This is a genomic window from Pyrobaculum organotrophum, assembly GCF_055384425.1.
This window is the reverse complement of the sequence record NZ_AP042430.1, coordinates 222,325-331,150: the sequence shown is the minus strand read 5'-3', so window position 1 is coordinate 331,150 and position 108,826 is coordinate 222,325. Positions and strand designations below refer to the sequence as shown.

Below are 108,826 nucleotides of genomic sequence, written 5' to 3'. Positions count from 1 at the left end.
GAAACACATAGTCTGTACAAAATGTAAAATGAAGTTCTTTACGCTAAAAGACGCCGCGCTTCATCTCTATAACATACACAAAGTAAGGATAGCTCAAAAATTTCTGGAGTAGTAGTCCAACCCCTGTGTAAGAGGGATTTCATATTTGCTTTAGTTTAGCTAGAACTTTGTCTTCTAGACGCCTTAAGATTATATAGATTTCCTCTAGAACTGCTTTATCTCTGCCCTCGACTTCGTCAAAAACTTCGTCTATGTATACAAGCTCGTCTCTTATGGCCACTAATAAATCGTCTTCAACACCGCCGCTTTCTAATGTCTGTATGAGACTTCTAAATTCTTCGTCTTCTAAGAGTTTACCTAAGAACTCCTCTCCACGTTGCGTCAAGGCGTATATCTTTTTCCTCCTTTTACCTACATATGTCTCTCTAGCTTCTATAAATCCTTCAGATTCTAAATATGAAAGAAGCGGATAGAGAGTGCCAGGAGACGGCACGAATCTACCCGCCGTCAATTTACTAAGTTCTTTCAGTATCTCATACCCACTGAGTGGTTTAGACTTTAAGATATAGAGAACAACGCCTTTGAAAATCCCGCGCCGTCTTTTAAACATCTCTTCGTGCCGGCGTTAAATCAGGGTAAGGAGGAGGCTTTAACTTATGGGCATTAGTCTTTACTCTATTAATTACTAGATCTACGACCTCTCCAAACATCTCCCTAGCCTTGTCCAACGGCATCTTTTTATCAAATATGGCATAAAGTACTGTATCTAAGACCTCATACGGCGCGCCGAGCTCGCCCTCAGCCGTATGGCCGTGCCACAGCCGGGGGCTACTTGGCTTTTCAGATATCCAACCAAAGCCTAACCTCCTCGCCATTTCTCTAACCTGTACCTTATATAAAGAGCCGATTGGTAAAAAGTCCACCCCCCCATCGCCATATTTTGTAAAGTACCCCAGTAATAACTCACTTCTATCACCACTACCGACGACTAACATATTATATCTATTTGCATAGTAGTAGAGTATCGACATGCGAACCCTCGGCATTATATTACCTACAGATACTCTATCGTCAGGCGAATAATCTGGGATAGACTTGGCATACGCCTCTACTATTGGCATGATATCCACTTTGATAAGTCTAATGCCTAACCTATTAGCCACTTCTATGGCATCTTTCTCATCCTCCTTAGGTGTATAAATAGACGGCATAAACAAACCCAAAACTCTCCCACTACCCAGGGCCTCTACTGCAAGCGCCGCGGTAACTGTTGAATCCACACCGCCGCTGAGGCCTATAACCACCCCATTGACGCCAGCTCCGGCAACGTACTCTTTGATAAACGACGTAATTATTAGACGCGCCTTCTCGTAATCTATAGCATCCACTACAATACGATAGTCCATAAACACAAACAAGTCTGTTCCTATATAACTGTTATGTGAAAACTTGCAACCACTATTTTTGACTTTACGTCACTAACTCTATTGCTAATGCTGTAGCACCCCCCGTGCCGTGGCACAACGCTGCAATACCACGTCTGCCGCCCATTCTCCTTAAAACAGAAATCAAGGTAGTCACAATCCTCGCTCCTGATGCGCCAAGCGGATGCCCTAACGCTATGGCACCTCCAAAGACATTAAGCTTGTCATATGGTATACCCAGTAGCTTATGTACCAAAACGTTAACTACAGCAAACGCCTCGTTTACTTCAAAATAGTCAAAATAGTCCAAGCCAACGCCTAGTTTCTTTAACAACTTCTGGATTGCATATACTGGAGCCTCTGTAAAACGCCATGGTTCTACCATGTGCCAGCTGTACCCCAATATACGCGCAATAGGCCTTACGCCTAACTCTCTCGCCTTCTCCTCAGACATTAGTAAGAGGGCGGCGGCGCCGTCAGAAAGCTGACTTGAATTACCGGCTGTCAAAAGGCCGTCTGGCCTAAAGGCTGGCTTGAGTTTTGCGAGTTTTTCCAAAGAGGTATCAGGCCTAATCCCCTCGTCTCTGTCTAGTTTAACTCCGCCAAATTCGCCATCTACAGGCTCCATGTCATCAAACCACTTATTTTCAGTGGCACGCCAGGCTCTCATATGGCTCTCGTATGCAACCCAGTCAAGCTCCTCTCTAGTCATCTTATGCTCTCTGGCAACCATCTCGGCCTCCTCTCCCATAATTAAGCCATTTGTTGGATCAATCAAGCCGTCGTACACCATCAAGTCTATAAGCTCTACGCGTCTCCCGATGAAATGTCTCATTCCCCATCTAGCGTCTTGAGGTAGGCAAATAGGCAGAGTGGACATAGACTCGGCGCCGCCGGCTATAACAACTGAGGCATCTCCCAAGGCAATTTCTCTATATGCATCAATGATGGCTTGCATACCAGAGGAACAAACCCTATTGACTGTGTATGCACTAACTTCTACAGGCAGTCCAGCCAGTAGCGCTGCGTATCTAGATAGATTCTGGCCCATCCCTCCTTGCAAAGTAGAGCCAAAGATTACCTCCTCTACTATCCTCCCCTCTATCCCTGTTCTCTCTAGTAACTTCTTAATTACAAATGCAGCAAGTTGGGGAGTTTTTACATCTTTAAACGCACCACCGAACTTCCCTATAGGCGTACGTACATACCCTACTATAACAACACCCATGATAAAAACCGGATATGATAATTAAAAATTACATAAGTACTTGTATATAGAACATTTTCGATTTTTAACGAATATTCGTTCCATCCTTAAAAAGCTTTATACCATTTCTTTTTAAGTATACCTTAGTTAAATCGCCCTCTTTAACTCTATTGTATACCACGGTTCTCAACTCTGTTCTTTCCCATTTAACTACGGCAATAGGCGTAAAACCCAGATACTCTACGAGTTTCACACGGCCAGGAGGGAGCTCCAAGTCTTCTGGAGATAGTGGAGTCTCTGCAATATAGATGTCCGTTGGCCTAATGCCTATTTGTAATTTGCCGAGAGGCGCCATTATTGGTATTTTAAGATCGCCAAGATCCACATATTCGCCACGTCCCTCCCCCTCAACAAGATTTATGGGGGGATCGCCAAAGAACTGTGCTACAAATGTATTAGCCGGGCTATTCAAGATCTCCTCTGTGGTGCCTACTTGTTGAATAACGCCGTTGTTAATTATCATAATCCTATCGGCTAAAGCATAGGCATCGTGTTGGTCATGTGTAACGAGTATAGTCGTGATTTTTAGCTTCCTCTGGAGACTTTTGACAAACTCTCTTGCAGAAATACGGAGACGGGCGTCTAGGTTAGAAAAAGGCTCGTCTAAAAGCAGTATCTGTGGCTCTTTCACCAACGCCCGCGCTATGGCAACCCTCTGTTGCTGACCTCCCGAGAGTTGCCGCGGATAGCGGTTTAAAAGATCTGCGATATCTAAAGCCTCGGCAATCTCTCTTACTTTCCTCTCAATCTCGTGTTTTGGTACTTTCTTGATTTTAAGTGGAAAGGCTATATTGTCAAAAACCTTCATATGTGGGTAAAGCGCCCAGTTTTGAAAAACCATACCTACACTTCTTTTGGCAGGTGGAGTGTTTACACCTCTCTCTATGTCTACTATGAGCCTATCGCCAAAGAAAATGCGGCCTTTAGTAGGCGTTTCAAGACCAGCTATACATCTGATAAACGTCGTTTTGCCAGACCCCGAGGGGCCCAACACCACTAAAAATTCGCCGTCCTTAACTTCAACATTTACATCTCTCAAGGCATGAACATTAGGGGGGTAAATCTTCCACAAGTTTTGAACTGTAACAGAAACCACGTATTTTTACAAAACACAGAAATTTAAGTTTAGATATGTTCTAAAGCTAAATGAGTTGGCTAAATGATGTTATTAAGGCGGCTGAAATTATCAGGAGGGCAAAGTTCAAGGCTGTAACACACGGAGGCGTAGCCCATATGGATGACACACTTGCCGCAGCCCTCCTCTATAGACACGGCGCTGAAGCCATATATAGGCTAAACACGGCAGAGGAAATAATTAAACTAGACGGCGATGTGATCATATTTGACATCGGAGATACATTTAGAGACGTATTGCCAGAGAGATTCGTAGTATTGGATCACCATGGTGTTAAAGACCCTGCAGACGAACCTTCTACAATAATACAGGTGACAGTAGCTCTTGACCTTAAGACTAGACCTCTCATCGCTACGCTATTACATTATATAGATCTCTACGACCGTTTTGGCCCCGTGGCGAAACGTTGGTCAGGGCCTTATGGGAACTCTCTTAACAACGGCATAGCTAAATATTTCGCCGAGACAACCCCCTCCGGCTTAGTTAAAGAGACAAAATTCCTAGATCTATTAGCCGAGGCTGTGTATTCAAAACTCGAAGTAGACCTCCCCAGTTTTGCAGAGGCTTTTAAAATCGCCGAACGTATCCCATTTATAGACCTAGTCGAAAAATTCCCAAGGACATTTAATACACTGAGACTTATGCTAGCCGCCACAAAAGACGTCTTAACCACTTCCATGAGTAAAGACGCGCTAGAGACGAGTTTTGGAATAGACTTTGGGTGTTACGCCGTACTGGCAGTGCCCGAGCTTGAGCCCTATGTATTGAAAGGCCTAGAGAGGCATTACTCAGAGGCTAGAAAGGCAGCTGAAGCGGCGGCAACAGGTCGCTATACTATAATTAGAGGGCCTATCACGGCGGTGGCAGTAGAAGATTACCTCCCGCCAGGCCCCCTCTGGAATGCCCTTCAAGACCTTGGCATAATCTCCGTAGAGCCTGTTTTTATCGTAGTAAAAGATAAAAGAAATCCAGGCGCTTATACCCTCTGGCGCCCTGACAGACATGCAGACGTTATAGACTTTAGAAAACTACAAGGATCCGAAGTCGTCTTTAAACATGCGTCGGGCTTCCTCGCCGTGGTAAAAGCCGAAAACGCCGAAGCCGCCGCCAAACTAGCATTGAAACAATTGTGATAGAGGAAATTGTAAAAGATCTCGAAGATTTCGACCTTGGACACACAGTCGTAGAGGTAGGCGCAGGCTACGGCAATACAACTCTCTTATTACTAAGACGTGGGCTAGAGGTATGCGCAATAGACATAGATCCGGGAGCTATCTCCTATTTAAGGTCGGCCTTTAGAGACTTCGTAAAAGCCGGTCTCCTGAAGGCAATACTGGCGCCAGCCGAATCCCTCCCGTTTAGAGACGGCGAGTGCGACTCGGCGGTTTCAGTCGCCGCCTTACACCACATAAAAAATGTGGCCGCCGCGCTGAAGGAAATGGAACGTGTGGCAAAGCGGCTCGTGGTAGTGTACGACTGGACCCCCGAGTCGGCCGGCGTCACAAATCCACACAGCGCCTGGGAGCTAGAGAAAAAGATGCGAGAGGCAGTTGCAGTTGCAGAAGCCCTCGGCTACACCCTCGTGAGAAAAAGTCTCTGGTATAGGCTCACAAAACGCAAAAGTTAAAAGATGTAGTGTGTATATACCTATGCGCGTTCTAGCTCTGGCACTTCTGCTTGCGTTGTTGGCGCTGGCGGTATCACCCATTAGGCTGGACGTCCAGAGCGTCCTCGTCTCGCCCATAAACACCACCAAGATAGTGGACTACGTGAAAGCGGCTAAGAAGTCTGTATACGTGGAGGTGTATGTCCTCACCTATAGGGAGCTGGCAGAAGCGCTTGTGTCCGCGGCTAAGAGAGGCGTAGAGGTTTACGTGGTCCTATCGGCGAGGGTATACGGCGGGGTGCCGCCACAGGCTCAAGAGTTGGCTAAGTACATGGAGGAAAACGGCGTAAAGGTGGCGTGGAACAACGACTTCCCCAACGTCCACACCAAGCTGTATGTAATCGACAACGAGACGGTCATAATAGGCAATATAAACCCGACCGCCTCAGGCTTCCAGAGGAATAAGGGCGTCATGTTGGTCATCAAAAACGCCACCTTGGCTAGGCAGCTAGCCACAATAGTGCTCAACGACTACAGGAGGGTCTACCCCAAGTACAACTACCCCGGCGTCTTGGTATCGCCGATAAACTCGGAGGAGGGCCTCCTCTGGATCCTCCAGCAGAAGGGCGACCTCTACATCGCCATGGAACAGATATACATGGACTCAGGCCTTGTGCAGTATATAGTCCAGCACCCCACCTACTACGCCGTAGTCGCTAGGACGGATGCAGACATAAGGGCTGCCGTAGACGAGGACCTCGTCGCAAAGATAGTCGTAGTGGGAGACTACGTCTACGTCGGCTCAATAAACATAGGCTACTACTCCATCCAGAGAAACAGAGAAGTGGGGCTTCTGATACACAACCCCCAGCTAGCCCAGAGACTAAAGTCCTTAATCATCCAGTGGTATAAAGAGGCGGGAGGCAAGATAGAGACGTCACAATCACAGAACACCGCAGAACGCGCGCCGACACATATACCTACTTCTACAACTACCACGCCGGTGTCTAAAGAAAGTGGGATCTCCTGGCATATAGTCTTTTGGCTAGTTGTTATTCTGCTAGCTATTTTGTTTGTAATGTGGATGAATAGAAAGAAGCCATGAACGAAATACAACGCCTCATCCTAGAAGCTATAGCCAATGACGCAGAACCAGAGGAAATAGCCGAGATGTTTAACCTAGAATTTCATGATGTCCAAGCAGTATTAGAGTCTCTAGAAGCCCAGGGTTTAGTCAAGAAGATACGTACATTATTTGGTACTAAATACACACTAACGGAGAAAGGCCTAGAGTTATTGGGAGGAGATAGACCTGTCAAATCTCTTGAACGACTACTCCCTCTGGCGCTTATCGGACTTGGCTTTACAGCCCTTACGGTGGCGTTGAAGTTGCTTATAGGGAAGCAAACCCCACGTTGACAGTCGCGTATATCGCTGTTTTTATGAAGATTAAGATTCAGAAGTGCAATTGAAAAAACACTTCACTTGATGTTCAGAGACGCTAAAGTCAAATATAGAAGAATCAGAAAATGGGAGAAAGTTGTTTGCCCCCTTTTGCAACCCGGCCCTCCCCCGGGGGGCTCGGGGCCTGCCCGGAGTCGCTTGGACAGCCGCGGGCGAGGGGGCTCGGGTCGTTGGGGGCTGGCGGTGCCCCCTAGTCGTCAGGCCCCAGGGCCGCGGATGTGGCTCATACGAAAGTGAAGGAGTTGAAAGGAAGGTATGGGCGCAGTACTGTTTATAGTCGGGCTTGCCGTTGTAACGACCAGCGATGCCGTGTTGACTTCGCCCAATACTCTCGCCGTGTTTGTCTCATGGGCAGCGCTAATGGAGCCACGGCTCCAGGCGCACCCGAGCCCACCGGGGGCTGGCTCCGCGTAAGGGGCAGTAGGGAAAAGTCAGGTTTTTAACGCCTCAGGAGTAGAGGTGCCTAATCTTACACGCGTGGGATCTATCCCAAAGCCTATGGCGTCTATAATCGCCTTTGCTTGTTCGGCAGTTCTAATCCCGCCCGCCATTTTTACACCAAGTTTATAGCCCCTCTCTCTGATATATCTTGCAATCGCGGCTGCCCTCTCTGGCGTAGAATATATGGGGTTTCCCAGCTGTTTCGCATACCCCTCCTCGGCGAAGCCTGTGGAGCTTTTGATAAAGTGGGCTCCCGATTCTGCCACTATGTCATAGAGCCTATATCTCTCCTCGTCGGTTAGGTAAGGCTCTTCGACAATCACTTTTACCACCCTGCCACCCGCAGCTCTTACAACTGTAATTAAATCTCGTCTCACGTCAGCCCACATATGAGATTTAACCAAACCTATAGGCGCTACTATGTCTAGCTCTTCAACATAGTCGGCTAGTCTCTCCACAAGCGCCGCTCTAACTGCCGTAGGCATGGCGCCAAAGGGAAAGTCTACGACAGCGCATAATTTCACACGACGTAACACCCTACGTACATAAGGCACATACACTGGGTTTACACAGTAAGCCGCCACCCCAAGCTCCTCAGCCCTCTGGGCGCCTCTCACCACCTCTTCTAAAGTTAGATACGGCTTAAGAAGAGCGTAATCGACTAAATGTAGCATATAGACCGTAATGTAAGTCTTTAAAACTTATAAGACGACTATAAAGACGCCATGTGGAAAACGTACGGGCCCACCTCTACATCAAAGGGAAAGTTCAAGGCGTATTCTTCCGCCAGTCTATGAAAGAGATAGCCGTAAGATACGGCGTTAGGGGATGGGTAAGAAATAGATCAGATGGAAGAACTGTAGAGGCAGTGCTAGAGGGGCCGCGCGACGCCGTGGCTAAAGTAATTGAGTGGGCTAAGATAGGACCCCCCGGGGCTAGAGTAGAAGAAGTAGAGGTAAATTGGGAGGAGTACAAGGGAGAGTTTCAAGATTTTAGAATTCTCCCAACGGTATAGTTTAAATTTTAGAATATCCAAAGTTCTGGGCTTGACAGCCGCGTCTGCGGTTGTATGACAAGCCCGCCCGCGGCCGAGTGTACACATGTAATATAACTCGTCTACCTCAAGCTTACACAAAGACGTAGACTATAGCTCGGCTATTACGGCTCTCTCTAGTTTAGACGACTCCTGTAGATACATAGTGTATAAAACTTCGGCAATATGAGGCCCCGTGGCTTTTGCTATAATTTCTAAAGCCTGGTCTTCCTCTAGCGAATCTAATTCAAATCCAAACTTTTTAAGACGGTATGAGAGGAAGTAGGTAAGTACAGGATCTAGACTTCTTAAGAAATCTTTAAATCTCATAAGCAAGAATACTTGTGTATTATTAAACATAGCTCTTAATTTATCACTCTGTAGAAAACCTCCTTATTAAAATTGGGGCTAAAATACCGAGGGCTATAGCCAGTACGGAGGTGACTAAGTCACGTATAAACACAAGGGGGTCTAGAGAAGGGGCTGAAATTGTGCTTATAAGAAAGAGAAAGCCTAGAACCACCGCAACAGCACTTAATGTATAGACTAACGGCTTTGTATTCATAGAGGGGGGATTATAAGGCCTTATAAGTGTTTACTGTCGTTATACTGTTGTATCTTAGGCGTTTATCTCCTCGTCGCCTTCAGTAAATCTCCTATGGAGAAGGGGGGCTGTTATGCCGGCGGTTAATGAGACTACGGAAATACCCAAATCTCTAGCTAGAATTAGGGGATCTAACGAGGGGTTGCTAAGGGTTGACACCAAGTAAAGGCCGCCGAGGGTAACCGCAATAAGACTTAGTACAATGATAAGGCCTGTCTTCATAGCTATAGGAGATGTGGAGTATATAAGGAGAGCCTAGAGAATACCTAGATATTCTGTTATAGGCATATCAGATTTATAAAGATGACTGTTTCAATACGACATGGGGAAATTGACTTTGTATACGACGTTGCTAGACTTGACGAAAAGCTCTTAATCAACGCCTTTAAAAACCTCGGAGTATCTCTACGGTTGATAAATGCAGAAGAGTTGATAGCTCCGGAGGGTCTTGGCAGAGTTGGCGTGATTAGGCTCGCGGCTAGATCCAGAGTGATACCAACTGCTTTTACTTACGAGGCAAATGGCGGGATTTCCATTAACACGGCACAGTCACTTGTTCTATCACACGACAAATATCTGACGTATCTACGGCTGAGAGAAGCTGGCGTACCCACGCCGCGGACATATCTTGTTTTTGGACTAGAGACAGCGAAATCGGTAGCGAGACGGCTGTCTTACCCTGTGATTATTAAACCTACAGACGGCTCTTGGGGCAGATTCGTCAGCTTGGCAAAGTCAGTAGAGGATTTAGAGACTGTAATTTTGCATCGGCAGGCGATGGAGAGCGATCTACATATATATCTAGTGCAGGAGTATGTGGAAAAGCCAGGCCGAGACATTAGGGTAACAGTAGTGGGCGAGAGAGCTGTTGCCGCCATATATAGGATAGTCTCTACAGACTGGCGTACGAACACAGCACGTGGGGGGAGGGCCGAGCCTGTGAAAATAGACCCAGAGCTGGAGGACATAGCCGTAAAGGCCAGCAAGGCTGTTGGAACTTATTACTCGGGCGTCGATGTCGTTGAATCCGAGAGGGGGTACATGGTGTTGGAAGTAAACGGAGTGCCAGAGTTTAAGAATGTACAGAGGGTAACTGGCGTAGATGTCGCTGGAGAGATCGCCAGGCTAGTTATTGAAACTGCAAAAAAGTAGTTAAACTCGTCTCTTTAACTTCATGTATTCTCTCAGTGCCACCTTAGCCTTAACTATATGTTTACAAGGCCCCCCTCTATATTTAAAGTCTGGACATTCGCAATGGCCTATGAAATATCTAGTGCCGAGTTTAAGTTTTAACACAACTTGGTAGCACTCCTCTCTTCTCGTCTGAGATCTTACATAGCATATAGCTACAAGCCAAGCTCCTCTCTTCTCTACACTCTCTATGTATACCTCCTCACCTAGTTTATACATGGCGCGTTTAGCTACATCTTTACACAGCACTTTTCAACCGCCGAGACTACATAAATATTTTTTCTAGTGCCCTCTGGAATATATCTCTACTGTTGGCTATGTGAAAAATTCCGAAATCTGTCACATACATGTTTATTAGGCTGTGAGGGATGTGGTCAAATAACGGAACTTCAACGACTCTCCCCGCAATCTCAATTGTAATCTTAGGTGGCCAAGGCGTCTCCAATGGCACAGCCTTGTAGCTTTCAAAAACTGCGATGGTCACAGCGTCTCTCGCCTTAGCTGTTGCAAGTAGTGGAAGAGAGCCTACTTTATTTACGGCGGCGTTTATATAAAGGCCGTCGAGGCCGATAACAGCTACATCGTATTTAAAAGCCCCCAGTGCCGAGTCTGGAATAGGGACTACTTCCGCATATTGGGAGTATGTGGCATATGCCTCGGAGAACTCTACGCCGGGTTTGCTCTCTGCAAGATATACCACTTCAATACATCTACCAAATCTCTCAATAAATCTCGTGACGGCTCTGCTGAAGCTTAATGTAATAACGCGGCGTGGACACTCTAAGCTAGCTATCACATCGTCGAGCCTCCTCTTGGCTTCTTCAGCATACAAGCCTACTCTTGTCGCAACAGCTCTAACATCTATACCTCTGGCGGCGGCCTCCTTTAACACCAGATAAAGGAAGTCAAGTGACGCCATTCCAGGTCTGATATTTCTCAGACTCTCCACAACTTTAAGAGGATCTTCCGCCTTCGAGACTAGTTCTATAGCTTTCTCTAAATACCAACTAGCCCCCCTTACCCACTCCCTCTCTAAGAGCTCCACATCGTGTAAAGTTATTATGATCTAAAAAGCCATTGCCGCAAAGGGTGAGACCTTGGTTTCGGTATTTTCAAGTGGCAGAGAACTTATTTGACCAACGCCGTGCACAGCAGCTCTTAATAACGTCATTTTAAACGGCGGTTGTGTGCATTTAAATACAGATCGACATTTCCACGTGTCTCTTGTAATTAGGAACGTAACCGTCTTCCGTAGTGGAAAGCCAATTGTAGAGGATGTGACATTTTCAGCGAGTCGAGAGTTTGTGCTTGTGGCCGGCCCCAATGGCGCTGGTAAAACGACGTTGTTTCTAGCAGTGTTGGGTCTTCTACCTTACAGAGGAGAGATATGTGTTGGAGGAGTTTGCGATATCGAACGTACGAGAAAAGTTGGCTATGTGCCGCAAGCGATTAGAGTCGAGACTAACGCAACTGTGTGGGAATACGTCTATCTCCCTGCCAAATTTAGAGGTGTGAAAAATGTAGAAAAAACTGTGGAAGAGACCTTAAAAACTGTAGAGCTTTTCGAACTCAGAGACAAACCCATAACTACCCTCTCGGGAGGCCAGCTACAAAGAGCGGCTATTGCAAGAGCGCTTGCAGTCGGCGGGGAGGTTCTCCTATTGGATGAACCCTTGGCAAACGTCGACCCCCAAGGCCGTGTGGAGCTTCTAGCTTTATTAAGAGAGTTAAAGAGAGAGAGGACTATACTCATGACGTCTCACGAACTTACGCTTCCCACAAATCTCGCCGATAAAATACTCTTATTAAACAGAAAACTTATAGCCTACGGCCCGCCAAGTGAGGTATTAAAAGAAGAGGTGTTATACAAAGTCTATCGCTATGTCCGCATAGCCCAAACCCCCACAGGTTACGTCTGTGTTACTGAGGACTATGCGCATCCCCATTGAAGTTGTTGCCGCAGTTTTAGCTACTGCCACGCTGATACATGCCCACTTCTATACGCCGCTTCTCTTTTGGCCATTGACATCTCTAGTTTTATCAGCCATAGCGCTGGCGGCACACAGCCCGTTGGCCATCAGCCGGAGAATGACTTTTCTTGCCCACGCCCAGGGGCATAATATTTTAACAGCCGCACTTGCTGCCGCCATACCCACCGTCGTATTTAAGCAGAGTTTATCCTCAGCGATGTTCTATCTATTTGCGCTACTTTTTGTAGCTTTGTTAAATTTCGCTGTTTTAACCACCGAACGTCTTGGCTATAGAAAAGACGTCGCCACTGGCATAGTTATGTCTTTTCAGTTGACAACTACAATTGCGTTGCTTTATGTTATACGGACTCTCTATGCCACCACATTGGACCCACTAGCCCTTATAACTGGTGAGTATGTATTGATTGGGTTTGGAGATGTTTTGACTCAGCTACCTATGTTAGCCCTAGCCCTCATCTTTCCGTTGGCCTACGGTATTAAATATTTATATGCTGCGGTTGATGAACAATTCACAGAGTCTCTCGGCATAAAAACGAGACGACTTGACTATCTATTTCTAGCGTCTATGTCACTGGCGGTGTCTGCAACCGTTTATACATTGGGCTCTCTTATGCCGGCAGTGTTGTTAGTTCTGCCTGGAGCAATCGCCGCTAGATACAGCCCGAAACTAACCGACCAGATACCCCTAGCCATCTCCATAGCGGTGTTAGCTTCAGCAGTAGCACACCTTCTTTATACAGCGCTGCCCTGGCTCTGGCCAAGCGCAGCTCTTGGACTGGTGATGTTAGCTCTCCTTTTGGCAAAAAGGTATAAATAACCTATAGCTAATCTAGAGGCATGTGGCGGTTAATGGCACTTCTATTAACAATGCTTGTCGCCGCCAGCACCCTCACCGATCACTTCTCCTCTCCCCCCATTGAAGTTCTCGTAATTAGGACAGACCAATGGCTCTTCTGCCAAGACTATGGCATTACTATCCAAATAAAGGCGACTGCCCCTGTCGCAATAAACAAAGTTACAATAACGGCGAAGTTCTTCCCAGAAGGCACCCTAGTTCCTACAATCCAGTCAAAAGCCTATGACGGCTTTGTATTAAACACCGGCCAGATATGGCAAGCCTATGCTGTTTTTAACTACTGTCCCCAACGGCGGTTAGACCCTCTGATACTTCTTGAAATAGCTATATACCTCCCCAACGAGACGCTCACCTATAACTATTACATAGGGAGAGTTTTACCAACCACCTACGAAGACCTCGCCAACTATGCCACGTCTCTAGAACAGAAGGTGAAGGAGCTTACTGCTCAAGTAGAGCAACTAAAACAACAGATTGCAAATCTACAAATGCGTCTCGCAAACCTTTCAACTATCCTTGCAGTTGCTAAAACGGACAACGATAGGCTTGCGACTGCACTTGCCCAAGTAAAAGCCGAACGCGATACTCTGAGAGCACAGCTAGATCAGTTACAAGCCCAGCTAAATTCAGTAAGTCAAGCCAAAGCTTCACTTGAAGCTCAGTTAGCAGACGCAAGGAGACAGCTAGAGGAAATGAAAACTGCCTACGACAAACTTTCTGGTCGATATACAGAAGCGCAAAAAACCATAGCAGAGCTACAGACTAGGTTGGCTGATCTCCAGAGACAGTACGACGAGTTGCGTAGGGCTGAGCAACAACTGAGAGATAGCTACTATAGCCTATCTGCGAAGTACAGTGAGCTCTCCGGTAGATATGACGAATTAGACAAGGCTTATAGACAAGCTCTACAGGAAAAGGCTGTATTACAGAGTAGATACTCTGAGTTAAACACGGGCTTTACCTGGGCGATAAACATTGCCACGGCTCTCGCCGTGGCGCTCCTCTTTGTAATAGCCCTAGTGGCAACACGAAAGAGACAGACGCCGCCAACAACTCCGCAAACTCAGATTAAAACAATTGTAGTAAAGCCCGAGGGTGTTAAAGAAGAGTTAGTTAGGTGGCCAACAACCAGGGAGTAATCGGGGGAGTTTTTAGCATTGATACTCCGTAGAAGATGTTTCCTATAATCGGCCAGTCTTTTGTATATTTTTCTTCAATATCACGGAACATGTTGTACGCTTTTTCAATCGGGTCTACATCCCCCCGTTTGTACGTTGTACATGACAGTGGCTGAAGCCGCAATTTAAGCACCTCTGCACTTGCTGACAACTGCAGAAGGTGTCTCCGGTGTGTGCTAACAGCGCCATGCAGTTCGACGCCTCCTCGGCCAGCTCTGGCGCCACGTGCCAGACGCAGGCTGACCCCCGACAGCCGAAAAAAGAAAGAAGGGCAGAAAAACAAGAGGGACGCTGAGGAGAAGGGAAAGGAGGACGCCAAAAAGAAGGATCACGTCCTCACCCGCATAGTCGTCGTCCCCAGCCTGCGGCTGAGCTGGCGTGTCTCCTAAAGGAGCTTGAGGAGAGGTATAGAGAGCTCGTCGAATATGGCTTTGAGCACGGGGTGACGGGGCAGGTCTCGCTCCGTAAAGCTCTGTACGACGAGCTGAAGGCATCCAGACCTCTCCTCCTACTACGTCTACACCGCGGCGCAAGACGCGGCTACTAAAGAGCTTCATGGCGCTGAAGGGAAATGCGGACGTTGAAAATCTGCCAAAGAAGGCGCCGAAAAACATGATATCGAGAATAGACAACCCCGTGTTGAGAGATAGAATCTACAGAGCCAGCTTCAGAAGCATGTTGAAAATTATACAAAAGGCAAGAGAACACGGCATCCCGGTCGTGAAGGCAAATCCACGGGGCACCCCCTCCACCTGCCCACACCGCAGACGGGAGTGGGAGGGAGACGCGGCGGCCGTCATAAACATCGAAAAACGAGCACTCAATGAGGGCCGCATGCCGCCCGGCCCCACGCCCGAGGTAGCCTGGCTACCAATGGGGGCGTGGGCGAGGAGAAAGTCCCTAGGCAACGCCTAGGGACGGAGGGAGTTTTTACTGCAGTCTGAATTTTATGTATTCTCTCCCGCCGACGTTAGTGCCCTTTTCTACATACACACGGAGGATGTAAGGCTCTGGCGTCTCTACATTGCCTCCGAAGTGCCATTCAAAAATTTCGACATTTTGTGGAAATATCCATATCGCCTCGTAGTCATATTCGGCTACCTCCTCTTCGTAGTAGTTTTCGTATATATTCTCTCCGCTTTTAAGCGGTGCGGGGAAGAATCCTATAAACGTTATATACGGCCTATTTGGCGAGCCTCTCAAGCCAATATAAACATCGTTTATCATAGGCCTCACTCTCTCCCCATTTATTCTCACAACCTCTTCGTCCATAAACCTCTGCATATTCTCCCACACAGTAGATATCTCCTTTGATAACTCTTCTCCTCCCCTTTTTAAAAGACGGTAGTAGTACTGTCCCTTGTCTAAGTAATCAAAGATTATTATCATATTTACAATACCAGGGTTAACGACGTAGAATCCCTGAGCATATACTGGGGTAATTTCCTCTCCCATATCCTACTATTTGCTAAATGTCTTAATACATTCCCTTTCTACAGGATTTAACCCGGCCGGTACGATAAATACGGCGGGGCCCTCCATCTCACTTTGGACAATTTCTCCAAGTGAAGCGTACAGTACTGAACCGCCCCAGCCTAATTTTGACACCACTACAACTCGTCTATCTCTTGTAAATACACCGCGGCGTTCTCTTCCCTCTAGCGTTAGGAGGATCTCCGCCGCGTCTCTAGGAGACATAAAAACGCCGTCGTCTCTAATGTCTAGTAGAAGAAGTGTATGAAGCCCCCTCGCAAGGTTTTGTTCTACAAGCTCATAAGGCCTGACAGAATAAACGCCGCCTCTTGGGTAAGTCACTGTCGCCACACCCCCCAGTTTATATATAGAGAGACAACTCGCGGAGAAAGCCGCACATATTATCGAAACCCCTGGCACCACTTCTACAGAGTAGCCTTTTGCCTTAGCTAGAGTTATTAAAGCGGCATGCGACGTGGCTAACATCGGGTCCCCCGCTGTGACCAATGCGGCCTTTTTGCCCTCTTGAAGACATTCAAAGATCTTACGTCCTGATTCGTCTTCAAGATCTCTTCTCGCCAATTTGACAGGCTCTACCCTCGCATATCTACGTAAAGTAGCTACATCTAAGGGGCTTGTGTAGTCTTCGTAAAAGATACATTCAACTTCCTGTAGTATCTGTATTGCCCTCTCTGTGATATACCCAGGGCCAGGGCCTATGCCAACTATATAGAACACACCGTGACTAAAGTTTTTTAATTATAAATTAAGTAGCCGCCTTAGATGTACGCAGTTGCGAGGCTATACGGCTACACAGAGGAGATAGGGTTTAAGGCATGGATAAGCCGTGATATAGCTATGGCTCTCGGTGTAAAAGTAGGCGATGGGATTAGAGTGGAGAGCAAAACAGGCGTTTCTTCTGCACGTGTTGTAGAAGTGCGAGACGACACAAAAGCCGGCCTATTCCTCTCTCTTGACGTCTATATGGCTGTGGCGGGACTCCGTACTGTCTTAGTGAAAAAACTGCCGAGGGTCTTTGAGGCGCAGTCTATTTCCCTTGGCGTAGAAACGGCACAGTCAGTTAATATTGAACAACTGACGGCGCTCATAAATTTGTTAATAGCGTATAGAGTCCCTGTTTTTACAAATTTCTCAGGGTTTCTCCAGGACGTAGACGGCAGATGGATAAGGATAGTTGTAAAAGAGGTCTCTCCTAGAGAGCCAGCCTATATGTCTAGAGAGACAAAAATCTTCGTGAAATAGACTCACCTGGGGTAAATCCTACTAAAATCGAACTTAAGTAACAAAAGTGGATCTGACGTGTTCTTAAGCGAATTTACTCTCTCCAATAGTCTTGCTGCCAGCTGACCTGATTTGTACATCTCAACCGCTTTCTCAGGGCCTACTCTTTCCACAATTGAATTTATCTCGTCTCTCACTAAATATTCTGCGATTTGTTCTACTCCTGCGACTTCGCCAATTCTAATAAGATTCGATATTACAAAGAGCTTAACTTCCTGTAGATTTATTTTCTTTAGAACTTTGTCAAGCTCGTTAGACCACCTAACCGACTGAGTCGCTCTTTTAAACTCCTCTTCTGAAAAGACAAGTCTCACTCTTTGATTCCACTTTATTTTCCACAGGGCAAACCACTCAGACGCTATATCCCACAGCCTATTCCACATCCTCTCTGCGTATATACAAAGTCTCTGGCGAGCTTTAAATTCAGAAAACTTCTTCCAACTGTATATGCCTGCGCGCGTCGCTAAATAGTGCATAAAATCTCTAAATACAAATTCCCTTATTGTCTCTATCTCGCCAGGCGGCATGTCGTTAAAATGTTCTCTTATTAACTCTCCCAACATGTTGTCTATAGCTGCCGCAACAGCATCAAAGTCGCAGTAGTATTCCATGATTATTAACCAATTCCATATTTAAAGACTTATTGCCGTACATCCCTAGACTGTGACGACTAAAGGCTTCCCTTTCGTCCATGCTGTTGCAGACAACCAGGTTACTCTAGACTAGACATCTGGCTAGACAATGTATCGTCCTCTCTGCAAGCGTCTCTCAGTGTAGATTGTTGCAACGACGTTATAACCAAAAGCCTTGCCCTCTAGGGCAGAGGACGGTCACTGCTCCCACGTGGCCAAAGTCTCTCCAACAGCTTTTAAAGCCGCTGCGTGAGCTACAGCATGTCTATACTTTGAGAGAAAATACACATATGCCGATCTTAAAGCAGTATAATCTATCTGGAAATCAACATCGTACTCTATATTAAGCAAGACAAGGCCTTCGGCTGGCGCACTAGGCACAACGCCCGGCCTTGGTCTCTCCAATAGTTCTCTTATATCACGTATATTAAATATGCCGCGGCCAGCGGCTAATATCGCCCATGCAAGTTTTCTAATCATCTTGTTTTTGAAACCCCGCCCTACGAAGTGCATATAAATTAGATCCCCCCTTAGCTCTACTTTGATCTCCATAACTGTAGCAATGGTTGAAATCTTCTCTCCCCTCCTTTGTATAAATGAAGCAAAGTCGTGAGTTCCAGCGAGGACTTCTGCCGCCTCGCGCATAGATCCTAAGTCCTCGCCCCAATGAGGCGCCACATATAGATAATGCCTAAATTTAGCGCGTCTAGGGTTAAAACTCTGTGGCACTTCTGCTACAGCCCATGCCCAGACTCCCCGCGGCAACTTCGAATTTACAAGAGCTATTGGCAACTTCTGGGAGACCATCACCGTATTTGCCACAGCTGAAACGCCAGGGTCTGTCCTACTGCCTCGGCCAAGGATCTCGCCAAAAACCCTTTTTAAGGCTGGCTCAAGAGATCGCGAGTGCCCGGTAAATCCATAAAACAACGTTCCGTCGTAAGCGATACGGTATAAATAAGGCATATATAAAAATTTACAACTACTTTTTATGCTCGCATTTCGTAAAGCTGTAGAAGAGGATATCCCGAGATTATTTCGTTTGCACTAAACACTTGGGAATGGACGACTACATACCGCAGGTTATAGGCAAGTGGGTGAGAGAGGGGAGGGCGTATGTGGCGGTTTTGAACGGGAGGATTGCTGCACTAGTCCTCATAGACAAATCGGCTTATCTACAGGGACTTCGCGTAAGACCTGAGCTACGGAGTAGAAATGTAGGAGAGACTACTACGAGGTTTCTTCTGGAAGAGGCGCGACGGAGAGGCGCCATTATCGCCACGCTTTTGATAGCCGAATGGAATACGCCAAGCCACGCGTTAGTGAAGAAAGTCGGATTTAAACCACGTATGTATATCTACGGAGACAAACCTGCGCGAAGAGGAGAAAGTAAATGTCTCTCAAGCTTAGAGGCGTATGAGGCCGTGTCAGAAGCTCTCGGAAGAAGTAGAGGTTATACATGTTTACCTGACAAGCCGTGGGTTTGTACGGCTGTAACGCCCTGGGAGCTGCTTGCGAGGGGACGTCCCTGCATAGATAAATCTTTATATATAGGCAGATTTTCCTTTGGATCTGCAATAGGAGATCCAGACATAGATGTAACTTCTCTAAGCCTAGACGGATATAGAGAGATATACGACATATATACTCTATGCCATAGAGCTACAGGAAAAATTTTAGTCCCCCTTATTATGAGACCTTATGGAAACTAGGTCGTTCTACGACGTAACAGAGAGCGAAGATCGGAAGGAGCTTGCTAGACTTATCAAGGTCGGCGTTTTTGATTACGCCGTGTTAATACCAGAGGATTTACCTAAGGGCGATATAGAAGAAATCTTTAGAGAGGCAGGCTATAGGGAAGTCTTTGTTGACATATCGGCATGGCCTAGGCAAATAGTGGTGAGAACGGAGGATGGCGTCTATGCTTTCAAAAAGGTGGAAGAGGGTGTTTATAAAATCAACAAGGAGAGTTAACTCTGCCCGGAGTCTCTGACATAACATACGGAGTGCCAGGCATTAAGAGTTTTCTCTCCCCACATGTAACTTCTATAATAGCCCTTCTTAAACGCCAGTGTTCTTGTGAAGCCACCTCTTCTAGTGTTTTTATTATCGCCATAGGCGGTCTCCCCTTCTCTCTGCTCCTCCTTATTAGTTCTTCTGCTGGAAATTCTTTTACAATTGAAAATACCTCTTTTTCAAGCGGCTTAAGTATGTCTGGATTTTTCTCAACTTGAGCCATGGCGTCTCTCCATTTCTCAGCCAGATCCGGCCTGCCTATGATTTCGAAAAATGCCTCAATCTCTGGCCAGATTACTGTCGCTATAGCTACAAATCTGTCCCTCGCCTTGGCAGTAGTATATGTTACGAATAAATTGGCGTCTATTGTAGGCGATCTACGCCTACTAGCTCCTAGTACAAACGCAGCACCGATTTGATAAGGATGATCCACAGACAACACGTCGTTTGTAGCTACGTCAACAAAAGTCCCCCTCCCTGTCTTCATCCTCCACCAATAAGCGGCTAGCGCGCCTAAAGCTGCAGCGGCTCCCGCGAAAGCCCAGGCGAGCCAGATACCTGCTCTTATAGGGTATGAATACGGCTCTGGGAGATCTGGATTTCCTAACATTGCCATATAACCATTATATGCCTGTCCAATTAGATCTGAATCTGGAACATCTCTGTATTCTATGGATTTTGCAGTGGGGTAGTGACCAAAGGGCGATATAGCGACGTATATGAGCTTCGGATATTTTTCAGCTAACTCGGGGTATCCCATGCCTTGCTCTGATAATTTCCCAGGCCCAAGACCGTCTAAAAGAATATCGATATCCTTAATTAACGAGCTTAAGTCTTCCCACTTTACTTTCTTTTTTCCTCTACTCTCAACAAAGTATGGTATGCCTACGCCATTTATATAGACTCCATCTGTCGTAATCTTAGCCGCCTCTTCGTCTGGCACCGTATAAACCTCTGCGCCTAGCTCCGCCAAAAGAGAGCCGGCAATCATACAGCCAAAGTTTATTCCACATATCTCCAAGACTTTTACACCCTCTAGCGCACTCGGCTTCCCATGTGGCGTAAATAACTCCCTTAATACTGTCTCTCTATCGCTCATATCTCATCTCTCTCTCCCTGAAATACTGGATCTTCTTCTGCTTTCCAACCGGGCGGCGGCATATTGCCAATTTGTCCGTCCCAATAGCCCAAAACCCCGTGCTCCACTAGTTTGTCAACCTCCTCAGCCTTTATACCTAGCCATTTTCTTAAAACAAGCTTGTTATGATAACCAACAGGTCTCGCCACCCATCTAACGTTAAGATTTACGCCGGCAATTTTAACTACGGGACCTGGCACCACGATTTCTCCATATAGTCTATCGCGTATTTTTACAATAGATCCGCGTTCCCACCGCCACGGATCGTTTAATACATCAAAATCTGTCATTACAGGTTGAATAGGCACTTTAAGTCTTTTACCAATTTCTAGAATCTCTACAAGAGTCTTTTGAGAGATCCACTTCTGTAAGATCTCATAGACTTTCCATCTATCTCCCAAAGCGTCTAAGAGTCCATTTACCTCTTTTGCAAGAGTTCTAACTTGCGATTCTGTCATAGCAGACACAGCTACGTATTTTCCATCGTAAGTTTTGAAAACTCCAGACACTGGAGCAAAGGGGTCAAAAAAGCCGCTTCTCTTTAACCTCCTCCCAGTTGCGCTCATATAGACAAAGTGGTACATGAACCTTTGAAGACTTGCTGCTTGAGATAAATCTATATACTGCCCCCGCCCCGTCTTTTCTCTATATATTAACGCAGCAATAATCGCGCTAACGGCCATAGTAGACGGAAGCCAATCCCCTGGGTAATCGGGCAGTCTATATATTTCATTTATGCTATTTTCCCAACCTGTTGTATCCATAATCCCAGACTCGGCTTGTCCAATTATATCATAGCTGGGAAGTTTATGTAGAGGGCCAAATTGACCATAGCCCGACGCACTTACGTAAATTAGACGTGGGTTTATCTCTCTCAATTGGAGATATCCCAACCCATATTTATCTAGAGTGCCAGGCTCCATATTTTCAACAAATACATCGGCTCTCTTTACAAGTTCTATAATGAGCTTATAACCCTCCTCTTTTCTAAAGTCTATACCAACAAAATATTTGTTAGAGTTTAAATACAAGTAATCAATTCTCATACCTTTGAAAAACCCTTTGCCGCCCCACATGGGGGCATACTTCCATCTATCTCCTCTTGGAGGAGGCTCTATCTTTATAACTTCGGCACCAAGCTGAGCTAATAACCTAGGTATGTTAGGACCAAGAATATAGTGGGCAAACTCAACAACTCTGACACCCTCTAGCGGCCTATTATCTATAGAATTAAGGAAAATATTTTTTAAACTATTGAAGTAATCCATTAAAAGACTTGAAAAATAGTTCTTTTAAATATTGTGCTTAATATATTTCACTTAATGCATGTATACCTAGTTCGCCTAATCCCCTCTCTACCATCTTCTTATAGAGTTCTAATGCAAGTGCAGCGCCTGGGAGAGATATGTTTAACTTATTTGCTATCTCCATGGCATATGCCAAGTCCTTCTTTAGATGGGCTGCCTTAAAACCAGGAGATAAATCGCCCTTTAATAGCTTCGGTAGATAAAGCTCTATAGACCCAGATTTTGCAGCACCACTAAAAAGTACTTGGGCAACCTTATCTATGTCAAGGCCAAGAGCTTTCGCTAGGCGTAACCCCTCTACCATTGCAATAGTATTTAACGCTATTACTATTTGATTTACCAACTTCATAGCTTGCCCATATCCCACAGGCCCCACATGTACTACAGTCTTTCCAAAGGCCTTAAAGACTGGAAGTAACTTCTGAAACAACTCCTCATCTCCCCCGACCATAATAGTGAGAGTTCCCTCAATTGCGCCCTTCTGCCCGCCTGTAACAGGCGCGTCGAGAAACTTCACTCCATATTGTGCTAATCTCTCTGCAAATCTCCTGGCCCACTCAGGAGAATTCGTCGACATATCTACTACCACTAGACCCGGCTTGGCGCCCTCTACCACTCCGCGGGATCCAAAAAGCACTTGTTCCACATCTGGCGCGTCTGACACCATAATAATTACTACATCTACTCTTTGTGCCAAATCGGCAGGAGAGCTTGCAACGTAGACTCCAAGTTTTTCAAAAGGCTCCGCTTTAGATTTCGTTCTATTATACACAGCCGCTAGTAGGCCCGCTCTGTGGAGATGCATAGCCATGGGCGCCCCCATTATTCCAAGCCCGATTACACCAACTCTCATGTACTGAAAGTTAATGTATAAAAATAAAAACTATCAAGCAAGTATGCTAACGCCTGTAGTTTCTTATTCTACTGTAAGGGAGGTGAAGGGCCCTCTAATAGTTATTGAAAAGACTAGAGGCGTTTCATATGGCGAAATTGGCGAAGTCGTTGGGCCAGATGGAGAGCCTAGAAAGGTACAGGTTATCGAAGTTGGCACAGACTACGCCATAGCTCAAGTACTAGGCGGCACCCTTGGGTTGCCGGCGAAGGGCTCAACGGTGAGATTTTACGGCAAAACCCTCAAAATGCCCGTATCAGAGGAATTAATAGGGAGGATTTTAGATGGGAAGGGACAGCCAAGAGATCATATGCCGCTTCCCCCGCCAGAGGATTTCCGAGATGTCAATGGAGAGCCTTTAAACCCCTATTCTCGAGAGTACCCTGAAGAGCCAATAGAGACAGGAATTTCCGCCATAGATGGCCTTTATACATTAGTTAGAGGGCAGAAGCTACCTATATTCTCCGGCACGGGCTTGCCTCATAACATGATGGCCGCCCAGGTAGTTAGACAATCCACAGTAAGAGGCTCTGAGGAAGAGTTCGCAGTAGTTTTCGTCGGCGTTGGTATAAAAACCGAAGAGGCGCTCTTCTTTATGGACGAATTCAGGAGAACAGGCGCGTTAAGGAGGGCAGTAGCTGTACTCAACCTAGCGTCTGACCCAGTGGCGGAACGCATCTTAGCGCCACGTGTAGGTTTGACAATTGCCGAGTATTTAGCCTGGCAGTTGGGCTACCACGTGTTGGTAGTAATCACAGACATGACTAACTACTGCGAGGGTCTTAGAGAGCTTTCCTCTGGCAGAGGCGAACTGCCAGGGAGACGCGGTTACCCAGGCTATATGTACACAGACCTGGCCACAATCTACGAGAGAGCGGGGAAGGCACATGGAAAGAAGGGCTCTATCACTCAGTTCCCAATTCTCACAATGCCGCATGACGATATCACCCACCCCATTCCCGACTTGACAGGATACATCACCGAAGGCCAGCTAGTGCTCAGCCGCGCCATGTGGGGCAAGGGCATCTATCCGCCCTTCGACGTCATTATGTCGCTATCCCGTCTTGCCAAAGACGCAATCGGCGAGGGGAAGACTAGAGAGGATCACAAAGACGTAGCTAACACGCTCATATCCGCCTACTCGAAGGCTCTGGAGATTAGAAATCTCGCTACGCTTGTCGGCGAGCGCAACCTCGGCTGGAGAGAAAGACGGTATCTCCGCTTCGCAGACGCCTTTGAACAGAAGTTCATAAAACAGGGCTACTACGAGAGACGCTCCTTTGAAGAAACATTAGATATCGGATGGGATGTCCTCTCCATATTGCCGGAGGATGAACTTACAAACGCCAGGCCGCAGATCACGCAGAAGTTCTACCGTAGACACATCTTCGAAAGTGTAAAGCTCTAAATAGCTCCCTTTTGTTGCGCCCGGCCCTTCCCAGAGGAGCTCTGGGCATGTCCGGAGCCGTGGCCCCGGCATGGGGTCCGGCCGCGTCGGCGTGGGCGAAGGGGTTGGGTCATTGAGAGTTTGTGATACCCCTAACTAGCCGGGCCCCAGGGCCGGGGTGTCGGTTCGTGATTAAAAGAATTTACAAGCTTAAAAGCTAGATGCCGTAATTGGGGTAGAAAAATTAGTTCTGGCTTTCTGAAGGAGTTCCCAGTACCTCCTCTTGGCCCAGAGCAACGGTATGTTGTCCCTATGGTCGGTGAAGCCGCAGACAAGACAGCGTGTTATGCGGTTTTTCTCCTCTGCCATCTTGGCTTCGCAACGGAGACACACTGTGCTGTAGAGTCGCACCTCTCTATATAGAAGGCCATACCACTGCGCAAGCGCCTGTAGGCGTCTCCTTAGTTGTCCCAAACTGTCTAGAAAGTGCTTCTTCACTCCGTCTCCGTTCCTCTCCTTTAACTTCCGGTAGCTCTCGTCCTCTATTGTATCAACGACTATGGCGGCGTTGTTCTCCCTCGCCAGTTTAATTATCTCTTCTGCAACGTCCTTAAAACCGCCTGGATTTGAGGTAATTGACTCTATCTTCGAGTCGCCTCCTCTTGGCGGGGTCCGCCTCCCTAGCGGCTCTCTCCTCGAGCCAGCTTATCTCCTCGTGTAACCTCCTCAACTCCCTTATGCAGACGCAGAACCCTCCTACTGAGCATCCCACCTCTCACCATGCCGACGACAACGCCGTGATCAAGGCGGTTGACATCCACGGCGACCATCGCCTTGGGCTCTACGTCGCCCTCGTCTTCGCTAGAGATGTAACGCCGGTGAAGCCTAAGGTGCTTGTTATCGTCAATATCAATCGCCTTGACCACGGCGTTATGGCTGGTGTTATTGTTGATGGTAAGATTGTCAAGTGGTTGAAGTTGCCTGACGTGTCTGTTGTAAAGGAGTTGAAGAGGTTGCACCAGAGGGTTAGGGAACTTGAGAAGCGGGCCGCGAGGGAGATAGACCCCGCCGGGAGGGCACGACTTGAGGAGGAGGTTGGCCGCCTCAAGAGCAAGAGGTTTGGCGTAATTCGCGACGCCGTGGTGAAGATGGCTAAGGAGCTCGTCGGCTTGGCCGTCAAATATCATGCCACAATTGTGGTCGACGGCATAGACGAAAGGACGTACTCGGCGAGGAAGCAGAGCGGCGAAGACGGCGCGAGGAAGCACTTCTACGACGGCCTCGGCCAACTGAGAAGACGTCTACAACACTTGGCGCAGTGGTATGGCCTTCTATATAGAGAGGTGCGACTCTACAGCACAGTGTATCCCCGTTGTGGAGCAAAGATGAGAGAAGCGGGGGTGGGCGGGTGCAGTGCCCCGCCTGCGGCTTCTCAGACAACAGAGACAACATACCCATACACCGGGCCAAGAGGAGGTACTGGGGGCTACTCCAGAAACAACCCGTTTTTTCGGCAATCACACTTCTAACTCGTAAGTTTCTTCACTTACGAACCAACCGGCCCTGGCAACCGGCCGTTACGCCGAGCCCGTACACACGGGCACGGCCGGCCCCCACGCCAGCGACCGCCAAAAGGCGTACCCGCGAGCCCGGAGAGGGTCGGGAGACGTGAGGGGCATCTCTCACGTAATAAAACAACCTATTTTTCCCACTCTCACCTGTCTTCAAATATTGAAGAGTTCTGTTACTTCGGCAGACTTGACATTGAGCGTCTCTGATTGTCAAGTCATGCTGTGGGAGACTCCGCACACAGGGCAGTTTGGATTTCTCTCAATTTCTAAGAGGTCGAAAGTCATATGTTTTAGATCTACTACCAATAATCTGCCTACTAAAGAAGGCGCCCCAAGTGCGGTTTTAAAAACCTCGAGTGCCATAATTGAAGCCACCACTCCTACTGCTGGGCCTAACACTGGGCAGAAGCCCATGGCACAAGACGGCAACGATTTAAAACGCCCAAATATGTCTTCTAAACATGGCGTTTTTCGCGGTATAATTGTGGTGACGTGACCATACCACTCCTGAACTGCGCCGTGGATAAGAGGTTTTCCATGTCTTACCGCCGCCTTATTAACCACATGTCTAGACGCCCAATTATCCAGCGCGTCTACAGCAATATCTACTTCCTTGAGTATGCTATCTGCTAAGTCAGGGCTTATGGGCTCGGCGATAGGGACAACCTCAACCTCTGGATTTACCTCGCTTAAAACTCTAGCGGCAACCTCTGCCTTCGGCTTCCCCACGTCTTTAGTTGTATATAAGATCTGGCGGTGTATATCCGGTATTGAAACAACGTCATGGTCTATAACAACAACTTTTCTAAACCCCCCGCCCGCCACATATCTAGCAACTAAAGTGCCGAGGCCGCCGATTCCAAATACTGCTACAGCCGTTGCCCTCAGTCTGCCTTGGCCCTCCTCTCCAATTACAGGGATTTGTCTACTATAACGCTCGACTAACCTCATTTTTCACATATATAGTGGTTATTAGACCTAGACCTATTAACAAGAGTAAGACTCTCTTGAGAAAAGACGCGCTTGTGGCAGGAGCTAAGACTATGACAACGAGCGTGCCTAACATCGCCATTTTTAACGAAGAGAAGAGGCCCATATGTCTGACACCTTTGTAATATATAACTCTTCTACAGAATATTATGGATTTACTTGAAATATTAAGACATCGCGTTGTCGTGGGCCATAGGGGGTTTCCAAAGAGAGAATTAGAGAACACTCTCCCCTCCATAGAGTCGGCGATTAAACATGGGGCTGACATCGTGGAGGTTGATGTACAAGTCACGGCAGATGGCGTAGCTGTCCTAAGTCACGACGATACGCTAGAGAGAACCTTTGGCATCTTGCTTAATGTCAGAAGGGCCACCTGGGAGGAGGTTAAGAAGGTGGAAAAGGGCAGGTATAGAGTCCCCACGCTTAGAGAGGCGCTAGAGCTTATTGCAGAACGCGCTGGTGTATTTATTGAGATTAAGCACCCAGAGGACAAACAAACTGTTATTGCTACGATTAGAGAAGTTGGCGCACAGAAATGGAGCGCCATAATTAGTTTCCACGACGAAGCTCTAGAGGGGGTTGGGCTCTACAAGGGGCTTATTTATGCAAAACCTCCTGGCCGTGTTATAGATGCGAAGAGACTCGGTTGCCATATTGTGCTTCCCCACTACGCCTTGGCGACAGAGAAGGCGGTGGCTTTGGCGCACCGCCTGGGTCTCTTTGTTGTCGCTTGGACGATAAATAGCGTAGATTTAGCTTTGCGCTTGTGGAAAATAGGCGTAGACGGCATTGCTACAGACGACGTTGAAAGTATAAAAGAGGGTTTGAGGAGTTGAAACAGTGATGTGTGGGAGACCTCGCCTGACGCGTGAGGATTTTGCCGAGTGCTGACAAATTATATTAAAAGGATGAGCATAGCAAGTGTTATATACATATGTGTAGCCTAACGCTATGGGGTTGTGGAAAGTATTGCCATCGCCGTTTTAGCTCTCTTAGCGACCTTTGGGAGGATGGCCTTGGCTTTGTTATCTACTGTGGCTATAGCCTATGCCTTGGCATATGCTATGTACAAATCTAGGCGCGTTGAGGCAGTCTTACTGCCTCTTCTAGATGTGTTACAGTCGGTTCCTATACTGGGGTTTTTCCCCATTGCCCTATATGTCTTTGTTCTCACAATGCCACAGATTGGTGCAGAATTGGCGGCTCAGTTTCTGATTTTTACATCTATGGCGTGGAACATAATCTTTGGGATATATCAAAGTTTCAAAACTCTACCTAGAGAACTTATTGAGATGTCTCAAGTGTATCTCACCGAGAGATTGGCGCTGGCCCATGTGTTTCTACCCGTTGCTTTAAGAAGCGTTTATTACAACGCCGCCGTGTCTTGGTCAAACGCCTTCTTTTTTATAACTGCTTCAGAAGTGATAACTCTGGGAACTGAGGTAAAACTGTTCGGCATAGGTAGCTTTGTTGTAGACGCTTTTGAAAAAGGCGACACTACAGCAGCATATGTGGGAATAGCGATAGGAACCGCCGGAAACATTGCCCTATATTTATTCCTCTGGCGTAAGTTAATAAGAGAGATGCCACAGCCGCCCTACGTCCTTTCCAAAATACTTTCCGTCTGGATGAAATACGGCATATATGTGATATTTACAGCTACTATGTTGTTATCTGCCGTATTTATTTACTATATCTTGCGTAATTTTACCCCAGCGTCACAACAGTGGGAACTTTTATCATACCTGGCGGATTCCCTAATAGACGTCTTGCCGACCCTAGCTAGAGTCGTTATGACGCTTACTATCAGCGCCTTGGCTGGTCTTCTCTCTGTGGCTTTAGTTGTGAAAAATCCACAACTAGAGACTACAGTGTTTATCGCTCTTTCGATTCTATCGTCGATACCGGCTGTATTTTTATACCCGCTGATAGGATCTGTGGTGAAGGGCGAAGCACTCTCCGTGGCCCTCTTACTGCCTGGTAGCATTGTATACACAGTGCTAAACGCTGTTGCCGCTTGGCGCGACGTGCCTAAAGATCTAGCAAGAGCCTACGGCATTGGAGGCGCTGTCTATTTCATCCACATCCTAATACCGGCTACACTGCCGTATCTAATAACCGGCTTATTAACCGCATGGGGCGGCGCGTGGAATGCCACAATTGTCGCAGAGCCTCTTGCAAATGTAAACGGACTGGGGGCATATATGGCGCAAGTCGCGCAACTCGGCAACATACCGGCGCTTATAATCTCAGTTATTGTTATGAGCGGCGTGGTAATTACTGTAAACAAATTAGTGTGGAAAAGGCTCTATAATCTGGTGGCGCAATGGCACTCATAGAGATAATAAAAGTCAAGAAGAGCTATGGAAACGTAGTAGTGTTTAACGATCTTACGATGTCTATAGCTAAAGGCGAGTTTACCGCCTTACTTGGCCCCTCTGGATGTGGCAAAAGCACATTATTAAGGATGATAGCTGGTTTGGAGAAGCCAGATGCTGGCATAATTAAATTCAGGGACGAATTAATTCGAGGGCCTAGACGTGAGATTGCGCTTATGTTTCAATCGCCCACATTATTGCCTTGGAAAACTGCGCTTGACAATGTGGCCTTGCCGCTAGTGGCTAGAGGTATGAGCTGGAATGAGGCAAGAGAGATAGCAATGAGATATCTATCTTTTGTTGGCCTCTCGGGCTTTGAGGAAGCATATCCACGTCAGCTGTCGGGAGGTATGCAACAAAGAGTGGCGCTTGCGAGAGCTCTCGCAGTAGAGCCAGAGGTTTTGTTACTAGACGAGCCTTTCTCAGCGCTTGACCCCCTCACAGCAGAGAGCTTAAGAGCCGAGATTGTCAAATTATGGCATGACAACCTTACCACAATACATACAGTGGTTATGGTTACACATTCAGTAGACGAAGCCGTATACATGGCCAACAGAGTTGTTGTATTTAGCCCCCGCCCCGCAAAAGTAGTAGCTGACATAAAGATAGATCTGCCATACCCCAGGAATAGGAGAAGCCCGGAATTTCAGAAATACCTAGATCAGATATATGCCTATATTTAACCGCCATACTCATACTTTGGAATACATAACGGGAGTTTCCTACTCAACGTGGGCTTCTCCAGAGTCGTTGTCCCAGAGCCAGAGGTGCAGTATATTTAGGCTAGTGCCGCTTGTTACAGCTAAGTTGGTACAACCCACTCTCCATTGTCGATTTCGACTAATTGCGCGAAAACAGCCCAACCTAAAATTTTCCTGGCTCCCTCTTCGTCATAACCGTACTCTATAAGCAACTTAAGTACCTCATCAAGTCTAACTCTGCCAGACTTAGATACAAGACCTACTAAACTTGTAAAGGGCTCTAGCGCCATGAGCGTTTTTCTTAGACGTTTTTGAAATTCTCTCACTGGCTTCTCTACGGCTGATCTCCCCTCTTCTGTTAAAACTAAGTCACCGTTGCTAGTTTTCAACAAACCTAAGATCTCCGCAGCGTCGATAACGTGCGATAGATCGCCCATATCGACATCTATGGCATCATTTACATGCATAGCGTCAACTCTACCCCCGAGGTTATGGACAACTTTTAGAAGCCCTAGAACTTGGTCAACTGTGACCGCGGGAAAATTCACAATATCTTTTTTTGGATTTCAAATTTAAATTTTGTCCACCGGCCCTGTTTCTACACCTAGACAAACTACAGACAGCTCCACGTGGTACCCCCATCCCTGGCTCTGAGTTCCGGCGTAAAAGTGAGATGTCGCTAGTCTTCTGTGACCCGGAGCGCTTGTATCCTGAGTGAGTGTTTCTACGGGCTGGTCCAGACTCTCTAGAGAGGGCCGGGCGCCATATAGGGGGATTTGTTGGTAACATATTAAACGGCACAACCAATGCGATATGTCTATTGGGCAACAAGACTTAGCCGTCTCCTTCGCACTTATATAGCATACCATGTTGCAGAGAGTTAAATACTGAAAATATCAGCACGCCGCTTTTCTTCATATTATCAGCACTCCGACCTTTTCGTCACACGTAACGGTCAAGGTTTTCTATGGTCTCCGCATAACCTCTCCGCTTGAGTTCCTCTATGTCTCTTTTCTCATATTTATGTACAATATCGCCTTTAGCCGGGTCGAAATCCCATAGAGCCACTATCACGTAGTCGCCCGCCTTAAGCCACAGTCTTTTTCTCAACCGTCCGGGGAGCCGCGCTACTCTAATCTGACCATCTGCGCAAATAACTTTGAACCTACCATCGCCAAGCATCTCAACAATCTTGCCAAGAACCTCCCCCTCTCCGGGCGTTCTAAACTCTGACATGATGATGCAATCGGGACTACTTTAAAAACGTAACGCATTTTAATAGTAGAGCAGGGGGTTTTATGTTTACGTACTATCTACGTTGTGATGTAGGTAAATTAAGAGAAATACTAGGCGGCGAATATAGAATAGTTGAGCTTGGGAGTGTTGTTAAACTAATCGAAAGTTTCGTAGCTATATATGCCAGCGACCTCCCCCTCTGTGTTTATAAAAGTTGGAGAATGACATATGCAGACCCAATGCAATTTGGGATAGCCAAGGCGGAGGTTCTCCTTAGGAAAGATGGCGCAATAGTTAGACTTATTAGACCAGATGAGAAGATAGGTCTTCCCGAACTTGTCGAAAGCACTCCATTTGTAGTACATGCGATGGACGTAAATGAAAACGGCGTTGTATACCGCGTATTTAGAATGGGCGGCTATGTAGAACTCGCCGCAAGGGGGGTAGCCGGGGGGATAAAAGAGGCCTTCTACCCCAAGAAAGGCGTAAATATCCTAGTGGTAGACCTCCCGCTTACGCAGAAGTTTCAACATCTACTGACAGAAGTGTTAGAGCTGGCTAGAGAGCACTATGTTGAGCTACATACGACAATGATTTCAGACGTCTGTCCGCTCTGTGGAGGAAGAATGGAAAGACGTGGGAGACTTGTCAGATGTCCTGTTTGTAAAATCCAGTTAAGTAGAGATGTCAACGCCGTGTGGACCCTCGCAAGAAATATAGTTAGGAGACTTGGCCGGGAGCAACAGTTGGCCGAGCTCAGGGAGATCTTCCGGCTCTACTACCCAAATGTGTAGTATGATAAAACTTCTCTTAGTAGCGGATATACACGACGGGATAAGAAATATAAAAGCCATAGGCGGCAATTACGACGCAGTTATTGCCGCCGGCGACTTCACATACCGTAGAAGTTTAAGCGCCGCCATAGAAGTATTAGAGACTTTGGCCCAGATAGCCCCTGTCTATTTTGTACCAGGCAATACAGACCCCCCAGAGCTGGCTAATTACGAGACTAACGTCATAAAGCCGCTCCATGGGAGGACGCAAAAATTAGGCCCGTATACTATAGGCGGCGCCGGCGGCAGTTTACCCACGCCATTTAACGACCTCTTTCGAGTTTCTGAAGAAGAACTTGAGACACTCCTACGATCTTTAAATCCAACTCCACAGATTTTAGTTGTCCACAATCCGCCAAGGGGGCACTTAGATAAAGTAGGTGGTGTAAAGCCGGTGGGCAGTATTGCCGTAAAGAGGTATATAGAGGAGAAACAACCGCTACTCTCTGTACATGGACATATACATGAAGACAGAGGCTTAGATGTCTTAGGCGACACCATATTAGTCAACCCAGGTTCTTTAAAAGACGGCCACTATGCAGAGGCTACGCTAGACGGCACTAAGATTATTGTACAACTGCGCTCAATCAAGATTTAGCGCATTACGGCTCCGTATGTGGATACGGCGGCGTCATATGTTACCCCCACTCACAGACCTCAGGGAGAGTCGGGCGCTACGAAGGAGGACGTCTTATTTCAATGCCCATTTCTCTAAGTTGTTTATTTAGCATTTTTAACATCGTTTTTACGTCGATTTCTACCACGCGGCCGTTAGACACTTCAAAATGTATCCAGTCGTGTACTACCTTCATTCTTCTCGCTCTGGCTATTCTCATACGTCGAACATAGAGCCCCATTTCCTCTAAGTTTGGATCAACCTCTATTTGAATTATCATATCTGCCAGATGTTCTGCCGTTGTTAAAATACCGTAGACCTCCTCTACGTCTGTATGCGCCGTGGCGACTACAATAGAGTTTGTATATTTTGCAAAAATTTTAAAAGCACGGAATAGATCTAGAGCCGACCCTGGGCTCCGCATTAATATCTCATTAAGCGAGTCTATAATTACAACTCCATTTCTAAAATCGTTTGTAAATTCCGCTAGTTTATTCAAAAGGGCATATGCGTCGGGGTTTTCTAGTCTGTGTTTTACAGGAGGCTTAAGTTTAGAATAGCGCTCATTGGGGGCGGCGAAGCCGTCTACAATAGTTATATTTGAAACAGGCGCCCCCCTCCTCTTGACGTCTTCTAAAACTTCGTCAGCCATACTATCTATAGCAAAGAATAGGATAGACGCGCCGGCTTTAGCCGCGGTGGCCGCTATTGTGGTGGCAAAAAACGTCTTTCCCACTCCTAGAAAGCCCTCAATTAACACGACGTAGCCTGGCGGAATGCCCTCCGGTATTTGTTCGTCTATCGGGTCAATACCTGTTTTAAAACCCACGAAAAAAGAGTGCATCTATTTTAATAAATGTAACCAGGTTTTATTGGCCATATTCTCTACGATACATGCGTATTTCTTTATATGTCGTAAGGCCGTTTGACCCCTGGAAAAACCCACTTTGTACATGCCCTGTGAAATATGGAGTAAACCCATACACGGGGTGTGGCCACGGCTGTCTATATTGCTATATAACGTCGTATATCCCCAACGCGTTTAACCCAAGGCCAAAGGAGGATTTAGTGGAAAAAATTAGGAGAGATTTAGAGAAAATCCCAAGAGGCTCTATAGTTGCCCTATCTAATTCTTCAGACCCATACACTCCTCCTGAGGCGACTCTCGGCCTTACGAGAAAGGTGTTGCAGATTTTACTTGAGAGAGGTTATAAAGTGATTATCACGACAAAATCTCCCCTTGTGCTTAGAGACCTAGACATATTTACGCGTAATAGAGGGAGGGTAGTAGTGCAGATTACAATTACTACCCTCCGCGAGGATCTTGCTGCTGTTTTAGAACCGAGGGCGCCTCGCCCTGCGGGAAGATTAGAAGCAGTACGCCGTTTGGCGTCTGTAGGTATACCAGTCAGTGTTAGACTTGATCCACTGATACCTTATATAAATGACGACATTGACAATATAGAGGAGGTAGTGTCAGCTGCCGCGGCTGCGGGCGCTGTGCATCTAGTCGCCAGCACCTACAAGGCCAAGCCAGATAATTTCGCCCGTATGGCCAAGGCATTCCCAGAGAAGCTGTCTCTTTGGCAACAGCTCTATTTTAAAGAGGGGAAATACTTCCACGGCCAGTGGTACGCCGCCGAGAACTACAGGCGTAAAGTTCTAGAAACAGTAGCTAAAATAGCGAATAGGCTAAGGTTACAATTTACCATCTGCCGCGAGGAGTTTATAGACCTTAACACGCCTGGCACATACTGCGATGGGAGCCACCTATTTTCACAGGCGGAATAAGACAACGGCAACATTCCACATGAGGAAGAAAAACATTCCTTAAAAACAGCAAGCGGCTGTGCGACTATGAGGTGGGCTCCACTACTGCTACTAGCTGCATTGGCAATGGCGGCAAACATGACAGTGATAACTACGCCCTCTGGAAATATACACATTACATACATAGACAATGGCACCCAAATAATAGTAAATATCAACAACTACAGAGTAATTACGGCAAATATAAAGGCCAACGTCACAATTGCAGGCGAGCAGTACTATCTACACATAGTAGGCCAAGCCAAGGGTCAGTTTACCAATGCCACAATCAGCCAGCTACTAGCTTTGCTAAATCAGACTAGGCAGGGCAAGATAGACAGCCTTATACAAGTCTTTAAGTTGTTGGTAGACAGCAACCAGACAGAAAAACTTAAGGCAAAGGCTATGTTAACAGCGGCGTCGTTAAATAAGACCGCGCCAAATGCTACATATCTAAAGATGAGGCTTGAGTATGAATTAGAGAAAAAACTTTCGAAATTTAACAAGACATTAACAAAGGAAGATGAGTGGGAAATCAAACTAATGACAAAAGACCTCAATAAAACCGCAACGTTACTCTCTGCAATAGCGGCCAGATTGGAAAAGTACAACATAAGCGACGCGAAGACTTTGCTCTATATCGCCCAACGTCTTAAGGAACTCTCTACGTCTGTGAAAAAACTCGAAATGTATATCAACGGCACAAAAGTAGAAATAAAATTCGACAAGAATTACTACAAAATAGAAATTGAAAAAGGAAATGGCAAGCATAAGTCTGATAATAAGTCAAGAGATAAAGACGTAGAAGCAAAAGATGAGAAGAAGTCCAACAAGAACGACAATTCTGACGAGAAAGACGAGAAGTCTAGTGAAAAAGACAAAAAGAACGAGAAAGAGAGAGACGACGAAAAGTCTAGAAAAGAGGAGTCTAACAAGAAGAAAGGCAAGTAGAGAAACCAATATATTTCCTTCATTTTTCCATTTCGTGTGATTTGGGCTCTCTTGCTTTTTGCAAACGGCACGGCACTGATGGTATTTAACGCTACTGTAACAGCCACCGTTTTTAATATCACTCTGCCAGTTCAGCCGCTTTCAGCCCCCGTGGTAGAGTTAGACAGAGTGCCAGTGCCTGCGTTGTTTGATGGCAAGACGGTCTCTGTTGTTACAGGAGGCCGAGGCTTAGTAACTATTAGATACGTGCCAAAAATCGACGAAATAGGCGGACTGCCAGCTATAAACATTACGACAAGTGACGTCGTTATAATATGGGCGAACGGCTCTCTTCTTGTGATTCCAAACATTAAAATCTTTAACTATACAAGGGTAGACAAATCTCTTGTAATCGTGGCAAAGGGGCCAGGCTATATTGCCTATGCAATTCCACGCCCAATCTCGCCGCCCTATGCTGCCGCTAGACAAAACAACACGACTACACCGGCCGCAGCCGCCTCCCAACTAAACAAAACACAGCCCGCCACTGCCATGTCACAACAAAATACGTCTGCCGTGCAACAACTGCCGGCTTCTTACACTACTTCACAAAATAATCAATCTCAACGAGTTTCTCCCCCAAGCGGGTCTCCTCTGCAAACTACATCAGCTACGGTAGGAGGTTCTGTAGAGAGCCCGCTCTGGCTAGCAGGTTGGTGGCTGGCGGCTTTAGCCGGCGCGGCGGCTTTTGCAACGGCCCTCCTAGTATTGAAGAGGGGGGCGAGGGAGGTAGCAAAGTTGGGGGATGTGGATAGGCAGATATTTGAATATGTAAAGAAGACAGGCGGAGCTTATGAGGCCGACATAGCTAGGGACCTCGGGATCCCCCGCACTACGGTTTTTAGAGCTGTGAGAAGACTTGCAGAGCAAGGCCTTGTGGTTTTGGAAAAGAGAAATGGGAGAAATTGGGTAGCGCCCGCGGACTCTTAGAGACGGGGGTATTTAGAGCCCGGTGAAGAGTCTCCTGGCCCCTAGGGGAAAAGACGTAGACTTATGAAAAGCGGCGACATATGGATAGAATTTTTAACACAAGGTTTAGTGGGCTAAGTGGCGTTGCCTATACGTGATATAAATCCCACGTCGTCATTTCCGTTTGTTACAAAGGCGCTAGTCTTTATAAATATTGTCGTCTTTATATACGAACTTTTAAATCCAGAGATCGTTCAGAAATACGCCTTTATACCTGCTCTAGCTTGGATAGAGCCTTATCGTTGGGTTACACATATGTTTCTCCACGGGGGCCTTCTCCACATAGTGGGCAACATGATTTATCTCTGGGTTTTTGGAGATAACGTAGAGGATCACTATGGACACGGACGTTTCCTAGCCCTTTACATATTTTGGGGAGTTGTGGCGGCGTTTACACACTACTGGGCCACCGCAGCTCAAGCGACGCTTTTAAGTGCGTTTGGGCTTTTGGGAAACCCCATGTATGTACCGGCGGTGGGGGCCTCTGGGGCTATCAGTGGAGTCCTCGGCGCATATATGGTTTTATATCCAAGGGCCAGAATACTCACGCTTACATTCTTCATAGTTATTACACTTATTGAAGTCCCCGCCTGGGCTTATATAGGCTTCTGGTTCCTCTATCAACTCTTCTATGGCTTCTTTGAGCTCTTTACTCTCCAAACCGGCGGAGTTGCTTATTTTGCACACATAGGGGGATTTGTTGCCGGCTTTCTTACGGCACTAGTATACAGACGTAGAAGACGGTATTACTACCCTTCGACTTTCTTTCCGTAGGAATTTTTCGACGCTGGACAGCAGACGGCATATTAACCTACGGTAACGGCAACAAGCCCTGTCCTATATGGCGGAAAATCAGATGAGACGGCATTGTTTTAGCTTACGCTGGTTGGCTTGCGAATCTCTTGGAAATAGGTCGGAGAGATGTGGATGTGCTACCTAGTGAACGCCTTGGCATTTCTAGTCTCGTTTAGCATCTTTTCTATATTCTCTAGTTTTCTTAAGACGTTGGCACAGTTGAGTATGTATATAGTTGTGCCGTTTATATTTACAGACTTTATATAGCCGTTGTTTTCAAGCCAAAAAAGGTGCCACTGTGCAGCCCCCCAGCTAATTCCAAGCTCTTTTACCACTTCGCCAACTGTAGTATAGCCTTGTGTCGCAACTTTCTTAAGAATTTGTACCTTCGTATTATCAAGCACAAGATGTATTGTTTTTTCTTTTTTATATCTTGCGAGGTTAAATTTAAATCGTGGAAAGACAAAATATCTGCCCCTGGCGTGGGGTGTCGAGGCGCCGTGTTGGCGGCTGTGAAAACGCCCCCTCCGAGGGGCAGATATTTTATATACAGCCTCCGCTTTAGATGTGGATGTTGTAATTTCCACATCTATACTTGGTTTACTTGGCGGCTTGATAGCGGTTTTTACATTTTTAGGCAACATCCCGCCATGGCTCGGATATTCGGTAGGCGGCGCTCTTTTATCTATCTACGCCATTATTATGATTGCGGGGCTTAGAGCTCCTAGAGACAAGAGATCTCCTCTAGATATTATAGGCAAGAGGGGGGTCGTGGCTGGGGTTGAAAATGGTTGGGCTATAGTTAAGATAGAGGGCGTGTATTGGAGAGCCTATTGTATAGGCTGTCTGCCTGGAGATGTGGTAGAGGTGGTGGAAGTAGGCGATACGGGGCTTGTTGTAAAGAAGACATGATATGGCTTGTGATTTTTATAGTGGCTCTTGTCATAATTCTCCACTTTATCTGGCCTTTTGTCGTTAGGCGGGGTGGGGCATATAGTACCTCCAGCGCCGAGGCGGCGTTGTGGGCATTTAAGCGTATTGGCGTATATGGGAAGAAGGTATATGACTTGGGCTGTGGCTATGGGCGGGTGTTGACTTTGGCAAAACGCCTAGGTGCTGTGGTAGTGGGCGTTGAGATCGACCCGCTGAGATGGTTTATATGTGTTTTAAGATGTCGCTGTAAAGTATTACTAGGGGATATGTTTAAGATTCCTCTGTCTGATGCCGATGTTGTATATATTTTCCAGTGGCCTTCTGTAAACATCCGTCTTGCTGTAAAATTTATGCGAGAGTTAAGACGTGATGCATTTGTCGTATCTTACATGTGGGAGGTGCCGGGGCTTAAGCTTGTGGAACATAACCCAGAGCTTAGAGTATATATATATAGAGTTGGGGAATCTAACTTTTAAACTGGCGGCATTTCTATGTCATGAGTGAGCTTTCGCGGTTCTTCATAGAGATTGCAGAGAGGTGGCAGAAAAGGTGGAAAGAGTCGCGGGTTTTTGAACCGGAGCCAGCCCCAGGTGTGGCGAAGTATTTTATCACGGCGGCATATCCTTATCCCAACGGGGCTGTGCATATCGGACACGGGCGGACCTACTTAATTGCAGACGTGTTAGCTAGGTTCTATAGACACATGGGGAGAGTTGTATTATATCCCATGGGCTTTCATTACACAGGCACGCCGATACTTACAATAGCCGAGGTTATTGCGGCTGGAGACAAGACAGTTATAGAGGAGTACATGGAGATATACGGCGTGCCTGAAGAGGAGATAAAGAAAATGGGAGACCCCCTCTACCTCGCCCGCTACTTCCACAACCGGTCCAAGATGGCGATGGAGAGGTTCGGCTTAAGCATAGATTGGACTAGAGAGTTCACAACCATAGACCCGGAGTACCAGCGCTTCATCCAGTGGCAGTTCGAGAAGCTGAGGAAGAAGGGGCTGATCGTGAGGGGGAGACACCCCGTGGGCTGGTGTCCAAGGCACTCAATGCCTGTGGGCGCCCATGACACTAAAGACGACAAAGAGCCTGAGATCGGCCAGTGGACGCTGATATATTTCACAGACTCAGAAGGGCTGACCTTCCCCGCGGCCACACTTAGGCCTGAGACAGTGCTGGGCGTCACTAACCTCTGGATTAACCCAGACGCCGAGTACGTAGTGGCCGAATTCGACGGGAGGCGTGTCGTAATTAGCAGAGATGCGGCATACCGCCTCTCCTTCCAGGCGGAGGTGAAAATTCTAAGAGAGGCTAGAGGCAGAGAGTTTGTAGGTCGTAGTGTACAAAATCCTGTCACCGGAGAGTGGGTGCCTATATACGAGGCCTGGTTTGTAGACCCCAGGGTGGGAACCGGCGTGGTAATGTCTGTGCCGGCTCACGCACCTTATGACTACGTCGCCCTCCGCGATTTAGGCATTGAAAAGCTGATTCCGTTGATAAAGGTGGAGGGGTATGGCGACTACCCAGCTAAGGAGGTCGTAGAGAGGATGGGGATAAAAAGCCAGACAGATCCAGCTCTCGAAGAGGCTACTAAAGAGGTGTATTCTGTAGAATACACAAGAGGCGTCATGAGAGAAGACGTTACCGAACGTATAGGCATTCATCTACAGGAACCTGCTAGGTCTATGCTACGGGCTGTATTTAAGATGTATTTCGCAGGGAGGCCGGTAAGAGAGGCCCGGGAGTTTATCGCCAAGTGGCTTGTAGAAGCCCGTCTCGGCGGCGTTATGTATGACATAATGAACAAGCCAGTCTACTGCCGTTGTGGCACAGAAATTGTAGTTAAAGTGTTGGAAGATCAGTGGTTCATAAACTATGGCGATCCCAAATGGAAGGAAACAGCGCGTAAATTAGTAGATGAAATGGTTATTATACCTGGAGAGGCGAAGGCCCACTTTTTCGCCACTATAGACTGGCTAGACAAGAGAGCATGTGCTAGGACACGGGGCTTGGGTACGCCACTTCCTTGGAGCTCTGGCTGGATTATAGAAAGCCTAAGTGATTCAACAATTTACATGGCGTTTTACACAGTGATAAAGAAGATTAGACAATTTGGCATAAAGCCGGAGCAACTGACTGAGGAGTTTTGGGACTTTGTCTTCTTGGGGCAGGGCTCGGCAGATGAAGTATCTAAGAAGACGGGGGTGCCAGTTGAGGCCCTCAAGGCCATCAGAGAGGAGTTTGAGTATTGGTACCCCCTGGACTCGAGGAACTCCGGCAAGGACCTCATCCCCAACCACCTGACCTTCTTCATCTTTAACCACGTGGCCATATTCCCCAGGGAGAAGTGGCCACGGCAAATTGTGGCTAACGGCTGGGTGCTTAGAGAGGGCGAGAAGATGTCGAAGTCTAAGCGCAATGTCCTACCTCTTGATAGAGCCGTGGAGATGTACGGCCCGGATCCGCTTAGGGCCACGCTAGCGCTTGCAGCCGAGGTGGAACAAGACCTCGACTTTAGAGATGCTGAGGCCAGGAGAAACGCCCAACAGCTGATGGCTATATACACCCTAGTGCAGAGACTTATACAAAATGCTGAAAATCGGCCGGCCGGCTGGATAGATCAATGGCTGATAGCGGAGATCTCGCGGATTTTAGATAAGGCGAGAGAGGCATATGAAAAAGTCAGGGTAAGACAAGCCGCTGTTGAAGTGATATATAATGCCAAAGCGGTTTTTGACCAATACCTCGCCATGGTAGAGAAACCGACAAAATTGGCGCTTGAGGCAGCCCGGGCGTGGGTAGTGGCTATGGAGCCTATAGTGCCGCATATAGCCGAAGAGCTTTGGGCATTGCTAGGTGGCTCTGGTTTTGTAGCCACAGCGCCGTGGCCTAGGCTAAAGGCAGAGTCAGCAGCTTTGTTAGCAAAGAGATATGTTGATATGTTGATAGAAGATGTGAAAAACATCCCAGCCTTTGGCCCAGGCGCAAGACGCATCGTCATATATGTAAATAGGAATTTTTCGTGGGCAAAGGCTGCTCTTAATGGCGATGTAAAAACTGTGATTATGGCTGGCGCGCCGCCTCAAGTAGCCAAGCGGTTAATAGACCTGGTAAAGACGCTAGGAGATGAAGTCAGAACGCTTTTAGCATCTACGGAACAATTCGACGAGCTAGAGACTTTAAAATCATACAAAGCCTATATAGAAAGAACGCTCGGCACACCCATAGAGATTTACAGTGTAGACGACCCCTCAGCCCCCGATCTGGGAGGCAAAAAGAGGGCAGCCCTGCCGTTGAAGCCAGGTATCTATATAGAAAGATAGAAGTACCACCCTCTGCCTGAGAACTTTTCTCTTTATGCCTTAATCGGTACCGTCCTTGTTTATACCTATCAACTCCCCTTTGTACAACCAACCTTCTCAGGGGGACTCGGGGCGCGTCTCGCGCTCCCCCGGAAAAGGCTGGCGTCACGTAAGGGGGGCTCGCGATAGTATCTCTCTTGTAAATTCATCAAATAGTTCTTTCAATACGCCTTCATACTCTGCGTTTCCCACCTCTATCGCGTCCATATATTGTTCTATTAACCGCGTCCTCTCCTCAGATACTAAATTGCTAAAGTTATTCTCTAGGAAATGATATACTTCAATACCTCTCTTAGTAGGCACCATGAGTTTCCTACGTCCGACGACATATACATAATATCTTTTCGCAAGCACTTGGAGTATCCGTGCATACGTACTAGGTCTCCCAATGCCTCTCTGACGCATCAGCGCTAGAATATCAGCTTGCGAAAGTACTTTTCTCACTACTCGGTATCTCTTAATAGCTACCTCTATTGTCCCAGTCGGTAACTCAGGCTCCACGGGAGTGAGTGGGTAAAGCTGTTGGAAACCCGGGCGGATAGTCTCTACAACTCTCTCTAGCTCTAGAGAGTGCCCGTCTATCTCTATTACGTACTTAATAACTTTTACAACACTAGGCTCCATCTGACTTGCCATAAATCTCCTAAAGATCCAATCATAGAGTTGGTAATGTTCTCTCCTTAATTGGATGGCGAGTTGTATAACTCCAGCGTTGACCAGCCCCCTTAGTTCTTCTACGTCTAGCGGTCTTGTGGGTCTAATCGCCTCATGAGCTCCTTCCGTCGCCTCGCCCCAGCTTCTTGGCTTAAATACGCCCTCTCCAAACCTCTTTGTAATATACTCTTTTGCGATAGCTATTCCAGCGGCAGAGACCCTAGTGCTATCTGTGCGATGGTATGTGATGAGGCCACTTTCAAATAAATCTTGTGCTACCTTCATGGCATAGTCAGCTGAAAGTCCGAGCCTATTTACAGCGTCTCTCAACAGTTCATCTGTCGTATATGGTGGCAGCGGATTTACAACTCTCTCCTCTTCAGACTCTTTTTTGATAGCTACTCTCTTCTTTTTCTTTAACGTCTGTAGTATATCACCAGGTATTTGAAGTCTTAAGACGCAAGAAGAGGGCTCTACGCAGTAGGCGTCGTCTAGCTGTAGATCTACGTTATAGACCCTGTTTTTTAGAGATTCTTCATAAGTTTTTACAATCCAGCCCAAGACTGGAGATTGAACTCTGCCTGCCGACAGGTTTGGATTTCCAAATTTCGTCTGTAATATCTTGCTGAGCCCAAAGCCGAGCCACCTATCCTCAACTCTCCGGACTATCTGGGCTTTTACAAGTGAGTAGTTGATGTCGCGTGGATTGGCTAACGCATTAAGTATAGCTCTCCTAGTCACCTCGTGAAACTCTACTCTCTTTATGTCTGAGACGTAAGGCCTTAGCCCGAGGTATAAATCAAATGCTATCTTTTCGCCTTCTGAGTCTGGATCTGTGCCGATGAGTACTGTATCTACCTCCACAGCTATGTTTCTAATTGCTGACAAGACATCAAGCGGTTTGCAGTCTGGGGGTACATCTATGTCGTCTATATATACGGCATTGCGACATCTCCAGATCTTGTTATAAACTGGAATGAAGTTGCCCTCTTTTACAATTACCGCATATTCCTCGCCATCGTAACTGTCATATTTAAACTCTCCAAACCACTTGGCTAAAATCTCGCGTTGTCTAGAGTCTATTCTCTTGAGCGAGGTAGGTAGTTCATATATATGGCCAAGCGACGCAGTAATCATAAGGACAGCGTCACCAGTTGAAACCTCATATATGGGAACGCCATCTGTAACTATCAGACTTGGCCTACCGAAGAAGTTTGCTATTGTCCTGGCCTTTGTGGGAGATTCTACAATCATAAGCACAGTCTTTAGTAGCTCAACGCCTTTGGTTGCCGGGGTAACTCTCCCCTCTAAGATATCTCTGATGGCTTTTCTGTCTTTATCTATTTCAGCAAGTACGGCGTTTAGATCGACCTCATCTATGTGTTTAAACTCCGCCTCGTCAAACCTAAGTTTTAACTCCCTCTTTAGGGCGTGAAAGACTTTTTTGTCGTCTACGATGACAACGCTAAGGCCTTTAGAAAGCCCGCCTGCGTATAGACGTGAAGTTCTCCCACTGCCTTGGATATAGGTTGTGACATCTGGCACAAGGACGTAGAACTCGTCGTCTATACGCGTTAGCTTTACCTCGGTGGAGCTCTCTATAGCTTGTCTCAAATCGTCTCTCATAAGTAGATTATTTACGAAATCGACGGCTGATTTTACAACATCTACTGCATGTCTATCAAAGCCTGTAAGCTCTGCGCCCTCAGAAGCCTTTCTAAGCGCCTCTTGTACACTTATTGCATAGGGGGCAAGACGTTTAAGCTGGCCTATTAATCTGTCGGCTTTATATCTTAGCTCGCCTGTCAAAACAGTTCGTACGTTGTATAAAAAGGTGAGGTATGCCGGTATTGAAAATTCCTCAAGTCTAACTCTAAATCTATACTTCGGCACTCCAACGAAGACGACGTATCTAATTACATGTGGTAAATCTATCCCCCTCACAAGTGGAGAACGTGGCGACGCCAGCCCCACCAATGCGTAGATCTCCCCCTTTTCAAAACTCTCTAATATGCCGCGGCGGGGCTTGAAGAAATGTTCTACAGAAAGGCCCAGTTCTTTAGCTTTCTCCGCTATGGCTATCCCCAACTCTCTGTCTTGTACATAAACAATTCCGCCGGGGCCTAATCTCTTTAAAATTTCTATTGTCTGCATTACTACATCTTGTGACATATCTATATAGACGTCTATCACATTACGAAGACCTTCGGCTCTGCCGCCTACATCAAATCCAAGAAGCTCTCTAAATAAAAGTAGGCGCGTAGTTCTCCTAGCTTTAGCTAAAGCTCCAGATGCTATAAAGATGCCAAGTTTTAGCTTACGTACCTCCTCCTGTAGTTTCGCCCTGGCAGAGGACAGCTCTTGTTCGAGACGCTCCACCTCTTTTAAATCGCCTACTACTTCAGCCTTTCTAATTTGTTTAGTTAGACTAATTATGTCTAGTGCGGTTTTTAAAACCTCATCTGACACGCCTAGCAGTTTTAAAATTCTATCAATGTTTTTGCTAGTCGCTCTGAGTATACTATCGACATCATCTGCAGCGATAAATTCAAATTTATACCTACTAAGTAGGTCAAAGCGGCGGGGGAGGAATGCCGATGTTATAATTAAAACGTCAAATTCTCCCCTCTCAATTGCTGCTAGAACCTCGTCTTTTTCCTTCTCGGTGAGTAGAGAATGATACGCCAATGTTTTAACAGACGCGCCAACTTTTTCAGCAAAAGACATCAATTTTTTATACGCCTGATGTGCTAAAGCAGATGTGGGAAATATTAACAACGTCTTTTTCCCCCTCAGCGCCATATATAGAGTTGCCACTAGGATAAAGGTGGTTTTTCCAGACCCAGTTGGCGCTACTATTGCAAAACTCTTCCCTCTGACCAATCTCCTTGCCCAAAGTCGCTGAGCACCCCACATTTCATAGCCGATTATTTCCTTGAAAAATGCCGAAAACTTATTGTACTCCCGTAGATACTCTGCAACTCGTGCTAATTCCTTTAGCGCCTTTCTCCTACGTAAAGCCTCTACAACTTCACCTATAGCCTTTGCCTGAGGCTCTTTTGGAAGACATTCATAACAGGGAAGACCGACAGCAAGTCTATCAGATGTGATAGGTCCACCGCAGTTAGGACAGCTGTGAAGATATACCACATGTGGCACATCCACAAAACGCAAGATGTGGGGAATAAATAAAGGTTAGTTTAAACGGCGTCATCTACTATATAACAACATCTCCACTACCCTAGAAGGCGGCTTCTCGTCTATTCTTCGCTAACAACACCGCTCTTCACAAGACTGGGCAGAGCCACCCTCAGAGTGTGGAATGCGCTAGATTTTTTAATTCTCTTTTTATAGCTCTGCGACAGATAGCGCCCTCTATCTCTGCCCTAGAGAGCGAATCTTTTGGTTATAAATGTCCGTCTTCGGTCTTGGGGGAAGTCTCGAAACATATATATAACTGCCCAAAGGGGTACAGATGGAAAGAATAATGAGATGGGTAGACGTATTCAATGACATTGCAAGACGTGAGAACAACTTCCATAGCTTCCTCATAGAGAAAAGCGAGGAGTTTGTAAATGCAGTCCTCACTCTTGAGGAAGTCTCTGCCAAGGGAGACTGTAGAGACGGCGCATTTGCAATGGCAACAGTCACAATGACAGGTAACAGAGCTGTGTTAGAAATGTCAAGCGGGACATATAAAAAATGCGCCACACAGACGGGGTACAATGCGGATTATACAAAGTCTATTGTAGAAAAGCTCGACTTGGGAAATGATCCAGAGCTTATTGGCTTTATAAAATCTATAAAAAACGAGGGAGATTTTATAACATTGCTAGAGGCAGTTATACAGAGCTTTTCAAATACATCAACTTAAGACTTTTTTAAAAACCTCTTCAAATTTCCTATAGGCCTCGTCTCCATAGAGAACAACTAAGATCTTTCTAACGTATTTTAAAGATGGCGCTATGTCTCTAATAGTCTTGGCCATTTGATATGCGGCAAGCCACGAGAGCACGATTATGGCGCTAGCTGTGAGAGCCATGTAAAGCACGGTTATTCTAACATCTACGTCTGGGCTCTGGCGACTGGCAAGGGGGAACAGTCGAACCCAACGACGTATGCGATGGCGAAAAGAAGTCTCGTATCAAAAACGACACCACGCCGTCCCTGTGCACTATGACTGGCGGTGTTCACCGCCATTTACGCCCTCGCCCAGACGCTGAGCGCCACGGCTGATGTGGAGAGGTTGATGTGGAACGGCGTTGTGGGGGCCCTCCTCTCATTAGCTCTCGCAGTCGCGCTGGTTCCCCTAGCTGGCCCTGTGCTTTACGAGACGGCTCTTAACGTCTTGACAAGCGTGGCGAGGCCTCCGGTGGAGCTGAGGGGCACTGGCCTATATCCTAAAAGCGGCGTCGTGGGTGTTAAACATCGCCTTCACCACTGCGCTAATACTCTACATCTTGAAAATCAAGAGGCCAATTGCCAGGAGGGTAATAAGAGCCCTCCTATTCTAAAAAGCTGTTGAACCCCACACCAGCGAAAAATTTATAAGTAATCATGTGATTGATCATGTGATCACGACAGTGTCGTGGAGGGGGGTGGGATACGGCAGAGCCATGATGGCCCTCAGGAGGAGCAGAGTGAAGAGAGATGTGTTGAAATACCTCTGTTCCATCTACCCAGAGTCGGCCTACCCGGCGCTGATAGCAGACGCCGTAGGCGCCAGCTACGAAAACGTCCTAGGGGCCCTGAGGGGGCTAGGCGGCAGGTACAGGGCAGAGGACTCGCTGTGCGGGCTTGGCCTCGTCGAGGAGGTGCCCGTCGGCAGAGTTAAGCTGTACAGAGTCAGAGACTTGGAGATATGTAAGGCGTTTGTAGATGGCTATGAGGCGTAGCGCCAGCGGTCTTGAGGAGAGGTTAGTTAAACTACTCTTTATAAAACACCACGATGTAGACACAACGCTACGTAATCTATCCCGCTTGCTAAACGCCCCCTACAGCACTGTGAGAGACGTCGTGTATAGACTAGAGGCAGAGGGGGTGGTGAAGGCGATTAGACTCGGGCGGGAACACCTAATAAAGCTCAAGGACTTGTCCAAGGCGCTGGAGCTGGGCTACCTCACGGAGGACTTCGTCGCGGAGAACTTCGGCTATGTCACCCCACTTCTGGCTAGGAAAGACGGCGTATACCTAAGCGACGAGCTCTACATCACCCTACCCTTTAAGACGAAAAGACATGAGGCCTTTACGAGGCTGATAGAGCTAGATTTAAAGGCGAGGGAGAATATGGATCCCCACCTAGCGAGGCTGGGGGAGTGGCCGAGGCTCAGCCTCCTCTTCTACCGCGTCGTGCTGGTGCCGGAGGACGAGAATAGGTTACAGTGGATACGTGGAGTTGGTCTGGAAAGCTTAGGCTACTATGAACCTGCCTACGGCTTCTTTACATTTCTACTCTACGTACTTAAGAAAATGACCGCGCTGAGCTGGGAAGAGGCATACTGCAAAGCTACCCAACTGATAGAGGAATACGTAAGAGAAACAAGGAGCGGAAATAGCATAATAGAAAAAATAATTGATAATATAATAGAAAATATGAAAAGCATATGTGTAGAAAGTTAAGAAATAAAAAATATTTTCTATTTTTATTTAATTAATTTATGTTTTTTGCCCTTGTCCACACGCAATTAATCCGCAACAGAACAGCGGCGCTTCTTTAATCTGCGTATTTAGTTCCACTATTGCTATTTTTATTGTCGTTGGCATGTTGTCGCCTTACCAATATCTTTTTATAATGGGTTTTGCAACTACAATATCAACTACAGTAGTAGTTACATGACGTTGTATTTTAGGTTTGTAACATCTGAAGGGTATGATCACCAGTACCACTTACCACGTATTAGGACCTTCTAAAATTGAGAGAGATGCCTGGGTGGTTTATCACCCCTTCTCCCAGTCGTTTCTAGAGGTAGACGAAGAGACAGGACAAAAACTTTTAGAAAATGAAGTATATGGTAAGCATAATTACGATAGAGATGTAAAATACTTCATAGATTATATAAAGGGGCTAAGACCGCGTAAAATTGATAAAATCGATAAGCCGAGAATGTTATATATATTAATTTCTGGTATATGTAATTTAAGGTGTAAGTATTGTTATGCATTTTATGGATCTTATAAAAGTAGAGAATATGCAAAAATCATGGAAGAAGAAGTCCTTGAAAAAATTCCTACGTTAATTGAGGAATTTAATATAAAGTCTGTTAATTTCTTTGGAGGTGAGCCATTAATGTCAAAGAATGCAATTATAAAACTTATTAAAAAATTAGATAAAATTAATGGAGTTGAATTTTCGATCAATACAAATGGTACTTTACTTACCAGGGATTTTGTTGAAATCCTTAGATCGTACGATTTTAGTGTTACGGTATCTCTGGATGGTCCCAGATTAATTCACAATGCCAATAGGATAACTCTGGGATCTCTAGGAAGCTTTGATCTTGTTATGAAAGGTATCAAACTGTTACAAGAGTACAAAGTAAGGTTCGGCATTGAAGCAACATATCATCCCGCAAATCTGCGTTTAGGCATAACTCCATATAGTATTGCACTTTACTTGTCAAAATTCTCAAAAAGACTAACTGTAGGCCTTGCCTCAAACTTTACAACAAACCCTGAACTGATACCTAATGATCTACACAAGCTTGCACAAATTCACCTTGGCTACTATTTAATTGAAGCTTTACGAGAATTGGGAAGGGACGATCCACTTTTTCTGGAGGATGTTGCGTATAGGTTCGTTTACATGGTCACAAATCGTGTATTCAGACCGTTTTCGTGCACCTTCTTCAATATGCTATCTATTGCGCCAAATGGCGACATTTTTACATGCAATTTGTTAATTACCGAGTCCAAGGGGCGCATAGGTAACTTGTTACATAATAATATTAAAGAAATAAATCAAAATTATAAATATATTGTGAAAAGAATTTTGCCTGAAGTGCTAATTAAAGATTATACACAGATGCTCTTTGAACAATGTCCACTTAAAAACATAAGAGAGGTAGTAGAGAATAATAAAGAACATCTAAGGCTTATATATGATGGCATGCTCAGCGTGGTTTATGAATTTGCTAAAAATAAAACTTTGACCAAAGTAGCTCAGAATATCGAATTACTAACAAAGAACGTATGAAGAGTTATTGGTACTACGTTCTTGAGTTTACAAAGAGGTATTGGATAGACGAGGTGGTAATTTTCTCGCTGTGGGGCGCCATGATAATTCTCGGCGTGATCCAGGCGTTATTCATCAAGCAAGTCGTCGACGCGGTGGTGTACGGGGTCAGAGACGCCAGCGCGCTGGTCCTCCAAATCGCCGCCGTTGTTGGAATCGCCTTTTCAATACCCGTCTTAAATTTCCTCTCTGAGTACAGAGCGGCGGTGTGGGCGCAGAGAGCTATCATCGACGTGTCGCACCGCATAGTCCACTCGACTGTTCTGTCTCCCGGCAACAGCAGGGGGGAGGTTCTGTCGAGAATAAGCGGTGACGTCCTTAACGTGGTGTTGTACCTCGCCCTGCCGCTGGACGTGGCTCTGCAGGCGGCGAGGTTCATAGCCGTGGTGGCCGCGTCGCTCTACATATCGCCAGAGATCACCCTCATCGTAGCCCCTCTAATAGCTTTGTACTTCTTAGTGGCGAAGAAGCTTGGGCCGCCCATATTGGAGTGGGGGAGGAGGGAGAGGGAGCTCTACAGCCAGTGGTTTAGGCGAATTAAGGAGGTCGTGGACGGGGCCCACAGCCTCTACAGAGCCGGAGTGAGGGCCTTGCCCAAAATCCTGCTGGAGGCCTCGGGGAGGTGGCTCGCCGGGTACAAAAAGTATGAGCTATACTCAAAATCCCTCGGCTTCGGCGCCAACGCCATCACATACGGCGTGCCTAACCTCGCCTTCGGCCTCGGTCTGCTCCTTTCACTACAGGGAGTTGCCACCGTCGGCACGGCCGTAGCTATGAGAACCCTTCTGGTAGAGGCGTTTGAGCCGCTTGCCCAAATAGTGATGAAATCAGGTTCATACTACCAGCTCAAGAGGTCGTTTGAAAGAGTAGCCCCGTACCTCGACGCTGTTGTGGCTGAAGCGCCAGCGCGTGGGGAAGCGCATGTAGTAGTTGAGAGAGTTGCGCTGGGCTACAACGGAACTGTGGTGTTGCGTTGTGCTGACGTCGTCTTTAGGCCGGGGGATTTCGTATGGGTTCGCGGGCCTACTGGTAGCGGTAAGTCGACGTTGGGAAAGGCCTTGGCGGGCTTGGTAAAGCCTCTGGAGGGCGAGATCAAGGCGCCGAGGGCCATCTACGTGGGTAACGACGACTATATTTTCGACGCCACTGTACGTGAGAACATCACGCTTTGGGAGGACTTCCCAGAGGAGGAGGTGAGGAGAGCCGCCGAGCTAGCCCAGATAGACTTCCCGCTGGACAAAAAATGCGGCGAGGGGGGCTCAGAGCTCTCAGAAGGCCAGAGACAGAGAGTACTGATAGCGAGAGCTTTATTGAGGAAACCCCAGCTACTGGTGTTGGACGAAGTGACCTCCGGCCTAAACCAAGAGGTGGAGGAGAGGGTGATGGATGCGTTGAGAAAAGTTGTTCCTATAGTCGTAGTTATATCTCATCGGCCTACGGCGGCGAAGTACGCCACGAAAATTATAGAGGTGTCCGGCGGAGTCGCTAAGCTGGTGGAGGCTCGGCGGCTTAATAGTACTTAAAGCCTAGTTGCGGCGCCACCTCCCGGAAGCACCTTCTGCAGAGGTAGTTAATGACTTGGCGCCACGTCCCCCGGGTGACCCGCCCTCTCGCCCCGGTGCACCCGGGGCGGGCCCCCAAGTTCCCCAGGGAGGGGCCAAGAGAGAGATAGGGGGACATAGGGGAAAAATTTAAAAACTATAGTGAGATAACAAACAGGGCCCGTAGCTTAGCCCGGCAGAGCGCCCATGGACAAGCCCGGCTGGGCTGTCCAGCGTAAGGCTCATAACCGGGAAGTCCCGGGTTCAAATCCCGGCGGGCCCACTTTTGTAAATCTTTAAAGCCCGTAGCATTACAAATCTATGGATTTCACCATAGGCGCTGTGTCTGTAATAATAACCAAGGGAGATATAACTGAGGTTGAGGCAGATGCTATAGTTAATGCTGCAAATTCCTATCTTGAACACGGAGGGGGCGTCGCCGGCGCAATTGTAAGAAAAGGCGGCCAGATAATACAGGAGGAGAGTAGAGAGTGGGTTAGGAGATACGGCCCAGTGCCAGTCGGCGGCGTGGCTGTAACATCTGCAGGTCGTCTAAAGGCCAAATATGTAATTCACGCAGTGGGACCGCGTTGCAGCGTTGAGCCAATTGAGAAATTAGGCGAGGCTGTAAGGAATGCGCTTCTTAAGGCAGACGAGCTTGGGTTAAGCTCCATAGCGTTTCCAGCCATAAGCACGGGGATTTTTGGATGCCCATATGAAGATGCCGCATATCAAATGGCCAAGACTATTAGAGACATAGCGCCATCTTTAAAATACGTTAGAAAGATCTTAGTTGTTCTCTATGGAGACGAGGCCTATAGGAAATTTGAAGAGGTTTTTAAAAAAGTCTTAAGTTGATGTATTTGAAAAGCTCTGTATAACTGCCTCTAGCAATGTTATAAAATCTCCCTCGTTTTTTATAGATTTTATAAAGCCAATAAGCTCTGGATCATTTCCCAAGTCGAGCTTTTCTACAACAGACTTTGTATATGTCCCCCTACCTCTTTCTTGGCCCCTCCCTGGGGGGACTCGGGGGCCCGCCTCGGGTACGCCGGGGCGAGGGGGCGGGTCACCCGGGGGACGTGGCGCCAAGTCATTAACTTCCCCCGTCTTCGCGCCCCCGTCTGCCGCCCCGGGACCAAGTAGATGTCGTTCATGTGAAGAGTGTAGTTACGAGGTTAAGGGAGGCATGGGCAAAGGTCGGGCTTGCCGTCGTGGCGGCAAGCGATGCCGCGTCGACTCCGCCGAATCCCACTCACAGAAGGCGCTAGCCGCCGACCAGAATCTTCTTCGCCGCGCTTGGCCACTACATTGCCAACGCGGACGCGGCGTATTCTATGGCCGCGGCGGCTTCCCAGGCGCGTATCCGGCCACTCCTCGACGAGACGCCGCGGTATCTCCACCCTCAGCGCTCATATGCGTAAAGGGCGCGAGGGAGAAAAGCTAGGTGTGGAGGCCCCGTTGTGGGCGGGTAGGGCGCCGGTCTTGGGGAAGGCTATAACGGGGGAACCACGGTTAGTATCCGCCTGGCGGCGTTGGCAATGTATGCGACAACTTCACACCTCCCCCGCCACATGCGCGAAAAAGCCAGAAATACCCTTTCAACTATTTCGACTAACCTGCCTGACAGCGACGACGTCAGGCAGGTGAGCCGAGGGAGTAGAAAGTGGTGGGAGACTGCGTTAGAGGTGTGGGTGGGTTAAAAAACGGGTTTACGGCGGTTATCGCCGTGAGCGCCGTGGTGGGTATCGCTGGTATGGCGCCGGCGGGTGTCAGCAAGTTGCTTACGACGGCAACAGCCCTAGTGGCGGCGGAGGTCAACAACACGGCCGGCACGCGTCTCTCGACGACGGCGCCGTGGGTTTGTCTTGTGAAACTTTTGGCCTGCCCCCATGCGCCTTCCATAACCAACAGATATTTCAGCCCCACCACATGTACGCCCATGTACGCATACAGAACGCTAAAGGTAGAGATACCGTGGCGCCTCGTCGAGGAGCGTCCAGACGTCCTAGACCCCGCCGTAAGGATGGAAGAGGGCGCCGAGTTGAAACTAGCGTTCCTCGGCGTTGAGAAGAGAGGCGGTGAAAAGGATCCTACTTACGGCGGCCTATATGTCGCCCTGGTGTTCGCTAGAGAGGTGACGCCGGTGGAGCCTAGGGCGCTTGTCGTTGTCAACGTGAACCGGTTGGACCACTACGTAAAGGTCGGCCTCGTGGCCGACGGCAGACGGGGGCGCGAAGACGGGGGAAGTTAATGACTTGGCGCCACGTCCCCCGGGTGACCCGCCCTCTCGCCCCGGCGTACCCGAGGCGGGCCCCCGAGTCCCCCCAGGGAGGGGCCAAGAAAGAGGTAGGGGGACATATAGCGGTGAAAAACCTAAGAGACTAGGTCTAGTGCAAATCTTGTGATTTTCCACGGGTCAAAAGACTCCTCTGGATAGTACGGCTCTCCTTTTGAGACCTCTTCCAGGACTTCCCTTGTGCCTAGGGTAGCGCATATAGCTTCTCCAGAAGTGGCAGAGATAGTTAGCGCATCTCTGATTTGCTCTTTCCCACTGAGAAACATGAGGGCTGAGATGTTGGGGTTTCTTGCGGGACCTCTCCAGTGGTAGGCGTAATACAGCGCCTGGGCCAACTCAAGCCAGTGCGAAAAGGTGCCAGGCTTTACGCAAATAGTTAAGGCGCCACTTGGCGCCTCAAAAACGGGGCTAGATACCTTTTCCACTTTTAGGCAAACCTCCTCTCCACAACGCATTTTTAGCATGAAATATGGGCAACTTGTAAGAAATAAAGTTTGTTGTTTTCTTGCAAAGTGTAAACATTTGGAGGACGGTTTGCAAACGTGTTGGCCGTATACCATGTCGCGACTATGCTCCTTGCCATCGTCGCTAGAAATGCGACCAACGTCCGCATGCTCCGCCGAGAGAGAAAAGCGAGAGGTGCGGCACACTTGCCAAACCCAGGCCGGGTCCAGCAGGTAAAGCAAGGGGGTCTAGGGCGGAAAAGGGGTTGTTTTAGTTTGTCGCACGGACGGCGCCGACAATTATCTTCGTCGCTTTCGTGGCCGGAACTTTTGGCTTGCCCCATGCGCTTTTCATAACCAACGGAAATTTCAGTCCAGCTTCTTGGACATAGGGGAAGGGGCGCGCTAACTGGCGGTTAAGGGTTTTGTACATTTTTCATTGACTACGCTTTATATATCGTATATTTTTCAACCAGGTCTACATCCCCCCGTTTGTACGTTGTACACGGCGGAGCGTACTGTTGTTTGCCTGCTGCCTTGGCCGGCGCCGTCTCGCCTGCGAGGAGGGGGCAGGCGCGATGCATATGTGCATATACCTCGAAGTAATAAAGCCCTAACAGTCCAAAGAACATCAATAGTCGCCTTGTCGAAGTTGGATTAATGAGGAGAGCGGGTTGCGGGTACCGTCTATAACCCAGCGGGATATGCTATGGCGCATGACTCCAAAAGCGGAGTTTTTTCAGGATTCCTCCTGAATGGAACGCTTTCCTTCGGCAGGAGTTTTTCAGTAATTTTCAGCGGGTCCGCCGAACCCGCCGAAGAAACCTGTGTTTCTGGGGGGCTGACGGTTAGGAACCGCCTCCCTCGCGGCGGCCGAATACGTTAGCTCTTTCGAAAACCTCACGCGTCGCCATGATCAACAACAGCGAGGTGAGAAACATCGCGGTGGCTATGTCGATGTTTATCACATATGCCTCTTTCGCCGGCACTGTGAAATACAGCGGGCCGTAGGGCGTGTTGTAGTAGACGTCTGTGCTGTAGCTCGTGAGCACGGTCCCAGCTACGGTTGGAGCCACTGCCGAGCCGAAGTTGCGGAAGACGGTGTTTAAGCCGGAGGCTATGCCCAAGCGGCTTCTGGGCACGGAAAAGGTCAGCAGATTTATCAAGGATACGTTAAGCATCGTCAAGCCAACAAGGCCGAGCGTTATGTACACAATCAATGTCCATACGCCGCTGTATAGGTGAGCCGCGGCCAACTGGTACCCCAAAGCCGCGAGCAATACGCCGGCTGCCGCTATCTTCTTCGCCCCGAGGCTCCACATAAATCTTCCAGCCAACGGAGACACGACCATCATCACCAAGGCAGGCGGGAGCATGTATACGCCGGTCTGAAGCACCGTAAAGCCGTACCCATACGGCTTGGGCATCTGAAGCAGGTAGGACAGGTTCTGCGAGTTCATCTGGAAGGCGTACGCCACGACCATGATGGCGAGGGTGGTAGCGGCGACGTTTCTGTTGAAGACGTCCCTCGGTATAAAGGCCTCCTCTGCCGTTTTTAAGTGGTAAACGAGAACTGCGGCAGATACCGCTGATAGAGATAGTAGGGCTACGACCCTCGGCGATGTCCACCCCCACTCAGGCCCTCTAGAAATCGCCAGGAGAAACGATGACGACGCCGTAGCAAAAAGGGCGATGCCGAGTAGGTCTACTTTACGTGGCGTTCTGTACCTACTCTCCCGTATGTATAGCCACACCACGACGGCGAGCAACACCGCTAGGGGCGTAGCGGTGTGGTAGGTCGCCCTCCAGCCGTAGTTCTGCGCAATGTAGGCGCCCACGGGAAGAGCAACCACGATGCCCACTCCAAACATCGCACTGACGATTCCCTGGGCGGTCGGCACTAGGCGTGGGGGGAACTCCTCCCTGATTAGGGAAAAGGCGAGCGGAAACATCGCCATGCCGAGCCCCTGTAGAGCCCTAGCGACTAGCAACGTTTCAAAAGTCGGCGCATACCCCGTGAAGGTTACAGCCGCCGAATACACCGCAATTACTAGAGTCAGAACCCTCTTTTTCCCGTACATATCTCCAAGGGTTCCGAAGACGGCGGCGCTTATTGTGCCCGAGATGAGGTATACGGTGAGGATCCAAGATACGTCGGCAGGCGTCACGTTGAACTCCGTCTGGATCTTGGGAAGGCTGGGCATAAGCATCGCCTCTGTGTACATAACCAGCAACGCCACAGCGCCGAGAATAGGCGTGGCTCTCCAGGCGTATCTAACGTCGTAGTTATCCACGGCGCCTCCTACGCACAGCCACGGCAACTCCCACTCCCACAACCACCAAGGCAACAACCGCGGGCACAACCACGAACGGGTCGAGACCCCCCTCCACCGAAATGGGCAGAGTTACATACTGTAGGGCAGGCGTCATGACGCCGGTCTGGTTCCAAACCACTACCAAGGTTAGGGGATATGTACCGGGTCTCGCCTTGTCTGAGACGTCGAGGAGGTACACCGCCGTCGCAGATCCGCCGGGAGGGATATCGCCGAGAATCCTAACGCCAGCTGAAGCCGTCTCAACGATGTTTGAAGTATGCGGTTCAAAAACTTGAGACGGGGCTAGGGAGATCTTCACGTTCTTCGCTGTGGTAGGTCCGACGTTGGTGACGTTGATCACCACCAACGCTGTGGAGCCGGGCGACACGTTAAACGCCTTGTACCCGACCTCAAGCCTATCCTTGCCGACGACCTCTAAAGTGCCGCCGGCCACGTACTGGCCGCCGCCCCAAACGGCCTTTGCCAAGACCGTGTAGTTGCCAGCCCGTAGCTTTGAAGTGTCGAGGTAGTACGTAAAAGAGGCGGAAGCCCCCGGCGGCAACATATCTATGGAGAACCTCCGGCTCCCCAGCGTGCTGTTTAACAGCTCCACGGTTACGTTTCTAGCCGCCACAGGCCCCGTGTTAACCACCTGCACCACGGCTTGAGCTACGGGCGTCCCTTCAAGAACCGCAGGAGGCGCCACCACCACGTTCTGAACCACCACGGCGGGCTCCGCTACGACCACGTAGAAGGTGTAGTTAAGACCGTTTATCTCGACAGAGACCGGGTAATCCCCCGGCGCCGCCTCCCTCGGGATCTCAAGGGCAAGATATGCCGTAAACGGCTGACCCGGGGCTAAGACAGGTAGCTGGAAAGACCTCTGGCTTAAAAGCTTCAGAGGAGTCTTGATAGAGATATCTACGTCCCAGGCCACATACGGCGCAACCACTGTCAACGTGCCGGTTACTACCCCGCCCGGATACGCCAGCGGCGGGTTTAAGGACAAAAACACTCCGAAACCCGCCCCGCTCACGACCGTCAGCTGAAGAGTTTTGTTGAAGCTCACAGCGCCGGCGTACCCCGACATGCTTAACAGGGAGACAGACATCGTCGCGTTGTAAACCCCCGGCTTCACATGTCTAGGCAGTACGAAATACACCAAGCATGTGGAGTTCGACCGGGGCGGTATCACGACGGCGCAAGAGGGAGTTGAGTTGTAGAATCTCTCCACCACCCCTCCCCTCAGCTCGACTGTGGCCTTTAGATAGTCGGACGTGGGGTTGAACAACAATATCGGTAACTGAGCCGGCTCCCCAGCCACATACGCCGCAGGCCTAGCGAAGGCCAGCGCTGAAAAATCAAACGGCAACACCTTGACAACAGTTGCGGCTTCGGTAACGTGTTGAGACGTAGAAGCCACAACCCTAACCGGGTAGAGGCCGGGGGTGGCGTTTAAAGGAATCTGTACAGTTGTGGTCAAGACATACGGCGCTGTTGGAGCCAGTTGCCGGATCAGAAATGTGGAGGGGGCGGCCTTAAAGGGCGAATCTACCGCCACGTGCAGATCGGCGATGGGCTGCGCCGCGGTAAGAGTGATGTAGAGCTGAAGGGTTGAGCCGGGGTAGACATAGGGCGGTGTGTACGAGACGGCAACGTTTAGGAACTGAGCCTTGAGGAGAAAGGCCAGCGCCAACGCCGTAATTAACCGATAGATCGATTTCATAAGCGCTACAGTACAACGTCTATATAAACGTTTCTATAGTGGCGCCAGGGGTGGGATTTGAACCCATCCCGCTCTGGCCCACTAAGCAGTTCTGGAGGTACATAAACGGCGGGTGGAGGCTGAAGTCGCAACCGCGTCTCAAGCTGGACGAGAAGAGGAGAGGAGAGTTGTGTACGTCTACTTCGTCTTTGAGAGGGTTGTAGAGGAGAGGCCGGCTTCTGGAGTTGTCTCCGTCGACCTTAACGAGAACAACGTGACGGTGAAGGTTGGGGACAGGGCGTATATCCTTGAGACAAACATAAGGAACTTCACACTCGGCTACAACAGCAGGAGAGAGGTCATGCAGTCTCTGAAGGGCAACCGCTACACAAGCCGCGCGTTGAAGAGAAACGAACTGAACAAGAAGAGCGACATCCAGAGGAAGGTAGCCAATTTCATAGTCAGAGAGGCGGAGAGGTTAGGCGCCGCCATTGCCATCGAAAATCTGCCGAGGGAAGTGCCGAAGAACATGGTCAAAAACGTAGACGACCCCGTACTTAGGGACAGAATCTATAGGGCAGGCTTCAGAAGCATGTTTAGGGAGATTGTACGGAAAGCAAGGGAGAGGGGGATCCCCGTGGTGAAGGTCAATCCGAGGGGGACCTCCTCCATCTGCCCGCGGTGTGGCGGGGGGCTTGTGAGGGGCTCTGCCCCGAGACTCCTCCTCTGCCCCCACTGCGGGCGGCAGTGGGAGAGAGACGTCGCCGCCGTCATAAACATAGAGAGGAGGGCACTCGAGGAGGGCCGCGTGCCGCCCGGCCCCATGCCCGACGACCTCACGCCCGAGGTAGCCTGGCTACCCATGACGGCGTGGGCGAGGAGAAACGATGATGTTAAGGCGGCTCTCCCACCTATAGTTTTATAAGACGTCAATACTATAGACTCCGTGGGTTTAACACCATCACAGAGATTAGTACTTTACTATATGGCATTTGAAGTTATTTACCATGGCAAGACTTGGTTTACTTTTGAAGATATACAAAGGGGGACTGGGCTTGCGACGAGGACTCTAAGGGCCGCGCTTGTCTCTCTGAGAAAACAGGGATTTGTCGAGAGCTATCTAATACCTGGGAGAGGTAGGCGGTTGTTACATAGGCTTAGGCTTGAGAGAATTTTACCAGAGCCGGAGCTCGAAGGTATCTATCTAATAGATGTGGCTGGCGATGTACTGACGCCAGATGCTGTTGCTATATTGAGCAAGGTTGACGTCGTCTTATATACAGACTCTGTGTCTACAAAACGCCTGGAGAGCATTGCAAAGAGACTTGAACGTTTTACAGGCGAGATACCTAACGCACGTTCTATTGCTATAGTTTTTAACTCCCTGTTAGATTGGGATAAAGTGGCGCCGCTTGCTCCAAAAGCTAGGTATATTTGTGCGTCGAACGCGCTAGATAAAGCCGTAGGGGTCTGCCTCACATGTGGCAACGTAGATATAGATCTGAAGACTATTAAAATAAAATCGCCTACGCCTGATATAGGTAAGTTACTTGACCAATACGATATTGTCGGGTCAATAACGGTAGAAGGTTGTGGAGGGAGAAAGGCCGAGCTAATTATATTAAAAAGGAGGGAGACTACTTAAACTGCTCTAACAACAGAGAATATTTAAATAGATTGTCTGGAAAAACCATAGCATAGACTCCCGAAGCGCTCTGTCTTAGAAACGCGGTATAGACGGCGCCTGCGCTCGGGCCTATTAACAGGCCGAAGCTCTTGGCAAATTTACGTACACCTTCAAGAGCCTCTCTTAGCGAAACTTCGACAATCTCGGCGTCGACTAACTTAATCCATTTCATACCGCTCTCTACTCTCCTGATTCCAGGTATCCAGTCTCTGGGCTGTACAGCAATTAGCTTGGTTCCATATCTAGCGCCGAAGTAAAAACCTAGTGCTGAGGCATGGCCGGAGGTGCCTAAGGCAGCTATGATATGGCTGGGCTTTTTCCCTACTGAGGAGAGTTGCCAATCTAACTCGGCGGCGGTGCGTAAATGCGCTATAAAGTTTATATCGTTAAAAAACTGGTTTGGGTGCGCCGCGCCCTCCCTAATATCTTTTTCGAGAAGTTCAAGAGCCTCTATTGTCATAGACACATCTAAGAGTTGATATTCAGCACCTAGGTAGTCTAAGAAAGGCACTACGTATCTCCCGGCAGTTGGGAGATATACCTTCACTCTCTTTCTGAATACATTACCTAGAGCAGACAGCGCAATTGCCACATTACCACTTGACACCTCTACAACCCAATCGCCGTATGTCGATTTCAATAGGTAGTAGACAGTTCTATCTTTGACACTTGCACTAAAGGGATTATACCACTCGAGCTTGGCGTAGGCCTCCTTAGGCTCTCCAGAAATTTTCAGAAGAGGAGTCGGCAGGCCGGCAGTAAATAACTCCAGAGAGTTTTCAAAAACACGATTGTGTCTAGGCCTTGGCGCAAGCTCGCCGAGAGAGATCTCCTCGCCAGGAGTCACTTCTCTATCGAAAAGAATTGAGAAGCACCTTGCCTCTTCTGCAGTAGAGACCTTATAACTACCCCCCCTTATAAGTTCCCTATAGTAGTCAATACACACCCCAGCATTGCCTAACGTAGATCCCCAGGTTTATAAGATTAACGCGTTGCTACAAATATAGTGTCTTTTACATAGGTTTTATATGTCTTTGCCAATAATATATGTATTGTTGTCATAACGACATAAACTCCTAACGCGGCTGTCGCAAGGCCGTTAATCGCGTATTGATGGCTTATAGAGGATATGGCACCGCCGAGGAGACTACCTATGCCTATGCCAAGGCCTAGTACTACACTGTATATCCCCATGGTGGTTCCCCTGTATCTAATATCAGCCTCGTCTCCTATCAACGCCAAAATACTAGGCCCTATCGCAGATGTTAAAAAGAGTAGGGGCGCTGTTAAAGCTATAGACTCAAAAGGCCCCAGCCCAAGATGAAGCGCAATGTTTAAGACTAAGAGAGCCGCAAGACCGCCAACAAGGCCGAGTCTAAATGTCTTCACACGCCCCCATCTATCCGCGAGTCTGCCAAAGAAAATAGCGCCTACGCCTAGGAGAGACAATGCCCCAATAAATAAAACACCAACTATAAGACTCTCGCCAAGTCTTCCCACTATACTTTCAGCTATGCTACTTGCTTCACGGCTCACTTGAAGAACTCTCGGGGCAAACATCCCGAGACCTATGATTGTAGTAAGGGCAAACCAAACCGGCAACAGAACTACAGCAGAGGGCGGTAGAACTGACAACAAAAATTTACCGCCGACCGGCGCGACCGGCCTAGTTTCTATGAGAAATTTTGCAAAAATAGGTGTTGCCAACGCTGTGACTATCGCTATTGTCAAATAAGCCGCCGGCCCTTTAAATAATGTATATAACGCCGAACCAATTAGATACCCAACGCCATAGCTAGCAAGATTTATAAATTCAAAACCGCCCATGCCCACCCCCCTATTTTTAACCTCAGTTAAGTCCGTAGCCATTGTAAGCGATGCTGTGAGTATAAACGCCGTCGTAAGCCCAATCACGCCGTTTAAAAACGCCTCCAAGACAGGAGATGTATGTGTAAAAAAAGCCCAAGCCAACATAAGCATAGCCAACGACCTCACCACATAGCCGACCACCAGCGTCTTCTTACGGCCAAGGGTATCTGACCAACGGCCGGCTATTAATGCGCCTAACGCTTCTAGAAACGGGTAGGCAGCCAAAACAACACCGGCCTCTAGATGGCCGCCACTTGCAAGTTTAACAACTAAAAAGGCGCTTGCCCCTGAACCTATACGCGCAACGAAAATAGGTACATAAGAGGCTGTAAGTTTCATGGCGCAATCTCTACACATTATTTAAAACTTTCTAAAAATCCCCACAATAAGTCATGGCGAAAACGAAATGAGTCTCGAGTCCTGATGTCAAAAATTTCAAATTCGTCGTTTACCTGCCGTATCACATACGGCCCGACCTTCTCTGGCGTATGTCCAGAGGTAAGGAGCGAGATATACATCATCGCAGCCATAAGCGGGCCTCTAATCATGGGGCAGTAGGCTAGGGCCGTCTTGCCGTCAAAAACAATCTCGCCAAGTCTTTTCGTAAATTCTTCAAGTAACGACAAATCGCCGAGAAGTTCCACAGCTCTAAGCGCCCATTTCACGGCGATGCCAAACTCTATCCCAACTTTTGCAAAAAACCACGCGTCGCTGGTATTGGCGGCAAGCTTAGCCCTCTCTGCCTCAAGAAGTCTAAGCTCCTCTGGAGAAAACGCCGAGTTATCACCGCCTAAAATCACGTTTATATATTCTTTTAACATCTGCCAGCCGCGCACCCCAAATTTTTCATCAAAAACTTTATCCACCACCTCGCCTATCCAATCCACTAGCTTCCTCAGCCCCTCTCTCCAAGGGGCGGGGCCGTCGCATCCACAGTCTCTACTCCATCTTCCGAGGCCGTGTGGACAACTCCACGAAGTTTTTTCAATAATCTCCACCTCGCCGATATAGCCATTTTCGTAAAGCTTCCCCAAGTTCGTCAATTCCCCACGGCGGCTGGCAATAAATTGCGCTAACGCTTTCTCTGCGCCTTTTATATGGTGACCAAAAGTCTCTCCATCAAGAGCTATGACTATATCTCCAGAGACTCCTCTTAGAGCTTCTACAAATTTCTCAAATCCGCCAAATGCCAAACTATTAGAGAGAGTCTCATTTCGGACAAAAACGGCAATATTCCTACCGCTTGGAAGCACCACTTTATAAGGCCCCCCAGACCTTCTGTCCTTTATCTGACTTTGTGTCAACACTGTATAGGAAATGCCGTAGTCAACTAAAACCTCCAGCGTCTCGTAATCGACGGCCATCTCTGGGAGCCACATACCCTCAGGACTCCTCCTAAAGTGTCTCTTGAAATACTCTATCCCCCAGTAGATGAGCACTTCTCTATCTCGCCTCGGAAGGAGCGGAAGGATGACGTGATAATATGGATGCGCAAGCGCATTGCCATGGCCCCACCTCTCCGCTCCCGCTCTATCTGCCTCTAACAACGCCATGTATACAAGCGGCTTATTTTGACGAAGCCAATTAAGTAGTGTCGGCCCTACGTCAAAACTCACCCACTGATAGTTCCTAAGCTCGGCATTTGGCTCATAACATTCATGTGATACGCGCTCATTCCAGTGTCTATAGGGAGATGCGGACGGCTCAGGAAAAATAATCTCGAGCCACGGGTCGGCTCTCTCTGGCTGATAGAGGTGGAGGTGAAAAGCTAGCACAGAGTTAAAAAGAATCTATATATAAGAGACCACTTTAAAATTCGCGACATATGGAACCAATACTTGCCCTAGTCGTTGCCACCATGGCGTACGCCATTGTACTCACAATTACCTACCTCGTGTTTGTGGTAAAATCGCCGCCAGAGTATAGAAGACCAAAGATAAAAGAGGTCCTTGTGATACTTCTAATTTCTGTCATCTTTTTTATGTTGGGATACCTCCTCCTCATAAGCCTTAAGTAGCGCCGGTATTACTGTATCTGGATCATCAGGTCCGACATATTTTACATTTATTAATTGAACTCCACCGTGAAATTGAAAATAGAGAAATTCACATATACCATTTAACAGATTACGCCTTCTTATAAACACTCTGTAACGCTCTCCAATGTATAAAACTTCGGCATCTGAAGGAGGTTCTACAACCGGCTCAAATACATCAAAAGAAATAACATATCTCCCACCCTCATCTATGATACGTGCCCTAGGTTCCCCTTTTTCATCTACGTAAGTTCTAACTATGGGCACGTAAAAAATAGAACCTTTTAAAAAGAAGATTTAGGGTAAAGAGGGGTTATATTTGTTCTACCTCGGCAACAGGCTCTCTTCTTCTTGCAAAGGCGAAGTACAGCCCAGCCGCGGAGAGCCCGCCGACAGTTGCCAGGGCGTCTAGCGTAGTTATGGGCACGCCGCCTACCACGGCCACTATAGGCGTCTTTATGACTTTCTCTACGTCTCCGTTGACGTCGATTGTATCGCTTACCTTGACCCTTCCTCCGACGTCGACGTTAACCTTGTACGTGCCGGCCAGCACGTCTGGGAACCTCACAGCTCCAGAGCTGTCGGTTTTGCCGGAGGCCGGGAAGCCCTCAATAGCCACAGACGCCTCCGCTATCGGCTGGTTCAAGGCGCCGACCACCACTATCTTGACGGTGTATATGCCCAACGTCACCGGCTGCGGACTGGCGATCAAGGAGTTCACCTCGACGTGGACCGCCTTGACTCCCTTGTAGCTAATATCTAGGGCGAAGGGCTCGGGTTTGTAGACCTTCACCTCGACGTAGCCGGTGGAGGCAGCCGCCTCGAATTTGTCAGAGACAGCAGACAGCTGTGACACTGGGCGGCCCTTGGTGTCTACCACAGGTATCCTCATGGGCCTCCAGTTGATTATGAAGGTGTAGGTTCCGACCTCCTTGGTGTCTCCCATCTGCACCACTAGGTAGGCCTGCCTTCCGTCAGGCGATATGGAGGCCGCCCTCAGACCGCCGCCCCACACTAGCTTAACGTCTGTGGCATTGGATATCATGGCGTTGCCGGGGGTTCTGATGGCCACGATCTTGGCCAACTCGGGCAACTGCATCACTATGGCTGTCCACTGGCCGTCTGCCACGTCAACGTCTGTTATGTTGACCAAAGCTCTGTCGGGCAACCACTTGACCTGGGCTTCCTTGTACACGATGGGTATGTATATCACATTGACGGTGCTGGGCAAGGTGGAGGTTATCTTGAAGCCCTCGCCATAGACTATCGCGATCTTGTACCTGATGTTGAAGTTCCAGACGGGCGGTATTAGGTACGAAACGCTTCTAACTATGATGTTCTGATTGACGTCTGTCACCGTGTCCACCAAGCCGCCGGAGATGGCGATGTCGCCGGTCACCTCCTTGCCGATTAGGTTGGCGTCTGCGGTGTATGCGAACACCACGTAGCCAAGTAGCTTCCAGCCCTGGGGGACGCCCACCTCTGCGCCGGATACGGCGAACTCTCCGTTGGGCGCCACGGAAGCGGTCTGTTTAGAGAGGCTTTTGACCAACATGGCAGCGGGCATCGCCGGGCCTTGGCCGATGACAATCTTGTACTTGCCCGGGGTGTTTATCTCCACCACCTTAGGCTCAACTCTATAGACGGTGGCGGGGGTGCCGTCGGGTCTCTCCACGGACTTTACGACGTAGGAGGCATAGGGCTCGATGGTGAGCCTAGCCATGGCGTTGAAGCCTTGCGCAAGCTTGCCGTCTGGGACGTTGACCTCAAGGGTGGTGTCTCCGTTGAGCGGGATGTAGCTCGCCTTGACGTAAGTGTAGGTGATCCTCACCTTCACCTCCACCTGGTCCTTTGCTGTGTTTATCAGGGTGACCTTGGAGGCGTCGGGGCCGACATATACGGCGGACACGAAGCCGTTTTGGTCAAAGGTCTTGCTTATCTGGCCGTCAGCTCCCACCTGGATGGAGGGGTATGCGCCGAGAAACTCTATCTTCATACCCGCGTATACGTAGCCCTCACCAGGTGTCACATACGGTCTCGCCAGTGTCGCCACGCCAGCGCCCTGTATCTTCAGCGTGGTCTCCTCTACCTTATAGGCAATTTGTTCAAATTTTGCCGTGGGAGGTATGACTACAGTTGTCGCCGCTAGGATTAATGCGGCTAGCCCTAGTGTAAGCAGGATCGTTCTTGTCATGACAACTACACTCGCATATTTTTTAAGAGCTACGCATATAAACACGCTCAGATAAGAGAAATACATTGATAATATGATAAGCCCTTTAAAGTTGAACTGCCGTCGCCTTGAGCTGTGGGGCTCACATAATTAGTAGTCCGGTCGTGGCGTAAAGCCATCGTACACAAGCCGGATGGCGCTATGCTCTCCACGAAGAATAGAGAGATTATGTCAAGTCTTTCTTCACAATTCTGTTGTAGAAAATATAGCCTGCCGAGACCAAGGCTATAATTGAGCTAATTTTGCGAGATATTGCCAATAGGCATCAAGTTCTTTTTCTAGCTCTGTTATTTCCTCTTCGGTGAGGTGAGCAAATCTCCCCTGAAGTTTTAAATATTCTTTTAACGGCTTTCTTCTCGATTTGTCTATATGATTGTTACTCGGCGGATTTAGTATCAACTTGCCATGGTCCCATTCGTAAAGTGGGAAATAGCCGGTCTCTACCGCTAGTCTAGCAACTTCAACTGTCTTATTTTCTGGATAGCGCCAACCGGGGACACAGGGGGTAAAGATATGTAGGAATGTGGGACCCTCCGCGGTATATTCAAGCGCCGTCTTTATCTTATTTACCATATCTAATACATACGCTACACTTGCTGTTGCAGCATAAGGCACTCTGTGGGCCATTACTATGCCCATGATGTCTTTTTTCCATTGTATTTTCCCTCTAATTGCAGTACCCACAGGCGTTGTTGTTGTCCAGGCAAATTTTGGCGTGGAGCCGCTTCTTTGTATGCCTGTGTTCATGTAGGCCTCGTTGTCGTAGAGTATGTACAAAACGCCGTGTCTCCGTTCAAGCATCCCACTGAGCGACTGTAAACCTATATCGTATGTCCCGCCGTCTCCTGCAATCACAACTACTTTTGTATCCCCCGCATCCCACATACCCTTTCTCTTGAGAGTTTTTATCGCGGCCTCCACGCCAGATGCCACTGCTGCAGAGTTTTCAAACGCCACGTGTATATAGGGGTGCATCCACGCCGTTTCTGGATACGGCGTTGTTGTAACTTCAACACAGCCGGTCGCATTGACTATTATTGCGTTAGGACCTACCGTTTTTGTTATCCACCTCATGGCAATTGCGGCGCCACAACCGGCGCACATCCTATGGCCAGGGGCAAAGAGCTCCTCACGTGGTAAATCTCTTAGAGTCCTATAGTAGAGCTTCATATCCTCACGCCCATAAATACAACTTCTTTACCCGGCCTATCTTTTAGCATTGTATACACCTTGTATAAATCTTCGACATATATCGTGCGCTGCCCTATGCCGTGGATTATATTTATCGCCGGTTTATCTATGCCGTTCATATACATAGCCGTTGCTATGTCTTTATATAACGGTCCCTCGGCGGGACTGCCAAACATTATCGCCCGGTCGACTACTGCAAAGGCCTTGACCCCTTCTAACGCCTTTAGAATCTCCAAAGTGGGAAACGGTCTGTATAACCTCACTCTTATAACTCCAGCTGCAATACCTTTCTCTCTTGCTCTATCTGCGGCTATTCTCGCATTGCCGTAAGCCGCGCCGCCGTATGTAACTAATGCATAGTCGGCGTCTTCCATCTTATATGTTTCAACTACGCCGTAGCTACGGCCAAATTTCGAGCCATATGCGACATCTACCTCTTTTGCGACTTTATAAGCCTCTCTAAGCGCCAACACTTGTTGGTACTTGAACTCGTAATACCAATCTGGAGATGCAAGAGGACCCATGGTAACTGGGCGTTTGGGGTTAAGCGTATATGGCCTTATTTGGCGTGGGAGGAATTTTCTGACTTCACTCTCATCGTTAAGTTCTACAGGCTCTACCGTATGGCTCATTAAGAAGCCGTCGTACGCCACCATGACTGGTAAATATACAGACTCGGCTAGCCTATACGCTTGTATAATAGTGTCGTAAGCCTCTTGGGCAGATGCGACAATATAAATGACCCAACCGGTATCTCTTGCGTTCATGACATCACTATAATCGCCGTGTATGCTAATTGGCGCAGAAAGCGCCCTTGCGGGAACAGCCATGACTATGGGGAGTCTCAAGGCGCTTGCAATATGGAGTATCTCGTGTGCATATTCCAACCCCTGGCTTGACGTCGCTGTAAAAACTCTAGCGCCTGTCGCCGACGCGCCTACTACAGCCGAGAGAGCTGAGTGTTCAGACTCCACATGTATAAGCTCTGCGTTTAACTCGCCGTTGGCTACAAATTCAGCTAGTTTCTCAACTATTGTGGTCTGCGGCGTGATTGGATATACAGCAATGACGTCTACATCTGCAGCTTTTACCGCATATGCAACGGCGTAGTTGCTAGTCAACGCTTCTTTATGTTTTACCTCCTGTATCTGCATCATGTCGTCTCTGGAACCATCTCTATTGCCTTAGTAGGACATTCGTTTGCACAAATACCACAACCTTTGCAATAGTCATAATTTATTTCATACTTTACATCGTAGGTTCTATTTCCAACTTTAAACACGCCCCTCTTTTCTACTATAGTACCCTCGGGACAGTAGAGCCAACAGAGCTGGCATCTTATACATCTTTCGTCGTTTATCACAGGTCTCAAAGTCCTCCAACCGGCTGTAATGTTTTTCCTAGTAGAGCCAGGCTCAGGTATTACCGCCCCTATAGGCAACTCAGTTGCCTTAGGAAGTGTCATAGCTCTTTTGTCTCCTGGTATGCCGTCTCTATTAGTTTTACATTTAGATCGTATAGCTTGCCTGAGAAGTATTTTCTCAATGCTTCAATTACCGAGCTTAACGAAACCACACCTGTTGCCTTAATAACCGCGCCTATCAAAGCCGTGTTTACAATAGGCCTCCCTAAGATTTTCATAGAGAGAGAAGTTGCATCTATGTAATAAGTCTTTAAAGATGTCTTATATACGCCGTTTACAACTAGAATAGTCGTGGGCTTCGCCCCATCAAGAGGATTTTCGGCAACAAAGAGTGAGTGGTCCGCCACTACAATAACATCTGGGTTTAAGACAGGCTCGCGCGAATATATCGGTTTGCCAGAGATACGGAGGTAGGATTTTACAGGAGCCCCTCTACGTTCTGGGCCAAACTCAGGAAATGCTTGTGCGTATTTACCCTCTAGGATTGCCGCTGTCGCAAGAACTTGTGCTGCAGTGACCATACCCTGGCCGCCGCGGCCGTGAAAACGAATCTCTAACATAAGTATGAATAACTATCACTATTTAACTTTATCTATTTCGCATCTATCGCAGTCTAATACGCTAAATTACTATAAAGTTAAATATATATTACTACAAAACGATTTTTATATACATTATTTAATAATATATAGAGTATATAGTTGTTATTCACTGGATATTATTAAAAATGGGAAACGAATATTTTTGTCATGCGTATACTGATTCCGGTAAACGAACTTAAAGGCCTCAATTCCCCGATCTCTGACGAGTTTGGAGAAGCGCCGTATTTCTTGGTAGTAGATGGCGATAGAGTTGAGAGTTATAAAAACGACGAAGTGATCACTGGGCGCGGGCACAGGTGGGAGGAGATCCTCAGGCTCAAGCCCGATGTAGTGATCACTAGGGAAATTGGGAGGCCCGCCTACTATGCCTTCAAGGCAAGGGGAGTCAAGATATATCTTGCAGAAGGCGCCACCGTAGTTGAGGCATTGGAAAAATTAAAAAGAGGCGAACTGAAAGAATTTCCGCACGAGCTAGTCCACGAGCCTAGGCACCCTCACTGATGAGCTTGTCAAGCGCGTCCTTGAACCTAATCCACCACTCGTAGTAGTCGTCATAGTCTTGGAACTGCCACTCTTTTGAGCCTAGCTCCCTCGCCAGCGTGGAGACGAGGTCTTTCGCCCTTTTGCTCTCCCAGGGCATGGGCTCTGCCCCTGCTAACTTCGCATACTGGGCAAACCCTCTGTAGATCTCAGGGGTCGGGGGGTTGAGACCCACAAGTGTATATAGCTCTTTCAACACGGGCTCTGCCCATCCGCGGTGGAATCTACATATCCCTGCGTTGTCTATATAGGCCTCGGCCACCGCCCTCTCGTAAGATGACTTTGCGAAGTCCTCAGGCGCCATGAAGGTGGGGTTGTAGTTTGTCCAGTAGCGGCCTTGTATATACATCGGCGCCACTAGGCCGGGCGCCCAGTAGAAGTTAGGCGTCATATACCCCTCGGTACCATATGCCGCATATACTGCAAGGTCTCTAAACCTATGGCCAGTAGTTACTACTCTGTCGTGAAATTTTCTTTCTAACTCCCGCGCGGCCTTCCTAATTCCGTACTTTGCAACAAGCGACAACACCTCGGTAGTGTTATTTACAAAATTTTCCACAAGCTTTATCGCAAGCCGGGCGTTTTTTCTAGAGTCCTCCACCGGGTTAAAACTCTGTGGGTTAAATGCTGGAATTTCGTCTATGCCCACCTCTTCTGGCTTTAAAAGGCCTACATATACGGCGTCAAAGAGCCAGGCAACTATATGTCCAGTCTCTATGGCGTCTAGACCGAGTCTATCTATCTTATCGACGAGAGGAACAGCCTCTTCAAATAGGTAGTTGCCTATGAAGGGCCCGGCGGCGTGGAATGACTCATAGTCGACCTTCTTGCCGCGCCACACTTTTTTACAGACGACTGGACAGGGCTCTCCGCAGTTATACCAACTTTTTGATTTTTCAAATACCTCTCTCTGGAAGGGCCTCCAGAACAGCTCTACTATCAAGTCCGCATGTTTTATTCTCTCCTCCTTAGACATATATATGGATTTATAGCCGAAAAGGGGGAGAAGGTCGCGGTAGTGTAGATAATTTACGCCAAAGGTGCCTCCCGTCCCTAGCTTCGGGTCGAATCTATATTTAATAGTCTTCTCTTGTACAACATCGATATAACGTTTTCCAAACTTATAGAGAAATATCTTGTCTATAGCCTCTGGATCTGATATTTTTTCATACAACGGCTTTTTAAAGCCCCCCAACACAATTGCTGCAACGTTGTGCCCTTGGGCAAGCGCCGTGCCTGGGCCGCCTCGCGCGGCAAAGTCTTCCGCGCCTAGTTTAAACTCACCTTTTTTAACGTCTATATCTATAGATATAACAGCGCCGTTGTATGTGGTATATGCCGCAGGTCCTACGACAAGCGCTCTCGCACCATATTGTTTAAAAAAGTCTATATAGCGCTCGTATAATTGTCTAGCTGTTTCATATGCGTCGCTTGGGTTTACCTCTATAAATTTCACATCGCCGTTTGCAATAAACAAAGCGATCGGCCTCTCCGCCTTTCCGACAATAGAAACGGCTTGAGCGCCCATGCCCATCGCTTTATATGCAACGCCGCCTATAGCAGATATATGAAGAGTCTTTGTCTGCGGGCTTTTAAATACAAACACAAGTCTGTGTACTCCGTATAGTCTTCCGCCTACGAAAGGGCCGAAGCCGAATACCACGGGGGCTTCAGGAGATAGGGGGTCTAAGCGCCATGACTCTGCCTCTTTATGTACTGTTAGCGCTATTTCAAGGATACCGGAGACATTAAGCTCTTTTTTACCTACCTTCTGACTTCCAACGTCTATTGTTAATAATAACATGGAAATATGCTCGGCTTTCTTATTAAGTCTTTTGTTATTCCTAGGTCTACTCGTTTAACTTAGTAATACTTTTAAATTCTGAATTGTAATATTACTATGAAGGTAAAAGATCTCGTGAAAAATTCTGTAATCTCTTGCTATATTGACGAACCCATTGAGTGTGCCATTGCTAAGATGTATGCTGCAAATGTCGGAAGCGTTGTGGTGCTAGATAGATCTGGTAACCCTGTCGGAATAGTTACTGAGCGGGACATAGTCAGATTTTTAGCTCAAGAAATCGATTTAAAAACCCCGCTAGAGAAAGTCGCACGTAAGACTTTGATCACCGCATCAGTGGAAGACTCCATAATTTCCGCCGCTGTAAAAATGATAGAACATAACATACGCCACATGCCTGTAGTAGACCAAGGTAAGATCATAGGCGTTATAAGCATAAGAGATGTGCTACGGGCGTTGTTAACAACAGAGGCATTTCCCTGAAATCGTCCCCCTATCTCTTTCTTGGCCCCTCCCTGGGGGACTTAAGGACCCGCCTCGGGTGTGCCGGGGCGGGGGGGCGGGTCATACGGGGGCTGGCCGCTGGTTGTTTATATTGTAACAGCTTGGCGCCCCCGTCTGCCGCCCTGGGGGGCCATGCGTCGTTCATGAAATAGAGAGAGTTACGAGGTTAAGTGGGGTGGTTGCCGGTGCGGAAGAAGCGGGTTGTTTTGCCTTTTCTATCAGTTCTCAATACTTCTTCTCTGCCCAAATCACGGACACGTTGTCTCTATGTGCCCCGAAGCCGCAGGCGGGAAAGCACATGAAGCGGCCCTTCTTCACCGCCATATTAGCCCCGCAACGGGGGCGAACGATCGAATACAGTTGCTCCTCCAAGTACGGAATGCCATACCACTGCGTCAACTCCTTCAACATCTTCCTCAACTGCCCGAGCCCGTCTAGGAAGTGTTTCTTCACTCCGCTACTGTCCCCCTCCTTCAGCTCCCGGTAACTCTCCTCCTCCATCGTGTCTACCACGACGGCGGCTTGGTGCTCTCTGGCCAACTTAATGATTTCACGCGCCGCGTCTACCACGATGTCTCAGATTAGACTACGCCCTTCTTTAAGTCGACGAAGACGGACGTTCCCACGCCTTTCTCGTCCTCGATCTTCAGTTGGACGTTTAACGGAACCGCCCTGTAGAACACTACGTCGCACCAAAACACCTTGGCTTTATCTATGAAATACTTTTTTAAGCCCGTACTTAGGGAACACCTCTTCGATAATCCGGTGCGCCAACTCCCGCTTGTCTGGCGTGAGACTTATTGTGTTTATCAACCGAAAGCTCAGCCCTTCAAGATGGGGGTCTAGTTTAAAAACTCGTAAATCTCCATGAACCATACCCGGGACTAGAGCCCCTCCTTTATGACGCAGGCCTTCCTCGGGAGGGCTCGGGACGCGCCCGTGGGTACGCCTTTTGGCGGCCGCGGGCGTGGGGGCCAGCCGTGCCCACGCGGACGGGCGCGTCAGACCGCAATATCCGGCCGGTCTCCAGGGCCGGTTGGTTCATAGGTGAGAGAGTTTTACGAGTTTAGACTGTAGGACTTCTCTACGGCTTAAAACAGCTGAAGAACCGCCTCTAAAACGCTATGCTCGACAGAGCAGACACGCCACCCGACGAGTACAAACGGGGAGATATAGACCCGATTGTACAATGTGCTACAGACTTTTGCGAACTAGAAGAAAAAAGTATTAGCTCAACCCTCGGCAGTATTTACTGACGTAGTAGTCTAAAATATGTGCAAAATCGTCATAAGCCATTAATTTTTTGTACAAAGACCTCGCCAAATCCTCTGTCGGATAGCCCAACTGGCTATAGCGACAAGCTCTTATGAGAGTGGCTAACTTATCTGCAAACGCCACTATTCTACCTACAGTATTTGTCTCATATCTATACCATCTAAAAAACTCGGCCAGGTGTGGAAACTCTCTCTTGAAGACCTCCTCTTCGAGCTCCTCCCAACGGAGTCTGTCACGTACCTCGCGCCCGGGGTGGCCCAACACGGCCTCCGCCAGGTCATGAACGGCGGCTACCGCCAGAACCTCTGCCATGTTTATATCGACTCCTTCGGTGTTTAATCTTGCCGCTATTTCGCCTGCTAAAAGTGTGACAAGCAGAGAGTGGGCACATACAGTCTCGGCGTCTGTAACCCCTCTTTGAAGCCAGCCGACCCGCGGCGTTTTACAAAGCGTATCTACCACAGTTAGTACGTCGGTCATAGGGCGCCAAATGCTGTAGGGTCGGATCTTGGACTTATCTCATATGCAAAAGGCGTTTTGAGAACTTGCGGCACCTCCTCTCGCCTAAAGTTTGCCAAAGCCCACGACATTTTGACATACGCCACCTCAGGAAGCATGTCTTCTAGAGGCACTACGCCTAGGGAAAGGAGCTCTCTCCCTCTCCGGTAGACGTAGAGATTTACCCTGCCGTAGATAGTCTGGCTGGTCATAGCTACAATCACCCCGGCATCTACCAGCCGCTTTACGGAGGGGAGTAAATACTCTCCAACGTGGCCAAAGCCCGTGCCCTCAATAACAACGCCCTTGGCCCCTATCTCTAGCAACACGTCTAACATCCTGGGGTGCATCCCTGGGAAAAATTTCACAAGTGCAACCGCCTCCTCAAATCTATCTGTATACTCTAAAGCCCCCCTCTCTTTGTACTCCTCGGCGAGTATCTGTAAAAGATCTTTTTCAACATAATATTCAGCCAGGGGCGTTGTGTTTATCGACTGGAAAGCATCACGCCTAGACGTATGCATTTTTCTAACCCTTGTCCCCCTATGTACGGCAATTATACTGTCGCTACTGGCTTTATGCATAACTACTACAGACTCCGCAAATGGCGCTCTTGTGGCAACTGCCATGGCGGCCTTTAGATTAAGAACCGCATCTGTAGAAGGCCTGTCGCTTGACCTCTGCGCCCCCACGAGCGCTATAGGCCCGGGCGCGCTTTTAAAAGCAAAAGCCAGCGCCGCTGCCGTATAGTGCATAGTGTCTGTTCCGTGGAGCACCACAACACCTCTAGCCCCCCTCTTAAATGCGTCGCCAACTCTGGCCGCTATGTAAGACCACATGGCAGGAGTCATGTCTTCGCTAAATTTCGCCGCCACTTGTTCAGCTTCAACAGAGGCTTCCAAGCCGCCTAAAACTTCAAAGAGATATTCAACACTAAGCGTCGGGTATACGCCGCCAGTTACATAATCAACCCGTGAGAGAATAGTCCCCCCAGTGGCTAGTAGCCAAACTTTCTCACCCTTTAACTCTGGCACACGTGGCGGAGCCGGCTCGCCACTGACAACTTCGCCTAAGTCTACAATTTCGCGTATACGACTCTTTTTAAAACCAACGTTATAACCATTTCTCAACTTTAACACCACAATATCTGGGTCACTAAATTGTGTAGGCGGTATTAAAACGCCTTCAAAAACATCGCCATTTTCCAACACCACTCTTACTCTCCTATACATATTGACAAACGAGATTTGAGATCTCCTTAAAGTTTTCGCCTGTCCCTAGGTGTTGTCTAGGGACTTTCTCCTCGCCCACGTCTTCATCGGCATCCAAGACACCTCGGGCGTGGGATCTCTCTCCTGCCTGCCCACCCATGGCGATTCCACTACCTCTGAGACAGAGCTGTAAGATGCTGAGTTAAAATACATACTGCCGAAAACAGACAAAAAGTGGACTAGATAGGTAGCTAGACTCATCTACCTCTTCATTGATTAACTGATGCCGAAAATAAAAGCCCTTGGCTATATCTAACCCCCTGGACAAGCCCCCTCAGAATTTGACACTATAGGTGTAAATATAAAGCTAAAGCCTTGTGATGTTACTACACGGCCGACAGGCATTTGACCGGCTACAACAGTAACATCTGGGAAATACGCTTTTATATATCCCACATCCCCAGCCTTTATGACGTCTCTCACAGAACCGTTTACATAAATTCTTACATTGGAGGCGATCTTCCCGTTAAGCTCTACGTTAGTAATTTCTAATCCTCCGGAGCCTCCTGTGATAAAACATACTTTAACCTCTGAGCCCACCTCTCTGGGATAAACATAGGCTTGCGTCACAGCTATATAAGTGTATTGTAGCGAAGAGTAGAGAGTTGTATATAGGTATGCGGCGAGAGCGATAGCAATCGCTAAGATTATAGGCATTAATACGGCAATTTGTATACTAACAACAGCGCCCCTCATGCCCCTCTTATACACTTCTAATTATTAAGTTGCACTACCTCGTAGGATTAAAATTACCTATTCTCATCGTCAAAATGACGCTCCCCTCAGCAACTTCTTTTACGTTCCAAAGGGCTGGGGTTTTCCATGGCGGTTTTCTCCCTGCCGTCAGTGATTGATCTACAGTATTCACAAACTCAACGATGCGAAATCGCTTTGACTAGGTGTCTATAATTGCCATCACATGTCTTCCACTTACAGCACGAATAAAAGTAAACCCCGCCGGATTCACAGCGCGGCATATAGCCGCTCTTATCCGGCATAGTCCCGGCGGTATATTATGTATAACTTTTTTAAAAACTTTGCGCCAAGGCTAAAAACTTTTAAGTTCATAGCGTGAGTAGCTACATGGGAAACTTCCCTATTAACAAAGTTAATGATTATGTGTGGGAGATTCCACCTGGCGTAAAGCCGTGTCAAAAAGTTCCAGTCAGGATATTTGCTGATAGTGTACTACTTGAAAAAATGAAGGCCGACCTCACCATTGAACAAGGCATTAACGTAGGCTGTCTCCCCGGCATTTATAAATACAGCATAATTCTCCCAGACGGACATCAGGGTTACGGCTTTCCCATAGGCGGCGTAGCTGCAATTGACGCAGAAAACGGTGTAATTTCGCCTGGAGGCATTGGTTACGATATCAACTGTGGGGTCCGCGTCTTAAGGACTAATCTCACAGAGGAGGAGGTCAGGCCGAAGCTTAAGGAGCTTGTAGACACTATATTTAGACTCGTGCCGCCTGGAGTGGGAGGCACAGGCCACCTCAAGCTGTCGCCTGGCGAATTTGAAAGAGTACTTGCAGAAGGCGTAGAGTGGGCAGTACAAAAGGGGTACGGCTGGGCTGAAGATATGGAGTATATAGAGGAGAGGGGGTCTTGGAAGCTTGCAGACCCCTCTAAAGTCAGCGAAAAGGCCAAGGCGAGAGGCAAAGATCAGTTAGGCACCTTAGGCTCTGGGAACCACTTCCTAGAGATTCAGGTAGTAGACAAGATTTTTGACGAGAAAGTAGCCAAAGTGTTTGGCATAGAGAGGGAGGGACAAGTTCTCGTGATGATACACACCGGGAGCCGCGGCCTTGGACACCAGGTGGCAACAGATTATCTTTTGATTATGGAGAGAAATATGAGGAGGTGGGGCTTAAATCTGCCTGACAGAGAGCTGGCAGCGGCTCCTCTCAATGATAAAGTTGCCGAGGATTATATCAAGGCTATGGCCGCAGCCGCCAATTTTGCTTGGACAAACCGCCATATAATTATGCATTGGGTTAGAGAAGCCTTTAAGAAGGTGTTTGGCTCTATAGAGAAGGTGGGACTGGAGCTTATCTACGACGTTGCGCACAACATCGCAAAACTTGAAGAACACATAGTAGACGACAAAGGCACAGTGAGAAGAGTGTGGGTACACCGCAAAGGAGCAACTAGAGCCTTTCCGCCCGGAAACCCTGAGATACCTGCAAAATATAGACAGGTGGGCCAGCCAGTTTTAATACCGGGTAGCATGGGCACGGCTTCCTGGATACTGGTAGGCACCCCTGAAGCTATGAAGCTCACCTTCGGCACGGCGCCGCATGGCGCAGGCCGCGTCTTGAGCAGAGAGGCCGCCATTAGGATGTACCCGCCGCATAAGGTGCAGGAAGAGATGACGAAGCGCGGCATCATTGTGAGGAGCGCGGAGACTGAGGTGATAAGCGAGGAGGCGCCGTGGGCCTACAAGGACGTGGACAGGGTAGTGGAGTCAACCCACCAGGTGGGCTTTGCAAAGAAGGTAGTTAGGCAGAGGCCCATCGGCGTGGTCAAGGGATAAAGCCGGCGCAGTTTTTCAGATCTCCCTTGTAGATGGCGTAGCCAACGATAACGCCGTCGAAGCCCGCCTCCAACGCCTTTTTTACATCTACACAGTTGTTTACGCCTCCTGCGTAGTAGAGGCGGACCGCGACGTCTCTCAACTTCGCTAGATCCACCGGTAGCCTAAAGCCGGCCCCAGTCCCCTCCACGTCGACGGAAGTTATGACCAACGCAGCGAGGGGGCCGTGGGGCTTGAGCGCCGCGGCTGCCTCCTCTGGTGTGGCGGCCGCCTTAGTCCAACCGTCTGTGACAACAACGCCACCTTTCACGTCCAGCGAAACCACAAGACGGCTTCTGTATTTAGCCGCAACAGAGGCAAACAGAGACGGGTTTTTAAACGGCATAGAGCCAATCACCGCGTATCTACAGAGAGATAGAGCCCACTCCACTGCCTCCGCCGACCTGAGTCCGCCCCCCAACTGGCACCGGCCGCCGAGCTCGTGGGCGACCTGTTTTACGACGTTTGTGTTCACTGGGCGGCCGGCCTCAGCGCCGTCTAGGTCAACCACGTGGACTAGGTCAGCTCTGCTGAACCTACGCGCGAGCTCGAGGGGGTCCCCCACGAATATGTACTCCCCCCTCTTCCCCTGAACTCTCTTTACCGCTCTGCCGCCCTCTATATCGATGGAAGGGATGATCATCCCAACACCCCCTTTGTAGATAGGACGTCACTCCCGGGAGACATGGCTTGTCTAAAGGCTAGCCCGAGCGCCTTGTGCACCGCCTCCACCTTGTGGTGTGGGTCTCTGCCGCGTGTATACACATGTATAGTGGCTCTTGCCTCCGAAGCGAGTGTGCAGACCCAGTGTGGAAACATCCAGAGGGGATAGCCCCCCAGATCGACAGGGGGGAGCTTAGCTTTCACAACACAGTACGCCCTGCCGCCTAGGTCCACCGCCGCCAACGCAAACGCGTCGTCCATGGGCACTGCCGCCCAGCCGAACCTCGCTATCCTCCCCCGATCCCCCAGCATCTGGTCCAGCGCTCTGCCCAGCGCAATGGCCACATCTTCGATGAGGTGGTGGCCGTCGTCCAGCCTCCTCTTTTCCCTAGCCTCTACAGTCCCGCCTAACCCGGCGTATAGGAGGAAGGTCTCCAGCATGTGTGTAAGAAATGGAATCGGTGTCTCAACCCGCGGCCTTTCGCCCGCTTTTAGAGACATGGCGACGTAAGTCTCCGCCGTCTCTCTGACGTAGGACATATTGTCTCCGATATACATTTTTAAAAATGTATTATGTGTGGCCGATGCCGGCCGTCAGAGTGATACCTTGCTTAGACATGGACGGAAAGGCGGGGGTGGTGGTAAAGGGCGTCAACTTCATGGGCATTAAGGAGGTGGGAGATCCCGTGGAGATGGCCGTTAGATATGAGGAGGAGGGCGCCGACGAAATCGCCGTGTTAGATATAACAGCTACGCCAGAGGGCAGAGGCACGTTTATAGATTCTGTGAGGAGGGTCGCCTCCGCCGTGACGATCCCTGTCCTCGTCGGCGGCGGCGTGAGGAGCCTGTCAGACGCAGAGGCTCTGTTTAAAGCGGGCGCCGACAAGGTCTCGGTGAACACAGCCGCCGTCAAAAACCCGCAGCTGGTGGCGGATATGGCTAGGGAGTTCGGCTCCCAGTCCACCGTGGTGGCGATAGACGCTAAGCTCGTGGGCGGTAGATATGAGGTCTATGTCCGAGGGGGCCGCGACCCCACGGGCCTAGACGCCGTGGAGTGGGCGAAAAAGGTAGAGGAGTTGGGGGCTGGGGAGATACTGCTGACTTCTATAGATAGAGATGGGACAAAGCTGGGCTACGACGTCGAGCTCCTCAGGAGGGTCGCTCACTCTGTCAAAATCCCGGTGATCGCCTCCGGGGGGGCCGGCGAGCTTAAACACTTCTACGAGGCCGTCGCCGCGGGGGCCGACGCGGTCTTGGCAGCAAGTCTCTTCCACTTTAGGGTTGTAGAGGTGGTGGAGGTCAAGCGTTACCTCAACAGGCTTGGGGTGGAGGTTAGGCTATGAGGCGCGTCCTCCCACGCGACGTGGTGAAGTCTGTGGAGGAGATAGTAGACGACGTAGCGGAGAGAGGGCTACAGGCGGCCTTGGAGTACTCAAGGCGTTTTGACGGCGTTGCGCCAGAGAGAGCCCTCCTAGAACCCAGGCCCGGCGGAGATCCAGACGTGGTGGCTGCAGCGCTGGAGGTGGCCAAATCCCTAGAGATGCTCTACAGTAAGCTCAAGCCGCCTGAGGCTGTAGATTTCTACGGCGGCGTTCTCAGGTCGGTCTTCTGGAGACCGGTGAGGTCGGTGGCTCTCTACGTCCCGGCTAGATATGTGTCGACCCTCGTGATGCTTGCAGTCCCTGCAAGGGCAGCCGGCGTTGAGAAGATATACGTCGTCACCCCGCCCAAGGGCGCCACCGGCGAGCTCCTTGCCGTGGCGAAGGAGCTTGATGTTGCCGGCGTGATCCCCATCGGAGGTCCACACGGTCTCGCCTACGCCGTATTTCACATGGGCGTAGACATGGTGGCGGGGCCCGGGGGGCTCTATGTCCAAGCGGCTAAGTACGTATTGTCTCTACACGTGGGTATCGACGGCATAGAGGGGCCGACAGAGCTTGTGGTATATGCAGAGGGGGTTCCGCCGGAGAAGGCGGTGGCCGGGGCGTTGGCGCAACTAGAGCACGGCCCCACCTCCTTCGCCTACCTAGTCTCAACAGACAGCGGACTGCTGGAGGCCGCCGCCGAGATATACAGACGCGAGAGAACCTCCTCCATGGGACCTCTCGAGGTTAGAAAGGTCCACGATGTAGAAGAGGCGGTGAGACTCATAGACTCGATAGCCCCTGAGCATCTCGAGGTGTGGGGCACCAGGGAGGTGGCGTACCGCGTGAGAAACGTGGGGGCCGTCTCAGTAAATATGCCGAGCCCCTACCTTGACTACGCCGCCGGCATAAGCCACGTATTGCCCACCGGGGGTTCGGCCAGGTGGCGTGGGATAATTACGCCCGCCACCTTCATGAAGCCAATCGGCGTGGCGGAGGCTGTGGGACGTCTAGAGCTTCTAGAGGCCGCCAGAAGGTTGGCGGAGTATGAAGGCTTCAGATACCACAGACAAGCGTTAGCATGAGCTGCGAAATTCTTAGGAAGCTGGAGGAAGTCATAAGGAGGAGGATCGAGGAGAAGAACCCGGAGAGTTACACCTACCGCCTGTACTCCTCGGGGATCCACAACGTGGCGAGGAAAGTCGGCGAGGAGGCGGTAGAGGTGGCCGTGGCGGCATTGGCAGAGGGCAAAAGCCGTATTGTTGAAGAGGCAGCAGACCTGTTATACCACCTCCTCGTCCTCCTCAACTCTACAGGCCTATCCCTCGGCGATGTGTGTGCCGAGTTAGAGAGACGGATGCGCTGAGTCTCAACTAATCAATTTCTCTATAGATGTAACTACAATGTCTTTTGCCCCTGCGTTTTTCAACTTCATAACTAGGTCAGGTAGAATATCCTCAGGAACTACGCTGAAAACCTCGTAGACGTCTCCCTTCGCTAATTTTGTAACGCTGGGGGCCTCCATAGCTGGGAGAATAGATAACACATCCTCCAGCTTTGTAGCTGGCACATTTAGAAAAATCATTTTTCTCCCCTGGGCGGCATAATAGCCTTTTATAAAAGTCACGAGTTTTTTCGTCAGCTCATGGTTGACGTAGTTCGGGTGGACTATTAATCTGGCAGATGTCTCTAACACTGTGGCTATGGGCGTTAGCCCATGTATTTCAAGTGTTGTACCTGTAGCCATAACGTCTAAAATTGCATCTGCAATACCTAGCTGAGGTAGGATCTCGACAGAACCTGCAACTCTGACTATCCTCACCCGTTTACCCAACTCTGCGAAGTAGTTGTAGGCGATGTTTACAAACTTTGTCGCAACTCTTGCCCCCGGCGGCAGTTCGTCTATAGACTTTATACCGCTGGTCTTTGGCACAGCTACCACGAGCTTACCCTTGCCGAATTCTAAGTCAAGTACTTCAACCACATTTGACCCAGACTCAATTATGTAATCATGGCCTGTAATTCCAGCCCATATTCTACCAGAATCTACTAGATATGGAATATCCTCAGGTCTCGCCTTGATTATATTTACGTCATTCCATGAGGTTGGTAATACAAGCGCTCTTTCATCTGAGGCAAGAGGCTTTATCCCCACAGCCTCTAACAACCTCAGAGTAGGCTCTTGTAGTCTCCCTTTAGAGGGTATTGCAAGAAGCATGGGGATGGGGAGTCATATCAGTGCAATAGCTCTACCTTTTAACTTTTCAATGCTTTGTCAAACGCCGATATGAATTTCTCCATTATTGCCATAGGCGCTAGTGTAAAACGTATACACGAAGAACAAAGCGGCTTACCCCCCAATACTCTTACCACAAATCCCTCACTCTCTAGCCTAGACGCTATAGACTCTGCTTTTGTGACTCTTACAGTAACGAAGTTGACAGGGCCGTAATACTTTTCTAGTTTAATCTTAGACAAAACCCACTCACGTACCACACTGAGGGCTTGTATAGACCGTTCCACATAGGGTCTTCCCTTCTCTAGCGCATTTTCAATCACCTTGGCAGAGAAAGAAGATATGGGATGCGGCGGCGACAAAACTCTAAGAGACTGAGCTAACTTTCTCTCAGCTACTATATAGCCAACTCTAGCGCCGGCAAGTCCCCAGGCTTTAGAAAACGTCCTAATTTCGATCACGTTGCCATACTCGTATAACTTAGGCGTCCATAGACCAGCAAACTCAGCATATGCGCCGTCGAGAATAACCAGCCCACTAAATCTTGCAACGAGTTCTTCAACCTCTTTCACTAAATGTGCTGTTGGATTGTTTGGCGAACATATATACACAGAAGAGACCCCCGATTTAATTACTCTATCTATATCTAGCGATAGGTCGCTATTATATGTAATCACCGTCGGCTTGAGTCCAACTTGTCGAGCTATTACATGCGCCATGCCATATGTAGGTTCTACAATAGCCAAGCCGCCGTTTATATGTACACTTAGCTGCATCGCAAGCCTTAGCCCCTCATCGGCGCCGGCCGTCACGACAACAGATCCTTGGGGTAAGCCGTGGAAAATTTCGATTTTTTCAGCCAACCTCTTGTTATTGGGATCTGTGTAGTATCTCAGCTCTTGGGGCTCTACAGACGGCATGATCTCTCTATAATACTCCTCTGGGAGAAAGAGATTTTCGTTAAAATGAAGCCTAATCTTACTATAGCCAACGTCTGGTTCTTCGTATACGAAGTCGAATATAGGCATATGCACAGCCCTAGGGAGTGTCAAGCTAATAAATCTTCAACTGTGAGACAACTGATGCGCATATTCGACAATCTAGAGACAAAGCCGTTGGCAACGCCAGAAGAGGCGTGGAAAATAGCCAGATTGCTAAACTATCGCCACATAGGAGGTACAGTAGTCGCCGTGGCACAAGATATTGAAACCAGAGACATCTTAATGGTCGGCTATATGGACCCGGTGGCTGTCGTTTTAACGTTGACGACAGGCTTGGCCCACTACTACTCTACTTCACGTAATAGAATATGGCTAAAGGGAGAGACCAGCGGACACTTCCAGATAGTAAAGGAGTTTAGAACTGATTGTGATAGAGATGCTGTCTTATTAAAAGTAGTACAGATAGGAGTCGCGTGTCACCTAGGGACACGCAGTTGTTTTGAGTCGCCCAACTCCTTTAGGATAAGACTATAGTCTCGCCCCCTCTGCATCTCCCGGCCCTCTCTGGGGGCTCCGAGTCCGCCCCGGAGCCGCCTTTTCGGCAACCCCAGGACGGGGGGCCGGTTGTGCAAAGGGGACCTACTCTAGGTATTCTACTGTTACTGTTTCTGGCCTATACGGTTGTATAAACGACTTCCCTAGCGAGTCCTCAACTATTAGGGTAAAACCGCCTTTCTCTATCTTCTCATATACGGTATTTATAAATCCGTCTATTCTAGCGGCATTTTCAGGCTCTAGGGCTTTTAGTCTTTCCGCATAGTCAATTATCTTATACATAAAGCCCTCTACTGTAGTTATCATAGGCTCTCCGTGGCTCCCCGGCTCTAGTGAAAAGCCTAAATCTGGCGAATATATGACTCCAGTCTTGCTACGGATGAGAAGAGATTTTGCAACATCTATGCCGTCTTTGGCTTTAAAAATTACGCGAATTGGCCGTCCAACTTCTGCATATTCGACGTCAAAAAGGCGGTAGCCGCAATTGCTACAGTAGCCGCTTTGAAGTAACACGTTGCCAAAAAAGGGAGTCTCATATAGTATCTCCACATATCTAAATGTCTTTGTTCCACAGACTGGACAAGTTATTTCGCCGCTATATATTATCGACATAATCTTCACTTGTTGACAACTTAAAAAGGTGTTTCTACTGCTACATATGGAAAAGTTCGACGTCGTAGTTGGACTGGCTGTCGTAGTGTTTGTCTCTCTTGTCTTAAGCGGATTTTGGAGTATTTTTGGGCCAAATACGCAGTTATGTACAACGCTAGTGGGCTACGTTCTTCTCGGCTCTCTCGCAGGCACACTCTTACTCCTCAGCCGGTGGTATAAACAACTTGAAACTGTAGGTATTGTATTTACACTGCTCTATCTCTTAACAATGTGGATAACTTATGTAAGCCCTGGCTATCTTGCCAACTGTTAAAACTTATATAATTAGACAACAGCGAGGGCATGGTTACTAAAAGCGAAAAGAGGAGAAGGCGCGGGAAGATATTTATCATAGCCCTCATCGCCCTTATATTTGCCGAAACTGGATATATCTTAGGTACCACAGGCTTGGGCTGGATTATCTTCGGCCCTAGAGGCGCTTCTCCAACCACAGACTTTACTACTGTGCTCTCAGTCAGCCAGGCCTATGTCTTTTTCAACGGCACAGTCTCAGCTGTTACAACACCTCCGCGATACGATAACGCCTATGTCTACCTAATTTTATACAGGCCTGGTATACAGCTCCCCCAGGCGTTGACTCAACAAATATCTCTAGACGCCGCAGAGAGACCTGTATATGTCTTGCCAGTGTTGGAGTACAATACGCCGATAAACCCCGCCGATTTTGCCGAAGCGTTGCCAACCAATGCAAAAAAACCCGTGATTCTTCTCACATATACTATGGACAAATTTGAAAAAATACGGTCGTGGATTATTGGCGTGGAAAATACATTACATGCCACGTTAAGCGGCAGTTATATAAGAGTGGAGCTGGCAGATGGGCTTCCAAAAAGCGTAAAATTTTTCTAAGGCTCAGCCATGGTGCAACTCTCCGGGGTCTTGCCTTCTAATATCTTCTCTACTGCCTCTCTATCCATAATTGAACAATAGAAGACTGGAATTCCCAAAGCCGCTATCGCAAGACCCACCGCGATCTTCTTTCTAACACCCCCCGTTACATCTATGCCTGCGGTGCCCTCTATATCTATGTCGCTTTCTATCCTCTGAATTTTAGAAGCCCCAGGCGTGCCCGGCGGCGCTGTATATATGCCGTCTACATCCATTAGGAAAACCACGGCGTTTGGCTTAAGAGCTTTTGTAAGTTGGAGAGCTATGTCGTCGCCACTTATGACAACATACCCCACATCTGCGGGAACTATATCGCCGTGGAGAAGCGGATATAGACCATTTTCGAGGGCGTGTTTAATAGGCTCAAGTCTAGTTGGGGTGTCTCTCCAGAAGATATCGCTAGGCTCTATCGGCATGGCGTATACCCCAGCCTCTGCCAGCTCTTCTATTACATATGAAGTAAGACGTTTGAGAGCTGCCTTTGTATACGCTATCCCTAGGGGAGTTAGGCCATATGTCTTAACGTGAGGATGTGCAAAAGAGCCAGCGCCATGTATAAGCACAGCTGGTCTACCGCGAAGTGTAGACGCTATATATGAAATACGCCCCTTGACGTAGGTATATGGTTTTGTTTTATCTGTTATTGCAGAACCGCCAAATTTGACTATATACATCAGTATTGTCTTTCTAGTATAAAATCTAACAATTCTTTCAACGTACCATTGTTTGGGATATTCTCCAGATAGCGTTCTGCCTCTCTTCTATACTTTTCAGCAAGTGAAAGAGCCTCTTCTCTAGCTTTCACAGAGTCTAGTAAAGCGACAGCGTTTTTTATATCGGCCTCGCCTACTTCTGCTTTTGATAATATTGAAAGTAGACGCTCTCTCTCGGAATGCGGGAGTTTTGAAAGCGCTATGGCCACAACCGCATTTCCCCTTTTGTGTTCCTTAATATCTTTGCCAATCTCTTTGCCGAATTTTTTCGGATCGCCGTATATATCAAGTACGTCATCGATAATTTGAAAGGCTATGCCAGCATTTAAGCCGAAGTTCCAAGCTACCTCGGCGAGCTCCTTACTGTCGCTGACTGATAAAACTCCCCATTTTGCAGCAGCTGCAATTAATACGCCTGTCTTAAGCGACACCATGTGTATATAGTCTTCTACCGTCACGTCTCTCTTTCTAGCTTTTATAAAATACGGGTCGTCTCGCCCGGCGTATTCAAAAAGGATGTCTAGTCTCTCTCCCTCGTCTATTGCCTTAATTACCTTGGCCACCTCTTTTGCAAAAACAAGAGGCTTCGGCGTATCTAATACAGCCTCTTCAATAGCCTCTCTATACCATATGCCAATTAAAATAGCGGCGTTGTCTCCAAAGGCTTTTCTAACTGTCGGCATGCCTCTTCTCACATCTCCTCTGTCTATAATATCGTCATATATAAGAGAGTAGTTATGAATTAACTCCACTATAGTTGCAGCAGGCAGAGCCGGCTCCCACTGCCCTGAGACTGCCTCAGCTATTGCCAATGTTAACAAAGGCCTTAGTCTCTTCCCGCCGGTTTTTATCTGATACAGCACTTCTTCTCTAAAATCTGGCGCTACATCTATTGAGAGATAGTGTTCTAAAGCTCTTTCTATCGCCCCCCCGTAGTTCTGATGTAACTTAGTTACTATGTCCATAGTGTGGAAAACCAATAAATATATATGTAATAGCGGTGGCGATGGATCTCTACATTATTACAGTGCCCTCTGTTGTAATTTTGGCTATTCTGGCATTAAAGAAAGGCTTTCTCACTACAAGAGGCACGCTCTCTGCAATAGCCGTGGGAGTAGCCGTCGCAATAGCTCATATGGGCCTCTTTCTACTGATGGCGGTATTCTTTGTTACATCTTCGCTCCTTACAAAACTCAGGGCCCAGTGGAAGTTGGAAAGGGGTCTCAAAGACGTCTCTGGCCGCTCGCTGAGACAGGTAGTGGGCGTCGGCACGCCAATTGCTATGTTTGCATCTATCTATCTTTTGACAGGCAACGCTAAGTTTTTGGGCGCGGCGGCTGTGGCAGTGGCCATTGCTACTGCAGATACATGGGCAAGCGAGGTCGGCGTGGCATATGGCGGAACGCCGAGGTATATTCTTGCACCGTGGAGACGGGTAGAACCTGGGACTTCTGGCGGCATAACGCTTATAGGCACTATGGCGTCTGTAGCAGGAGCTTTTACTATAGCGGCTCTATCACCCCTCCTTTGGATACCACAGCCGTTTTGGAAAATCGCTCTTTTTGGATATTTAGGCGAGCTCTTAGACAGTATATTAGGCGCAGCTCTCCAGATAAAGTATGTTTGTAATGGCAAAATATTGGAAACTTATGTAACTGGCTGTCGTAAGAAAGGCTTTTTAACAAATGAGAGCGTCAATTTAGTGAGCGGCGTGATGGTTGGCTTTCTCTACGTCATAACTTAAAAACGTAGAGACTCAGAAAGTCGTGAGAGTATACGTAGAGGAGTTTCAAATATCTACTCGGTCAAGAGAGGAGATCGTTGTCATAAGCGAGCAGGTTGAAAAAGCTGTAGAAAAAAGCGGTGTGAAAAACGGCATAGCGTTAATTTACGTGCCTCACGCCACGGCGATTATAACCGCTAATGAAAACGAGCCCAGGCTTAAAGAAGATATTCTTAACAAAGTGAGAGCTTTGTTTCCCCGCGGCGCCGGCTATCGCCACGACGAAATTGACGACAATGCCAACGCCCACTTAGCTAACATTTTCTTGGGATTCCACTTGGTAATGCCCGTGGTAAACGGCGAACTTAGACGTGGGACTTGGCAAGAAATTATGCTTATCGAAATGGATGGGCCCCGTAGACGTAATGTCGTTGTAATAGTCATAGGCGAGTGAGAAATTTAGAACTAGTTTTTCTTCTCTATGTCATGCACACTTGTGTAGAGAGCCCCCTTTTGCGGCTCCCGGCCCTCTCCGGGGGCTGGGGCCCGCGACGCCTTTTGGGCGGCCGCAGGCGAGGGGGCTCGGGTCGTTGGGGGCTGGCTTTGCCCCCTAGTCGCCGGGCCCCAGACCGGGGATGTGGCTCATGAGTACGAAATAGTTACAAAAAGTGTGATGGCCATAGATACAGGTGTTATACAGGATAGAATGTAATACCTGGGGGCAAAGATATTTGGTGGAGTTAAATTTTGGACAGAGTAAATTTCCATGAATCATCGCTTTAATCTATCAGACTTCAAAACAGTCCTTAGAACGGTCTACACAGGGATGCGGAAAATAGTAGGAGAGGCCAGGGGGTCTTGTGTCTCATTTACACCGAGGAAGGTATTAGAATTTGGCGGAATAGATACAACAGCTCCAGTGGCGCTTACCTTAGTAAAACACATACTGGAAAAACTTGTGGAGTCAGGTCTTATGCAGAGGGACGATACAAGAGCTAGAACCCGCTATGTACTGTGTAAAAACTCGCCGCTTTGGCAAAAGTTGAGAGACGAAGATGTTGATACACTGAAGTTATTAGAACAGGTTACAGCCGAATAGTGGATGAGAAGAAATTTCTAAAAGGCCTAATATCAGCTCTTGGACTTGAGGACAACGACGTAGTGTACATTGACGGATGGGCGCTTAAAATCGACGGCTCTGCGGCATCTACTTCAAAACTCCCGTTCCAGACTTGGAGAGACTTCGGTTGGAGAAACGTAGCCGCGGCTTACAGCGATATAAGAGTAAAATATGTAGAGCCTCTCTATATGCTTGTCTCAGTCACAGCCCCCCGCCTCGAGGAAGCCGCGGAGATTATAGAGGGGGCGAGGGAGGCAGCGACGCGTCTCTCTCTGAGATATGTAGGAGGCGATTTAAACCAGGGCGGCGATGTGGTAGTAGACGTCGCGATTATAGGCAGAGCTACCTACAGAATAGGCCGCACGCCTAAGCCAGGCGATATTCTCGTGACAATACCTAAATTTGGCTACACATCTCTAGCCTATAGATACTGGAGGGATGACAATCCTGTTGTAGCTAAGGGTGTGGAAATGTTAAAGAGGCCAGAGCCTCTGTGGCCCCTCCCCCCGCCTGAATGTGTTACAGCTAGTATGGACTCGTCAGATGGCTTAGCCGATGTGCTTTGGACTATGGCAAATGGCGTAGACATAATAGTGGAATCTCTCCCTGTACCAGAGGAGGTATTAAGTTTTGCAAAAGAAAGGGGCCTAGATATTGGCGAATTGGTTTTCAACGGCGGCGAGGAGTTTCTCCCAGTGTTTGCCATAAGGCGAGATTGCGATGTAAAAGAGCCCTATGTCACATTTGCTAAAGTAGCCGAGGGCCGCGGCGTTGTCTGGTGGGACGGTAGAGAGTTGAAGTGGAGAGGTTGGGCGTATTTCCGCACTAGTTAACTACGCTTTAGCGCCTTATAAAGCGCTAGGTATAAGTGTGGTGGCTGATATACTTCTCAATTGTTGTAATCGCGCTGGTGTCTACAGTCGGTGTTTTGTTAGTGTTAACTGAGGCATATTCAAACACATTAGAGGCCTATAGAATTGCAAAATTTGCCCTAGACCAATGGAGCTCTCTTACTTCACGTCTAAACTATACCATATGTCTAGCGGCTGAGTCAAGAGCTAGGGAGGCCGTTGGGACTTTGAACATAAGTAAATATCTAGAGCTTGGCGCATTGTTTGAACAAGCCATGTCTAAGGTAAGAGAGAGGAGTCTCCTCAAGAGGCTAAACTTCAGCTGGGCTTTCTGGGGAGACGTCTTTATGTGGAATGTCACATTTCGTAGATATAGAGCTGGCGGAGTTATAGACTGGTTGAGGCCCTCGGCGCTGATAAATACAGTAAATGCAATAAGGGGGACATCTTTTGACTTGACTACGTCTACGGTCTACGACGTGTTCGGTTTTCAAAGTTTGGCCCATGTCTACATATGGCGCATAGGGGAAAGTCAGAAATACCCTTTCAACTATTTCGACTAACCTGCCTGACAGCGACGACGTCAGGCAGGTGAACCGAGGGAGTAGAAAGTGGTGGGAGATTGCGTTAGAGGTGTGGGTGGGTTAAAAAACGGGTTTGTTTTACGGCGGCTATCGCCGTGAGCACGGCCAACGCCGCGGTGGGTATCGCCAATATGAATCGGACTTGGGGCGGCAACAGCGGCGTGTGTATGATGCCGGCAAGTATCAATACGTTGCTTATGACGGTGATTGCTTTTGTGGCGATGAAGATCAACAACATGGCCAACAAGTGTCTCTCGACGCCGAGTGTCCTCGCCGCCCTTACAATTGCATCGCTTAGGGCAAGTACGGCGGTGGCCATTGCAATGTTGGCCCACACGGCGGCCCACGGACTGTTGACAAACAACGGGTTCACCTCAACAAAGCCTCTAGACAGCGCGATGGCGGCGCCGGCGAGACCCAAGCCCGCCGCCGCGTATATCGCCTTCTTTAGGCGCATGCGCAGAGGGGGCAGGGGGAGAAAAGTGTGGGGAAAAATGGGGTTATTTAGTCCATGTCCACTTTTCGCCGTCCCACCGGTATTTGCCGAGGACGGCGTCGTCAAACGTGCCGTCTTCGCCGACGACAACTTCCGACTTTACGACCTCGTCGGTGAAGACGTCGTAGTACGTGTTTACGCCGCCCCTCGCGTCAACTATAGACAGAGACTCAAACATAATCAGCGAATTGTCTGAAAGCCCCTCCTCCCGCAGAGTCTCGATTAGCTTAATGAACTGCCCCACCGTGAGGTAGTGTTCGGTTCGGCCCATGTCCACACGTGGCGCGGAGGGGGAAAAGCTAGAAACACATTTTCAACTATTTCGATACATCTGGTTGACGGCGTAGTCGTCTCCGTTGGGTCTCGCGGCAACGGCGTTACACCTCACGCGCGGCTCTACAGAGATTACGCCTGTCAAAGTAGACTAGGCCAAGCGTTACAAGGTAAGACACAGTCATAAACAATACACTAATTATATCGCCATAAGGTCTCACCATAATGTAAGCTAGGAACACGAGTGTAGCGCCGTCAAAGCCGCAGTATGCTAGAACTGCATAATACAGCGCCAGGAAAACGGCTGTGTGAAGCAGAAACACGAGCATATCAAACTCACCAGTAAGGACATAATAAGAGAAAAATGAAATTGGAATAATAGGCACTAAAAAATTTGCTATTTTACTAACAGAATGTCTCGCTGTGGGGCGGCGTTCGGTTTGGCCCATGTCTACATGTGACACGGAAGTAAAAAACCAGAAACATCCTTTTATCTATTCCGCTTCACCTGCTTGATGTCGTCGCTGTCAGGCAGGTGAGTCGGGAGAGTTGAAAACGCGTTTCTAGCTTTTCTCTCCCGCCGCATAAAGTGGCATGACCCAAATGGGTTATAGACGGTGCCGCTGTCCGCCTGGCGCTGTCGGTCTATCTGGACAAACACTCTGCGTTCGGCAACTCGCCGCCGAGGTTTGCACAGATAAGAAGTTTAAATCTTGGCAAGGTGGTTTTATATTATGAGTCGGCGTTGTGAACATCGCGTCGGCGTTCATCGGTGCGGCGTTGTACATCTATTCATCGTTCCACCTGTGGGCTAATTTGAAGTATAGGCTAGACGCCTTCTTTGTCACCGCCTTTCCGGCCATCCTCGCTATGTTCTTCGCAATCGCTGTGGAGTTTGTACGTGACGAACGACGTGAACATTTCGCCGAATTAGGGGTAGGGTTTACCGGCGCTCATTTCACCAGTCTAACGATAATCATTACAATTGCGGCTTCGCTACCGCCATACTTTGAATCCATGTTGGTCGGCATGCTTCTGTATATAGTCGGCATGTCGATTTGGCTCCTTATTTCAACGTAACCAGATCGTTTTTTTGGACGCCGAAGTTGCCGAAAATTTGTGAAATTTATCCGTTGAAAAATTGCCGTACAAGAGTTATCTTAAGTTCGCCGGGTATATCCGCTTTTGCAACGCTTCAAATAATGGGTTTTGCCCCTTGGACATAGACAGGCGACCCACTGTGAGGTAGCGGCAGAGTGGGAGGAGAAAAAAATGGGGGTCAATACTACGGCTCCTCCTTTGGCGAACACGTCAACCGTGATACAAAGAGGCCAACCACCGCGGTCGACGCGGCCGCGAGCTTCGCCGCAAAGTAGATCTGCGCCAACGGAAGCTGAATTGCATAGTTGAACACTAAGAAAAGTGACCACAGTATTATGAAGATGTGAAAGGCGTATGCATGGGATATCCCCTTGTAACACTTCAACACCGCAATCGGCGCGCCGACTAGCCACAACGAAAGCAGAAGAGAGAAGAACTCTATTGCGGCGTAGCTCCAGTCATAGAGTGCGATGATGACGCTAGATGCGAAGAACGCTACATATGACGCGGCGAGCCAGACGTTCATGTCCGCATGAGACCGGCAAGAGAAATACTTGAAGAAGAGGTGGAGCCCGGGTTTGCGACAGAAGAAAGCCCGCCGATGGAAAAAACTAAGGTTGATTTAACGCTAGTTGGTCTTTCAGTTCGGCGACGACGCGGTCAAAGTATTCATCAAACGCCGGCGTCAGATAGAAGTTATACTTCATAATAAGACTATACAGCAGTGGATCCAAACACACTTCCGCAACGGCGTGGTAGAGTGTGGGGCCGTCTTGGCACTCTTCCACACGCCCTATGGCAACGTCTCTTGCTCTTTTCATGTTGACAGCAAGGTAGATGTCGTACTCATAATATCCGCAAGATCTGCCCCACCGGCCTCTTCTCACTTTGGTTTTTAACACGACACGATTGACACAATACTCATCTAGGCAACGGTATACGAAAGTATGCGTCAACCCGAAGAGCACGAACCGCGCCATCTGATAATCGCTTATACATTCGCCCATGGGAGGGCGTTGCTCGGTAAAGAAAAGCCAGAGGCACATTTTCAACTACTTCGGCTCACTTGCCCGACGGCGCCATGAGACAAGTGAATGTTTTAACTCCGGCGGAGGGCCCAGAGCGCTCCGAGGGCCGCGGCGGAGAGCGCCGACACCGCCACAAACGCCAAGAGGACTCTCTCAGAGCGTGTGATGGCATAGGCGACGGCCCACACCGCGACTGTGGCGACGGCCATCGCCGCCAGAAACGCGGCCAGAATCCGCATACCACAACTACACAGGCGGGGAGAAATGCGAGAGGGGCGGAAAAAAGGGGGATGTTCTACCGCTCCCCGTCCTCCTCATCCCACTCGTCTTCCTCCTCTTGCTCCCATTCTATCTCGAATGTCTCCCACAACTCCTCTTCCTCCTCCTCGTCCTCCTCTTCTTTCATAGATGGACATTCTTCTTCGCACGAGACGGATAGCGGGAATCCCGGAGCAAACGGATTGGGTATTAGGGCGAAACAACCACTCTCTCTAGTCGTTTCAATGTATACCACATCATCGCTACACCATTCTACATTGACAACTTCTCCTCCTAATTCACGGATCGCGTTCTCAAGCAATTCGCGTTTTTCTATAGGCAATTGTGTTTGGCTCATGTATGCAATTGGGGGCCAAGAGAAAAGAGAGAGTTTTGGTAGCGTGGCCTACTGTGGTGTTTCGGGGGCGCCGCTCTCGGACGGCTTGGCGTATTTCGCGGCCGCCGCCGCTAGCTTCCTGTACTGTTCTATGTCGAAGTCTTGTGGGAGGAGCCCCGCCTTTTTCGCCAACTCTACGGCCTCTGCTGTCTTCCTCCGCTTTAGGTCTTGGAGTATGGGCTCCATGACGCTCCTCACGTGTTTGTTGCAGAGGGGGCAGTGGAAGGACAAGCGTCTCCGCGCGGCGATGGCGGCGCGGTTTCTGAGGGCGGCTAGAAGCGGGGGCTCCAACTGTTGCAATTAGGACGCCGAAAAAATCCCCTATTTTCTTAGATCCCACTCCAACTCCAACGCCCTCCAAGCCTCGTCGAGCGTGTACTCTTCGGTGTGGAGCGCCCCGCGGTCAAGGGCGAGCCTAAAGAGCTTGAGGTTTTTCGCCCCCACCTTACGAGCTTCTTCTATCATCATCTTGATGAGCTCTAGGCTGTGTGTTGTGACGAAGATCTGGTTGCCGCGGTCGATGTGGGATCTCAAGATGGCGTTTGCGGCGATCCTCATGAGGTTGGGGTGGACGTGTAGCTCGGGCTCCTCCAACAACACCACACCACCGCTTGGCGTTAAGGCTTGGATCAAGAGCGTGAGCGCGTATCTTACGCCGTCGCCGGCTACGTAGATGGGGACTGAAGCGTTTTCGAAAACCAGGTGGAGCACCCACCTGCCGTGGATGTAGAGCGGCACAACGTCGCTGAGGTCCTTGTACTGGGAGCGCAACGCTTTGACTACCGACTCCTTGGCCGCCGCGCCCGCTTTGGCCACCATCCTGGAGTAGGCCTCCTCGGGCGAGCCATATTGATAGACGCTGTTCCAGTCGACAAATACCGCCTCATAAATCGGCCTAGGCCATTCTTGAGGGAAGATGTAGTGAAACTTGCCGTCTTCGTCCATATAGAGTGATGCCTTTACACCTCCTACGGTCTCCAGGTCAAGGGCGATGAGTTTTTCCACGTGTAGCCCTCTTTCTCTAAGCACTGGGATTGCACCGGCGCTAGGCATATCTGGCTTGATTTTGATCCCTGTCTTATTTCCATCTTTTAGCGTTGCAGATATGTGTATCTCTCTCTGCCCGTGGTAAAACAGCGCCTCTGCCGAGGCCAGGCCGAACCAACCGCGCCTCTTCACGACGTAGGCCAGCCCCTCATCTGGCTTGAGAGCTATGTAGAGCGCCTCTAAAATCGAGGATTTTCCAGTGCCGTTTCTGCCAACGAAGATGTTGACCGCGGCGAAGTCTTTTATGCTACCTTCCCTAACGCCGCGGAAGTTCTTGACCTCCAACCGGACGACCGGCGCCTCTCTGACGTACATGACATGAGGAGAGGCGGGGAGAAAAAAGGATGTTAAAGGTATATCTCCTCCCACTCCTCTCTGTCGAGGTACTGGCCAGCGTCGACCTCTTCCTCTCTCCACTGTCCATTGTCGTATATGTACAACCGCTCTGGCCGCGACGCGTCTGGGTGGGGCCAGAATTCTGCCCTGAGGAACTGGGGATAAACAGATATATCGACAACATGTTTGCCGTGGCGGAAGGAGATTATTGGGATAAAGTAGTAACTTACCCAAACCGACTTCGGCATGCCGAACATGCCGAAGAAATTGTCTAGCGCAACGCCCAACCTCCCCAACAAGTACCCCCTACGGTCTCTCACATAGAGCGAAAAGAAGTAGCCATTGGCGTTGACGATCTGGCGGAGCGGCATGGCGTCGAGGTCGCGCTTGTGGACAAAGAGAAATCCCCACCCGTGTGGCATTGGCACGAAGCGGTGTGCAATAAGTCTTCTGACGTCTGTCAGCGATATAATAAACGCAATCCTATCTCTTTCTTTGACTGGGCGCATGTCAAGATGGAATGGGAAAGAAAAAAACTAGATCGGTTTAACGAGGTAGAGGTCGCCGACTTTGGTTGCGCTGTAGACGGCGTCGAAGTATGTTGGATCAATACAAAAGTATCTATCTTGGTCAACACAGAGGAGTCTCCTCTCGCCACAGAAGATGTTAGAGTAGTCATCGCCGTCGTAGTCGTAGACACATTTGGCGATGTTTAGGTCGAGTTGTCTTGTTGGTTGTAAGGGTCGCAACAAAGCGGCCGCGACAGGCGAGTAGTTGTAGGCAACGTCAAGAGCGCCAACTTGGAGGAGCCTCAGGGGCTTCAACAAAACCAAACCGTTTTTTCTAACGAAGTCCCAGAACTCCCTTCTCTCCATTATTTGGATCATGCCACTTTACGCGGCGGGAGAGAAAAGCCAGTAGACACGCTTTCAACTCCTCCGCTTCACCTGCCTGACAGCGTCGCTGTCAGGCAGGTGAGTCGAAAGAGTGGAAAGGGGAACCCTAGCTTTTCGCCACGCCAGTGGGAGAAAGACATGTATGACGTTGAAATAACGGAGAGAGAGTTTTTCGAGGCAGAAGAGTGGGCGATTAAACACAACGAGCCGTTCGTCGCCTACGTCTATTTGTGTGCCCGTTACCACTACTGTCCACCGTTTGTGAGAGACGTCATATCACAACTCCGCGACCGCATACTCTATCTGTTGCCCTACGGCGCCGACGTCTCTGTCCTCTTCCAATAACCTTCCTTTTTTCCCCTTTCTCTCTCCTCGCTATGGGCCGAATAAAACAATTAGTAGAGGACGTCAAATCATATGTTGCTAGCGGCGTCACGTCTGTGTGGTGGTTGAGACGTAGGTACGGGCTGAGCTACACGCAAGTGCGGTACCTCTTGTTGCAATATCGCTTCCCACGTGCGGTTATTGCCAACGTTGGTTTCGTAACATCCTCTCTAGTGCCAAACAGGGAAGATCCTCTGGTGTCCGCCATATACGTTGTCCTCAGAGAATTGCACAGGGAGAGTTTGTACTCCCGGTGGCCCCTCAGAGTGACCAAACGGCGCGTAGCGTCTCTCATTGAGGCTTATGGCTATCGCAACGTCGAGACTATGGCGTGTAGGGTAATCTACAACATTTTATCACGTTATGGCACCAGAAAAGATAGAGTGATTATCGTTCGCGACATGCCAGATGCCGATAGTGTATTTGCCGAAATATTTGAGACCAATAGAAGGGTCGCAAAATTGATAAAAAAGTTGAAAATGGGAAGGGAAAAGCCGATATTCATCAATAAGAGAGTGCTTATACAATTGGCTGAGAAGTACGGCGTGGCGCCAGAGACGTTGTTGCGCATACTCTCGGCATTGGCATAACAATAACCCTCTTTTTCAATCACAAGAAAAAGGGGGTTATGTAGGAATGATCGTTACGACATCGGGTTTACGATAACACACTACAGCGTTTGATTTTGGTTGGCACATAAATCCTAAGTCTCTAAGCTCCTCTACAATTATGGGGATGACTGAAACATCAAATGGTAATTTGAATTCTCTAGACCCCCAAACCACTTGGATCATATGATTAGACGACAACGGATAAGAAAAGCGAGGGGGAAAAAGGGGGGTTATTCTACGCGCGGCGCCACGTAGTAGTGGAATGTCCAACCATTGGGCAAGCGTGACTGTAGCAAAAGTACTGGGCCGTACACTATCGTGTAGACTAAGTTCGGCAGATCTCGGAACTTCATGGCATCAAAGCTTGCGTCTACATTTGCATCTCTAACTATAATGCCGAGTTTTCTGATCTCAGTAAGTCTTATTGCGTCATCGTACTCTTTTTCCTTCTTTCTCGCCAGTTCGGCTAGGCGTCGCCCCGCTACGCCTCTGACTACGACATGTTCTTCCATCTTGATTTGCGGTAGCCCCTCTCCTGGCCTATTAATCACAATTTTGTGTCCATTTTTCGTCATTATTAATGTCCCATTCTCAATTTTCCAACTGGCTTTAACAAACAGAGCGAATTCAAGCGGATATAACAAGACCCTAGCCGTATTGTCCAACTCGGTAGTGTTGAAGTAACGCGCAAGCGAAACTCTGTCGTTGGAGAGACACTCGACAATGTTGTGACCTACGAGAATCTCGTCGCATTCACTAGTAATCTTTTTTGCAATCTCGGTTGGGATCATGGAAGAGGAGGGCGGCGGGCTGAAAAAAGAGGGTTATTCATCAGGCGGCGGGAACCAGGGCAATTCGGTTATTTTTAACGGATTGTCCTTTGGAATGAGGAGCAGTCTCCTCTGTCCCTTTCCGTTGACTATCTTGCCGATTACGTCCTCTTTGTTTGCAACATATACATAATTGCCGTATGGCTTCAACACATAAACGTCTTCGGGCGTCGTAACCATCACTCTCCCAAATAGCCCATTGATGGATAGGTCAATTGCTTGGCTGACCTCTTCCCAGAGTCTTTCATCCTTTAGGACTGTTTCAACAATTTGGTTGTAGTCTTTCTTTAGCCGCTCCATAAAGTAGTGAAATACCTCTGACGCCGCGTTAAAGAGCCAACCGTAATAGTGGCTCCTTACAGAACGAAAGTACATTTCGACGTCTTTGACCTTGAGCTCTTCGGAGTATTGCAATTGCACTTCGGGAAATTGGCAATGGTATATTATGTTGCCGGAGACACAGAGATGCAATCTCCACACCAGATCTGCGACTTGCAATATTTTGGGTTCCATATGGCCGTATTGCCACATGGTGAAAAACGAGGAAAAAAAAAGGGGTTATTTGAGGAGGTGGCGGATGTGGAAGTCGACGAGGTCGTCGAGTGTACTCTCGGCGAGGGGCCAGAGCTCTTGTGGAATCCTCTGTTCGCGCCACTTCTCTATAAACACTTTCTTGTTAAACAGAGACAAGAACTTCTTAACTACATCGTCGACAGAGCTGATGAGGGGATCGTTAAACGCGAAGAATTTCAGTTCTCTCATTATATTGGCCGAGAAGTCTAACATAATGGAGTTGACGTAGTACGCCCCAACATCTTTCTGAATATAAGTAAAGATGATTTTGCCATTACACTTCGCAACAAACGATCTACTCCAGTTGCCTATTCCAATTGATGTTTCGCACATGGGTGGTTTAGTGTGGTGGGGCGAAAAGCGAGGGGAAAAGGGGGTTAGTTCAGAAGGGGAAGGATACTATCCACGATCTTGTCAACAATCTCGTCAAAATAATGTCTCTCCAATTCTTGAAGTAACCATTGTGGATTCAACTTCAACTCAACTATAACGCCGTTTCTAATAGCTTTCAATGTTTTGTGCTTGAAATCGATAATCAGAGATTTTTTCGCAATCCCGACATGTGTAGCAACAATAATATCGCCACAATTTACCAAATAGTCTACGGTGGCATCTTCGTTAACTCTGACAACTCTTTCGCACATGGGCAGAGCCGTACAAAGTGGAGAAATGTGAGAGAGGGGGCCCGAGGGCCCCCTAAGAGGGGCACACGCCCCTCTTGCGTCCCCCTTTTTTCGGCGTGCCCCGGGGGACTTGGGGCATGTTCTGTGGGCGCCGCGGACGTGGGGGCTCCCATCTCTGGAGCCCCGTACTACAGTAATTTATGGGGTTAAAAACTTGCTAGAAAGAGTATTCTCTTGGGGTCATGCATGGCATAGTGGTAGAGAGGCGAATCGGGGCAGACTCTGTAGTGTGATCCGAAGCGCTCGACAAGCCCTAGTCTGGCCAACCTCTCGAGGAGCTCCCTGGTTTGCGCACCAAACTGCATTGGGTGTATAATGACGCAACCATTATGGTGCCGCCTGATGTAGTCTATGATCTCTATCATTGGCTCCATGTAGGTCATTTTCTCATCTCTTAAATACTTGTTTAGATTGCGCCTAACTAGCAACCTCATTCAACTATCTCGACTCACCTGCCTGATGTCGTCGCTGTCAGGCAGGTGAATGTTTCAACTATCTGGATTGACACTCGATCCCCCTCATCCACTCCCTCAAGAAGATCGGCAGTGACTCGCTTGTGGCCTGCCACCTCCCTCCCATTACCCGCTTCAACCACGTGGTGGCGGCGCGTCTGTACGCTAATGTGTCAAAGCTACGGATGTAGCGGCACATGCCCAGACGGATTAGGTGGAGTAGCGCCCTTTGGCGGGGCCCAACACGTGGTACTGCTCCCGGGCGTTGGCGAGCATGGCGGCGGCCACCGCGCGGGCGCATGTGAGGGGGTCGCGGGCGCAGTCAACCACCGCGCCGCGGTAGGCGATTCGTCTGAGCGGCATGGCATAGACGTCTGCCCCCACATCGGGGCACTCCAGCCCCTGGCATACATACACCACGCCGGCGCCGAGGGCCCTCAGTCTCGGCGCCCACCTCTCGAAGCTCTCCCTAGTGGCGCGGGCGTCGCCCGGCACGTCCGGCGACACCGCCAAAACCTCCCCAGACGCCCTCTCCACGACCCTCCTTACGAACTCCAGATACTTGTCGCCGACGCCGTTGAAGAGGTTCTTGAAGCCCACGTCGACGAGGATCCTCCCCGCGTGGGGGACGTAGCGCCAAGTGCAATGCGACATGGTGCAGAGCAAGCCGTAGCCGTCAGACGGCGGCTCCCCGACGTAGACAATCACGACAATATTTGTGTTGTGACAAGAAAACCCTGATTTTTCGCCTTTGGCGCTTGTGATTTTTATGAGCGCGCTCCTCCACGGCGCTTGGTCGAAGTGGGATAGGATAAGACACCTCGTGTATAGGGAGTTGGGCGTGCATGACGACGGAGAGCTCATCAGGAGGTTCGTGGACGTGGACAACTGCCGGCCGGTGGACGTGGACGCTTTGGCGTCTGTGTTGCGCAAGTTCGCCGAGCCGGCCGACCCCGGGGTCTTCGCCACGCCCTTCTTCGACCCGCGCTACCCCTGCGAGCTCCTGCGGTACCCCGCCTATGGAGACGTGCTCTACCCGCCCCTCATGCTCTACTGGAGCCGGGAGTTTGACGCCAACGCGCGGCCGGCGGTGGCGGTGGTCGGGACGCGGAGGTGCTCCGAGGAGGGCAGAAAGACGGCGAGAGAGCTCGGCAGAGCTCTGGCGTTTAGGGGCTACGTCGTTGTGACCGGGCTCGCCGAGTGTATAGACGCCGAGGCGGCGCGTGGCGCCTTAGATGCCGGTGGGGTCGTCATAGGCGTGAGGCCGTGGTTGCGACCGCTCACGCTCCCCAAGGAGTCGACACCGCTTGCAAAAAGAGTCGTAATCGTCAGCGAGCGGTTGGAGAAGCCGGCGGGAGATGTGAGGCGGCTCTACTTCTTCCGCAACAGGATCATAGCGGGGATAGCCAAGGCGGTGGTGGTCGTAGAGACGCGGCAGGCCGGCGGGACTACACACATGCTCAAGCTGGCGGTGGGGCGTCCTGTGTACGTCTTCCCCCACGGCGCGTATTCACAGTTTGTACATGCCGGAGCCGTCCTCGTCAGAGACGTCTCAGAGCTCCTAGACTATATGTCTGTCTAGCGTCACTCACAACGCTTTTTTCGCTTTACGAACATAGATAGTAATGCTTATATTATTTTGTGTTTCATTTTTACATGAGACCATGCATGTTAGATGTTGACGATGGTGAAGTATATGTTACATGTTGTTCCCACTCTGAACAAATCAGTTATGAGTTGTCTCAAAAACTCGCCAAACTAGCACAGAAGTACGGATTAGTAGTTATGCAACCGCGCGCCGGGTATTCTTCGTACGAACCGGTGGAGTGGCGCGACGTCCACCTCTGCTTCTTCATGTTGCCCGTACACCCGTACCTCACCCGTCAACGTGACACCCTTACGCTTCCTCTGTCGTACTATGCCTTTCTCTACCATGCAATTACGGCCGGCTTGCTCGATCGGCAGAGTGTAAAAGAGGTGCTTGAATGGCTCGAAGAGGTTGGCGTAACACATCCACCACTTGTATACGACTTGTTGGGCGTCTCCCTAATAAACTAACCCATTTTTAGTCTGTTCCTCTTTCTTTCAATTCTCTCGACTCCGTCACTCAAGTGAAGCGTATTGCCGTTTTACGCACATTCCATGCCATTGTGTGCAATCTTCAAGTCTCAGCGGCTTCAGGCCCAACGCCCTGAGCAACAAGTGCTCCATTGGATCCCTTGTGTCTATGTACCATATCTCTGCGGCGGAGAACTCCGCGTCGGTCTCTCTGCCGCAGACGATTGCCACATCGAATGTGCCATATTTTGTGAGGTCGCCCTCTTCGAAGGCGACAAAGGCGGAGGATGAAAAGATCTCCGCTATGGGGCTGGCGGAGAGGGGCAGTACCGAGAGCCGCTCCATCTCCCGCTCGTAGAGCTCGTATCTGTCGTATATGACGACGTCCATACCGGCGATAGAGATCAGCTCAGCTCCGAAGCCGCAGGGGAACCACCCTGCCACCAGGGCTAGGCCGCCGGGCCTCAAGAACCGCTGGACGAAATCTATCCGCTCTGCCGTCCACGCCATGTGTACAAGCGCGTGCAGGGCGGCGCGCGTCTCCAAGTCAAGTCTCGGCCTCTCGCCGAAGAGGTACGGCAACACGACATTGTCGAAGACTGTGGTGGCGTAGTGCTCTACGTCTACGTCTCTCGCGCCGATATACTCCACGCCGCGCCTCTGCAAAACCCCGAGCTCCGCCAGGGCGTCTAACAACTCCGCCATGCGCGACGTCAGCGGCTTAGACGCAAGTGCCACCAGGAGGCGGACGGCGTTTGTCTTGACCAGAAGGCGGCCGATCATGGCAACAAAGCCAGGAGCTGTTCTGGTTCGTCAAAATATGCAGAGATGTAGTACACCTTAGCCGCGCCCACCGCCTTCGCAATCTCGTCCGCTTCGATAAAGACCCCGCTTACCTTCGCGAGATCCATCTTGTTACCCACTATGACGACTTCTCGAAAGGGCCTTATCCCCCTGTCTAGTAACGCGCTGTGTATCTCCGCAATGGCGTAGAGAGTGTCTCTGTCTGTCACGTCGTACATGTATATGACTCTGTCGGCGTAAAAAGTCCACATCTTGGCGAAGTTCAGAGCTACCTCGACCGCCAGTTGGCCGGGGACGTCTATGATGTCGTATGTACGTCTGGACATATATATCGTATATATCCCCGGCCGCCTAGTGACGTGGGGCCGTATTGATAATCCCAAGATCCGGTAGACGAAGGTGGTCTTGCCGACGCCGCCGACGCCGAGGAGGGCGACTACCCGCCTGTTGAGCACGGGAAGAAAAGAGCGTTGTTGGAAAAGCTAGGTCAGTAGGGCGCGCTGAATGCTGACCCAGGCGGCGAACGTGCGGGGATCTGCCTTCAACATCTCTTTAAACTCCTCCATCTTGACTTGGGCCAGTAGCTCCGGCGGTAGCTCTGAGAAGTCGTCCTCCTCGAAGAGCCGTTTCCAACACGTGTAGCCATAGGCGTACACGAAGGTGTAGCCGTGTTTCAGCAACCACTTGGCGGCGTAGTAAGTCATGTAGAAGAGCTCCGCGGGGACGTAGTACCAGATGTGGCGCTCGCCAAACACGACATACGTCAGCTTAGACAGGCCGGTGCACTGCCTGTGGTAGCGTTTCCTAACCGAGACGTCTTTAAACCACGCCCTGAAACAGGGCGTGGGGCAGTATCTGAAGTATAGATGTAGTCTCACGGGTCTTGGTTGGTTGGATTGCGAAATTCTAGTGTCCATAGCCGGGCGTATACACGTCCTAATATTTCTTCTAGTTACAACTTGATAAATTGTCAGTGTGACCAAAACTTTTTGTAAAGTCTCTCCCTCTTGTAGTAATAAGACATACCTTCTGACTTTTCTTAACCAAAAAATCCCAGAAAATATGAGGACAATACTCCAAGACGACATGCCCGTGATGGCGCTTAGAATTATCCATGTTAATCCGCCTACGCCTGGCTTCTATGTCGCCTTGAAGCACATTGTCATATACTGGTTGGAGACTCGCCACCGAGGTAACTTAGTGTCTCTCAAGCCGCAATTAATCAACCGGTTTCTAAAGGAGTATGGCGTTTTCAATGGACTTAAAGAACCAACAAAAGAGTCGATATACAAGAGAGTGGGCTTCTTCGTAAAGGCGCTGAAGGAGAAGGCGCGCATGTGTCTGTATGAGGTTAGGGACAATGCGCCGGTATTTCAACGCGATTGTCTAATTGCGTTCTTGCGCCACACAGACTACGACTTCTGGGCCCGGGCGATTCGGGAAGTCGCCTAACCCCCTCTTTTTCCTAGCTTTTCTACTCTTGTTATTTCACGCCCGTGGACGTGGTGGAGTGGATATTGGCCAGGGCGAGGGCGCGCGGGTGTATGCGTGTCGTCGTCATAGGCGGAGTGCAATACGGCGTATTGTCCTCGGTGCGGGCGTTGATACCAGGCGTCCGCATCACAACAAGAGAGCTACGGCACATAATCCGGCGCCACAATCTGCCATGTCGCGTGGAGTACGTCGTCAACAGAGACCCCTACCTAGTCTGCAGATGCGACTGGATACAGCTACTGAGAGGGGCACATTAACTCTACCATATCGCCAGCCGGCGGCGAGGGGGTAGAGGGCAAAGGTAGCCGCTTTCTCCCCCGAACCTCAGCCTCAAAACCCGCACGACCGCCGCCCCGGCTCCAGGCGGCGGGGAGGCGCCGCCAGCCCCCAAGCCGCCCGAGGTAGCCCAGACGGCCGGCCAACCGGGAAGGCCAAAAGCCGCAAAGCCAGAAGCGGCAACCTCACGCCAGCCCCATCCGCCTTCAAACCCAACCGCCACCCCCGCGGACGGCCTCCAGCCCCAGCGGCAGCAGACAGAAAATGACGATCTGGCGCCACGCCCCCCGCCCGCCCTCTTGCCTCTGCGCAACCGGGGCGGGCCCCAAGAAAAGACCAAGAAAGGGGATGTGTTAGATGTGCCAGTAGAACAGCTTTAGAAACGCCCGCCTCGCCGCCTGCTCGTCGCCCCTCTTCAGCGCGTCGGCGAGCTCGCCGAAGAGTCTCCCGACGACCCCCCGGTAGGCGCCCTTTCTACCTTCTGCAAGCTCGGCGGCTGCCTCCCAGTCGCCGTGTAGGTAGAAGACAGCCGCGCGGAGAAACGCTTGGAAGGAACTTACCACATATTTCCACGTCTCTCGATCCTTTACTTTCGTCTTTTTTACCTCTTCGTAGGTGCGACTGTCTTTGCTTAGGATGGCATCATACAACCTTTGCAAGGTGTCGGCAACATGCGTCTCTTCCTCCATGTACATGTACTCCATAATATCCACCTCCTTTGCCGCCTCTACTGCCCTCTCCACGTAGTTGCGGTCGCACATGGCGGCGACGGCTAGTGCCGCCGCGTATGCCTCTGGGTGTACCTCGGCGGCTTTCAGCGCCTCCTCGGCTTCGCCTTCCAGACATCTGCCCGACCGCCCCTCCACCGCCTTAGCAACCTCCGCGGCAACGAACTCAGCCGCGGCTTTGGCAAAGGCATCTGGCGTCAAAAACGGCTTCCACGCTTTTGCAACTATCCAGAGTTTTTGGAAATCCCAACGCTCCCCTTCAACATCCCACTCAAGCGCCCCCTCGGAAAGGAAGGCAACACGGCCGAGAAGTGACAACAGTACAATGCGGTTTGACTTATCATCTTCTCCTTTCAACGTCTCTTGGAAGTGCCTCCGCGCCTCCTCCCACGCGCCTTGGGAGAAGTATGCAAGTCGGTATAGGGTGTGGAGGTAGTAGCGCCATCCCTTCAGTAGAATCTCATATTTCTCCTTGGGGTCTCCGCCCTCTACAGACAGCCACTTCTTCAGCCCCTCCTCCCGCTCCACATCTAGCTTCTCCAGATCTCCCAACACCTCCTCAGCCTCTTTCAAAACCGACAGAGGGTCGCCGCCTCTTCGCATCTCATGCTCAGCTTGAGCGAAGAGGTAGTCCAGATACGCCACCCACATCAACGCCCCATCTCCAATCTCCCACACAAAAGTCTCCGCTCTTCTCAACGCTATGCCAGTCATATTCGGATTTTTTCTCGCAATAGTTGTCCACATCTTTGCCAGGAGTGTTTTTACCACGTCGTCGCCCCTAGACACTAGAAACGGCTCTATGCCAAACGATTCCGCATAACTTCTTACATAATATGCTATCAGATACTGTAGCTCCTTCGGAAGTTGAAGCTCTTTCGGAAGCCCGCCGGCTTTCCCCTTCAGTCTCCACCACAGGTTCTTGATAACCCTTTCATGAAACCCTAACCCTACCAACGGCGCGAGTTGAAGCGCATATGCGCCCCAGCGGAAGGCATGTCTGGCCAACTCTTGGACTTCGTCGTCGCCGTACCCAACGGTCTTGCACCTCTCCCAGAGCCAAATGACGTGGCTCAAGGCGCTAAGCAACATTCGGCCTGTGTATTCTCCGCTTTTCTCTGACTCCCACGTCAATATTTTGAGGAGCGCCTTCCTAACGAGGGCTTGCTCCTCGCGTGTCTCGTCTAGTGTGTTGACTAGGTGGCGCCACTTCCACCATCCCTCCCTAAGGCGGTAATAGGGCCGCCGGCCGCCTCCCAATTTCTCCTCACCCCTTTCGACCAGCCAGTACTCCTCCAGCGCGGGGGCGCACCTTAGCCCGTGGCTTCTGACGTACTTAAGTACCTCCCCGGCGAGCTCTTCCGCAAGCCTTCTGCTCTCATCTTCGCTCTTCGTCAACGACTTTAGGCACATGTCGGCTGTGTCTGGACATAGGCAGGCCAGCTCCTCCTCGGCGGCGTCTCCATAGAGAAGCGCCGCTAGGGCGAAGTTGGTCTCCCTTATCTTGTCGTATACGGCCTTGACTGCGGCTTTCATAATCCTGGCGTTTGCCTCAGCCGCCTTCTTGGCCTCTTCCGGCTTCATTTTCTCCAGCTCCGCCAGCGGCGTGTAGAGCCCCTCCGCCAGCGCCGGCATCCTCTCCAGCTCCTCCCTGGTGAACCCCAGCTTCACCATGGTCAAGGCGATGTAGATAGAGCCGGCGGACGCCCTGTAGAGAAGGTCGCCGTACCTTTCCCTCACCTTTTCGTACTCCCCCTCCGGGAGGTTGGCCCTAAGCATCTCCTCGAACTCCTCCGACGCCGCGGGGTCCAGTAGGTAGACGTCTCTCTCGTCTTTCACGGCCCCCATCAGGAGCTCTAGTGCGGCTCTCCTCAGCGGGTTTTTGTGATGCCGTATCTTTATGGCTTTTTCAAATAGTTCTTTGTATTCGATGTCGTTAAGCCTTTTGACGTAGATCACTCGAGTGCCGTATTGCGCCAGATACATCCCCAGTTTTAACACAGAGGTCTCATAAAGCCAAAAGTCTGCCAAGTCGTCAAATATGAAAACGCCGTTGAAGCCTTGGCGGGGGGGCTGCACGGCGGCGTTTTTAATGTCTAGCACCGCGGCCGCCGCTGGGATGGAAATAACCATGGCAGAGGCGAGTTGCTCCACCTCACTAGACTGAGCCTCTTCCACAAATCTACTCACTAGTCTATCAAGATTAGGCGGTTTAGAAACACCGAGGTTTTCAAGTAGAAATTCCACGAAGCCTTTAACCCTGTCGGCGTTCTCAGTAGTCTTCCCGTCTCTCTTCACAGCTTTTAATACCTTCTCCGCCTCCTGGACCCAAGGCTCTATTCGCGATAGTATACCGACAAGAGCTTTAGCAACCGTGTTGGGGTCTGTCTCCAACACGGCCACGGGAATGTAGACCTTGGGGAAGACGTGCAGATCTCCCACCTCGTAGAGATAGATGTCTGGCTCCTCTCTCTCAGTACGCGAAATGGTCAACACTTGGGGAGACACTTGTCTAGCTATGTAAAGCGCTGTGGCAGTCTTCCCAACCCCCGGCGGCCCCACAAGCGCCAAGACGCCGCTCTCCCTCAGCCTCCCGGCGGCCTCCTCCTCAAACCCCCTCTTCACGTAGCGAAACTGTATCACTGAACCCACCGCGTTTATACAGGCTGTTTTTATTTATAGATTTTTTCATTTTATCCGCGTCTCAGGCCGTATATACAGACATAGCCACGCTTAACCCACAGACGTCGGGGACAACTCCTCTCAACCGCGAAAAGACGGCTTTTTTGCCGAAAGAGCGTCAATGATGTGAAACCGCCTAAAGCTTGAGATAGTTGAGACAGAGGTCTCTGTGTATGCGCTCCACTCTGAAGCCGATTGTGTACCGCCACGTGTCGAAGTCTGCCTGGTAGAAGTAGTTGGCGAGGATGGTTAGGGCGTTCTCCACGTATGCGGCTATCTCAGAGCGCCAGTCCCCTCCCAGCTCCCGCTCGCCCAGCATGGGCTCCCCGTCCTCATATACGAGGGCGACTTTTGTGGGAGACTCTGCGTTGAGCTCCCTTACGAAGTCGTAGAGGTCTCTGCCTATCTTCTCCGCCTTGACTAAGACCACTACCCTGTCTACGACGTCGCCCGCCACTATGAAGTGGAGACCGATGCGGGTGGGCCTGGACTCCGCATCCAAGCGCACCTCCCTGGGGCACTTGATGCCGTATGTGGCGCAGAGGGTGGGTATTGGGTTTACGCGTTTCATAGGCACTCCGCAGACGCGCGCCTTATGTATACACCTCGGTGGCGGGTGAAGTTGTGCGCGACGCAGAGGGGGATTCTCTCACGTCCGGCAGACATACTACCTCCTTACGTAGTCCAACGCCTCTTTTACACATTCTAGTTTGTTGTTGCAGAGCTTAGCAAGTTGACGTAGGTAGTCGTCCCAACCATACCTCTCGCCTACGCACGTCACAGTGCGGCACTCCGGCTCTCTCTGCCGAGCCGGAGGCGTTCCGCTTTTTACAACGAGACGCGGATCTAAGCCGTATGACTTCGCAATACGGTACAACACATTTTCGACGAGCTGAAAAGGCCAGTCCTCTCTCCCAGGAGGGGGCCAAGTGCCGGCGCTAACCCTTCTATACATCTCCACTAGAAGCCTTGGATTAATACCGTTCTCCTTAGCGGCGCGATAGAGGACACCTTCTATATACCTTTGAAGCCACTCCTCCATACAAAACGAATATGGAGCCCCTTATAAACTTTTTCTCTGTAGCTCTATCTAAGCGAATAAACTATGAATACATCTATGAATACATCACAGTAATAATAGTTGATACGATATATTCACACATCACTCAACCACTCGGCAACATAAGCGTTTGATTACATTCTAGCGCTACAGCCGCCACGGCTAGTTTGTCTCTTGCGGCCGCCAACAGGCGGCTTCTCTTTCGTGTCTGTAGTACTGCTCTAGGTCTTGTGGCGTTGGTAGGAGCTTTAGTGTGGGCCCCTCGGCGCATTGCACCTCCACCACGGACCCCCACTGGCATATCCTCGTGGGGGTACAGCCCCTCTTCCTGGCTAGAGAGAGGGCACACTCCACGCCGGCGCAGGGCGCCTCTTCGAAGCGGTCCATGTAGTAGATAAGCATATTAACTAGTGCGCCCCCGTATATATGCTTCACTTCGACCGCGTGGTAAAGATGACGTCCTCTACATACGCCCTGTACAAGGGAGAGAAGAGAGTAGCCGAGCTCTACATCACGGCACTAGGCGCCATGCTCGTCCTAGAAGACAAGACAGTGGTGGAATACGACGGAGAAAACACATACATAAACGGGAGACCAGCCCCAGAGATGCGAGAAGAGGTGAAGAGACTGGTGGAGGAGGTGGTCAACTGGCCGGAGACGAACTGATGGCGAGTCTTGCCGAGTGTCTTGTCTTTTTGTAGAGCGGCGAATTGTCGCATCTTTTTCGTTACACTCGGTATACGGTAGACAAGAGCAGATCTCTATTAGATAGTTTATCTACTTAGCCATCTTTCACACAACCGCATTTTTAAAAATGGTACACG

136 protein-coding genes, 1 tRNA gene and 2 pseudogenes (1 of these 139 cut by a window edge) are annotated in these 108,826 nt (G+C 49.2%); 63 read left to right on the top strand and 76 right to left on the bottom strand.

Annotated features, from left to right (window positions below; genetic code table 11):
* Positions 1–112 carry the 3' portion of a hypothetical protein gene (locus tag ACZ49R_RS02065; protein WP_464733532.1) on the top strand. It extends 59 nt beyond the left edge of the window, so the window shows 112 of its 171 coding nt (coding positions 60–171); its start codon lies beyond the left edge, outside the window; the stop codon is at positions 110–112.
* Positions 113–139: 27 nt separating this feature from the next.
* On the opposite strand, the gene ACZ49R_RS02060 is transcribed toward ACZ49R_RS02065, so the two are convergent.
* From ACZ49R_RS02060 to glcV, 4 genes are all read right to left on the bottom strand, one after another.
* Positions 140–610 carry a PadR family transcriptional regulator gene (locus tag ACZ49R_RS02060; protein ID WP_011763041.1) on the bottom strand — a complete coding sequence of 157 codons (471 nt, stop codon included), beginning with the start codon at positions 608–610 and terminating at the stop codon, positions 140–142.
* Entirely contained in the window at positions 603–1,406 is an 804-nt protein-coding gene (locus ACZ49R_RS02055; protein ID WP_053240394.1) for an NAD+ synthase, read from the bottom strand. The genes ACZ49R_RS02060 and ACZ49R_RS02055 overlap by 8 nt, the downstream gene beginning before the upstream one ends.
* A gap of 64 nt (positions 1,407–1,470) precedes the next feature.
* Positions 1,471–2,652 carry a thiolase family protein gene (locus tag ACZ49R_RS02050; RefSeq protein ID WP_464733531.1) on the bottom strand — a complete coding sequence of 394 codons (1,182 nt, stop codon included), beginning with the start codon at positions 2,650–2,652 and terminating at the stop codon, positions 1,471–1,473.
* 64 nt (positions 2,653–2,716) lie between these two features.
* Complete coding sequence (gene glcV / locus ACZ49R_RS02045; protein WP_464733530.1) at positions 2,717–3,787, bottom strand: glucose ABC transporter ATP-binding protein GlcV; 1,071 nt, start codon at positions 3,785–3,787, stop codon at positions 2,717–2,719.
* Positions 3,788–3,837: 50 nt separating this feature from the next.
* On the opposite strand from glcV, the gene ACZ49R_RS02040 reads away from it, so the two are divergent.
* The 4 genes from ACZ49R_RS02040 to ACZ49R_RS02025 are packed head-to-tail and all read left to right on the top strand — an operon-like array spanning position 3,838 to position 6,851.
* On the top strand, positions 3,838–4,959 hold the full coding sequence (locus tag ACZ49R_RS02040) for a hypothetical protein (RefSeq protein ID WP_464733529.1): 1,122 nt from the start codon (positions 3,838–3,840) through the stop codon (positions 4,957–4,959).
* The gene (locus ACZ49R_RS02035; protein WP_464733528.1) at positions 4,956–5,453 is read left to right on the top strand and encodes a class I SAM-dependent methyltransferase; all 498 of its coding nucleotides are present in this window, start codon (positions 4,956–4,958) and stop codon (positions 5,451–5,453) included. The genes ACZ49R_RS02040 and ACZ49R_RS02035 overlap by 4 nt, the downstream gene beginning before the upstream one ends.
* 22 nt (positions 5,454–5,475) lie before the next feature.
* The gene (locus ACZ49R_RS02030) at positions 5,476–6,537 is read left to right on the top strand and encodes a phospholipase D-like domain-containing protein (RefSeq protein WP_464733527.1); all 1,062 of its coding nucleotides are present in this window, start codon (positions 5,476–5,478) and stop codon (positions 6,535–6,537) included.
* Positions 6,534–6,851 (top strand): winged helix-turn-helix domain-containing protein, encoded by a 318-nt coding sequence (locus ACZ49R_RS02025; RefSeq protein WP_464733526.1) that lies wholly within the window; start codon positions 6,534–6,536, stop codon positions 6,849–6,851. Before ACZ49R_RS02030 ends, ACZ49R_RS02025 begins: the two co-directional genes overlap by 4 nt.
* A 476-nt stretch (positions 6,852–7,327) precedes the next feature.
* Here the strand turns inward: ACZ49R_RS02025 and deoC are convergent, their stop codons facing one another.
* The gene (gene deoC, locus ACZ49R_RS02020) at positions 7,328–8,011 is read right to left on the bottom strand and encodes a deoxyribose-phosphate aldolase (protein WP_464733525.1); all 684 of its coding nucleotides are present in this window, start codon (positions 8,009–8,011) and stop codon (positions 7,328–7,330) included.
* A gap of 53 nt (positions 8,012–8,064) precedes the next feature.
* Between deoC and ACZ49R_RS02015 the strand changes: the two genes are divergently transcribed.
* The gene (locus tag ACZ49R_RS02015; protein ID WP_464733524.1) at positions 8,065–8,352 is read left to right on the top strand and encodes an acylphosphatase; all 288 of its coding nucleotides are present in this window, start codon (positions 8,065–8,067) and stop codon (positions 8,350–8,352) included.
* 129 nt (positions 8,353–8,481) lie between these two features.
* On the opposite strand, the gene ACZ49R_RS02010 is transcribed toward ACZ49R_RS02015, so the two are convergent.
* From ACZ49R_RS02010 to ACZ49R_RS02000, 3 genes are read right to left on the bottom strand one after another with little or no spacing between them, the layout of a single operon-like run.
* On the bottom strand, positions 8,482–8,700 hold the full coding sequence (locus ACZ49R_RS02010) for a hypothetical protein (RefSeq protein ID WP_464733523.1): 219 nt from the start codon (positions 8,698–8,700) through the stop codon (positions 8,482–8,484).
* Between the two features lie 43 nt (positions 8,701–8,743).
* Positions 8,744–8,935: a hypothetical protein gene (locus ACZ49R_RS02005; protein WP_464733522.1), complete on the bottom strand. Its 192-nt coding sequence runs from the start codon at positions 8,933–8,935 to the stop codon at positions 8,744–8,746.
* A 54-nt stretch (positions 8,936–8,989) separates the two neighbouring features.
* A complete protein-coding gene (locus ACZ49R_RS02000) occupies positions 8,990–9,196 on the bottom strand; it encodes a hypothetical protein (RefSeq protein WP_011763030.1) in 207 nt (68 codons plus the stop codon).
* Between the two features lie 81 nt (positions 9,197–9,277).
* Here ACZ49R_RS02000 and lysX point away from each other — a divergent pair, with 81 nt between their 5' ends.
* Positions 9,278–10,126: a lysine biosynthesis protein LysX gene (gene lysX / locus ACZ49R_RS01995; RefSeq protein ID WP_464733521.1), complete on the top strand. Its 849-nt coding sequence runs from the start codon at positions 9,278–9,280 to the stop codon at positions 10,124–10,126.
* Here lysX and ACZ49R_RS01990 read toward each other — a convergent pair whose 3' ends face one another.
* Both ACZ49R_RS01990 and ACZ49R_RS01985 read right to left on the bottom strand, forming a co-directional pair.
* Positions 10,127–10,414: an SWIM zinc finger family protein gene (locus tag ACZ49R_RS01990; protein ID WP_464733520.1), complete on the bottom strand. Its 288-nt coding sequence runs from the start codon at positions 10,412–10,414 to the stop codon at positions 10,127–10,129.
* 16 nt (positions 10,415–10,430) lie between these two features.
* Positions 10,431–11,210 carry an eIF2B alpha/beta/delta subunit family protein gene (locus ACZ49R_RS01985; protein WP_464733519.1) on the bottom strand — a complete coding sequence of 260 codons (780 nt, stop codon included), beginning with the start codon at positions 11,208–11,210 and terminating at the stop codon, positions 10,431–10,433.
* Positions 11,211–11,382: 172 nt separating this feature from the next.
* Between ACZ49R_RS01985 and ACZ49R_RS01980 the strand changes: the two genes are divergently transcribed.
* The 4 genes from ACZ49R_RS01980 (at position 11,383) to ACZ49R_RS01965 (ending at position 15,105) form a co-directional block, all read left to right on the top strand.
* Positions 11,383–12,114, top strand: coding sequence for a metal ABC transporter ATP-binding protein (locus tag ACZ49R_RS01980; protein WP_464733518.1), 732 nt, complete (start codon positions 11,383–11,385; stop codon positions 12,112–12,114).
* Positions 12,098–12,973, top strand: coding sequence for a metal ABC transporter permease (locus ACZ49R_RS01975; RefSeq protein ID WP_464734079.1), 876 nt, complete (start codon positions 12,098–12,100; stop codon positions 12,971–12,973). Before ACZ49R_RS01980 ends, ACZ49R_RS01975 begins: the two co-directional genes overlap by 17 nt.
* Positions 12,974–12,993: 20 nt before the next feature.
* A complete protein-coding gene (locus tag ACZ49R_RS01970) occupies positions 12,994–14,151 on the top strand; it encodes a hypothetical protein (RefSeq protein WP_464733517.1) in 1,158 nt (385 codons plus the stop codon).
* Positions 14,152–14,745: 594 nt separating this feature from the next.
* On the top strand, positions 14,746–15,105 hold the full coding sequence (locus ACZ49R_RS01965) for a hypothetical protein (protein ID WP_464733516.1): 360 nt from the start codon (positions 14,746–14,748) through the stop codon (positions 15,103–15,105).
* A gap of 15 nt (positions 15,106–15,120) precedes the next feature.
* On the opposite strand, the gene ACZ49R_RS01960 is transcribed toward ACZ49R_RS01965, so the two are convergent.
* Positions 15,121–15,645: a hypothetical protein gene (locus ACZ49R_RS01960; RefSeq protein ID WP_011763023.1), complete on the bottom strand. Its 525-nt coding sequence runs from the start codon at positions 15,643–15,645 to the stop codon at positions 15,121–15,123.
* 6 nt (positions 15,646–15,651) lie between these two features.
* Entirely contained in the window at positions 15,652–16,401 is a 750-nt protein-coding gene (gene dph5, locus ACZ49R_RS01955; RefSeq protein ID WP_464733515.1) for a diphthine synthase, read from the bottom strand.
* A gap of 45 nt (positions 16,402–16,446) precedes the next feature.
* Between dph5 and ACZ49R_RS01950 the strand changes: the two genes are divergently transcribed.
* On the top strand, positions 16,447–16,926 hold the full coding sequence (locus ACZ49R_RS01950; protein ID WP_011763021.1) for a molybdopterin-binding protein: 480 nt from the start codon (positions 16,447–16,449) through the stop codon (positions 16,924–16,926).
* A gap of 2 nt (positions 16,927–16,928) precedes the next feature.
* Here ACZ49R_RS01950 and ACZ49R_RS01945 read toward each other — a convergent pair whose 3' ends face one another.
* Both ACZ49R_RS01945 and ACZ49R_RS01940 read right to left on the bottom strand, forming a co-directional pair.
* A complete protein-coding gene (locus ACZ49R_RS01945; RefSeq protein WP_464733514.1) occupies positions 16,929–17,576 on the bottom strand; it encodes a hypothetical protein in 648 nt (215 codons plus the stop codon).
* 219 nt (positions 17,577–17,795) lie between these two features.
* Positions 17,796–18,563 carry a tRNA pseudouridine(38-40) synthase TruA gene (locus ACZ49R_RS01940; protein WP_464733513.1) on the bottom strand — a complete coding sequence of 256 codons (768 nt, stop codon included), beginning with the start codon at positions 18,561–18,563 and terminating at the stop codon, positions 17,796–17,798.
* A gap of 95 nt (positions 18,564–18,658) precedes the next feature.
* Here ACZ49R_RS01940 and ACZ49R_RS01935 point away from each other — a divergent pair, with 95 nt between their 5' ends.
* A complete protein-coding gene (locus ACZ49R_RS01935) occupies positions 18,659–19,309 on the top strand; it encodes a GNAT family N-acetyltransferase (protein ID WP_464733512.1) in 651 nt (216 codons plus the stop codon).
* Positions 19,299–19,571: a hypothetical protein gene (locus tag ACZ49R_RS01930; protein ID WP_464733511.1), complete on the top strand. Its 273-nt coding sequence runs from the start codon at positions 19,299–19,301 to the stop codon at positions 19,569–19,571. Before ACZ49R_RS01935 ends, ACZ49R_RS01930 begins: the two co-directional genes overlap by 11 nt.
* Here ACZ49R_RS01930 and ACZ49R_RS01925 read toward each other — a convergent pair.
* From ACZ49R_RS01925 to ACZ49R_RS01915, 3 genes are read right to left on the bottom strand one after another with little or no spacing between them, the layout of a single operon-like run.
* Positions 19,555–20,712, bottom strand: coding sequence for a CoA transferase (locus ACZ49R_RS01925; RefSeq protein ID WP_464733510.1), 1,158 nt, complete (start codon positions 20,710–20,712; stop codon positions 19,555–19,557). The two genes, ACZ49R_RS01930 and ACZ49R_RS01925, sit on opposite strands and share 17 nt — an antisense overlap.
* Positions 20,709–22,019 carry a CaiB/BaiF CoA transferase family protein gene (locus ACZ49R_RS01920; RefSeq protein ID WP_464733509.1) on the bottom strand — a complete coding sequence of 437 codons (1,311 nt, stop codon included), beginning with the start codon at positions 22,017–22,019 and terminating at the stop codon, positions 20,709–20,711. The genes ACZ49R_RS01925 and ACZ49R_RS01920 overlap by 4 nt, the downstream gene beginning before the upstream one ends.
* 37 nt (positions 22,020–22,056) lie before the next feature.
* On the bottom strand, positions 22,057–22,911 hold the full coding sequence (locus ACZ49R_RS01915) for an NAD(P)-dependent oxidoreductase (protein ID WP_464733508.1): 855 nt from the start codon (positions 22,909–22,911) through the stop codon (positions 22,057–22,059).
* Between the two features lie 43 nt (positions 22,912–22,954).
* Between ACZ49R_RS01915 and ACZ49R_RS01910 the strand changes: the two genes are divergently transcribed.
* A complete protein-coding gene (locus tag ACZ49R_RS01910; RefSeq protein WP_464733507.1) occupies positions 22,955–24,358 on the top strand; it encodes a V-type ATP synthase subunit B in 1,404 nt (467 codons plus the stop codon).
* Positions 24,359–24,547: 189 nt separating this feature from the next.
* Here the strand turns inward: ACZ49R_RS01910 and ACZ49R_RS01905 are convergent, their stop codons facing one another.
* The gene (locus tag ACZ49R_RS01905) at positions 24,548–24,835 is read right to left on the bottom strand and encodes a zinc ribbon domain-containing protein (protein ID WP_464733506.1); all 288 of its coding nucleotides are present in this window, start codon (positions 24,833–24,835) and stop codon (positions 24,548–24,550) included.
* Between the two features lie 112 nt (positions 24,836–24,947).
* The gene (locus ACZ49R_RS01900) at positions 24,948–25,109 is read right to left on the bottom strand and encodes a hypothetical protein (RefSeq protein ID WP_464733505.1); all 162 of its coding nucleotides are present in this window, start codon (positions 25,107–25,109) and stop codon (positions 24,948–24,950) included.
* 25 nt (positions 25,110–25,134) lie between these two features.
* Between ACZ49R_RS01900 and ACZ49R_RS01895 the strand changes: the two genes are divergently transcribed.
* Positions 25,135–25,866 carry a nuclease/transposase family protein gene (locus ACZ49R_RS01895; RefSeq protein ID WP_464733504.1) on the top strand — a complete coding sequence of 244 codons (732 nt, stop codon included), beginning with the start codon at positions 25,135–25,137 and terminating at the stop codon, positions 25,864–25,866.
* Positions 25,867–26,118: 252 nt separating this feature from the next.
* Here ACZ49R_RS01895 and ACZ49R_RS01890 read toward each other — a convergent pair whose 3' ends face one another.
* Positions 26,119–26,859, bottom strand: coding sequence for a HesA/MoeB/ThiF family protein (locus ACZ49R_RS01890; RefSeq protein ID WP_011763001.1), 741 nt, complete (start codon positions 26,857–26,859; stop codon positions 26,119–26,121).
* Positions 26,837–27,004, bottom strand: coding sequence for a hypothetical protein (locus ACZ49R_RS01885; protein WP_167827640.1), 168 nt, complete (start codon positions 27,002–27,004; stop codon positions 26,837–26,839). The genes ACZ49R_RS01890 and ACZ49R_RS01885 overlap by 23 nt, the downstream gene beginning before the upstream one ends.
* Positions 27,005–27,047: 43 nt before the next feature.
* Between ACZ49R_RS01885 and ACZ49R_RS01880 the strand changes: the two genes are divergently transcribed.
* The 3 genes from ACZ49R_RS01880 to ACZ49R_RS01870 all read left to right on the top strand — a co-directional run bounded on the left by ACZ49R_RS01880 (position 27,048) and on the right by ACZ49R_RS01870 (position 29,959).
* Complete coding sequence (locus tag ACZ49R_RS01880) at positions 27,048–27,734, top strand: glycerophosphodiester phosphodiesterase (protein WP_464733503.1); 687 nt, start codon at positions 27,048–27,050, stop codon at positions 27,732–27,734.
* A 123-nt stretch (positions 27,735–27,857) separates the two neighbouring features.
* Entirely contained in the window at positions 27,858–29,237 is a 1,380-nt protein-coding gene (locus tag ACZ49R_RS01875) for an ABC transporter permease subunit (RefSeq protein ID WP_464733502.1), read from the top strand.
* The gene (locus tag ACZ49R_RS01870; RefSeq protein ID WP_464733501.1) at positions 29,225–29,959 is read left to right on the top strand and encodes an ABC transporter ATP-binding protein; all 735 of its coding nucleotides are present in this window, start codon (positions 29,225–29,227) and stop codon (positions 29,957–29,959) included. Before ACZ49R_RS01875 ends, ACZ49R_RS01870 begins: the two co-directional genes overlap by 13 nt.
* Positions 29,960–30,078: 119 nt before the next feature.
* Here the strand turns inward: ACZ49R_RS01870 and ACZ49R_RS01865 are convergent, their stop codons facing one another.
* Together ACZ49R_RS01865 and ACZ49R_RS01860 are read right to left on the bottom strand one after the other, a co-directional pair.
* Positions 30,079–30,525, bottom strand: coding sequence for an AAA-associated domain-containing protein (locus ACZ49R_RS01865; RefSeq protein ID WP_464733500.1), 447 nt, complete (start codon positions 30,523–30,525; stop codon positions 30,079–30,081).
* A 394-nt stretch (positions 30,526–30,919) separates the two neighbouring features.
* Entirely contained in the window at positions 30,920–31,213 is a 294-nt protein-coding gene (locus tag ACZ49R_RS01860; RefSeq protein ID WP_011762996.1) for a translation initiation factor aIF-1A, read from the bottom strand.
* 62 nt (positions 31,214–31,275) lie between these two features.
* On the opposite strand from ACZ49R_RS01860, the gene ACZ49R_RS01855 reads away from it, so the two are divergent.
* Both ACZ49R_RS01855 and ACZ49R_RS01850 read left to right on the top strand, forming a co-directional pair.
* On the top strand, positions 31,276–32,007 hold the full coding sequence (locus tag ACZ49R_RS01855; protein WP_464733499.1) for a zinc ribbon domain-containing protein: 732 nt from the start codon (positions 31,276–31,278) through the stop codon (positions 32,005–32,007).
* Between the two features lie 4 nt (positions 32,008–32,011).
* Positions 32,012–32,644: a metallophosphoesterase family protein gene (locus tag ACZ49R_RS01850; RefSeq protein WP_464734078.1), complete on the top strand. Its 633-nt coding sequence runs from the start codon at positions 32,012–32,014 to the stop codon at positions 32,642–32,644.
* 76 nt (positions 32,645–32,720) lie between these two features.
* Here ACZ49R_RS01850 and ACZ49R_RS01845 read toward each other — a convergent pair whose 3' ends face one another.
* On the bottom strand, positions 32,721–33,491 hold the full coding sequence (locus ACZ49R_RS01845; RefSeq protein ID WP_464733498.1) for an RAD55 family ATPase: 771 nt from the start codon (positions 33,489–33,491) through the stop codon (positions 32,721–32,723).
* A gap of 65 nt (positions 33,492–33,556) precedes the next feature.
* Here ACZ49R_RS01845 and ACZ49R_RS01840 point away from each other — a divergent pair, with 65 nt between their 5' ends.
* The 4 genes from ACZ49R_RS01840 to ACZ49R_RS01825 all read left to right on the top strand — a co-directional run bounded on the left by ACZ49R_RS01840 (position 33,557) and on the right by ACZ49R_RS01825 (position 37,204).
* Positions 33,557–34,453, top strand: a complete 897-nt coding sequence (locus tag ACZ49R_RS01840; RefSeq protein ID WP_464733497.1) for an SPL family radical SAM protein — start codon at positions 33,557–33,559, stop codon at positions 34,451–34,453.
* Between the two features lie 66 nt (positions 34,454–34,519).
* Positions 34,520–35,422, top strand: a complete 903-nt coding sequence (locus tag ACZ49R_RS01835; RefSeq protein ID WP_464733496.1) for a hypothetical protein — start codon at positions 34,520–34,522, stop codon at positions 35,420–35,422.
* A gap of 36 nt (positions 35,423–35,458) precedes the next feature.
* A complete protein-coding gene (locus ACZ49R_RS01830; RefSeq protein WP_464733495.1) occupies positions 35,459–36,391 on the top strand; it encodes a helix-turn-helix transcriptional regulator in 933 nt (310 codons plus the stop codon).
* Positions 36,392–36,508: 117 nt separating this feature from the next.
* The gene (locus tag ACZ49R_RS01825) at positions 36,509–37,204 is read left to right on the top strand and encodes a rhomboid family intramembrane serine protease (RefSeq protein WP_464733494.1); all 696 of its coding nucleotides are present in this window, start codon (positions 36,509–36,511) and stop codon (positions 37,202–37,204) included.
* A gap of 158 nt (positions 37,205–37,362) precedes the next feature.
* On the opposite strand, the gene ACZ49R_RS01820 is transcribed toward ACZ49R_RS01825, so the two are convergent.
* Positions 37,363–37,629 carry a winged helix-turn-helix domain-containing protein gene (locus ACZ49R_RS01820; RefSeq protein WP_464733493.1) on the bottom strand — a complete coding sequence of 89 codons (267 nt, stop codon included), beginning with the start codon at positions 37,627–37,629 and terminating at the stop codon, positions 37,363–37,365.
* A 163-nt stretch (positions 37,630–37,792) separates the two neighbouring features.
* Here ACZ49R_RS01820 and ACZ49R_RS01815 point away from each other — a divergent pair, with 163 nt between their 5' ends.
* From ACZ49R_RS01815 to leuS, 3 genes are read left to right on the top strand one after another with little or no spacing between them, the layout of a single operon-like run.
* Positions 37,793–38,137 carry an NfeD family protein gene (locus tag ACZ49R_RS01815; protein WP_464733492.1) on the top strand — a complete coding sequence of 115 codons (345 nt, stop codon included), beginning with the start codon at positions 37,793–37,795 and terminating at the stop codon, positions 38,135–38,137.
* A complete protein-coding gene (locus tag ACZ49R_RS01810; protein WP_464733491.1) occupies positions 38,134–38,634 on the top strand; it encodes a class I SAM-dependent methyltransferase in 501 nt (166 codons plus the stop codon). The genes ACZ49R_RS01815 and ACZ49R_RS01810 overlap by 4 nt, the downstream gene beginning before the upstream one ends.
* 20 nt (positions 38,635–38,654) lie before the next feature.
* Positions 38,655–41,492 (top strand): leucine--tRNA ligase, encoded by a 2,838-nt coding sequence (leuS, locus tag ACZ49R_RS01805; RefSeq protein WP_464733490.1) that lies wholly within the window; start codon positions 38,655–38,657, stop codon positions 41,490–41,492.
* Between the two features lie 144 nt (positions 41,493–41,636).
* On the opposite strand, the gene rgy is transcribed toward leuS, so the two are convergent.
* Positions 41,637–45,350 (bottom strand): reverse gyrase, encoded by a 3,714-nt coding sequence (gene rgy / locus ACZ49R_RS01800; protein ID WP_464733489.1) that lies wholly within the window; start codon positions 45,348–45,350, stop codon positions 41,637–41,639.
* Between the two features lie 310 nt (positions 45,351–45,660).
* Here rgy and ACZ49R_RS01795 point away from each other — a divergent pair, with 310 nt between their 5' ends.
* Positions 45,661–46,059, top strand: a complete 399-nt coding sequence (locus tag ACZ49R_RS01795) for a hypothetical protein (protein WP_011762984.1) — start codon at positions 45,661–45,663, stop codon at positions 46,057–46,059.
* Here ACZ49R_RS01795 and ACZ49R_RS01790 read toward each other — a convergent pair.
* Positions 46,051–46,227: a hypothetical protein gene (locus tag ACZ49R_RS01790; RefSeq protein ID WP_464733488.1), complete on the bottom strand. Its 177-nt coding sequence runs from the start codon at positions 46,225–46,227 to the stop codon at positions 46,051–46,053. The genes ACZ49R_RS01795 and ACZ49R_RS01790 overlap by 9 nt on opposite strands.
* Before the next feature lie 144 nt (positions 46,228–46,371).
* On the opposite strand from ACZ49R_RS01790, the gene ACZ49R_RS01785 reads away from it, so the two are divergent.
* From ACZ49R_RS01785 to ACZ49R_RS01750, 8 genes and pseudogenes are all read left to right on the top strand, one after another.
* Positions 46,372–46,710 carry a hypothetical protein gene (locus tag ACZ49R_RS01785; protein ID WP_464733487.1) on the top strand — a complete coding sequence of 113 codons (339 nt, stop codon included), beginning with the start codon at positions 46,372–46,374 and terminating at the stop codon, positions 46,708–46,710.
* A gap of 46 nt (positions 46,711–46,756) precedes the next feature.
* Complete coding sequence (locus ACZ49R_RS01780) at positions 46,757–47,080, top strand: archaellum operon transcriptional activator EarA family protein (RefSeq protein ID WP_464733486.1); 324 nt, start codon at positions 46,757–46,759, stop codon at positions 47,078–47,080.
* Positions 47,070–47,804 (top strand): TrmB family transcriptional regulator, encoded by a 735-nt coding sequence (locus ACZ49R_RS01775; RefSeq protein WP_464733485.1) that lies wholly within the window; start codon positions 47,070–47,072, stop codon positions 47,802–47,804. Before ACZ49R_RS01780 ends, ACZ49R_RS01775 begins: the two co-directional genes overlap by 11 nt.
* A 250-nt stretch (positions 47,805–48,054) precedes the next feature.
* Positions 48,055–49,377 (top strand): radical SAM protein, encoded by a 1,323-nt coding sequence (locus tag ACZ49R_RS01770; protein WP_464733484.1) that lies wholly within the window; start codon positions 48,055–48,057, stop codon positions 49,375–49,377.
* Positions 49,374–50,939, top strand: coding sequence for an ATP-binding cassette domain-containing protein (locus ACZ49R_RS01765; RefSeq protein ID WP_464733483.1), 1,566 nt, complete (start codon positions 49,374–49,376; stop codon positions 50,937–50,939). The genes ACZ49R_RS01770 and ACZ49R_RS01765 overlap by 4 nt, the downstream gene beginning before the upstream one ends.
* Positions 50,940–51,134: 195 nt before the next feature.
* A tRNA-Ile gene (locus ACZ49R_RS01760) sits at positions 51,135–51,240 on the top strand.
* A gap of 38 nt (positions 51,241–51,278) precedes the next feature.
* Complete coding sequence (locus ACZ49R_RS01755; RefSeq protein ID WP_011762983.1) at positions 51,279–51,815, top strand: ADP-ribose-binding protein; 537 nt, start codon at positions 51,279–51,281, stop codon at positions 51,813–51,815.
* A 1,012-nt stretch (positions 51,816–52,827) separates the two neighbouring features.
* Positions 52,828–53,184: pseudogene (locus ACZ49R_RS01750) on the top strand (hypothetical protein); the annotation flags it as partial.
* 149 nt (positions 53,185–53,333) lie between these two features.
* Here ACZ49R_RS01750 and ACZ49R_RS01745 read toward each other — a convergent pair.
* The 4 genes from ACZ49R_RS01745 to ACZ49R_RS01730 all read right to left on the bottom strand — a co-directional run bounded on the left by ACZ49R_RS01745 (position 53,334) and on the right by ACZ49R_RS01730 (position 57,740).
* A complete protein-coding gene (locus tag ACZ49R_RS01745) occupies positions 53,334–53,720 on the bottom strand; it encodes a hypothetical protein (RefSeq protein ID WP_464733482.1) in 387 nt (128 codons plus the stop codon).
* Between the two features lie 422 nt (positions 53,721–54,142).
* Positions 54,143–54,331, bottom strand: coding sequence for a hypothetical protein (locus tag ACZ49R_RS01740; protein WP_464733481.1), 189 nt, complete (start codon positions 54,329–54,331; stop codon positions 54,143–54,145).
* Between the two features lie 216 nt (positions 54,332–54,547).
* Positions 54,548–56,047: an MFS transporter gene (locus ACZ49R_RS01735; RefSeq protein WP_464733480.1), complete on the bottom strand. Its 1,500-nt coding sequence runs from the start codon at positions 56,045–56,047 to the stop codon at positions 54,548–54,550.
* Positions 55,986–57,740 (bottom strand): COG1361 S-layer family protein, encoded by a 1,755-nt coding sequence (locus ACZ49R_RS01730; protein WP_464733479.1) that lies wholly within the window; start codon positions 57,738–57,740, stop codon positions 55,986–55,988. Before ACZ49R_RS01730 ends, ACZ49R_RS01735 begins: the two co-directional genes overlap by 62 nt.
* A gap of 112 nt (positions 57,741–57,852) precedes the next feature.
* Between ACZ49R_RS01730 and ACZ49R_RS01725 the strand changes: the two genes are divergently transcribed.
* Together ACZ49R_RS01725 and ACZ49R_RS01720 are read left to right on the top strand one after the other, a co-directional pair.
* Positions 57,853–58,644, top strand: a complete 792-nt coding sequence (locus ACZ49R_RS01725; RefSeq protein WP_464733478.1) for an RNA-guided endonuclease InsQ/TnpB family protein — start codon at positions 57,853–57,855, stop codon at positions 58,642–58,644.
* 21 nt (positions 58,645–58,665) lie between these two features.
* Entirely contained in the window at positions 58,666–59,364 is a 699-nt protein-coding gene (locus ACZ49R_RS01720; RefSeq protein ID WP_011762979.1) for a hypothetical protein, read from the top strand.
* On the opposite strand, the gene ACZ49R_RS01715 is transcribed toward ACZ49R_RS01720, so the two are convergent.
* Genes ACZ49R_RS01715 through ACZ49R_RS01705 form a run of 3 tightly spaced genes read right to left on the bottom strand, consistent with a single transcriptional unit; the run spans position 59,357 to position 63,050 of the window.
* The gene (locus ACZ49R_RS01715; RefSeq protein ID WP_464733477.1) at positions 59,357–60,352 is read right to left on the bottom strand and encodes a pyridoxal-phosphate dependent enzyme; all 996 of its coding nucleotides are present in this window, start codon (positions 60,350–60,352) and stop codon (positions 59,357–59,359) included. The genes ACZ49R_RS01720 and ACZ49R_RS01715 overlap by 8 nt on opposite strands.
* 38 nt (positions 60,353–60,390) lie before the next feature.
* Complete coding sequence (locus tag ACZ49R_RS01710; protein WP_464733476.1) at positions 60,391–61,614, bottom strand: MFS transporter; 1,224 nt, start codon at positions 61,612–61,614, stop codon at positions 60,391–60,393.
* A gap of 17 nt (positions 61,615–61,631) precedes the next feature.
* A complete protein-coding gene (locus ACZ49R_RS01705; RefSeq protein ID WP_464733475.1) occupies positions 61,632–63,050 on the bottom strand; it encodes a DUF3536 domain-containing protein in 1,419 nt (472 codons plus the stop codon).
* A 50-nt stretch (positions 63,051–63,100) separates the two neighbouring features.
* Here ACZ49R_RS01705 and ACZ49R_RS01700 point away from each other — a divergent pair, with 50 nt between their 5' ends.
* The gene (locus tag ACZ49R_RS01700; RefSeq protein WP_053240383.1) at positions 63,101–63,292 is read left to right on the top strand and encodes a hypothetical protein; all 192 of its coding nucleotides are present in this window, start codon (positions 63,101–63,103) and stop codon (positions 63,290–63,292) included.
* On the opposite strand, the gene ACZ49R_RS01695 is transcribed toward ACZ49R_RS01700, so the two are convergent.
* The 6 genes from ACZ49R_RS01695 to ACZ49R_RS01670 form a co-directional block, all read right to left on the bottom strand.
* Positions 63,236–63,577, bottom strand: a complete 342-nt coding sequence (locus tag ACZ49R_RS01695) for a hypothetical protein (protein ID WP_011762975.1) — start codon at positions 63,575–63,577, stop codon at positions 63,236–63,238. The genes ACZ49R_RS01700 and ACZ49R_RS01695 overlap by 57 nt on opposite strands.
* Positions 63,578–63,623: 46 nt before the next feature.
* The gene (locus ACZ49R_RS01690) at positions 63,624–65,504 is read right to left on the bottom strand and encodes a carboxypeptidase-like regulatory domain-containing protein (RefSeq protein ID WP_464733474.1); all 1,881 of its coding nucleotides are present in this window, start codon (positions 65,502–65,504) and stop codon (positions 63,624–63,626) included.
* 264 nt (positions 65,505–65,768) lie between these two features.
* Positions 65,769–66,713: a pyruvate synthase subunit PorB gene (gene porB, locus ACZ49R_RS01685; protein WP_011762973.1), complete on the bottom strand. Its 945-nt coding sequence runs from the start codon at positions 66,711–66,713 to the stop codon at positions 65,769–65,771.
* The gene (locus ACZ49R_RS01680) at positions 66,710–67,888 is read right to left on the bottom strand and encodes a ferredoxin oxidoreductase (protein WP_464734077.1); all 1,179 of its coding nucleotides are present in this window, start codon (positions 67,886–67,888) and stop codon (positions 66,710–66,712) included. Before ACZ49R_RS01680 ends, porB begins: the two co-directional genes overlap by 4 nt.
* Entirely contained in the window at positions 67,888–68,199 is a 312-nt protein-coding gene (locus ACZ49R_RS01675) for a 4Fe-4S binding protein (protein WP_464733473.1), read from the bottom strand. The genes ACZ49R_RS01680 and ACZ49R_RS01675 overlap by 1 nt, the downstream gene beginning before the upstream one ends.
* Positions 68,196–68,717 (bottom strand): 2-oxoacid:acceptor oxidoreductase family protein, encoded by a 522-nt coding sequence (locus ACZ49R_RS01670; protein WP_464733472.1) that lies wholly within the window; start codon positions 68,715–68,717, stop codon positions 68,196–68,198. The genes ACZ49R_RS01675 and ACZ49R_RS01670 overlap by 4 nt, the downstream gene beginning before the upstream one ends.
* A 189-nt stretch (positions 68,718–68,906) precedes the next feature.
* On the opposite strand from ACZ49R_RS01670, the gene ACZ49R_RS01665 reads away from it, so the two are divergent.
* A complete protein-coding gene (locus ACZ49R_RS01665; protein ID WP_464733471.1) occupies positions 68,907–69,260 on the top strand; it encodes a NifB/NifX family molybdenum-iron cluster-binding protein in 354 nt (117 codons plus the stop codon).
* Here ACZ49R_RS01665 and ACZ49R_RS01660 read toward each other — a convergent pair.
* Positions 69,244–71,103, bottom strand: a complete 1,860-nt coding sequence (locus ACZ49R_RS01660; RefSeq protein WP_464733470.1) for an aldehyde ferredoxin oxidoreductase N-terminal domain-containing protein — start codon at positions 71,101–71,103, stop codon at positions 69,244–69,246. The two genes, ACZ49R_RS01665 and ACZ49R_RS01660, sit on opposite strands and share 17 nt — an antisense overlap.
* 96 nt (positions 71,104–71,199) lie before the next feature.
* Here ACZ49R_RS01660 and ACZ49R_RS01655 point away from each other — a divergent pair, with 96 nt between their 5' ends.
* Complete coding sequence (locus ACZ49R_RS01655; protein ID WP_011762965.1) at positions 71,200–71,583, top strand: CBS domain-containing protein; 384 nt, start codon at positions 71,200–71,202, stop codon at positions 71,581–71,583.
* Positions 71,584–71,745: 162 nt separating this feature from the next.
* On the opposite strand, the pseudogene ACZ49R_RS01650 reads toward ACZ49R_RS01655, so the two are convergent.
* The 4 genes and pseudogenes from ACZ49R_RS01650 to ACZ49R_RS01635 all read right to left on the bottom strand — a co-directional run.
* A pseudogene (locus ACZ49R_RS01650) lies at positions 71,746–72,399 on the bottom strand (transposase family protein); the annotation flags it as partial.
* A gap of 432 nt (positions 72,400–72,831) precedes the next feature.
* The gene (locus tag ACZ49R_RS01645) at positions 72,832–73,359 is read right to left on the bottom strand and encodes an HD domain-containing protein (protein WP_464733469.1); all 528 of its coding nucleotides are present in this window, start codon (positions 73,357–73,359) and stop codon (positions 72,832–72,834) included.
* On the bottom strand, positions 73,356–74,609 hold the full coding sequence (gatD, locus tag ACZ49R_RS01640) for a Glu-tRNA(Gln) amidotransferase subunit GatD (RefSeq protein WP_464733468.1): 1,254 nt from the start codon (positions 74,607–74,609) through the stop codon (positions 73,356–73,358). The genes ACZ49R_RS01645 and gatD overlap by 4 nt, the downstream gene beginning before the upstream one ends.
* Before the next feature lie 291 nt (positions 74,610–74,900).
* Positions 74,901–75,344, bottom strand: coding sequence for a hypothetical protein (locus tag ACZ49R_RS01635; RefSeq protein ID WP_464733467.1), 444 nt, complete (start codon positions 75,342–75,344; stop codon positions 74,901–74,903).
* Positions 75,345–75,731: 387 nt separating this feature from the next.
* Between ACZ49R_RS01635 and ACZ49R_RS01630 the strand changes: the two genes are divergently transcribed.
* Positions 75,732–77,186 carry an RtcB family protein gene (locus tag ACZ49R_RS01630; RefSeq protein WP_011762961.1) on the top strand — a complete coding sequence of 485 codons (1,455 nt, stop codon included), beginning with the start codon at positions 75,732–75,734 and terminating at the stop codon, positions 77,184–77,186.
* Here the strand turns inward: ACZ49R_RS01630 and ACZ49R_RS01625 are convergent.
* Positions 77,176–77,868 carry a 1-(5-phosphoribosyl)-5-[(5-phosphoribosylamino)methylideneamino] imidazole-4-carboxamide isomerase gene (locus ACZ49R_RS01625; RefSeq protein ID WP_464733466.1) on the bottom strand — a complete coding sequence of 231 codons (693 nt, stop codon included), beginning with the start codon at positions 77,866–77,868 and terminating at the stop codon, positions 77,176–77,178. The two genes, ACZ49R_RS01630 and ACZ49R_RS01625, sit on opposite strands and share 11 nt — an antisense overlap.
* Complete coding sequence (hisB, locus tag ACZ49R_RS01620) at positions 77,865–78,428, bottom strand: imidazoleglycerol-phosphate dehydratase (protein WP_464733465.1); 564 nt, start codon at positions 78,426–78,428, stop codon at positions 77,865–77,867. The genes ACZ49R_RS01625 and hisB overlap by 4 nt, the downstream gene beginning before the upstream one ends.
* A 44-nt stretch (positions 78,429–78,472) precedes the next feature.
* Here hisB and hisF point away from each other — a divergent pair, with 44 nt between their 5' ends.
* The 3 genes from hisF to hisE are packed head-to-tail and all read left to right on the top strand — an operon-like array spanning position 78,473 to position 80,618.
* A complete protein-coding gene (gene hisF, locus ACZ49R_RS01615; RefSeq protein ID WP_464733464.1) occupies positions 78,473–79,231 on the top strand; it encodes an imidazole glycerol phosphate synthase subunit HisF in 759 nt (252 codons plus the stop codon).
* Complete coding sequence (hisD, locus tag ACZ49R_RS01610; RefSeq protein ID WP_464733463.1) at positions 79,228–80,337, top strand: histidinol dehydrogenase; 1,110 nt, start codon at positions 79,228–79,230, stop codon at positions 80,335–80,337. The genes hisF and hisD overlap by 4 nt, the downstream gene beginning before the upstream one ends.
* Positions 80,334–80,618, top strand: a complete 285-nt coding sequence (hisE, locus tag ACZ49R_RS01605) for a phosphoribosyl-ATP diphosphatase (protein WP_011762956.1) — start codon at positions 80,334–80,336, stop codon at positions 80,616–80,618. The genes hisD and hisE overlap by 4 nt, the downstream gene beginning before the upstream one ends.
* Before the next feature lie 3 nt (positions 80,619–80,621).
* Here hisE and hisG read toward each other — a convergent pair whose 3' ends face one another.
* Both hisG and ACZ49R_RS01595 read right to left on the bottom strand, forming a co-directional pair.
* A complete protein-coding gene (gene hisG, locus ACZ49R_RS01600) occupies positions 80,622–81,470 on the bottom strand; it encodes an ATP phosphoribosyltransferase (RefSeq protein ID WP_011762955.1) in 849 nt (282 codons plus the stop codon).
* A 38-nt stretch (positions 81,471–81,508) separates the two neighbouring features.
* Positions 81,509–82,516 (bottom strand): pyridoxal phosphate-dependent aminotransferase, encoded by a 1,008-nt coding sequence (locus tag ACZ49R_RS01595; RefSeq protein ID WP_464734076.1) that lies wholly within the window; start codon positions 82,514–82,516, stop codon positions 81,509–81,511.
* 54 nt (positions 82,517–82,570) lie between these two features.
* On the opposite strand from ACZ49R_RS01595, the gene hisI reads away from it, so the two are divergent.
* Positions 82,571–82,963 carry a phosphoribosyl-AMP cyclohydrolase gene (hisI, locus tag ACZ49R_RS01590; RefSeq protein WP_464734075.1) on the top strand — a complete coding sequence of 131 codons (393 nt, stop codon included), beginning with the start codon at positions 82,571–82,573 and terminating at the stop codon, positions 82,961–82,963.
* Positions 82,964–83,068: 105 nt separating this feature from the next.
* Here the strand turns inward: hisI and ACZ49R_RS01585 are convergent, their stop codons facing one another.
* Entirely contained in the window at positions 83,069–83,596 is a 528-nt protein-coding gene (locus ACZ49R_RS01585; protein WP_464733462.1) for a ZPR1 zinc finger domain-containing protein, read from the bottom strand.
* Positions 83,597–83,642: 46 nt separating this feature from the next.
* On the opposite strand from ACZ49R_RS01585, the gene ACZ49R_RS01580 reads away from it, so the two are divergent.
* Both ACZ49R_RS01580 and ACZ49R_RS01575 read left to right on the top strand, forming a co-directional pair.
* Entirely contained in the window at positions 83,643–83,909 is a 267-nt protein-coding gene (locus tag ACZ49R_RS01580; protein WP_464733461.1) for a hypothetical protein, read from the top strand.
* A gap of 29 nt (positions 83,910–83,938) precedes the next feature.
* The gene (locus ACZ49R_RS01575; protein ID WP_464733460.1) at positions 83,939–84,505 is read left to right on the top strand and encodes a hypothetical protein; all 567 of its coding nucleotides are present in this window, start codon (positions 83,939–83,941) and stop codon (positions 84,503–84,505) included.
* Here the strand turns inward: ACZ49R_RS01575 and ACZ49R_RS01570 are convergent.
* Together ACZ49R_RS01570 and ACZ49R_RS01565 are read right to left on the bottom strand one after the other, a co-directional pair.
* Positions 84,502–85,218 carry an isopentenyl phosphate kinase gene (locus tag ACZ49R_RS01570; RefSeq protein ID WP_011762949.1) on the bottom strand — a complete coding sequence of 239 codons (717 nt, stop codon included), beginning with the start codon at positions 85,216–85,218 and terminating at the stop codon, positions 84,502–84,504. The two genes, ACZ49R_RS01575 and ACZ49R_RS01570, sit on opposite strands and share 4 nt — an antisense overlap.
* Positions 85,218–86,222, bottom strand: coding sequence for a polyprenyl synthetase family protein (locus ACZ49R_RS01565; RefSeq protein WP_464733459.1), 1,005 nt, complete (start codon positions 86,220–86,222; stop codon positions 85,218–85,220). The genes ACZ49R_RS01570 and ACZ49R_RS01565 overlap by 1 nt, the downstream gene beginning before the upstream one ends.
* 41 nt (positions 86,223–86,263) lie before the next feature.
* Between ACZ49R_RS01565 and ACZ49R_RS01560 the strand changes: the two genes are divergently transcribed.
* The 5 genes from ACZ49R_RS01560 to ACZ49R_RS01540 all read left to right on the top strand — a co-directional run bounded on the left by ACZ49R_RS01560 (position 86,264) and on the right by ACZ49R_RS01540 (position 89,514).
* Complete coding sequence (locus ACZ49R_RS01560; protein ID WP_464733458.1) at positions 86,264–87,001, top strand: DUF92 domain-containing protein; 738 nt, start codon at positions 86,264–86,266, stop codon at positions 86,999–87,001.
* Between the two features lie 22 nt (positions 87,002–87,023).
* Entirely contained in the window at positions 87,024–87,434 is a 411-nt protein-coding gene (locus tag ACZ49R_RS01555; RefSeq protein WP_464733457.1) for a secondary thiamine-phosphate synthase enzyme YjbQ, read from the top strand.
* 312 nt (positions 87,435–87,746) lie between these two features.
* The gene (locus ACZ49R_RS01550) at positions 87,747–88,079 is read left to right on the top strand and encodes a hypothetical protein (protein ID WP_011762945.1); all 333 of its coding nucleotides are present in this window, start codon (positions 87,747–87,749) and stop codon (positions 88,077–88,079) included.
* Entirely contained in the window at positions 88,079–88,933 is an 855-nt protein-coding gene (locus ACZ49R_RS01545; RefSeq protein ID WP_464733456.1) for a thiamine-phosphate kinase, read from the top strand. Before ACZ49R_RS01550 ends, ACZ49R_RS01545 begins: the two co-directional genes overlap by 1 nt.
* 35 nt (positions 88,934–88,968) lie before the next feature.
* Positions 88,969–89,514, top strand: coding sequence for a hypothetical protein (locus tag ACZ49R_RS01540; protein WP_464733455.1), 546 nt, complete (start codon positions 88,969–88,971; stop codon positions 89,512–89,514).
* Between the two features lie 64 nt (positions 89,515–89,578).
* Here ACZ49R_RS01540 and ACZ49R_RS01535 read toward each other — a convergent pair whose 3' ends face one another.
* The 3 genes from ACZ49R_RS01535 to ACZ49R_RS01525 all read right to left on the bottom strand — a co-directional run bounded on the left by ACZ49R_RS01535 (position 89,579) and on the right by ACZ49R_RS01525 (position 90,753).
* A complete protein-coding gene (locus ACZ49R_RS01535) occupies positions 89,579–89,992 on the bottom strand; it encodes a hypothetical protein (RefSeq protein ID WP_464733454.1) in 414 nt (137 codons plus the stop codon).
* Positions 89,993–90,035: 43 nt separating this feature from the next.
* A complete protein-coding gene (locus ACZ49R_RS01530; protein ID WP_464733453.1) occupies positions 90,036–90,302 on the bottom strand; it encodes a hypothetical protein in 267 nt (88 codons plus the stop codon).
* Between the two features lie 106 nt (positions 90,303–90,408).
* Complete coding sequence (locus ACZ49R_RS01525) at positions 90,409–90,753, bottom strand: hypothetical protein (RefSeq protein WP_464733452.1); 345 nt, start codon at positions 90,751–90,753, stop codon at positions 90,409–90,411.
* A 298-nt stretch (positions 90,754–91,051) separates the two neighbouring features.
* Here ACZ49R_RS01525 and ACZ49R_RS01520 point away from each other — a divergent pair, with 298 nt between their 5' ends.
* Positions 91,052–91,384 (top strand): hypothetical protein, encoded by a 333-nt coding sequence (locus tag ACZ49R_RS01520; RefSeq protein WP_464733451.1) that lies wholly within the window; start codon positions 91,052–91,054, stop codon positions 91,382–91,384.
* A 205-nt stretch (positions 91,385–91,589) separates the two neighbouring features.
* Here the strand turns inward: ACZ49R_RS01520 and ACZ49R_RS01515 are convergent, their stop codons facing one another.
* From ACZ49R_RS01515 to ACZ49R_RS01480, 8 genes are all read right to left on the bottom strand, one after another.
* Complete coding sequence (locus ACZ49R_RS01515; RefSeq protein WP_464733450.1) at positions 91,590–91,931, bottom strand: hypothetical protein; 342 nt, start codon at positions 91,929–91,931, stop codon at positions 91,590–91,592.
* An 85-nt stretch (positions 91,932–92,016) separates the two neighbouring features.
* Positions 92,017–92,412, bottom strand: coding sequence for a hypothetical protein (locus ACZ49R_RS01510; protein ID WP_464733449.1), 396 nt, complete (start codon positions 92,410–92,412; stop codon positions 92,017–92,019).
* Positions 92,413–92,504: 92 nt separating this feature from the next.
* On the bottom strand, positions 92,505–92,672 hold the full coding sequence (locus tag ACZ49R_RS01505) for a hypothetical protein (protein WP_464733448.1): 168 nt from the start codon (positions 92,670–92,672) through the stop codon (positions 92,505–92,507).
* A 56-nt stretch (positions 92,673–92,728) separates the two neighbouring features.
* Positions 92,729–93,049 carry a hypothetical protein gene (locus ACZ49R_RS01500; protein ID WP_464733447.1) on the bottom strand — a complete coding sequence of 107 codons (321 nt, stop codon included), beginning with the start codon at positions 93,047–93,049 and terminating at the stop codon, positions 92,729–92,731.
* 48 nt (positions 93,050–93,097) lie between these two features.
* On the bottom strand, positions 93,098–93,379 hold the full coding sequence (locus ACZ49R_RS01495) for a hypothetical protein (RefSeq protein ID WP_464733446.1): 282 nt from the start codon (positions 93,377–93,379) through the stop codon (positions 93,098–93,100).
* Between the two features lie 30 nt (positions 93,380–93,409).
* The gene (locus ACZ49R_RS01490; RefSeq protein WP_464733445.1) at positions 93,410–94,450 is read right to left on the bottom strand and encodes an AAA family ATPase; all 1,041 of its coding nucleotides are present in this window, start codon (positions 94,448–94,450) and stop codon (positions 93,410–93,412) included.
* A gap of 32 nt (positions 94,451–94,482) precedes the next feature.
* Positions 94,483–94,980: a hypothetical protein gene (locus tag ACZ49R_RS01485; RefSeq protein WP_464733444.1), complete on the bottom strand. Its 498-nt coding sequence runs from the start codon at positions 94,978–94,980 to the stop codon at positions 94,483–94,485.
* A 27-nt stretch (positions 94,981–95,007) separates the two neighbouring features.
* Positions 95,008–95,358 carry a hypothetical protein gene (locus tag ACZ49R_RS01480; RefSeq protein ID WP_464733443.1) on the bottom strand — a complete coding sequence of 117 codons (351 nt, stop codon included), beginning with the start codon at positions 95,356–95,358 and terminating at the stop codon, positions 95,008–95,010.
* Between the two features lie 147 nt (positions 95,359–95,505).
* On the opposite strand from ACZ49R_RS01480, the gene ACZ49R_RS01475 reads away from it, so the two are divergent.
* Positions 95,506–95,712, top strand: a complete 207-nt coding sequence (locus ACZ49R_RS01475; protein WP_464733442.1) for a hypothetical protein — start codon at positions 95,506–95,508, stop codon at positions 95,710–95,712.
* A 32-nt stretch (positions 95,713–95,744) separates the two neighbouring features.
* Positions 95,745–96,341, top strand: coding sequence for a hypothetical protein (locus tag ACZ49R_RS01470; RefSeq protein WP_464733441.1), 597 nt, complete (start codon positions 95,745–95,747; stop codon positions 96,339–96,341).
* Between the two features lie 251 nt (positions 96,342–96,592).
* Here ACZ49R_RS01470 and ACZ49R_RS01465 read toward each other — a convergent pair whose 3' ends face one another.
* From ACZ49R_RS01465 to ACZ49R_RS01440, 6 genes are all read right to left on the bottom strand, one after another.
* Entirely contained in the window at positions 96,593–97,153 is a 561-nt protein-coding gene (locus tag ACZ49R_RS01465; protein ID WP_464733440.1) for a hypothetical protein, read from the bottom strand.
* Between the two features lie 33 nt (positions 97,154–97,186).
* A complete protein-coding gene (locus ACZ49R_RS01460) occupies positions 97,187–97,705 on the bottom strand; it encodes a hypothetical protein (RefSeq protein WP_464733439.1) in 519 nt (172 codons plus the stop codon).
* Between the two features lie 45 nt (positions 97,706–97,750).
* Positions 97,751–98,098 (bottom strand): hypothetical protein, encoded by a 348-nt coding sequence (locus ACZ49R_RS01455; RefSeq protein ID WP_464733438.1) that lies wholly within the window; start codon positions 98,096–98,098, stop codon positions 97,751–97,753.
* A 44-nt stretch (positions 98,099–98,142) separates the two neighbouring features.
* Positions 98,143–98,409, bottom strand: coding sequence for a hypothetical protein (locus ACZ49R_RS01450; RefSeq protein WP_464733437.1), 267 nt, complete (start codon positions 98,407–98,409; stop codon positions 98,143–98,145).
* A 185-nt stretch (positions 98,410–98,594) separates the two neighbouring features.
* Positions 98,595–98,822 carry a hypothetical protein gene (locus ACZ49R_RS01445; protein ID WP_464733436.1) on the bottom strand — a complete coding sequence of 76 codons (228 nt, stop codon included), beginning with the start codon at positions 98,820–98,822 and terminating at the stop codon, positions 98,595–98,597.
* Positions 98,823–99,110: 288 nt separating this feature from the next.
* The gene (locus ACZ49R_RS01440) at positions 99,111–99,764 is read right to left on the bottom strand and encodes a hypothetical protein (protein ID WP_464733435.1); all 654 of its coding nucleotides are present in this window, start codon (positions 99,762–99,764) and stop codon (positions 99,111–99,113) included.
* Here ACZ49R_RS01440 and ACZ49R_RS01435 point away from each other — a divergent pair.
* Positions 99,742–100,482: a DNA-processing protein DprA gene (locus ACZ49R_RS01435; RefSeq protein WP_464733434.1), complete on the top strand. Its 741-nt coding sequence runs from the start codon at positions 99,742–99,744 to the stop codon at positions 100,480–100,482. The genes ACZ49R_RS01440 and ACZ49R_RS01435 overlap by 23 nt on opposite strands.
* A 74-nt stretch (positions 100,483–100,556) precedes the next feature.
* Entirely contained in the window at positions 100,557–100,958 is a 402-nt protein-coding gene (locus tag ACZ49R_RS01430) for a hypothetical protein (protein ID WP_464733433.1), read from the top strand.
* Between the two features lie 45 nt (positions 100,959–101,003).
* On the opposite strand, the gene ACZ49R_RS01425 is transcribed toward ACZ49R_RS01430, so the two are convergent.
* The 3 genes from ACZ49R_RS01425 to ACZ49R_RS01415 are packed head-to-tail and all read right to left on the bottom strand — an operon-like array spanning position 101,004 to position 102,679.
* A complete protein-coding gene (locus ACZ49R_RS01425) occupies positions 101,004–101,741 on the bottom strand; it encodes a hypothetical protein (RefSeq protein WP_464733432.1) in 738 nt (245 codons plus the stop codon).
* Entirely contained in the window at positions 101,738–102,217 is a 480-nt protein-coding gene (locus ACZ49R_RS01420) for a Rab family GTPase (protein WP_464733431.1), read from the bottom strand. The genes ACZ49R_RS01425 and ACZ49R_RS01420 overlap by 4 nt, the downstream gene beginning before the upstream one ends.
* Positions 102,218–102,244: 27 nt before the next feature.
* On the bottom strand, positions 102,245–102,679 hold the full coding sequence (locus tag ACZ49R_RS01415) for a hypothetical protein (RefSeq protein ID WP_464733430.1): 435 nt from the start codon (positions 102,677–102,679) through the stop codon (positions 102,245–102,247).
* Positions 102,680–102,824: 145 nt separating this feature from the next.
* Here ACZ49R_RS01415 and ACZ49R_RS01410 point away from each other — a divergent pair, with 145 nt between their 5' ends.
* Together ACZ49R_RS01410 and ACZ49R_RS01405 are read left to right on the top strand one after the other, a co-directional pair.
* On the top strand, positions 102,825–103,214 hold the full coding sequence (locus ACZ49R_RS01410) for a hypothetical protein (RefSeq protein ID WP_464733429.1): 390 nt from the start codon (positions 102,825–102,827) through the stop codon (positions 103,212–103,214).
* 44 nt (positions 103,215–103,258) lie between these two features.
* The gene (locus ACZ49R_RS01405; protein WP_464733428.1) at positions 103,259–103,513 is read left to right on the top strand and encodes a hypothetical protein; all 255 of its coding nucleotides are present in this window, start codon (positions 103,259–103,261) and stop codon (positions 103,511–103,513) included.
* 372 nt (positions 103,514–103,885) lie between these two features.
* On the opposite strand, the gene ACZ49R_RS01400 is transcribed toward ACZ49R_RS01405, so the two are convergent.
* The 3 genes from ACZ49R_RS01400 to ACZ49R_RS01390 form a co-directional block, all read right to left on the bottom strand.
* A complete protein-coding gene (locus tag ACZ49R_RS01400) occupies positions 103,886–106,912 on the bottom strand; it encodes a hypothetical protein (RefSeq protein WP_464733427.1) in 3,027 nt (1,008 codons plus the stop codon).
* Between the two features lie 166 nt (positions 106,913–107,078).
* The gene (locus ACZ49R_RS01395; protein WP_464733426.1) at positions 107,079–107,519 is read right to left on the bottom strand and encodes a hypothetical protein; all 441 of its coding nucleotides are present in this window, start codon (positions 107,517–107,519) and stop codon (positions 107,079–107,081) included.
* A gap of 90 nt (positions 107,520–107,609) precedes the next feature.
* Complete coding sequence (locus tag ACZ49R_RS01390; RefSeq protein ID WP_464733425.1) at positions 107,610–107,984, bottom strand: hypothetical protein; 375 nt, start codon at positions 107,982–107,984, stop codon at positions 107,610–107,612.
* An 11-nt stretch (positions 107,985–107,995) separates the two neighbouring features.
* Here ACZ49R_RS01390 and ACZ49R_RS01385 point away from each other — a divergent pair, with 11 nt between their 5' ends.
* Positions 107,996–108,136: a hypothetical protein gene (locus tag ACZ49R_RS01385; RefSeq protein ID WP_464733424.1), complete on the top strand. Its 141-nt coding sequence runs from the start codon at positions 107,996–107,998 to the stop codon at positions 108,134–108,136.
* Between the two features lie 28 nt (positions 108,137–108,164).
* On the opposite strand, the gene ACZ49R_RS01380 is transcribed toward ACZ49R_RS01385, so the two are convergent.
* Positions 108,165–108,404, bottom strand: a complete 240-nt coding sequence (locus ACZ49R_RS01380; protein WP_464733423.1) for a hypothetical protein — start codon at positions 108,402–108,404, stop codon at positions 108,165–108,167.
* A gap of 24 nt (positions 108,405–108,428) precedes the next feature.
* Here ACZ49R_RS01380 and ACZ49R_RS01375 point away from each other — a divergent pair, with 24 nt between their 5' ends.
* Positions 108,429–108,668, top strand: coding sequence for a hypothetical protein (locus ACZ49R_RS01375; RefSeq protein ID WP_464733422.1), 240 nt, complete (start codon positions 108,429–108,431; stop codon positions 108,666–108,668).
* Positions 108,669–108,826 lie beyond the last annotated feature (158 nt).

Coding starts and splice junctions, on each gene's coding strand:
- ACZ49R_RS02060 (WP_011763041.1), bottom strand. CDS start 610: ATGTTTAAAAGACGGCGCGGGATTTTCAAAGGCGTTGTTCTCTATATC.
- ACZ49R_RS02055 (WP_053240394.1), bottom strand. CDS start 1,406: ATGGACTATCGTATTGTAGTGGATGCTATAGATTACGAGAAGGCGCGT.
- ACZ49R_RS02050 (WP_464733531.1), bottom strand. CDS start 2,652: ATGGGTGTTGTTATAGTAGGGTATGTACGTACGCCTATAGGGAAGTTC.
- ACZ49R_RS02040 (WP_464733529.1), top strand. CDS start 3,838: ATGAGTTGGCTAAATGATGTTATTAAGGCGGCTGAAATTATCAGGAGG.
- ACZ49R_RS02030 (WP_464733527.1), top strand. CDS start 5,476: ATGCGCGTTCTAGCTCTGGCACTTCTGCTTGCGTTGTTGGCGCTGGCG.
- ACZ49R_RS02025 (WP_464733526.1), top strand. CDS start 6,534: ATGAACGAAATACAACGCCTCATCCTAGAAGCTATAGCCAATGACGCA.
- deoC (WP_464733525.1), bottom strand. CDS start 8,011: ATGCTACATTTAGTCGATTACGCTCTTCTTAAGCCGTATCTAACTTTA.
- ACZ49R_RS02010 (WP_464733523.1), bottom strand. CDS start 8,700: ATGAGATTTAAAGATTTCTTAAGAAGTCTAGATCCTGTACTTACCTAC.
- ACZ49R_RS02005 (WP_464733522.1), bottom strand. CDS start 8,935: ATGAATACAAAGCCGTTAGTCTATACATTAAGTGCTGTTGCGGTGGTT.
- ACZ49R_RS02000 (WP_011763030.1), bottom strand. CDS start 9,196: ATGAAGACAGGCCTTATCATTGTACTAAGTCTTATTGCGGTTACCCTC.
- lysX (WP_464733521.1), top strand. CDS start 9,278: ATGACTGTTTCAATACGACATGGGGAAATTGACTTTGTATACGACGTT.
- ACZ49R_RS01975 (WP_464734079.1), top strand. CDS start 12,098: ATGCGCATCCCCATTGAAGTTGTTGCCGCAGTTTTAGCTACTGCCACG.
- ACZ49R_RS01970 (WP_464733517.1), top strand. CDS start 12,994: ATGTGGCGGTTAATGGCACTTCTATTAACAATGCTTGTCGCCGCCAGC.
- ACZ49R_RS01965 (WP_464733516.1), top strand. CDS start 14,746: ATGGCGCTGAAGGGAAATGCGGACGTTGAAAATCTGCCAAAGAAGGCG.
- ACZ49R_RS01960 (WP_011763023.1), bottom strand. CDS start 15,645: ATGGGAGAGGAAATTACCCCAGTATATGCTCAGGGATTCTACGTCGTT.
- ACZ49R_RS01950 (WP_011763021.1), top strand. CDS start 16,447: ATGTACGCAGTTGCGAGGCTATACGGCTACACAGAGGAGATAGGGTTT.
- ACZ49R_RS01945 (WP_464733514.1), bottom strand. CDS start 17,576: ATGGAATACTACTGCGACTTTGATGCTGTTGCGGCAGCTATAGACAAC.
- ACZ49R_RS01940 (WP_464733513.1), bottom strand. CDS start 18,563: ATGCCTTATTTATACCGTATCGCTTACGACGGAACGTTGTTTTATGGA.
- ACZ49R_RS01935 (WP_464733512.1), top strand. CDS start 18,659: ATGGACGACTACATACCGCAGGTTATAGGCAAGTGGGTGAGAGAGGGG.
- ACZ49R_RS01930 (WP_464733511.1), top strand. CDS start 19,299: ATGGAAACTAGGTCGTTCTACGACGTAACAGAGAGCGAAGATCGGAAG.
- ACZ49R_RS01925 (WP_464733510.1), bottom strand. CDS start 20,712: ATGAGCGATAGAGAGACAGTATTAAGGGAGTTATTTACGCCACATGGG.
- ACZ49R_RS01920 (WP_464733509.1), bottom strand. CDS start 22,019: ATGGATTACTTCAATAGTTTAAAAAATATTTTCCTTAATTCTATAGAT.
- ACZ49R_RS01915 (WP_464733508.1), bottom strand. CDS start 22,911: ATGAGAGTTGGTGTAATCGGGCTTGGAATAATGGGGGCGCCCATGGCT.
- ACZ49R_RS01910 (WP_464733507.1), top strand. CDS start 22,955: ATGCTAACGCCTGTAGTTTCTTATTCTACTGTAAGGGAGGTGAAGGGC.
- ACZ49R_RS01890 (WP_011763001.1), bottom strand. CDS start 26,859: ATGAGGTTAGTCGAGCGTTATAGTAGACAAATCCCTGTAATTGGAGAG.
- ACZ49R_RS01885 (WP_167827640.1), bottom strand. CDS start 27,004: ATGGGCCTCTTCTCTTCGTTAAAAATGGCGATGTTAGGCACGCTCGTT.
- ACZ49R_RS01880 (WP_464733503.1), top strand. CDS start 27,048: ATGGATTTACTTGAAATATTAAGACATCGCGTTGTCGTGGGCCATAGG.
- ACZ49R_RS01870 (WP_464733501.1), top strand. CDS start 29,225: ATGGCACTCATAGAGATAATAAAAGTCAAGAAGAGCTATGGAAACGTA.
- ACZ49R_RS01860 (WP_011762996.1), bottom strand. CDS start 31,213: ATGTCAGAGTTTAGAACGCCCGGAGAGGGGGAGGTTCTTGGCAAGATT.
- ACZ49R_RS01855 (WP_464733499.1), top strand. CDS start 31,276: ATGTTTACGTACTATCTACGTTGTGATGTAGGTAAATTAAGAGAAATA.
- ACZ49R_RS01840 (WP_464733497.1), top strand. CDS start 33,557: ATGCGTATTTCTTTATATGTCGTAAGGCCGTTTGACCCCTGGAAAAAC.
- ACZ49R_RS01835 (WP_464733496.1), top strand. CDS start 34,520: ATGAGGTGGGCTCCACTACTGCTACTAGCTGCATTGGCAATGGCGGCA.
- ACZ49R_RS01810 (WP_464733491.1), top strand. CDS start 38,134: ATGATATGGCTTGTGATTTTTATAGTGGCTCTTGTCATAATTCTCCAC.
- leuS (WP_464733490.1), top strand. CDS start 38,655: ATGAGTGAGCTTTCGCGGTTCTTCATAGAGATTGCAGAGAGGTGGCAG.
- ACZ49R_RS01795 (WP_011762984.1), top strand. CDS start 45,661: ATGGAAAGAATAATGAGATGGGTAGACGTATTCAATGACATTGCAAGA.
- ACZ49R_RS01790 (WP_464733488.1), bottom strand. CDS start 46,227: ATGGCTCTCACAGCTAGCGCCATAATCGTGCTCTCGTGGCTTGCCGCA.
- ACZ49R_RS01775 (WP_464733485.1), top strand. CDS start 47,070: ATGAGGCGTAGCGCCAGCGGTCTTGAGGAGAGGTTAGTTAAACTACTC.
- ACZ49R_RS01770 (WP_464733484.1), top strand. CDS start 48,055: ATGATCACCAGTACCACTTACCACGTATTAGGACCTTCTAAAATTGAG.
- ACZ49R_RS01765 (WP_464733483.1), top strand. CDS start 49,374: ATGAAGAGTTATTGGTACTACGTTCTTGAGTTTACAAAGAGGTATTGG.
- ACZ49R_RS01755 (WP_011762983.1), top strand. CDS start 51,279: ATGGATTTCACCATAGGCGCTGTGTCTGTAATAATAACCAAGGGAGAT.
- ACZ49R_RS01745 (WP_464733482.1), bottom strand. CDS start 53,720: ATGCTAAAAATGCGTTGTGGAGAGGAGGTTTGCCTAAAAGTGGAAAAG.
- ACZ49R_RS01740 (WP_464733481.1), bottom strand. CDS start 54,331: ATGTTCTTTGGACTGTTAGGGCTTTATTACTTCGAGGTATATGCACAT.
- ACZ49R_RS01730 (WP_464733479.1), bottom strand. CDS start 57,740: ATGAAATCGATCTATCGGTTAATTACGGCGTTGGCGCTGGCCTTTCTC.
- ACZ49R_RS01710 (WP_464733476.1), bottom strand. CDS start 61,614: ATGAAACTTACAGCCTCTTATGTACCTATTTTCGTTGCGCGTATAGGT.
- ACZ49R_RS01700 (WP_053240383.1), top strand. CDS start 63,101: ATGGAACCAATACTTGCCCTAGTCGTTGCCACCATGGCGTACGCCATT.
- ACZ49R_RS01690 (WP_464733474.1), bottom strand. CDS start 65,504: ATGACAAGAACGATCCTGCTTACACTAGGGCTAGCCGCATTAATCCTA.
- porB (WP_011762973.1), bottom strand. CDS start 66,713: ATGAAGCTCTACTATAGGACTCTAAGAGATTTACCACGTGAGGAGCTC.
- ACZ49R_RS01680 (WP_464734077.1), bottom strand. CDS start 67,888: ATGCAGATACAGGAGGTAAAACATAAAGAAGCGTTGACTAGCAACTAC.
- ACZ49R_RS01675 (WP_464733473.1), bottom strand. CDS start 68,199: ATGACACTTCCTAAGGCAACTGAGTTGCCTATAGGGGCGGTAATACCT.
- ACZ49R_RS01670 (WP_464733472.1), bottom strand. CDS start 68,717: ATGTTAGAGATTCGTTTTCACGGCCGCGGCGGCCAGGGTATGGTCACT.
- ACZ49R_RS01665 (WP_464733471.1), top strand. CDS start 68,907: ATGCGTATACTGATTCCGGTAAACGAACTTAAAGGCCTCAATTCCCCG.
- ACZ49R_RS01660 (WP_464733470.1), bottom strand. CDS start 71,103: ATGTTATTATTAACAATAGACGTTGGAAGTCAGAAGGTAGGTAAAAAA.
- ACZ49R_RS01655 (WP_011762965.1), top strand. CDS start 71,200: ATGAAGGTAAAAGATCTCGTGAAAAATTCTGTAATCTCTTGCTATATT.
- ACZ49R_RS01645 (WP_464733469.1), bottom strand. CDS start 73,359: ATGACCGACGTACTAACTGTGGTAGATACGCTTTGTAAAACGCCGCGG.
- gatD (WP_464733468.1), bottom strand. CDS start 74,609: ATGTATAGGAGAGTAAGAGTGGTGTTGGAAAATGGCGATGTTTTTGAA.
- ACZ49R_RS01635 (WP_464733467.1), bottom strand. CDS start 75,344: ATGAGGGGCGCTGTTGTTAGTATACAAATTGCCGTATTAATGCCTATA.
- ACZ49R_RS01630 (WP_011762961.1), top strand. CDS start 75,732: ATGGGAAACTTCCCTATTAACAAAGTTAATGATTATGTGTGGGAGATT.
- ACZ49R_RS01625 (WP_464733466.1), bottom strand. CDS start 77,868: ATGATCATCCCTTCCATCGATATAGAGGGCGGCAGAGCGGTAAAGAGA.
- hisB (WP_464733465.1), bottom strand. CDS start 78,428: ATGTCCTACGTCAGAGAGACGGCGGAGACTTACGTCGCCATGTCTCTA.
- hisF (WP_464733464.1), top strand. CDS start 78,473: ATGCCGGCCGTCAGAGTGATACCTTGCTTAGACATGGACGGAAAGGCG.
- hisD (WP_464733463.1), top strand. CDS start 79,228: ATGAGGCGCGTCCTCCCACGCGACGTGGTGAAGTCTGTGGAGGAGATA.
- hisE (WP_011762956.1), top strand. CDS start 80,334: ATGAGCTGCGAAATTCTTAGGAAGCTGGAGGAAGTCATAAGGAGGAGG.
- hisG (WP_011762955.1), bottom strand. CDS start 81,470: ATGCTTCTTGCAATACCCTCTAAAGGGAGACTACAAGAGCCTACTCTG.
- ACZ49R_RS01595 (WP_464734076.1), bottom strand. CDS start 82,516: ATGCCTATATTCGACTTCGTATACGAAGAACCAGACGTTGGCTATAGT.
- hisI (WP_464734075.1), top strand. CDS start 82,571: ATGCGCATATTCGACAATCTAGAGACAAAGCCGTTGGCAACGCCAGAA.
- ACZ49R_RS01585 (WP_464733462.1), bottom strand. CDS start 83,596: ATGTCGATAATATATAGCGGCGAAATAACTTGTCCAGTCTGTGGAACA.
- ACZ49R_RS01580 (WP_464733461.1), top strand. CDS start 83,643: ATGGAAAAGTTCGACGTCGTAGTTGGACTGGCTGTCGTAGTGTTTGTC.
- ACZ49R_RS01575 (WP_464733460.1), top strand. CDS start 83,939: ATGGTTACTAAAAGCGAAAAGAGGAGAAGGCGCGGGAAGATATTTATC.
- ACZ49R_RS01570 (WP_011762949.1), bottom strand. CDS start 85,218: ATGTATATAGTCAAATTTGGCGGTTCTGCAATAACAGATAAAACAAAA.
- ACZ49R_RS01565 (WP_464733459.1), bottom strand. CDS start 86,222: ATGGACATAGTAACTAAGTTACATCAGAACTACGGGGGGGCGATAGAA.
- ACZ49R_RS01560 (WP_464733458.1), top strand. CDS start 86,264: ATGGATCTCTACATTATTACAGTGCCCTCTGTTGTAATTTTGGCTATT.
- ACZ49R_RS01550 (WP_011762945.1), top strand. CDS start 87,747: ATGAATCATCGCTTTAATCTATCAGACTTCAAAACAGTCCTTAGAACG.
- ACZ49R_RS01535 (WP_464733454.1), bottom strand. CDS start 89,992: ATGCGCCTAAAGAAGGCGATATACGCGGCGGCGGGCTTGGGTCTCGCC.
- ACZ49R_RS01530 (WP_464733453.1), bottom strand. CDS start 90,302: ATGGGCCGAACCGAACACTACCTCACGGTGGGGCAGTTCATTAAGCTA.
- ACZ49R_RS01525 (WP_464733452.1), bottom strand. CDS start 90,753: ATGGGCCAAACCGAACGCCGCCCCACAGCGAGACATTCTGTTAGTAAA.
- ACZ49R_RS01515 (WP_464733450.1), bottom strand. CDS start 91,931: ATGAACGTCTGGCTCGCCGCGTCATATGTAGCGTTCTTCGCATCTAGC.
- ACZ49R_RS01510 (WP_464733449.1), bottom strand. CDS start 92,412: ATGGGCGAATGTATAAGCGATTATCAGATGGCGCGGTTCGTGCTCTTC.
- ACZ49R_RS01505 (WP_464733448.1), bottom strand. CDS start 92,672: ATGCGGATTCTGGCCGCGTTTCTGGCGGCGATGGCCGTCGCCACAGTC.
- ACZ49R_RS01500 (WP_464733447.1), bottom strand. CDS start 93,049: ATGAGCCAAACACAATTGCCTATAGAAAAACGCGAATTGCTTGAGAAC.
- ACZ49R_RS01490 (WP_464733445.1), bottom strand. CDS start 94,450: ATGTACGTCAGAGAGGCGCCGGTCGTCCGGTTGGAGGTCAAGAACTTC.
- ACZ49R_RS01485 (WP_464733444.1), bottom strand. CDS start 94,980: ATGCGCCCAGTCAAAGAAAGAGATAGGATTGCGTTTATTATATCGCTG.
- ACZ49R_RS01480 (WP_464733443.1), bottom strand. CDS start 95,358: ATGATCCAAATAATGGAGAGAAGGGAGTTCTGGGACTTCGTTAGAAAA.
- ACZ49R_RS01475 (WP_464733442.1), top strand. CDS start 95,506: ATGTATGACGTTGAAATAACGGAGAGAGAGTTTTTCGAGGCAGAAGAG.
- ACZ49R_RS01470 (WP_464733441.1), top strand. CDS start 95,745: ATGGGCCGAATAAAACAATTAGTAGAGGACGTCAAATCATATGTTGCT.
- ACZ49R_RS01465 (WP_464733440.1), bottom strand. CDS start 97,153: ATGATCCCAACCGAGATTGCAAAAAAGATTACTAGTGAATGCGACGAG.
- ACZ49R_RS01460 (WP_464733439.1), bottom strand. CDS start 97,705: ATGGAACCCAAAATATTGCAAGTCGCAGATCTGGTGTGGAGATTGCAT.
- ACZ49R_RS01455 (WP_464733438.1), bottom strand. CDS start 98,098: ATGTGCGAAACATCAATTGGAATAGGCAACTGGAGTAGATCGTTTGTT.
- ACZ49R_RS01450 (WP_464733437.1), bottom strand. CDS start 98,409: ATGTGCGAAAGAGTTGTCAGAGTTAACGAAGATGCCACCGTAGACTAT.
- ACZ49R_RS01445 (WP_464733436.1), bottom strand. CDS start 98,822: ATGGAGCCAATGATAGAGATCATAGACTACATCAGGCGGCACCATAAT.
- ACZ49R_RS01440 (WP_464733435.1), bottom strand. CDS start 99,764: ATGAGCTCTCCGTCGTCATGCACGCCCAACTCCCTATACACGAGGTGT.
- ACZ49R_RS01430 (WP_464733433.1), top strand. CDS start 100,557: ATGAGACCATGCATGTTAGATGTTGACGATGGTGAAGTATATGTTACA.
- ACZ49R_RS01425 (WP_464733432.1), bottom strand. CDS start 101,741: ATGATCGGCCGCCTTCTGGTCAAGACAAACGCCGTCCGCCTCCTGGTG.
- ACZ49R_RS01415 (WP_464733430.1), bottom strand. CDS start 102,679: ATGGACACTAGAATTTCGCAATCCAACCAACCAAGACCCGTGAGACTA.
- ACZ49R_RS01410 (WP_464733429.1), top strand. CDS start 102,825: ATGAGGACAATACTCCAAGACGACATGCCCGTGATGGCGCTTAGAATT.
- ACZ49R_RS01390 (WP_464733425.1), bottom strand. CDS start 107,984: ATGGAGGAGTGGCTTCAAAGGTATATAGAAGGTGTCCTCTATCGCGCC.
- ACZ49R_RS01385 (WP_464733424.1), top strand. CDS start 107,996: ATGGAGCCCCTTATAAACTTTTTCTCTGTAGCTCTATCTAAGCGAATA.
- ACZ49R_RS01380 (WP_464733423.1), bottom strand. CDS start 108,404: ATGCTTATCTACTACATGGACCGCTTCGAAGAGGCGCCCTGCGCCGGC.
- ACZ49R_RS01375 (WP_464733422.1), top strand. CDS start 108,429: ATGCTTCACTTCGACCGCGTGGTAAAGATGACGTCCTCTACATACGCC.